Origin of the sequence: Paenibacillus sp. USHLN196, assembly GCF_037144955.1 — a bacterium.
GTDB lineage: Bacteria > Bacillota > Bacilli > Paenibacillales > Paenibacillaceae > Paenibacillus > Paenibacillus xylanexedens_C.
In genome coordinates, this window is record NZ_JBBCYH010000004.1 from 461,372 (window position 1) to 576,714 (window position 115,343).

Here is a 115,343-nt window from a genome sequence, read left to right on the forward strand (position 1 = left end):
ACACATGGAAAAAATGAAAACCGCTTCCTGCGGAGGAAATCCCCCTGCAAGAAGCGGCGTAATCAATCTGAAAAAAATTATTGAATGTAAATCTCATTTTGATGCTCACAAATACTGTACTGAATGATTTCCATTGCATCTCCCTGTTCCAGGATGCCCAGCCCATCCCGGAGGACAATCAGCGAGTCGAGTTCATTCGGTTTCAAGAAAGGGAGCATTTCCGGGCACCATCTGTTGACAATCTCAAACAGTTTTACCGTTTCCATATCCACATTAATCACCCTTTCCTACTCGAATTCCAAAATGGTAAGTCATTCGGCGCGATTCGGGAAAGCATATGGCCTGTGAAATTGAAGGGTTGAACCTGCTATACAACATATTTAGGAGCCGTACACCGTTATTATACCACAATGTTGTGAATTGTTAACCGTACAGGTGCCTTAACTTCTGCGGAATGAGCCCATAACACCAACCGTTTCCACAATGTTAACAAAAGCGTTTGGATCAGTCTCCTTGATAATGCGTTTGATTTCAACCAACTCGTAACGGGTGGTAACTGTCATGAGCATGTCCTTTTCAATATCCGTATACGCGCCCTGAGTCTTAATTTTGGTAACCCCACGTGGTCGAACAAGCAATTTCTTCAACATGGATTCGGTTTCGTTTGTAATGATGTATAGGGTTACTTTGACGTGACTGATATGAATCAGATCAAGCACTTTGCCTGTAATGTAGATGGACACCATAGAGGCCAAGGCAGTATTCCAGTTGTCACTCAGGTATCCCGCGAGCATAATGATGGTACCGTTCATGCCAGCCATTACCGTACCGATCGGAAAGTCTCGTTTACGCGTAAAAATGGAGCCGACAATGTCCAGCCCACCTGTGGAGCCGCCGACTCTGAAGGAGACACCGGTGCCCAGTCCAATAAGCACACCACCGAATACTGAGCTTAACAAAGGATCTGTAGCCACAGCAAAAACCGGCAGAAGCGCAATGAACCAGGAAGTGGCTGCTACCGAGAGAATACTTAATGTAATGAAGCGTCGTCCAAGAATAAACCAACCTGCAATAAGCAGGGGAATGTTGAGAACAAAATACATTATACTAAGATTCAAAGTCGTAAAATAACCCAGAAGCATTGAAATACCGGATACCCCGCCGCTTAAAAGCTGATGGGGAACCAAAAACCAGTTAAAGCCGCAGGCAATAGCTGCAGCACCCAAAATGATCACTAAAGAGTGCCAAATTATTTTGGGCAATTTAATCACCTCATTTATATTTAAAACCAGATTGCTGGTAATCTTGAATTGTTTTGTGATATAATAATTTGTGGATATTCTTGAGTAGGAAACTTTTCCTAAATGGAGCAATAAAATTTTGAAATGTTTCAAACACATGTATGTAGTTTTAGTCTTATGTTGGGGACCCATTCATGGAATTATATTCGATAGTGAAAATAATTCGTCCCGTTGGGATACCCTATAAATATTAACGCTACTTAAGAATACAGACAACAAAGTGGATTGTCCACCATGTCCACCATATAAAAGGAGCATGAATAATTTTGACAAATTTAAATTTCACAGATTTCAATCTTGAACCACTGGTGCTGCAAGCCATCACTGAGCTCGGGTTTGAAGAAGCAACACCGATCCAATCCAAAGCGATTCCTTTGGCACTCGAAGGCAGAGATTTGATTGGTCAAGCTCAAACAGGTACGGGTAAAACAGCTGCATTCGGTATTCCGTTGATCAGCAAAATCACGAAAAGTGATGAGAAAATCCGCGCCCTCATTATGGCACCTACACGTGAACTTGCAATTCAAGTTGCTGAAGAGATCGAAAAACTCACTCGCTTCAAAGGTCTGCGCTCCCTGCCAATCTACGGCGGACAAGATATCGTTCGTCAAATCCGTGCACTGAAAAGAAAACCACAGATCATCATTGGTACACCTGGACGTCTCCTTGACCACATCAACCGCAAAACAATCAAACTAGATGATGTACAAACTGTTGTACTGGATGAAGCAGATGAAATGCTCGACATGGGTTTCATGGAGGATATTCAATCCATCCTGAAACAAGTACCAGACGAGCGCCAAACCATGCTGTTCTCAGCAACAATGCCTCCTAACATTCAAAAATTGGCACAACAATTCTTGAACAATCCTGAGCACATTTCTGTGATTCCGAAACATGTTAGTGCACCATTGATTGACCAATCCTATATCGAAGTACCTGAGCGTCAAAAATTCGAAGCGTTGAGCCGTTTGTTGGATATGGAATCTCCTGAACTGGCGATCGTATTCGGACGTACAAAACGTCGTGTTGACGAATTGGCTGAAGCTTTGCAGAAACGTGGATATTCTGCAGACGGTCTTCATGGTGACCTTTCCCAGAACCAACGTGATGCGGTAATGCGTAAGTTCCGTGACGGCAGCATTGACGTACTCGTTGCAACAGACGTTGCTGCACGTGGTCTCGATGTATCTGGCGTAACTCACGTTGTTAACTTTGACCTTCCGCAAGATCCGGAGAGCTATGTTCACCGTATTGGTCGTACAGGTCGTGCGGGTAAAGAGGGTGCTGCTTGGTCCTTCGTTACACCGCGTGAGATTGATCACTTGCACTTCATCGAGCGTGTAACACGTCACCGTATTCCACGTAAACCACTGCCAACAATGGCAGAAGCGGTTGAAGGCAAACAACGTTTGACAGCAGAGCGTTTGCTGGAAATCGTACAATCAGGCGAACTGAACGAATACAAAGGTATTGCGATTCAAATGCTTGAGCAATATGATTCTGTTCAACTGTTGTCGGCTGCTCTGAAGCTCCTGACAGGTGACAAGAAAGATGCTCAAGTTGACCTGACTCCTGAAGATCCAATCCGTGCGAAGCGTCGTAAACCAGATGTTCGCTCAGGCGGACGTAAACCATCGGGTTACAGCGGTAACCGCACAAGTGGTAGCGGCGGCAGCGGTGGTGGTTACAACCGTGATCGCAACAGCAGTGGCGGCGGACGTGGCGGTTACAACCGTGATCGTAACAGCGGCAGCAGCACTGGCGGTGGAAGCAGAGAAGGTGGTTACAACCGTGACCGCAAACCGCGTCCAAGCAATAACGAAGGACGTCGTCCAGCGAAAGATTCTTCTTTCGAGTAATATAAACGTGTGAACTGGAAAATGGAGCGGGTGACCGCTCCATTTTTTTATTTTCAAAATTACTGCGTCATTTTTTGTTCACTATCAGAAGCGCTAGTTAACGACAATGACGATCTCTTTTCGGGAAGTACTGGCTTTTCCTATCTATAATAAGGTATATTAATATTAGACTTCAGGTAATACGCAAGGCTGCAGAGGAGGAGAAATGTTTGGAATTTAAAGGAGCTATGGGTGGGATCTACCGGCTTACAGAGTGGATTACGAGGCTGGCCGCAACCAATCTGTTGTGGGCTATTTGTTCGTCTCCGTTCTTGTTTTTCTTGATTATGAAACTGCTCGTAATGCAGCAGAACCTCGCAAACGAATCATTGCAAATGAACTGGGCTATAGCCATTGTGGCACCGCTTACACTGTTCCCGGCGACTTCGGCGCTGTTTACGGTTGTTCGTAAATGGAATATGGGCGATACGGATGTACCGATCTTCCGTACTTTCTTTGTAGGTTACAAGGAAAACTACAAGCAAAGTTTAATTGGGGGCATTTTTTACACACTGCTGTTCGCGATTATGTATCTGGATTATACGGTGTACATGACGCAATTCCGCAATATGCAGCTCGTGGGAATCATCATGCTAGTACTGCTTCTCTTGTTATTTGTATCGCTCTTTAACTTTTTCTCGATGGTTGTACACTATCATATGTCCATCGGACTCATTATCAAAAACGCGGTATTGCTTACGTTGATCAGACCTTTCCGTGTGTTCTCCACATTGCTGGGAAGCGGATTGCTGTTCTACATCGGTTTCCGTTATCCGGTCTTGTTCATCTTCTTCATCATCAGTATCATCGCCTGGTTTGCTTTCTTTAACTTCTATGCAACCTTCAACAAAATGCAGGAGCAAATGGAGAAGATGCAGTTGAAGAAGGAAGAAGAGGAAGCTGCTGCGCTGGCTGAGAAATCAGAAGATAACGGTGAAGCATCTGAACCATCAGACGACAAAAACATTACACTGCAAAAATAAAACATCATGGATCGCCATTTACTTTTTACACAGTTAGGGATATAATAATTGTACATCCTGCGATGTACGTTTCGGTTATTCGTTGTTTTGAACCAATGATGACGTCTTCGGGAGATCAACACAGAATGTTGCTGAAAAGCCCTGTCTATACGACATGGGGACTTCAAAAAGCATTTTTGCGGTCACCCACCTGCCAAGCAGGTTCATAAGACAATGTAGCCGGACGGCATAGGCGGGTTCCTAAATTTTCATGTACAGCACCCTGACTTTTCCTCTTTTGAAGGAATTTCAGGGTGTTTTTATGTTGTAGTGAATGTATTTGATTGGTTTTGCGATAAATATGATGCTTATCCTTTTGTTACTACTTGAACAATGTTACACTAAGATACATAAATGGAACGGTTACATTCAAAGGAGGAAGGGTCTTGACCTTAAAGAGAACGCTCGTCGGTATCATCCGCAGCATGGAGGGGACCAGCGATCGAGCCAAGGATCCCAAATTAAAAACACGGTATTATAACTTATCCAAAGACAGAGCCTGGGAAGAGGTTTCTTCGACACTCAAAAAGATTCCGGGTTATAAAGTACTGCACGAAGTGCCTTCTGTCGGAGAAGTTATACTGGAGAAGCGGACTACCTTTGGACGGACGATGGACATTACAGTTTCCATTATCTCGGTAAGTCCTGTTCGTAGTGCAGTGGATATGTATTCAGCTTCCCGTGGTTCACTTGGAGACTTGGGCTCTAACTATCGCACGATCATGAACTTATTCTCTGTACTGGATAAGAAGCTAAGCAAGTATAAAGCAAATGATTGAAATAGATGATGAAATAACAAAAAGCGAGAGAAGGTTAACCTTCCTCGCTTTTGTTCTGAACGTATGATTACTTCTACAGCAAAGCTTTTACAGCTGCAATCGCTTGCTCGAAGTTAGGGGAGTCTGTCATTTCAGGCAGATACTCCACATATGTAATCCGGTCTTCGGCATCCAAAACAAAAATGGAGCGCATGTCCAACTGGAATTCTTTGATCAGAACGCCGTAGTCTTCACCGAAAGAACGTGTTTTGTAATCGGACAGTGTTACTACGCGGTCAACACCAGCTGCTCCGCACCAACGTGCTTGAGCGAACGGAAGGTCAACGCTTACTGTCAAGACAACAACATTGTCTCCGAGCTCTCCAGCTTCAACATTGAAACGACGAGTTTGCGCATCGCATACGCCAGTGTCCAGGGAAGGAACAACGCTGATTAACTTGATTTTGCCTGCGAAGTCTTTCAAGGATGCATCTTCAACCAGGTTTTTGCTTAGTGTGAAATCAGGTGCTTGATCGCCCACCTTCAGTTCGGGTCCGATCAATGTAATAGGGCTGCCTTTAAATGTGCCTGCGCCTGTACGTTCTTGTGCCATAATAATGTTCCTCCTTATAAATTGGTGATCCGTGCCAAAATCCATTATAATCTTTTATGAAAGGCATTGTCCAATTCGGGCATGTACCATTACGATGGATCAGAGATGTAAGTCCGATCTGAACAGGGTGGAGTGAAAGAAGAAATTTATGATATTTATTCGCTATGAGAACTGGAAAGGTTATCTGAAGTATTTCCCTTTGACGTCGATTTTTTTAATTGCCAATGTAGTGATGTTTATTGTGTTAACGGTAAATGGTGGTTCAACGAACAATATGGTGCTGCTGAAATTCGGAGCACTTACGAATTATGAACTGTTCGCTTCGGAGTGGTGGCGCTACATTACATCCATCTTCCTGCATGCGGGCTTCAGTCATTTATTGTTCAACAGCTTTGCGTTAATCGTATTCGCACCACCGATGGAACGGTTGCTCGGGTCGGTAAGATATGGTGTGTTGTACCTGGGCGGTGGCGTGTTGGGCAATATTCTTGCTGTTGCGTGGTACAACTCGGTTGGCAGCATTACCATCTCTGTTGGTGCTTCAGGAGCGATATATGCCGTCTATGGTGCGTTCCTGTATGTGGCTCTGTTCCAGCGCACCATGATGGATGAGGCTTCGCGCAAAACGATGTACACCTTGCTGCTGTTCGGGATTATATTCTCCTTCGCCATGTCGGGCATCAACTGGATGGCTCATCTCGGCGGATTGTTGGGTGGATTCTTTATTTATGGACTGTTGATCAGATTGTGGAAACCCCGCAGCTTAAAGCGGTAGTCAGAACGTTCTCAAGATGGAATGCAATCAAGGATAAGTAGGGTATAACAGATTGGAGCGATCAGGCGAGTGGAATTAAGACAGTTGCATTACTTTTTGAAAGTGGCACAGAAGGAACATGTAACACAAGCTGCTGAAGAGTTGCATGTGGCGCAGTCAGCGGTGAGTCGTCAGATTCATCAATTGGAAGAAGAACTGGGCGTGGACCTTTTTATGCAAAAGGGACGAAACCTGCAGTTGACTGCAGTGGGACAGCTTTTTTGTAAACGAATTGAAGGTATATTAAAAGATTTGGACAAGGCAGTGGGGGAAGTTCATGAGTTTCTTGACCCGGAGCACGGGGAGATTCGAATTGGATTTCCGCATAGCCTGGGGATTCATCTCATTCCTTCCGTTGTGGCTGCTTTCCGTCAGCGCTACCCCAACGTGAAATTCAGATTCAAGCAGGGGATGTTTCCTACACTCATTCGTGATGTGTTATCAGGAGAGGTAGACTTGGCATTCATTTCTCCTTTTCCGGAGAAACACGATCAAGTGGATGGCGATATTGTACTCACGGAAGAGTTACATGCCATCCTTCCTCCAAATCATCCGTTAGCTGGTGAGGAGACGATTGCACTCGAACAACTCAAGGATGACAAGTTCGTGTTGTTCAGTAAAGGATATTCTCTTCGTCCTATTGTGTGGCATGCTTGTCTGGAAGCTGGTTTTACACCGAAGATCGCTTTTGAAGGTGAAGAGACCGATACCATCCGTGGATTGGTCGCTGCGGGCATGGGGGTCAGTCTGTTGCCTGAAATGGCGTTATTCCAGACCAACCCGTTGCAACCGGCACATGTGGCCATCTCTCATCCCAAAGTAACACGAACCATCGGGTTAATTCACCGCGCGGATGACAAACTGCCGCTGGTTGCCCAGTCCTTTCGTTCATTTTTACTTCATTACTTCGGTTTACAACAAAACAATACCCCATCCGATTAACGGTGGGGTATTGTTTTTGTTTTTATTAAATTAATCGCGGCTGTTGAAGATTCCGATGTAACGAATCAGTTCAAGCAGTGAGATCAGCGCTGCAGCGACGTAAGTCAAGGCTGCGGCATTCAGAACTTTAGCAACGCCTTTTTCTTCTTCATTGCGGATGTAACCTTCGGATACCATAATCTCTCTTGCTCGATTACTGGCGTTGAACTCAACCGGCAATGTGATGAGTTGGAATGCAACTGTAGCAGAGAAGAAGAGGATACCGAGCCCGGCGAGGTTCATGGCGTTGAACATGAATCCTGCAATCAACAGGAACGGAGCTAATCCGGATGCAAAGTTCACAATTGGGAAGATCCGGTGACGCAGTGCCAGCATGGGATAACTTTCTTTATGCTGAATGGCATGACCAACTTCGTGACACGCTACCGAAACAGCTGAGATTGAGTTTTCATAATATACTGGTTCCGATAAGCGTACAACGCGGTTGATCGGATCATAATGATCAGAGAGCGCGCCGCGTACAGGCTCAATAGGGACATCATGCAGGCCGTTAGCGTCAAGCATTTGGCGAGCGGCATCGTAGCCGGTGATTCCGTTCTGGTTCGGTACATTGGACCAGCGTTTAAAAGTACCTTTAACGCGAAATTGCGCCCACAAAGAGAGCAAAAAGGCGATAATGACCAATACGAACATACCGTTATTAAAACTCATATTCATTCCTCCGCTTTCTAATAATAAGCTACATCATGGTGTTCTCAAGCAAGATTTTCAGTGCCTCCATTGTCGCGGCACTTTTGGTAAGTAGTCCTGCCATCATCTTGCGTGCTTGTACAGGTTTCATCTCCCCAAGTAGCGGTTTGAGTTCATTAACCTCTCGCTCAAGTTGTTGCACGTGAAGCTCCAAAGTTGTCAATTTGCTGGCAACTTGTTCTTCCGTGCTAACCAGACGCCACTTCTCAAGAGATTGCTTAATCTCGTCGAGACTATACTTCTCTTGTTTCATCTGTACAATACGTTCAAGCCTGGTTAAAGTTTCATTACTATAGAGACGATAATTTTTTTGTGTACGTTCTTCGGGAGAGATCAGTCCAAGCTTTGTGTAATAATCAATCGTCCGTTCACTAACACCAGCGGTCTTGGCAAGTTCGCCAATCCGAAAAAGTTTCATATCCCCAATGATATTCACCTCGCTTGCAAGTTCAAATGTAGGGAATTGTAGTTTCCAACTGCGAATTTATATACTACGCCCAATTTTTCTTACTAATAAGTATGATACATGATCTTTAACCGTACAGTCAAACGTTATGCTTTAGTAATCAGCATGTTTCATTTCTATATCTATGTACTCATATAATGTGAATATGTACTTAAGTGCAAGAAAAAGACGCATGACTTTATTCCCAGAAATAATTTTCAGTTTTGATGAAAATACTCTTGTCAACTTTCCTCTCTTCTGCTTATAATGACATTAAGAGTTTCACGATATGTGAAGAAACTTAACATAAGAGGGAGTGGGGTACATGAGAAAGAAATGGTTAGTTTCGGTGTTAGTAATGCTTACTTTGTTCGCTTTTCCGGTCAGTGCATTCGCAGCTGCGGAGGGGCCAACTAACATTGAACTTCAAAGTGGTTTGAACTCAGCCTTTACGTTTCTGGCTGTAGTGCTTGTGTTCTTGATGCAAGGGGGATTTGCTTTACTTGAAGCAGGTTCAACACGAATGAAGAATGCAGGACACATTGCGGGTAAGACCATCCTGACATTGGGTATTTCAGTTATTGCCTTCTGGGCTTTGGGCTTCGGTCTTGGTTTCGGTAATGGTAACAGCTTCTTTGGAACAACAGGATTCTTCCTGAGTGGTGACAAGATGGCTGCTTCCTTTGAGTCACTGGCTTTCTCCGATGTTCCACTGACTATTAAATTTGTATTCCATCTCGCCTTTGCGGCGGTATCTCTGGCCATTGCCTGCGGTGGTATGGCTGAACGTGCAAAGATGAGCGTATATATTGTTTTCGGTACACTTTATACCATTATCATGTATCCGGTTGTTGCTCACTGGGTATGGGGCGGCGGCTGGTTGGCTGAGCTGGGTATGCAAGACTTTGCAGGATCGACGGTTGTTCACTTGACTGGTGCGACTGCAGCATTGGTAGCTACCATTTTGTTGAAACCACGTATTGGTAAATACAACAAAGATGGCAAACCTAACATCATTCCGGGTCACAACCAAGTGTATTCCGTACTCGGGGTTATTATCCTCTGGATCGGTTGGTTCGGATTCAACCCAGGTAGTACATTATCTGCCATGGGGGATGGATTCTTCGGTTATGTTGCATTGACTACTAACGTAGCTGCTGCAGCTGGTGGTGTTGCTGCACTGTTGATTTCTTGGGCAGTTCTTGGTAAGTCCGATATTCCTAGCATGTTAAACGGTGTGCTTGCGGCACTCGTTGCGATTACAGGAGCATGTGCATTCGTTGAACCTTGGGCAGCTCTGGTTATCGGTGCTTTGGCGGGTATCATCACATTCTTCACAGCACAGTACTTCGATCGTAAAGGAATTGACGATCCAATCTACGCTTTCTCCGTGCATGGTATTGCTGGTATGTGGGGGGCGATCTCCACAGGATTGTTCGCTACTCCTGAACTTGCGGAGAATGCTGGTGTAGGTCAAGCGGGTCTGTTCTATGGCGGTGGCTTCCATCAATTGGGCGTACAACTTCTAGGTCTGGCAGGTGCTTTTGCCTTCGTACTGGTGATGTCCTTCATTATTCTGGGCGGAATGAAAGCGATCATGGGCATCCGTGTTACTGAAGAAGAAGAAACAATGGGTCTGGATATCAGTGAGCACGGCACTTACGGATACCCTGAACAAATGAAAAATGTAGATTCTAAATCCAATGGTGGTACGTTCAGCTCCTGAGGTGAATAATGCTGAAACATGCTTCAAGGAGGCTGGACATGATGGAACCCATCTCGTATACAAACTATTCCTGGTCTTATGAGGGAATCGATGGTGCGATGTCTTCTCAAGGACTGCGCCAGGCACGTGTGATATTACAGAACGAGCTCCAGGAATTGTTGTCCGCTTCCTTGTCGCCGATCGAGTGGTACCAAACGGTAAATGAACTGCATGACCGGATTGCACGGAAAGCAGTAGAGTTATGCATTCAGGGGATGGTTGAGGAAGGCTTCGGCCAACCTCCCGTCCCCTATGCCTTTATCGTATTTGGCAGTTCCGGCAGGGAAGAAGCAACGTTATGGAGTGATCAGGATAATGGCATGATCATTAGCGATAATCCGCATGAAGGCAAAGAGGCATATTTTGCCGAGCTTGGACAGCGAATTACGGGTATGTTGGAAGAAGTTGGTTACGCCAAGTGTGAAGGCAAAGTGATGTGCTCGGAGCCACTCTGGAGAAAGACGCTGGAATCATGGAAGCAACAATTAGCAGGTTGGAGCTCGGATCTGAATTGGGAGCCAGTTCGTAATCTGATCATCGCTTCAGACATGCGTTTTGTTGCAGGGGAGCGTAGTCTGGCAGAGGAATGGATCACGAGTTTTTATGAACAGTTTAGACTGGTTCCTGAACTTTCGGATGCAGTTCTTCGCAATACGGTTAAACATAAAGCTACACTAAATGTACTTGGACGAGTGGTTACAGAGCGATTCGGTGAACATGCAGGCGGATTTGATGTCAAGTATGGCTTGTACATTCCGCTGGTAAACAGTGCCCGTTATTTGGCTTTGCAACATGGGATCAAGGAGTCATCTACATTAAAAAGAATGGAGAGATTGACTTCGCTTGAAGCTGTTCCGTTTACATTACTGGATGCCTGTCAGCGGGCATTCACAGCCGCTCTGAAGCTTCGGAGAAGTACGCCGGTTGTCATCCGGCAGGGCTTGCAGCAGAGCAGTGGATTCCTGGATGAGAAACAGATGAAACAAAAACAGATTCATTATGAGCTCAGGGATACGCTGGGGTTGGTCCGACGAGTGCATCGTGCTTTGCAAAGACAGTTGCGTTTTGCAGAAAGGAGACGTCCATGAGAGAGCCGGTAAGGGGCAATACAGGATTCTGGAATTCGCTGCGTCAGGGAGGGGTTCCTTCCGCCATCGCTTCCATTATGGGAGCCCCTACTGCGCAACACATGGCGTTTATCCGTTCGATGATGAGAGAACAGCGCAGACCCGAGGTGCTGCATACTCCTCTTAATGAGCTGGATGCCGTTGTATTTGATCTAGAAACGACGGGGTTCTCTCCTCAGCATGGGGATGAGATTATCTCATTTGGTGCAGTTCGTATACATGGTGGTGTCGTGCTGGAAGGAGAACAGTTCTATACGGTGGTGCAGTCCAAGACTGCGGTTCCGGAACATATTACTGAACTTACAGGTATTACACAGCAGATGACGCTGGACGCACCAACCTTGTTAGAGGGATTGCATGATTTCATGTCTTTTGTAGGTGGAAATGTTCTGATTGCACACGCGAGTGCGCATGACCGGGCCTTTCTGAATGCAGCACTTTGGCGGACTTCAAAAGTAAGGCTGACGCATCGTTTAATCGATACGATGATGCTGGCGCGCTGGCTTGAACCAAGCAGGCCGGGATATGGTCTGGATGAATTGCTGGAATCCAGAGGTATTCCAATCCATGGACGTCATCACGCGTTGGAAGATTCAAAAATGACTGCACAATTATGGTCTTGCTATCTGGAGGACATGACTCGTAAAAATGTGGAAACCTTGGGTGATCTGTATACCCAGTTAAGTCACGCATAATGGAACGGGAAGCAAATTGTACGAAGGGATAATGTCTTGAGACTGGTCGTGTTGTACCTTCGAGGATTCAATCTGATAACCGTTCAGTTGCATGTGAGATCCGGTTGCAAGCTCAGGTGAGCCGATGAGGTACATTTGAAGCAAACCGGCGAAGGCCGGAAGGGCTTGCATGTCCTCTAAGGAAGGAACAGGCTTTGTATGAGGATGAGAATGAAAGATGCCAATGAGCTTAGGTTCGGAGAATATGCACCGAATCCATTCGGCATCGTCCAGTGCAAAATGGTGCAGCGGGTCAGGTGCTACGTTACGAATGGGCTGAAACCGACTAATTCGTATGCCGCCCGCTGCGGTTTCACCCAGCATAACCCCGCAGGCTTCTTGCGGCAGCGAAAGGAACATGTGCTTTGACATCTCTTGTTCTACGGAAGAAGGGATGTAGAAGACGTTTTGCTGTCCGTGAAGTGCTGCCATTTGTATTCACCCCTCTCTCTTTGGCTCCTGCTTAGGCAGGAGTCCTTTTTCATTTTATTTTGTGTGATCCGGATTGTAAAATTTTGAAGGAAAAGGGTACAATATTAAAGAGAACATTTAGCATGCACAAAAATTACGGTTTCAGTTTCAATATGCTAATTATATAAAAGGGTGGCGGGTTATGAAACGAAACATATACATACTCCTTGGTGTTGTCTTGCTGGTTGGTATTGCACTGGCCCAGAATGCGGATGACGGTATTGCTGCCGTCTTTAAGCAGGAAGAACCCATGCCTACAGAGACGGGACCGCGTGCGGGTCTTCTGGCGCCTGCTTTTTCTCTGACAGCAATGGATGGGAAGACGTACAGTGTGGGCGGTGCCAAAGATAAGGCCACGTTTGTCAGTTTCTGGGCATCCTGGTGTGAGCCGTGTAAACAGGAAGCTCCAGAGCTGAATAGAATGGCTGCGAAATACAAGGATAAGCTTGACCTGTATGGCGTTAATGTAACATCTTACGATAAACTCAAGGATGCCAAAGCTTTTGTGGATGAGTACCAACTGACGTTCCCTATTCCCTTGGACGAGAAGGGGACTGTATATGCTCAGTACAATGGAGTAGCTTTTCCAACGAATGTTCTGATTGACTCCAGAGGAGTTATACAGGAGATTATCCTGGGCATTTTGCCCGAAAAAGAGTTGGAACGTAAAATTAAAGAGCTTGTTGCAAATTAATTTCAAATAAAAAGGAAGCCTCCTTTACCCATGATTCATGGGTGCAGAGGCCTCCTTTTTATTTTCCGGGAAATAAGCGTTAAGAGGTTGTTCAAAAATTCCACTTTCTTTGAACATGCACTTTAGTGGTTGCTTAACCCGTGAGCAGGAATAGGGAGTATGCCCGGCTCATCCTGCAATTTTTCCTGAAGCAACGCATAGCGGAAACTGTGCACAAGAGCTTCCCAACTTGCTTCAATCACGTTCTCGGATACACCAACAGTGTTCCATGTGTTTTCGGTGTTTTTGGATTCAATCAGTACACGAACTTTGGCAGCCGTGGCATCCTTCTCATCCAGTACACGTACTTTGTAGTCTGAGAGGTGCATGTTGGCAAGTGAAGGGAAGTATTGGACCAGCGCTTTACGAAGCGCGTTATCGAGTGCGTTGACCGGACCGTTCCCTTCAGCAGCGGTATAGACACTTGTTCCAGCCACGTTAAGCTTGACAAAAGCTTCAGAAACAACGGATTTCCCCGCCGTTTTCTCCACAAGCATTTTGAATGATTCAAAAGTAAATAATTCTTTCATGTCGCCGTTTGCTTCACGAATCAACAATTCGAGCGAAGCATCTGCACCTTCGAATTGGTAACCCTGATGCTCCAAGTCTTTGATCTTCTCAATAATCTGACGTGAATTGGCACTGCTTGGATCGAACTCAAGACCCAATTCCTGTGCTTTGGACACAATGTTACTCTGTCCAGCAAGCTCCGAAACCAGCACACGCTGTTTGTTACCGACAAGTTCAGGCACAATGTGTTCGTAGGTACGAGAATCCCTCAGGATCGCAGAGACGTGAATACCGCCTTTGTGAGCAAAAGCAGCATTACCGACATATGGCTGATTAATCGGCATATTTACATTGGCAATCTCACTGACATATCTGGCCACGTTCGTAAGTTGTCTCATGGAATCTTCCGTAACACATTCATAGCCAAGCTTGAGCTGCAAGTTCGGAATGATGGACGCAAGATTTGCGTTACCGCAACGCTCTCCATAACCGTTCATCGTTCCTTGAACCTGACGGGCTCCGGCTTGTACAGCGCTTAGTGTGTTGGCAACAGCAAGTTCACAATCATTATGTGTATGAATACCAAAATGTGCATGAGGCAGGCTTCTGTGCAGTGCAGACACGATCTCGTGTACCTCGTTCGGCATGGTTCCACCGTTCGTATCACACATGACGAGCCAGTCCGCTCCGGCCTCGTGAGCCTTGGTCAAAACCGCTTGAGCATACTCCGGGTTATGTTTGAATCCGTCAAAGAAGTGTTCTGCATCGAAGATTACTTCCATACCATTCTGTTTCAGGTAGGCAATGGAATCATAGATCATGGACAAATTCTCTTCCAGTGTAGTCTGCAAAGCGGTATGCACATGGAAGTCCCATGATTTACCGACCAAGGTAGCTGCCTGTGCACCGGATTCGATCATGCGCTTCAGGTTGGCGTCTTCACTAGCGATGCTGCCTTTACGGCGTGTGCTACCAAAAGCAACAACCTTTGCGTTCAGGTTCAATTCCTTGACTCTTTTGAAAAACTCAATGTCCTTGGTATTGCTGCCGGGAATTCCGCCTTCAATATAATGGACACCCAGGTCATCAAGCTTCTTGGCAATTTTGAGTTTGTCGTCTGCCGATAAGCTGACACCCTCTCCTTGTGTGCCGTCACGTAAAGTCGTATCGAAGATGGAAATGGCCTTTGACATGAAGATCCTCCTTTGAGATGAAGCGCTTTTTTATAAGTTTAGATTGTAAGTTGAAAAAGCTGTTAAGTACGTTAGTGGACAAATCCTTCGATTCGGCAACGCTACACTGTGTTAAACTCGATGCGCTGATTTGTCCTAAAGTCGTCAATTTGTATAATTAATTATTATAGCACCATTATAGCCAAATGCTACATAGAAATCGCAGTTTCATGTAACAATTATCGGATTTTAGAGCAAACAGAAGGATGTTATTCAGAATCGGAGGTATGTTATAATCTATTATTGAGTTTTAATTGGAATATATGGAAGAAAAGGAGGATTTATTTTGACTTTTTTATGGGAAAATACGATTATTACTCTGATCACTTTGGCTCTTGTTGTGAGTGTAGGTTGGCTGATTATTCGGTCTCTGATCAGATCTCACAGAAAATAAAAGCACTTGACTGAATTTACATAGTGGTTTTGATATACTATAGAAGAAAGAAATTTGTTTCATTAATTAGTGTGCATGAAAGGGCGGGAGTTCATGATGTCTTCAGACGGCAATCCTCCAGCGAATGTGGATCAATATTACCCTGCAGCCGGACGGGTGATTCTGCATGTGGATATGAATGCTTTCTACTGCTCTGTACATGAAGCCGAGGAACCGGATCTATATAAAGGAAAAGCAACGGCCGTTGCGGGTAGCAGTGAACTGCGCAAGGGTGTAATCGTAACCTGCTCATATGCCGCTCGTAACCGGGGCATCTCAACAGGCATGGTTGTACACCAAGCGATGAAAAAGTGCCCTGATCTCATTGTGATTCGTCCTGATTTTCATCTCTATCGCAAATATTCAAGAGAATTTATGCAAATTGCGTATAGTTATACGCCTCAACTTGAGGCGACGTCCATTGATGAGTGTTATCTTGATATTACAGGCTCAAGGCAATTCGGGAATCCGATGGAGATTGCGGAGAGCATTCAGCGAAGAATCAAGGATGAATTGGGGCTGCCTTGTTCCATTGGCATTGCACCCAACAAACTATTGGCGAAGATGGCTTCGGATCTGAAAAAACCGAACGGTATCTCCATTTTACGCATGAGGGATGTACCCAGGATTCTTTGGCACAGACCATGCAACGAGATGTTTGGCATTGGCAAAAAAACGGCTGAAAAGTTGAAAAAACTGGGAATTGAAACGATTGGTCAATTGGCCAAGTCGGATGAGAACATGCTGACCGAACTATTCGGAGTCAATGGAGCATGGCTCAAAAATTCTGCGAATGGCATTAACCATTCCGCGGTGCACGCTGAACGTGAGGCCAATAAATCCATTGGACATACGACCACTTTACCAGCAGATGTATCGGATATGAATGATATTCATCGGGTATTCCTCAATATAAGTGACCAGGTAGCCAGAAGATTGCGCAAGCACGAAATGTTCAGCCAGGGTATTCAGATCACCATTCGGACACCAGATATGAAGACGATCACCCGATCACGTCTAATGGAAGTTCCTACGGAGGATGCAGCGGTCATCTATCGGGAAGCCTGTAAACTATTTGAGAAGCATTGGGGCAGTGGAAAGCCTGTACGCATGCTGGGTGTGACACTTCAAAACCTGATTCCAAGAGAGGAATCCGCTGTGCAGATGGACTTGTTCGAATATGAGCAGAAGCCCAAGAAAGACAATCTGATTCGGATAATGGATCAGTTACGTGATAAGTTTGGTGAGAATGCTGTTGTGACCGCAGGCATGCTTGGAGACGATCCTTCCGTGCTGCTTCGTAATCATAAAGTGCGCGGTACTTCCCTGCAAAAAGATAACTTGCAAAGTCTTGATTAAATAAGGGATAATAGAGACTTGTGGTTGCAAAATGTTTGTAATTATCCTTACTTTGTATTAATATGTTTCTAGATAAAAACACTGTACGTTTTGAATTTTAGGAGGAGAGAATGTAAATGAGTAAATATACTTGGGTTGAAAAAGACACATGCATCGCATGTGGCGCTTGTGGAGCAACGGCTCCAGACATCTACGATTATGATGATGAAGGTTTGGCTGAAGTTATCTTTGACGGCGATGCTAACCATGGTGTCAAAGCTATTCCAGAAGACTTGTTTGACGATATGCAGGATGCATGCGACGGCTGCCCTACAGATTCCATCAAAGTAGCGGACGAGCCTTTCAATAAAGAAGGCTAAGTATTTCTCCTATGAACACAAAGCACTTTCTTTTGTCTTTACGACAAAGGTAGGTGCTTTTTTTTGTCTCCATTCAACTGTGATCTTATGACCTGCGGATCAAGGACGATTATTGTCGAAACCCCTTTTTCCACCGGGTACTGAAGTCCTATGGATTCATTGCCTGGTTATGCCGATATATAATGATATACGGAAAAAGGCGAAATAGTGGAGGATCGGATGCAAAATACTCATCTAAGAACATATGTCAAGAAACATCCCGACAATAAAATGGCCTGGTATCTGCTTGGAAAGGAGTACTTGGGCGAGGGACAGGAGGCCAAAGCCAATTATTGTTTTCAGCAAGCGGGCGAGGTTTACGAAGCATTTGAACGTAGTAAAGCTCCTGCTGACATCTGGGTGGACTATCAGGAGAAATTGGTGGAGATGTCTGAGCAAAAGGAGAAAAAACAACGTAGACGCAAAATGTGGCTTACGTTGTTCATGCTGCTTGTGCTGGCAGGTCTGCCACCTGCGGACGCTCCGGGTTTCAGTCGTGAAGCTTCCGACGCACTGTCATCTGCACTGGAATCCACGGATGAGATCCCTGACCCTGCAGGAGCGGATCAACAGGCTGGGACTGCATCGATTCCACCAAGTAATGTCTTCACCGCTGCAGCATTTGGTGGAGGCAACCATGGCGAGGCTGCGCTCGCAGCTGCCTGGTCCGGGTCAGGCCCGAAAATAGAGACATCGGCTGTAATGGGGATGCAAACCTCGGACGACTGGTCTTTATGGAAGCGCAATATGCCTGTGAAATACATCGTACAGACCAATACGAGCGGGAAATTAACCGCACAGAGTTATGATGCCAAGCAGTGTAACTGTGAACCTCCTGAAGTCACGCCGAAAATCAAAAAGATGGCCTTGGCGTGGACCGCCAAGCAGGAAGCCGCTGCATCATTATCGAGCGCAATCGTTGCCTATCGCAAACAAAAGGGCACTTGGCCCAAGAGTGTAACGCAATTGGCCCAGCCATTTCCGAATAATATTTTGGGAGAAACTGCACCGGGTATGACAGAGATGTTTCCAAAACTGTTAGCCCTGCATCAAGGAAAGGCGCAGACAGGAAAAGGCGATGCGAGTGGGAAAGAGAGTGGTCCGACAACTTCAAATTCGCCTCAAGGCAACAATGCCGCTTTTGCGGATACGCTTGGTGGTAAGCCTTTTTTGCAGGAACCGCTTGAGATTGTCATTGATAAGGATAAACATAAACTTGCTTTGATCAGTGGGAACACCATAGTTCGTATGTATGACGTGGGACTTGGTGGTAATCGAACACCGGAGGGAGCATTTGTCATTACTGATAAAGTGGTCAATCCGAATGGTCGTTCGAACGGTGAGTTCGGAAGCAGGGGCATGCAGCTCTCGGATACGAATTATGCCATCCATGGGACCAACGAGCCGGACAGTATCGGACTGGATGAGTCCCTTGGATGTGTGAGAATGCGTACAGGAGATGTAGAAGAGTTATTCGCTCTTGCTCCGCAAGGCACTCCAGTACGCATCGGAGAAGATGTGCTGCCAGATCTAACGCTTGTTCCAGAAGCGAAACAGCGTTATCAACATACACTTGTTCCGAAACAAAATAATCCGAACAAAACGTATCACTGGCTGAACTGATCTGCTTGATATGTAGAATCAGATGCAATCAGCCTGAATCATCTACATGTTGGCAATAATGATAAGAGCTCCAATGATGATGATCAAGCCGCCTACACTGGCTGCTGTCCATGCAATGGCTTTGCGATTCACTTCTTCTTTCTTTTGCTGTAGCGCAGGTGGTTTACGTTTGGGAGCCATGAGTTATTCCTCCTTATTGGAATAGAACTGGTGTAGAGTAACCATGCTCTCATTGTAAAGAATTCAACTCGTCATTTCCAGTAGGCGGGTGGATTTCTTGTGAGCATTTTGCATTATTCGATTGTGCTGTCTATGCGCAAACTACTTTCCTTTTTAATAAGAAACGGATAGACTTGAGTGTAGAGTGTTTTTTTACATATGAAAAGACGGCAAACGGCCTTTTGGCGTACCGGACCAGAACGGAGTGAGTGATTTGTTATACAGAAGTCTTGCTAAACCTTTGTTATTCAAAATGGACCCTGAACAGGCCCATCATCTGATTATTGGCGGCCTTAGTGGCATGGGCAACATCCGTCCAGTTCCTTCCGGACTGCGTGTGATGTATGGTGTTCGTGAAACGTCGGATCTGGCTGTAGACATGTTTGGTTGTCATTTCCCTACACCTGTTGGTCTGGCTGCGGGTCTGGACAAAAACGGACAGGCTGTAACGGGCTTTTCTTCCATCGGATTTGGATTCATGGAAGTGGGAACTGTGACACCACTTGCGCAACCAGGTAATGATCAGCCACGTCTGTTCCGCTTGCCTCCAGATGAGGCTTTGGTGAATCGGATGGGCTTCAACAACCTCGGTGCAGAAGCGATGGCAGGTGAATTGTCCCGACTGCAGGATCGTCGCATTCCAGTGGCGGTTAACATCGGCAAGAATAAAGCCACTTCTAATGAAGAGGCTCATCTGGACTATGCGAAGTGCATTCAGGCGCTATACGATTATGCTGACCTGTTCGTGGTTAATATTAGTTCACCAAATACACCGGATCTGCGTAATCTGCAACATGGGAATGAATTGAAGGAACTGCTCGCTGCGGTCATGAACGAGATGAACGTGCAGCATGCACGAGCGGGCGGGGCGGTCAAATCAGTACTGGTGAAGATCGCACCGGATGTGAATGATCAGGAGCTTGAATATATGGTTCGCACGATTGCGGATAGTGGCGTTGCGGGCATTATCGCAACGAACACAACGATCAGTCGTACAGGACTTTCTCACCAACATGCGAAAGAAACTGGGGGGTTGAGCGGTAAACCTCTGCGTGAGCGTTCAACGGAAATTATTCGCCAGATCTATCGTCAGACCGAAGGGAAACTTCCGATTATCGGTTCAGGTGGCATTTTCACAAGTGAGGATGCCTACGAGAAAATTAAAGCCGGAGCAAGCCTGGTCGAAATATATACAGCATTGATCTATGAAGGACCTGAGGTGAATCGGCGTATTCATGCCGGACTGCGCGAGTTACTGCGCAAAGACGGTTACCGTCATATCTCTGAAGCGGTTGGAGCGGAGCATCGTTAAGAAGGATTGTGAATCCCCGGAATGAAAATATAGAAGCATGGAAGAGCGTAAAATGGTTCGGGACTCTTCCCCCCACCAAACATCATGTATAATGGAATAGAACAGGGGACGCTATAGAGACAGGAGGCATAAGCATGGACGGTAGAGACTGGGGTACATTTTTACTTCCTTATGAACAAGCGGTAGAGGAATTGAAAGTCAAGTTTAAGACAATGCGGGCGGAACTGAAGAAACGGGAAGAGTATGCTCCGATTGAATTCGTTACCGGTCGTGTCAAAAAAATATCCAGTATTCTGGAGAAATCCAGACGACTGAATGTGTCGCTTGATGACGTGGAAACAGGCATTGAGGATATTGCAGGTATCCGCATCATGTGCCAGTTCGTAGATGATATCCGTCGGGTTGCCGAGTACATTCGGGGCCGCAAGGATCTCACGGTATTAATTGAGAAAGATTATATTACGAATTTCAAAGAGAGCGGCTATCGCAGCTTCCATATGATTATTGAGTATCCCGTTCAGACGGCTCTGGGACAAAAGAAAGTATTGGCCGAGATTCAGATCCGGACACTTGCCATGAATTTCTGGGCTACCATTGAACATTCTCTGAGTTACAAGTTTCGGGAGAGCTTACCGGATGATATGCGTGCCAGGCTGAAAAAGACGGCTGAGGCCGCTTTTGTACTGGATAACGAGATGTCAGCGATTCGTTTGCAGATCCTGGAGGCACAGAAGGCCTTTGAGGATGATTCCAATATCGTGTCAAGAACATTGAATATTATTCATCAATTATACTTCTACCACCTTGTCAGTGAAGCAATTGAGGCACAGAAGCGCTTTAACGATTGCTGGGAACAACACGACATGGAAGGACTCAAAGACTTGCTCGATGACGTGAAAGAACTTCTGAACAACGCCAGAAAGGGCGAAAATCCGGATGAGCATCTATGAGTCACTGTACATTGACTACTTAATCTACTTCAATCGGGATCAGGATTATTTCGAGTGCCATGAGGTGCTGGAAGAATTATGGCTCGAACGGGACCGGGATTCTCTTTATAAGGGATTGTTGCAGATTGCTGTTGGTTTGTACCACTTCCGGAATGGCAATCTCCGCGGGGGCAGCATGATGTTACAGAGTTCAGTTGACCTTCTGGAACCTTATCCTGATACAACGCTGGGCATTAATCTCGGGGTCTTGGTACAGGAAGTAAAGGAACTCGTGAAGGAACTGTCTGAATCCAACGCTCGATCTGTGACTTACAGGGATTTGTCCATACGGATTGTTGATGAGGTACTGGAAGAGGAGATACTTAGGAGATCGCTTGAGCTGAAGCCTAATATTCCACAGCGCCGGAGTCCCACTAGAGGACGAATTTACGAAGAGAAGATGAAGGCGATGGATCAGGGTAAAAGTTGAACATAATCACGTTAGCGTCAAAATGAGCATTCCATGGACATGAAGTTCCATGTATATGAAACACCCCGACAATTCCTGTGAAGGAAAGATCGGGGTGTTTTTTGAATGTTGCGTCATATTCAGATCATTGCAGATGGTATGCCTGTCCGTTATCGGAGTAATACCGGGTGACACAAGTATCTTACTGCGGTTAGTGTCGATATTGAACTATCCGTTAGCTTGCCGAAGGAGTGGCACTGCCTTTATATTTTTGGAAAAATTGTTTGTAATCGTCCAGCGTATAGCCTTGGTCACTGCCATTCTCTTGCAGTCCGCCAACCATACGGTCTTTCTCGACACCAGCCTCATAGTAAACCAGAGTAGGCGTGAACTCGATGTTGTAATCAGTCCATCCAGCTTCGAATTCGCGCAGGTTGAACTGCGGAAGCTCGATGCCTTCGCTGTCAACCAGCGGCATCAACTGAGGTGTAGTGGCACGGCAGTGTGAACAGTCGGAAGCGAAGAAGTAAACAAAGAAGCTATCTTTGTTATCGATTTTGGCTTTGAGATCAGCTGGCACAATAATTTGTTGATAGTTAGGATCACTAAGCAATTCCCGTGTAGCTGGATTAAGCTTGGAAGCAGCGATGCCATAAGCATTCTCAACCGTATCCATCTGTTTCTTGGATTGCTGGTCTACGACAACCAGTGCTGCAATCATAATGACTAAAATACCCAGGAAAATCAGGATGGCAGCACTTTTCTTTTTCTTCTTGGATTTCATTGGACATCCCCCATCGATCATATCGAAATATAGTTTTGGCAAAAATAGAGGTTGGGATAATATGCATAAACACCCGAATTTTTGCTCAGGAATCAATCTACTTGCCATTATACTACATTACACGCTGTAGTGGAATAGATACGATATGATAGGAAAGCACAGTCTGGATATGATAAAATAAAACGATAATGCAATCTTACCAAGACAGGATGAGTGGGAATATGGGTGTAAAGCTACCTTTGATATTTGCAGAGCGAATGAAAAGTTTGCTTGGCGATGAGTTTGAACAATTTATGAAATCTTATGAGCAGTCTCCCCATGCGGGGCTGAGAGTGAATACGTTGAAAATATCGTTGGAACAATTCGATGAGATTGCTCCATTTGATCTAAGATCAATTCCGTGGTGTGAGACAGGATTCTATGTACCACATGGTGTTAAACCGGGTCTGCACCCTTATTATCATGCAGGTCTGTATTATATACAGGAACCAAGTGCTATGGCTCCGGTTGAACTATTGCAAGTGCAACCTGGAGATCGCGTGCTTGATCTGTGTGCAGCTCCGGGAGGCAAGACGACACAGATTGCAGCAAAGCTGCAAGGCAAGGGCGTGCTTGTCACGAATGATATCCATGTCGAACGTACGAAAGCGCTGGCCAAGAACGTGGAATTGTACGGGGTAAGGAACGCCGTTGTGTTGAATGAGTCGCCCGAGCGGATCGCGAATGCATTTTCTCATTATTTTGACAAAGTATTAATTGATGCGCCTTGCTCAGGTGAAGGTATGTTCCGCAAGGATGAAGACATGGTGAAATCGTGGGAACATCATTCGGTGGATAAATGTGTGCTAATGCAGCGTGATATTCTTGAGACTGCGGCACGATTGCTGGCCCCGGGAGGAACAATCGTATATTCGACATGTACCTTTGCGCCGGAGGAAAATGAAGCGATGATTGCGGAGTTCCTGAATGTAAACCGTGATTTCGTTGTCATGGACATTCTAGAAGAGGCAGGATTCGCTCCAGGACGTCCGGAATGGGTGCGTCAGATGATGCCTGAGAAGGCAGAAGAGACGGAAGCTGTACTGGATCATACGCGTGGTACCGCAAGATTGTGGCCTCACCTTTTGGAAGGAGAGGGGCATTATGTCGCTGTGTTGCAGCATCGTGTAGGGCAAGGATTACCAACAGATCAACCAGGAGTAGTTAAAGAAGGAGCAATGGAGTATGGACAGGTCGTGGATGTGTCCAGGATTGAAGTAGAGGGGAAGAAGGATCACTCTATTGCTGCTTCTTCAATTGCTATGACCAAGGCTGATCGTAAAAAAGAGCGTTTGATGCGAATCGAATCGAGAGAGTCCCATGACAGACAGACCGGTGGCGGCAAGAATCCGGGTAAACAGGGCAAGAAAGGTAAAGATCACAGTGGTCGCAAGTCGGAACGGGGTAAGGGACGCGGAGCGGATCAGGCGAGTGTTGACCCGATCGAGATCTACACTCAGTTTATGAAAGAACAACTGGAGGTTGAGCTCGTCGGAGAAACGGTATGTTACGGAGATCGTGTGTATCAATCGTCAGTTGGGGCAGCCCGTTTGGAAGGACTCAAAGTCATTCGTCCAGGCTGGTTCATGGGCACGATCAAGAATGGTCGATTTGTTCCGTCGCACCCGCTTGCGTGTGCTCTGAATGCATCTGAGGCACGGCGAAGTGTGAGTCTGTCATCTGCTGACGGCGAAGCCGTGAGGTACCTCAAGGGTGAAACGTTAAATATTGAAGAAGAACGAGTGGTGCTCAAGGCGGATACGGTTGCCAAAGGGTACGTTCTTGTATGTGTAGATGGTTATGCTGCTGGCTGGGGAAAATGGCTGGATGGTGTACTGAAGAATGAATATCCGGCAGGCTGGAGGTGGACATCGGTATGAGTGGAAAAGGCAAACAAACGCTGCGTCTGGATAAGATATTGAGTCATATGGGTGTGGGAACACGGAGTGAACTCAAAAAGATGGTGAAGCAAGGCAGAATCCGTGTAGATGGCAAAGCGGTGAAGGACAGCGGTGTACAGGTGAATCCGGAGGTCAACGTCATCGAGGCTGATGGGGAGCGAATTGTGTATCGGGAGATGATCTATCTGATGCTGCATAAACCTCCAGGTGTCGTGTCTGCTACCGAGGATAACAGAGATAAGACGGTGTTGGACTTGCTCCGGAAAGAGGATCGGGTCTTCAATCCGTTTCCTGTCGGACGATTGGATAAGGATACGGAAGGACTGCTCATTCTCACGAATGACGGTCCACTTGCCCATGATCTGTTATCTCCACGCAAGCATGTGCCCAAAACCTATGAAGCCCGTGTACTGGGGAACGTGGATGAAGAGGATGTGCAACGTTTCAAAGCCGGGATTCAACTGGATGATGGATACGAGACATTGCCTGCCGAGCTGACAATACTTGGTCAGGAAGAGACGGAAGAAGGCACGATATCGTTGATCTCGCTTGTTATCCACGAAGGGAAATTTCATCAGGTGAAACGTATGTTCCAGGCGGTAGGCAAGCGAGTGATCTATCTGAAACGCGTAGCCATGGGTAACCTGAAACTGGCTTCCGATCTTGCTATCGGAAGCTATCGTGAACTAACCGCAGACGAGTTGAACCTTCTGCGGAAGTAAAGCTCCCGCCCTTCACGAAGTGAAGCAGGGAGTCGTGAGGGAAGCGAAGCCCCGAAACTAACCGCCGAAGGCGAGAAAGCTCCCGACCTTCGCGAAGCGGAGCAGGGAGTCGTGGAGGGGAGCGAAGCCCCGAAACTAACCGCCGAAGGCGAGAAAGCTCCCGCTCTTCGTGAAGTGAAGCAGGGAGTCGTGAAGGGAAGCGAAGCCCCGAAACTAACCGCCGCAGGCGAGAAAGCTCCCGCCCTTCGCGAAGTGAAGCAGGGAGTCGTGGAGGGAAGCGAAGCTCCGAAACTAACCGCCGAAGGCGAGAAAGCTCCCGCCCTTCGCGAAGCGGAGCAGGGAGCCGGGCAGAAAGCGGAGCCCTGCCCGTAATGGTCCCGGTTAAGCTTGGGCGGGACCGCCGCTGACCAGCGGTGTGCCCGGCAACAAGCGTTCCTACGCCAACCGTGACATAGCAAGACCCGACCTCCCGCCGGTGAGCAAGACGGGAGTCCAGAGGGCAGAGCCCTCTGGGGCCCTCCCTCGGAAGGGAGGGTTTGGGTGGGTGCGACTACTAACAGATGAGGATGAAACCAAAATGACCATTAAATTAATTGCACTTGATGTAGATGGAACACTGCTCAATGATCATCATGAACTTACTGAATGGACTCAGGAGACCTTGATCCAAGCTTCCCGTCAGGGAGCGGAGATCGTTCTGTGTTCGGGTAGAGGTCCGGCCAACACGATTCCTTTTATGGAACAGATGGGACTGGATGGATATGTAATTACACATAATGGTGCAGTAACAGCACGGGTAGATACACGTGAAGTGGTTCATCATTTTGCATTAGATGGACAGGGGCTGGAGCGCATCATTACCTACTGCCGGACCAATGGAGTGCATTTCGACATCAATACGGCTTTTGGGCTGTATGTCGATCAACCGGAAGGTTTGGGGCTACAAGTGCGTGAGATGTACTACAACTTCATGGCAGAACCGATGAAGCTGCCCAAGTGGGTTGACATGACAGAGCCGCTGGCCAAATTCACTGCATTTGGTCCTATTGAACAGATGGATGCTGTACTGCAGGAGTGGTCTACCTGGAATCTGCCTTATTATATGACACGGAGTGGTGACTTTTTTATAGATTTGATGCATCCCGAAGCATCCAAAGGCGCTGCGCTCAAAAGGCTTGCCGAATCGAAGGGAATCTTGCCTTCGGAGATCATGGCGATCGGTAACTATTTCAATGATATTACGATGCTGACCTTTGCAGGCAAAGGCGTTGCCATGGATAACTCACCGGATGAGGTGAAAGCTGCTGCAGATGAGGTGACACTCTCCAATAACGAACAGGGTGTGGCACACGCAATCCAAAAATATGTGTTATCCGTCTAACCGTTCTGTCTAGTTCTAATATTCGTTCTGAAATGAATGTCTGCCTCATAATCTACCGTCTTCAGGGGCATCCTATGATAATAACGTTAGGAATGGAGGACAGGTTATGAAACATGAGGTGGAATTGGTTGCTGACCTGCGTACATCAGGTGGTGAAGTACAGGATGTAATGGTCAATGGACAATATGCAGGATCACTTTTTGTGGTATACAGAGAAGGGGATCGCTTATCCGGTAGTCTTCAGATCGATGAAGGGTTACTTCCAGATGATACTGAAGAATATATCGTGGAAAAAGTACATGCCTATGTCCGATCTCTTGCGGACGCGTTGGAGGCTGCATATTATGAAGTGCTGGTCAGTTGTGGCTCATTACATTCGGTTTTGCACATGCCTGAGTCAGAGTCGTTATGGTCATCCGAGGATATGATCTATGATGAAGAGAGCGATGACGATATATCCAGTATTGAAACGAAGGTCATTCCTGGTTCACAAGCCGAATCGTTTACATATGAAGATCGGGATCATGTCCTGGAGATGGAAATGATCAGCGCAGGACGCAGCATCTCAACATATCTATTTAATGATGTTGATGGACAGGAACTTGCGGAAGCTTCCTTAAAACAATATGGTGCTGATGCACAAGGTGAAATACACTGGTACGATGAGCCTGATGAGAATCAATTGGAAGCCGCGGCAGAGTTGCTGGTCAGGGAACTGGATGAGGACAACATTGATACGATTACAATCCGCATGTGGCATCAGGGCAATGAACTTGAGGCGTTAGAGTGGATACATCGCGATTTTTCCGAGGAGTTTGAAGATAGTCATGAATCGGATTTGGATGAGTTGGAAGCTCCCGAAGAAACTTGTTATGTCATGCTGAAGCGTAAGGATCGGGAGTTCAGGGTATATGAGCTTTTTCTTCAGGAGCGAGGTGGATTGCCTGTGGGTACAGCAACCATAGACACTTCTCATTCCGATCTGACGGGATACATTGATTACGAGGTTCCTGGAACCAGCATGCAGCGAAAGAGCCTGGTCGAGGTGCTCATGCAGGAGTTGGACAAGGAAATGGAGTTCGACACCTTGCACCTGACGATGTTATATCGAAACCAGATTATTGATGAGGCCAGAATAGACGGGTAAAAGGCAGTTGCCTTTTACCTTTTTTTGTTCTCATTTTGACGAAAAATCCATTTCCCGGTATAGTACCATTAGTTTAAAAGAGATCAGGAGGCGGAGGATACCCATGATGCACTCATTCAGAATAATTAGCGAATATATTAATGATGGTTTTCAAGCGGTTCAGGCGAAGCCGGAAGATACGGAGGATGTGATGTCGCTGCTGGTGGAAACAGCCGAATGGTTACAAAGCCAAGGTTCTTCTCAATGGAACGCATTGCTTAAAGGTGAAGATTCACATGATACGGCAGGGGCAATTCGGCGTGGGGATGTTTTTGTTTTCAAAAAAGGTGCGGACGTAGCGGGAATGGTTATCCTTATGGTTCAGCCAAGCCCATGGGATATTCATCTCTGGGGTACCAAAGCTCACGCCGAGGATGGCGCAATCTATCTGCATCGTTTGGCGATTCGAAGAAAATATGCTCAGAGCGGTCTGGGGCGGTCTATTTTGCAATGGTCCAGCAATGGCATTCAGTTTGAAGGCAAACATACGGTTCGGTTGGACTGCGGTGCGAGCAACGTGACGCTGAATACTTTTTATGCGCGGAATGGGTATACCTTTTTGGGAGAGACAGATGGTTACAGTACATATGAGAAGCCCGTGGAGCTGCTCAGCTGAAAATTTGGGCTATCTAAAAACACGTTGCGGACAACCATTGGAGAGTGAAGGATCGTGTCTTTTACTTCTGAGGGGTGAAGTAGGTGAATATGTTGTATATACGACTTGTTGAACAAACAGCTGGATCAGTTTAATCAGTCTATGTCATAATGGACAGTAGAGCATTACGCAGACAAGAAAAAGATGTTCATTCATTCAAGGGTGAACAATTGAGAGGGATTCTCATTTTGTATCTTTACTGAACATATGTTCTGATATATCATGAATGGTATATGCATTGAAAGAACGTAAGCTAGAAAGGGGGAAACTAACGGTGAAATTGCTGCAGGCGCTTTTCTTTCCTCCGGAGCAGCCCGGAGGTGTATCCTCTATGATTCCGTATATGCAAGAGAGGTTTACAACCCCGAGGTGGGAAATGGATCTGTTCTCGTTGCCGAAGCGTATTCGCAACAAGGGCAGAGAGGAAGTTCAGTTCGAAACATTTGATTGGACCGAATATCAGGACAGTCCTGTTGTCCAAAAATATATTCAAACTTATCGTGATTACCTATGGTGGACCAAACTGCGTATTCAGAAGCCCTATGATCTAATTCATGCTCACCACCCGATTGCGGGACTTGCAATGAAAACGGTTTTCCCGGAAACACCCCTCATTCAGACGATTCACTCCAGTTATGAACGAGAATTAATTCTGAATGGACGCATTGAAACAGATGGGCCTGAGCATCGATTCCTGCTTGCGATATATGGTGAGCTGGAGCATCAGGCGGAGCGCCTCTTGACGGTCTCGGATTCGTTCCGTCGTTATTTGGGCCCTTACGTGAAGAACCCTGATGTTATTGGAGTGATCCCCAATGGATTCGATGAGAAGCGGTTTAAGCCAATTCCCCATGATAATGCCATACCGCAACTGGTCACGGTATGTCGGCTTGTTCCCGCAAAAGGGTTGGATATTCTTTTCAAGGCTTGTGCAGAACTGAAGGGTCGAGGTCATGATTATGTGTTACACATTATTGGAGACGGACCGATTCGTCCTGACCTGGAAGAACTGGCGCAGCGGTTGGGCATTTATAATGAAACCATTTTCTATGGGTATACACTTCACCCTGAGGAATTCATGCCATTCTTCGATATTTTTGTATTGCCTTCACGGGCAGAAGCATTTGGCTCTGTCTTTGCAGAAGCGGCTCTGAGTTGCCTGGCACTTGTCGGCACGGATGTAGGTGGTATACCCGAACAGATCGAGAATGGCAGCAATGGGTTGCTCGTACCTGCAGAAGATCCTTCTGCGCTGGCTGAAGCACTTGAAAAAGTGATGCTGGACCCGGCTTACCGTTATGAGCTTGCACGTTCAGCGTGTGAAAAAGCCAAAACGCATTACTCTCTCGGCAGGTCGGTGAATGAGTTGAAAAAGATGTACTTGCAGTTTCCCAGTCAAGCCTAGGAAAAAAAGAGCAAAAAGTGCAAGCCGCTGTGCAAAACAGCGGCTTTTTGTCATCTTCAAGGAAATAGTATGCGGGATGAGTTATGGCCATGAATCAATTGATGTTCATCAACATCGTGATATACATAATTGAAGTCTTAAGTATTGTTGCGTCCACGAAAAGCGCCCCAGCGATTAAGTACCAATTTGGCAGCCCAGAATAGTGCCATACTTCCGAAGATGGGGTAAAGGATGGATAGCAGAGAACTGAATCCAAACTGACTGAGTGAGTAACACAACAGCATAATGGTTAATGTAATGAAACGGGGATGCACACGTATATGTTGTCTGAGTTGCAGAGTCATTCCATAGATGTCTGCTACAAATGTACTAAATATCTCCATAAAAATAAGGGATACATATACAGATTGCACTGCCCACCCGAGTTGAAACGCAATGCTGCCCATCGGGATTTCGAATTGGATGATGCCTGGCATCTGCGCTGACATGGCGAAATGAGCTGCCATCAACATGAAACCTACACCAATTCCGCCGACTACACCGCCCCATTTAAGAACACTCCGACTGTGAATCTGGTTACCCAAGGGTACGAGAACGGCTTGGGCCAATACCAGATTAAACGAAGTATACAGCAGTGGAGACAACCACACCTGAAAAGGGCTTGAGTCTGTCGTCAGCGTTATGAATCGGGATGCACCAGGATGATGCAGGGTGCTAGTTATCATGAGCAGAGATAACAGGAGCATCATGGGCACGACGATACTATTCATCTGAAGGATGGCCTGAATGCCACGACCAAGAAGCAGATATGAACCTACAAGTGTGACGATCAGACCCGTCTGATAATGCAAACCCAGATGTTCAACAAAAACGGAACCTGCTCCGGCAAGCATGACACTGTTCACGCCAATGAGAATGAGAAGGGTAACCCATGTGATCCATTTGCCCGCTTTTTGGCCAAATAAATGTTTGTTCAAATCCTCATAAGAGCGGGAACCGGTATCGTGAGCTATGAGCATCATTTTGGTACCTAACCAGACAAAGAGCATGGTGGATAAGCCTATGGTGATGGTGGCCCATTTGCCATACTGGGTAAAAAACTGCAAGATTTCCTGCCCTGTTGCGAAGCCGGCTCCGACCACCGTTCCAATGTATGTAAATGCGATCTGCAGCACCCGAAATGCCTGTTTCATGTGTTTCCCCTCTCAGGCCCCTGTATAGTTTGGACATGCGGGTACCATGGTACAAGGTATGCTTGACCCACGAAAGTCATGACAATGGAAAGCAAGCTCTGGCTTGAATTGCACCTTAAGGACAGCACCCAGGCAATTTCGCTTGAACTTATAGATAGATATATGATACTTTTACCTCATAGGATAGGCTTGGGAGGTCAAATCATGGAAGTATTGAAACAACGAATTTTACAAGAAGGTGTCGTCATCTCGGATCAGGTGTTGAAGCTGGATGGTCTGTTGAACCACCAGATCGATCCTGCACTAACGATGGAGATGGGACGGGAGTTTGCTGCCCGGTTTCGTGAAAGTGGAGTGACTCGGGTAATCACGGTAGAATCCTCAGGGATTCCTGTTGCTTTTGCCGCAGCCCATGAACTTGGAGTACCACTTGTATTCGCCCGTCGCAAAAAAACGCTTCTGGCTGATCCTGATGCTTACTGTGAACGCGTACCGTCTTTTACCAAGGGAATCGTAACGGACATTATGGTTTCTCGCGAGTTCATTCATGAGAATGACCGCATTTTGTTCATTGATGACATCATTGCCAATGGAGATGCCGCTCGTGGAGTGATCAAAATTATTGAACGTTCCGGTGCGGAGCTCGTCGGTTTCGGCGTTGTGGTCGAGAAATGTTTTCAGGCGGGAGCGCGTACGATTCGTGAACAGGGTATTCCGGTGGAAGCCTTGGTACGCATTCGTTCCCTGAACGATGGAACGGTACAATTTGACGATAACGAAATGTGACATTTTAAAGGAATAGGGCCTATTTTTTGAACTATGCCTTTGCATGACCGCGGATTTCATTTATAATGGGGTTATGTTAGGGAGAGGAGGCAACACCATGGGGAACCAACCGGCAACAGAACAATTTTTTATTGATAAGCTGGCGGAATCGAAAGTTCATTTTGAACGTGCCCTGGATTGTAAACATACGGAATTCGATGACCTTTATCCCTATATGATTGAACATCCTCAATTTTTCTGGTACAAACGCTATGTTGCCTGGTCAGAATTACTGACGATTGTAGGCTTGTGCGAAGAGTTGTCCTTCTCTTGGAAAGAACAATTTACACCGCATCAAGTGGAGTACCTTGAAGAACGTGTGATGTCCGCCAAAGTGCTTGATTTTTGGTTCGAGAAGAACGACAGCAAAGAGCACGCGCAGCGGTAACTTTCAGTCGGGACATAATTTCGAATGACATGACAGTCCAATACAGTCACGTGAGACCTAAATGACTTTTCATTTAGGTCTCTTTTTGTAAATAAATTTGGATTATAGGAGCCATGAACATGATCAGTGATACAGAACTGGACGCTCTGCGTCTGTCAGGTGAGAAAGTAAGAGTAGTGAGGGACGAGCTGGAATCTAACGATGTCACAGGAATTGTAGTTGCCTGGGATGGCGAGCAGGTACTTATCCGTCGTCAGAATCGACGTGTCGTTAAGCTGGATCGTAATTACCGATATCAGTTGTTCAGCGAGCCGCGCCAAAGTTTACTTAGTGAGTAACGCTAGAACATGAACGTTTAATTGTTTGCAATTACCATGATTTCTTGGCATAAATGACTCACTCGGGTGAGAAGATAGGTACAGTGAGGATGATCTGTAACTATAGCCGAGAGGGTGTGCTGCAAATGACATTGATGAATGATAAAGTTCATGCCTACAAGGATCAGATTGGAGCATTAAGCGATGTGCTGCCAGGTGTGGTGAAGTCGTATCATGAGTTTACCGGAGAATGTTTTCAGCCAGGTGTGATTGATGCGAAGACAAAACAGCTGATTGCGCTCGGGATTGGACTATTCGCTAACAATGAGGTATGTACCTTCTACCATGTAGAAGAAGCTCGTGCCAAAGGTGCTACAGATCAGGAGATTATGGAGACCGTTGCAGTGGCTGGAGCTGTTGGAGGCGGACATGCTCTGTCTCAGGGTGCGATGAGAGTACAAAAGGCTTTACATTAAATACAGGTAAGGTAGTACAAGGATAGGTCCATACATGACTAGCTAAACAAAAGAGGAGGTTCCGGGTGATCCGGAGCCTCCTCTTTCTATATCATACCTATATTTTCCCTAACATCTTATCGTACATAAACTGTCCAGTTACCCGACGTGCTGTTACGTAACGATCATTGAAATATGGATTGGACAACTTGGTGATGCTTACCCCTTTACTGCTGGAAGCATGAGCGAATTGGCCTCCGCCGATATATACACCTGTATGTGAAATGCCTTTGCCCATCGTATTGAAGAATACCAGATCACCTGTGCGAATGTTACTTTTGGATACCGGAGTACCTGCTTTGGCTTGCTGCTGCGAAGTACGTGGCAATTCAATGCTGTATTTGTTGAAAAGATATCTCATAAACCCGGAACAGTCGAAGCCGGCCAGCGTCGTGCCACCCCACTTGTAAGGTATACCTGTCATGTTGTTCACTACGGAGTTAATACTGCTTGCCTCTGTGCTTGTTGCCCCGGATGTAAATAGTACGGCTGCTCCAAAAATGGAGATAATCAGTTTTTTCAAAATCAATGTTCTCCCTTCGATGCCTACGGAGTTAGCTAAGGGTTCGGTAGAAGGTTCCCTATATTTCCTATGTATAAGAATAATTCACCCAAATTGGTTCCCCCGTTTTCAAACATGAAACTCGGCAATGAATAATTAAGTTTTTGTAACTATTTGAAACTATATTGCATAAATGCGTAATTGTCAAACCCATTTAAAACCCTTCGTAGTACCCCAATGTTATCGGAATTACGGTTTTTATATGAAAGAGGGCATCAAGTTTGGGTATCATTCATGACAAAAACGTCATTATTGATTCGTTGAAGGTGATTTTGGATAAATGAATAGGTTTGTCATGAGTTAAAAGAACTATTCCGTTATGTAGAATTTAAGAGATTATATTCTTTAAGTTGCATATATTGACAAAAATCTATTTTTTGCATATTATCGTCTTATCCAATCCACATATTGGATGAAAATTGATTTTATTGTGCGATAAATTCAAATAAAGGAGGTTTGGGGATTCGTATCTTAAGTAAGGTAGAAGTGGAAGATTTATTAAAACAAACATAGGAGAGTGTTATCTTTGAAAGCAAAAAAAATAGTAACTTTTGTTCTAGCATGTACCATGGTATTCTCAGCCGTTGGAATGGCAGTTCTCCCTGTAGTAACGGTATCTGCTGCCGATGCATCAGGTACAACAGCAAGTATTTCCGATGTTTTGAAGAACCAGCTGCCAGATGGAGGTTGGAGAAAAGATTATAAACAAACCAGTGGAGAATGGGCGAAGTCCACGATTGACAACAAGGCTACATACTCAGAAATTAGAAGATTGGCGAAAGAATTCAAAAAGACGAATGATCCGCGTTACTCAGCGGCTGCAATTAAAGGAATCAACTTTTTGATCAATATGCAGTATTCGAACGGTGGATGGCCGCAAGTGTACCAAAGCTCCGGATATCACAAACACATCACTTATAATGATGATGCCATGATTAACGTTATGTACATGCTGGATGAAGTAGCAACGCGTAAAGGTGACTTCTCGTTTATCGATAGTGCCCTTGCCAATCGCAGTAAGAACTCTGTTGCTAAAGGTGTAGATGCGATTCTGAATACACAGGTCGTTTCAGGCGGTAAGCTGACAGCATGGGGACAACAACATGATTCCAGTTCCCTTAAACCGGCAAGTGCAAGAATCTATGAAGTACCATCACTGACGGCTGGAGAGAGTGTAACGATTGTTAAATTCCTGAAAACCAGACCTGCTAACGCTAAAATTACGGCATCCATTAACGGAGCTGAGGCATGGTTTAACAAAGTGAAGATTACCGGTTACAAGTATGAAAGAGCAAACGGAGACAGCAAAATTATCGCTGATTCCAAAGCTGCACCGATCTGGGCTCGTTTCTACGAAGTGGGAACGGATAAACCCATCTTTATCGGTCGTGACGGGGTCGTTAAATACAAACTAAGTGATATTGATAAAGAAAGAAGAGGCGGTTATGCTTGGTACGGTAACTGGCCTTCCAAGCTGTAAATAGTAAGGAGTCGAAGGTTTCATTGCGTCAATTCCTGGTAACTATAAGTAAAGCCCGACTCAGACATAGACCTCTGGTTCGGGCTTTATTGTTATTATTTTCATTGTTGACACGATAGATTCCGCATGATATATTATTTCTTGTCGCCGAGATTGCCTACGGAGATATAATATGCGGTCGTGGCGGAATTGGCAGACGCGCACGGTTCAGGTCCGTGTGGGCTAACCCCCCGTGGAGGTTCGAGTCCTCTCGACCGCATCATATGTAATACAAGAAGGTTCCTAGAATGGTATATTGCCACTCTAGGAACCTTTTTTCTTTGTTTATTTTATTTATCCATTAATGGATAAATTTTTGTTTTGCGATGGTTTGCACCTTTATTTCAGAGGGGGTAGAGATAATAAAGACGGGCGTTGAGACCGCAGAGGTCAACTATGGAACTCAGGGCTCGACCACGATTATAACACAGGTAACTGGGAGTAGGACACCGATTCACATATCATAAGTTTCTCTATATCTCCAGGACGTACCTACAGGGTCAAGTTGAGTTAAATCGCGTTATGGATCGGAAGATCGTTGCATGGAAAATGCTCTATTCGGTCTTTATAATGAGGGCAGACTTGGGTGGATGAGACATAACCAGCTCCGCTCAGGTCACAGCATGCAACAATAAGGAGGCATATGATGTGCTAACTAGTGATACAGCCGTACACGTGCAGCAACAGAATGTTAATCTTGTAAGCGTTACAAATGGGCACGTTAGCCTGGAGATCAATCTTGAAAATGGTGAAGTGTCCTGCATCGGCAACCAATCTTCCCATGTGAAGGGCATTCGTAGTGCTTTTCGCTGGCAGGGCCGGGAATACAGCACGGATCATTATCAGAACCATGAGCTGACGGCACAGGAATATATTGTTCGAGAAGGTTTTGGAAAAGGCATCCGCTTGGTCATTCTGCATAAAGCATCGTTGCTGCCGCAGCTGGAGCAGCATTTCTATATATATGAATCCTCACCGTATGTACTGGTGCAGACCGTTATAGTCGGTGATAAAGAGCTTAAGGCGAACCGAATGGCTGTCATCCAATCCAAAACCATATCGATCGGCGGAGAATTCGATCAGGATGAACCAAGCATTCTGCGTATTCCGTTTGACAACGATAAATGGGTCAGATATACGGTGGTTAAGCCGCCGCTTGATGTGGAGAGTTACGAGGCGACAGCCTTGTTCGCGCCTGACAGCCGCCGGGGAATTGTGATGGGTTCCCTTACGCATCAGGTATGGAAAACAGGGATTCGTATGCAAAGCGAAAAAAGCGGACATATCGAAGGTCTTGATCTGTACGGCGGTGCCGTGAGTGAACTGACTCGCGATTCCCAGCCTCATGGTTATGTGAAGGGAAAGAGAGTTGAATCCCCGTTGGTATTCGTCGGGTTCTATGAAGACTACCGCGAAGGTCTTGAAGCCTACGGTCAGGCTAATAGCTGGATTGAGGCTCCATTACCTTGGGAGGGCGGTGTCCCGATTGGATGGAACAGTTGGTCTGCGGCCATGAGTGATCTGGACTATGATCTGTATACAGCGACCAGCGATTTTCTGAAAAATGAAGTACAGTTACTTGGATTCGAGAATGAGGATACGTTATATATCAACTTTGATGCTTTCTGGGACAATTTTACGCCGGAAGAAATGAAGAATGCGCTGGACCGGGTACGGCAAAATGGTCATAGAGCAGGGACGTACTGGACTCCATTTGCCTTCTGGGGAGGGCCTGATCAATTCGGTCAGGCGGTCGAAGGAACGAGTGGAAAATACACCTATGGAGACATTCTGCTGCGTGACAGTGAGGGCGAAATTTTGCCAGATGTAGACGGTGGTCTGGCGATAGACCCGACACATCCTGGCAACCTGCAAAGAATTGACTGGTTCACGGACAAATTCATCTCGGAAGGTTTCGAATATATCAAACTGGATTTCTTGGCACATGGCGCCCTGGAAGGACAGCACCACAATTCTGATATTTCAACAGGGATCGCGGCTTATCATTATGGCATGTCTTATTTGCAGCATAAGCTCTCGCCAGAAGTAATTGGACGGCCATTTTTCATTAACTTGTCCATCGCGCCATTATTCCCCTATGCATTTGCCCACAGCCGCCGTATTTCCTGTGATGTCTTCGGTACACTTGCGGATACGGAATATCTGTTGAACTCGTTGACACACGGCTGGTGGATGAGCAATACGCTTTATCGTTACAATGATCCGGATCATTCCGTGTTATACAAGAGCTTCAACCAGGAAGCTACCGGCTGGCATGAAGGACGCAGCCGCCTGACCGCTTCAGTTATTGCCGGAACGGTGCTCCTGCTCGGGGATGACTTCCGCAAAGAGGAAGCTGCCGAACGGGCAAGAGCTTGGCTTGGTAACACGGATATTTTGAACGTTGCTCGTATGGGCAGAACTTTCCGACCAGTTGAAGGTGATTTTGGGAAGCTGTCTTCTGACGTGTTTGTCCTTGAATCGCCGCAAGAGAAGAGTTTCTATCTCGCCGTTTTCAATTTTAATGCTGAACAAACTGTGGTTAAATCAATCTCGCTGGAGCGGGCCCGGCTAAACGCCAACACCATATACAGCTTGCAGGATCTCTGGGAAGGCTCACATGGCGAAACGTCTGTAGAGCTTACGGTCTCACTGGAACCGGCGGAATCCAAAATCTTCAGATTGACCGTGAAGGGAAACTGACTGGGCGAAATGACAACCCAGAGCTGTGATCGGTATAAGAATATAAAAATAAAGTTAAACGCGCGCTTTTGTATCTCGCAGATCGCGCGTTTGTCTATTTGTGGTAAAGAGTCTATTTCTAAAATAATTACTTTGGACTGGAGGACATGATATGACCGAATTTACTTTATGGTATTCAACTCCTGCAGCGGATTGGTCTCAAGGCCTGCCGCTGGGCAATGGAAGAATCGGAGCAGTGGTTATGGCATCTTCGCATCGTGAGGTGTGGACTATGAGCGAGGTTACCTACTGGTCTGGACAGATTGACCCGGAGTATCCTCCGGCGGGAGGCAAGGCTGCACTGGAAGATATGCGTAGCTATTTTTTCTCGGGCGACTATGATGAGGGAGATCGTCTTGCCAAACAGCATCTGCAGCCAAAGAAGCGTAATTTCGGTACCCATCTTGGATTATGTGAAGTTGTTATTGATTTTGAGAAGAGGAATCCGGGTTCTGATGAAGCTGGAAGCTTCCAACGTGAGCTGGATCTGACTCATGCACTGGCTGGGGCGTTCTGGAAAGATGACGACACCCCGATTCGACGTGAAGTTTTCGCTTCTCACGCCGATGATATAGTGGCCTCTCGAATTTGGAGCGAAGCTCCTGGTGACGTATCCTTTACGCTAGGTTTGGAAGGGGGAACGGAATCATTCAAGGTTGCAGTCTTAGATGACAACACGCTTGAATTCCAAGGACAGGCAACGGAGAATGTACATAGTGATGGAACTTGCGGCGTATGGGCCAAGGGCCTGTTGAAGTTGGTTGTATCCGGGGGGACCATCGCTAGGAAAGATGGAAACCGATTAACCGTGACTGGAGCGGATGAGGCATGGATTTATTTTAGTGTAAGCACAGATCATCGTCGTACAGATTCGGATTGGAAAACAGAGAGCAATTATACGCTGGTGAAAGCTTTAAATAAAGGTTATGCCTCCCTGAGGGAGGATCATATCCGCGATTACAGCCAGCAATATGACAAGGTAGATATTCAGCTCGGAATCAAGGAGAAATCCAGCTTGACTACAGATCAGCGTATTCGTTTGTTGGAACAGAGTGGTGGGGATGAAGATCCGCAGCTGTTCGCCTTGTTTTTCCAATATGGACGGTATCTGACCATTGCGGGATCTCGCGAGAACTCTCCGTTGCCACTCCATCTCCAGGGAATCTGGAACGACGGTGAAGCATGCCAAATGGGGTGGAGCTGTGATTATCACCTTGACGTGAATACTCAGATGAATTATTTCCCTACAGAGAGTACGAACCTGGGGAAGAGTCATCTTCCGTTATTTCGGTATGTTGAGAATCTGGCACAGGCGGGCAGGAAAACGGCTCGTCATGTGTATGGATGCGAAGGATGGGTCGCTCATGTCTTCTCCAATGTATGGGACTTTACGTTGCCTGGGTGGGAGACGTCTTGGGGGTTGAACGTTACAGGCGGATTGTGGCTAGCTACACATTTGATTGAGCATTATGAGTATAGTCTGGATCGTGTTTTCCTTGAGAATGTGGCCTATCCTGTACTTAAAGAATCTGCAGCCTTCTATCTGGACTATATGTGTGAGCATCCTCGGAACGGTTGGTTGGTGACGGGTCCTTCCAATTCGCCGGAGAATCATTTCTATCCTGGTAATTCGAGAGAGGGGGCACAGCAGCTGTCCATGGGAACAACAATGGACCAGATGCTGGTGCGCAGGCTCTTCGAATTTTGCCTTGATTCAGTTGAACTTTTGAATAAAGACGAGGAACTCGGACTCAGACTGGAAGAAGCAATTAGCAAGCTCCCGCCTCTACAGATCGGCAAGAAAGGCCAGTTACAGGAGTGGCTGGAGGATTATGAGGAGGTGCATCCGGAGCATAGACATTTGTCTCATATGTATGCGCTGTATCCTGACAATCAGATTACACCTGACCGTACACCGGAACTCAGTGCGGCAGCACGAGTAACGCTGGAGAACCGCATGGTCCAGGAAGAGCTGGAGGATGTTGAATTTACAGCCGCTTTGTTTGGACTGGGTTTTGCGAGACTGCACGATGGGGAGATGGCATATAAACACCTCTCACATTTGATCGGCGGCCTGTGCTTCGATAATCTGTTCACCTATTCCAAATCCGGAATTGCTGGTGCAGAGAGTAATATTTTTGTCGTTGATGGAAATTTCGGCGGTACAGCTGTCTTAGCGGAGATGCTGCTGCAAAGTTATGATGGCGAAATTCACCTGCTCCCAGCGTTGCCACAGGCATGGAGCACAGGCTCGATAACCGGGCTGAGAGCAAAAGGGAATGCCGAGGTTGACATCGTCTGGGAGAACGGACAGTTAATTTCTACGAACATTCACACGTTCTCGCCGGGGATGTTCACCATTTGTTGGGGCAAACATAGAACGATCCTTCATGCCGAAGCAGGCGAAAGTTACTATTTCAATAGCGACCTGGAGTTGGTAAAATAACGATCTATACTTGAAAATAACTTTTATATATATGGACCATGGTCCCACGGAGGGAAAAACATATAATAGAGACAGAAAGATACAAAGGGAGGGGACGTTGATGTACAGTATTTTTTTGGTAGACGATGAAGAACTGGGACTTGAGATGATGAGGGATTATATCCGGTGGGAAGAGATGGGGATCTATATCATGGGAACGGCGAGTAACGGCAGGGAGGCCTTGGAGAAGATTGAGGCCACCCAGCCTGATATCGTTCTTACCGATGTTCAGATGCCGATCATGAACGGTATTGATCTGGCGAGAAAGATACATGAGAGCTACGACTCGATCCAGGTGATGTTTCTGACCGGACACGATGAATTTCAATATGTAAAATCGGCCATCAACGTAGGGGCCGTGGGATATATGCTAAAACCTTTGGATTTAAAAGAAATTGAAAGCGTTATCAGTAAAGTTAAACAGCGTTGTGACGAAGTTGCAATGAAGAACCGTTCCATGGAGGCGGCTAAAGCCAATATCCTGAAGGAGTTATCTTACGAAAAAAACGAGGCACGTGCTACTGATCTTGCTTTTAGTTACAGCCGTCTAACCCGAAAATCGGAGACCACCCGATATGCAATGGCCTTGTTCAGTATTGATCCCAAGGAGGCTGAAGAGGAGCAGCAAAGTCTGGAGGAATGTACAGGTCGGCTGGTGTCTTTTCTCGACCATCTCTTCAAGGCGAAGAACATGAAAGCGATCTTTGTGGATTACAAGGAAGGAGAGACCGGTGTATTTATGGAAGCGGCGCACCAGCCAGGACATTATGCGTGGGAGGACTTGGCTGAGGCTATTCGTAGTGCTCTGGATTTTACGGTAACGGCAGCGGTAGGAGCACAAGAGACCGAGTTAGCCAATATTCACTGTCTGTACGAACAGACACGTATCGTTTTGAACGAGCGTTTCTATGAAGGTACAGGCACGATTATTCATGCGGAGACGCTTTCGAATCAATTGTATACGGAGCATATGCCCCCTTTTGAACAAAAGGAATGGTTTGAGGCCATTAACCGACTGGATTTTGAGTGGGCGGCACAGAAGCTGCACGGGTATATTGAGGGATTGGCATCACTGCGAGTCAAGAAGAAAATCATCTGTGATTGGTCGATAGATCTCGTTAATGAGCTGCTGGAGCAGCTTCATAAACCTGTTCCGAAGCGGGCTGAGTTGTATCATTCCATCTATAATTCGCTGACTCTACATGAGATCGAGGATCTGATTCTCGGTACTGCGGAGGATGCGGTGAGCATGTTAGGTGAGCGGTTTATGGACAAAAATGCAAAACTGATTCACAAGGTCCGCACCCTCATTGATCAGAATTACAATCAGCCGATTACCATCAACAGTCTGTCTGATCAGGTCTATTTGTCACCGAACTATTTAAGATCCATATTTAAGGAAAAAACAGGAATGACAATTCACGATTATCTGACACGCATCAGATTGGATAAAGCCAGGGAACTGCTGGCAGATGGCTCGCTCAAGATTCACGATATCGCGCAGACCGTGGGCTATGAGAGTACATCCTATTTTATTTCTCTATTCCTGAAGACACAGGGCGTAACACCCAACGAATACAGGAAAAGTATGTGACGATAGAGGCTGTCTGGTAATGCTGATATTGATCCTCCTGTTTTCCTTGAACATGATGTGGATAGGCTCCCTCTTACTAACCTGTGATATGGCAAATGAAAGAGGCTTTCCTGTATGAATAGTAACATTGTGGTATGGAACATCCCCCTCCTCCTTTTTACAATTAGGCATATAGGAAAGGAAGGAGGAGAGAGGGGATTTGTTTTAACCGCTTTTTATGAAAGCGATTACAAGCATTGGCTGTGAACCACTGCAGGAATAGGCATAGGGAGATCTAACTCAGTCATTAAAAAAATGGAGGCATGTTATGTTGGGACGGATGATGAAAAAGGGATTTGTGTTCTTAATCATGTTTTGTTTGATAACAGGCGGGGGCCAGTTTGTCTGGACAGCTCACGCCGATGATATGAATACCTATGAAGCTGAAGCCGAGGGGAATATTTTGCTTGGCAACGCGAAAATCTCTGATAGCCCGACGGCTTCAGGCGGCAAAAAGGTCGGAGGCATGTACCAAGGCAGTTCCTTGCAATTTAACAATGTCACTGTAAGTGAGACAGGTAATTATAAGATTTCCGTTTACTACATTTCAGGTGATTCGCGGCCATTCAATATTAGTGTGAACGGCGGGGAGAAGCAATTTGAAGAACCGCCCAAGACAGTCGACTGGGATACGGTGGGTATGTATGATGTGACCCTTCCGCTGAATGCCGGGTCGAACACGATCCTGATTGATGACAACAACTGGTATTCTCCCGACATCGACAAGATCGTGATCCGCGGTTTGGACAGTAGTCCTCCAGGGGAAGGAGGCGGAGACGACTGGAAGAAAAATTTGCATGGTGCAGTTATTGAGGCAGAAGCAGCCGACAATATATTGAAAGGCAATGCAAAGGTGGTGGACAGCAGTATCAGTTCAGGCGGGAAGAAAGTAACCGACCTGAACAAAAACAGTTCACTGCAATTTACGAATGTCAACGTACCGGCAGATGGTACATATTTGATCCGAATATCTTATATTTCCGGTGATCAGCGACCTGTCTATATGCAGGTGAACAATGACACGGATGAGATGATTGATCTGCCCAAAACGGCAAGTTGGGACACGATTGGCACGTATGATGTGGAGGTATCTCTCGATAAGGGTGTCAATACCATCACGTTCTCGGATCATGACTGGTACTCCCCTGATTTGGACCGAATTGAGGTGATTCCGTATACAATTAGTTATGAAGCCGAAGATTCGGACAATACGCTGACTGGTGAAGCGCGTATAACGGATAGCCCCACAGCATCAGGTGGCAAAAAGGTCGGATATCTGAATGGTGGGAGCTCCTTGACGTTCAATAAGATTATAGCCCCGATGACAGGTAATTACCGTGTTACGGTTGCCTATTTTTCCGGTGATCCGCGCAGTTTCTATGTCCGCGCAAATAACGGGGAAGAGCAGTTTCATGACCTGCCCAAAACATCGGACTGGGATACGTTAGGTACCTATGATCTTACGCTCCCATTAACGGAAGGCGAGAATACAATTACTTTTTCAGACAACAATGGCTATTCTCCCGATCTTGACAGGATTATCGTAGAGCCTGCGATAGAAACAGAACCCGAAAATCCAGGTGAAGAAAATGACGATCTGGGAACACCGGGTGACTCGCAACGATACGGGGATATCACGGTGACTGATTACACGTATGGCCTTCTGGTATCGAACGGACAATACGAAGTGTCTTATAATACCCAGACTGGATTCGTCGGATATAGCTGGGCAGAAGGGCAGAAGATGCGGGGGATTTTCAGCAGCATTAAACTTGGTGAGAGCCTTGTGGAAACCAAAGGTTATGAGAGTCATACGAGCGGTGGAACACCTGTGGAGATTCAGGATGGATTCGGCAAAGGCATTGAGTTGAACTTTGTTCATACGTCGACTGGCAAACCAACCCTGAAGCAGGTCTATCGGTTTTATGAAGATAAATTGTATTTCCTCAACCGTCTTGATGCCTTCAGTGATTCAGAGATCCAGAGTAATTACATGTCACCAATTACGGTTAAAAATACGGGCGGTGTGGATATCGGCGTCAGCTCGGATAATCGTGTACTTACGGTGCCTTTTGACAACGACGCCTGGATTCGCTACAAATCTCAAACCATGAACCGTGCGGATATCAGCTATGAGATGACAACAGTATTCAATAACTCGACACGTAACGGTCTGGTGATCGGTTCAGTAACCCATGACACCTGGAAGACCGGTATTGACTGGAAAGGCTCAGCTAATCGTCTGAATGAATTTGCTGTGTATGGTGGTGCAGCGAGTGACGTTACTCGCGATACTCAGCCACATGGCAGCCTGACTGGTACTGAACTGTCCTCACCACTGATTATGATAGGTGGTTTCAGTGACTACCGTACAGGACTTGAAGAATACGGTAAAGCCAATGCGATTATTACTCCTCCGCTGGCGTTGAATCCAGAGCTGCCACAAGGTGTTCCAGTAGGTTGGAATAGCTGGGGAGCTTATGATAGCGGGCTTTCGTATCAGAACGTAGTGGATGTATCCAATTATTTCAAGAACAATCTTAAGAAGTTCAACAATAACGGCAATGTATTCATTAATATGGATTCCTACTGGGACAATCTAAGTGATGCTGAGCTTGCCCAAGCCGTATCTGTCATTAAGGACAATGGTCAGCATGCAGGCATCTATTGGGGACCATTTGTGTATTGGGGCAACGATATGAGCCAAAAAGTAGATGGTACCAACGGGCAATATACGTATGGTGATATTGTTCTCAAGGATGCTGAGGGTAAACCTCTGCCGACACTGGATGGAGCATATGCACTGGATGTGACACATCCGGGGAGTCAAATGCGCATGAATTATTTTCTGGATAAGTTTAAATCACTTGGATTCACATTCATCAAACTGGATTTCCTAACCCACGGCTCACTGGAAGGTCGGCATTATGATACAACCGTGACGACAGGAATCCAGGCTTACAATGAAGGGATGCGTTATGTCGAAGAGCGATTGGATGGGAAAATGTTCATTAGTGCGTCCATTGCACCGATCTTTCCAAGTCAATATGCGCATAGCAGACGGATCTCTTGTGACACCTATGGCAAAATCAATGAGACGGAGTACATGCTCAATTCATTGACATATGGTTTCTGGCAAAATGGGACGATCTATTCTTATACAGATCCGGATCATTTGGTATTAAGCCGTGCTTCAAGCTTGGAGGAAGCGCGTAGCCGGGTGAATTCCGGTGTAATTGCCGGCACGGTGATGATGGATTCCGATGATGTGAACGATCCCAAGGCACAGGAATACATGACAGCATTGTACAATAATACGGATGTTCTTCAGGTGGCGCTGAAAGGCAAAGTATTCAAGCCGCTTGAAGGAAATACGAATGCAAATGCCGCAGATACGTTTGTTCTGAAAGACGGCAATGATTATTACCTCGCCGTATTTAATTACAGCGCCAATAGTTCAGCAAACAAAACGATTAATCTAGGTCGTGCCGGATTGAATGAATCCAAAACCTACACGTTAAAAGACTTGTGGACAGATGAGTCTTCGTCTGCCACGGGTGCATGGTCCATCTCGCTGGGACCGGCTGAATCGAAATTGGTTAAATTGACCGAGAAACCAGTCAATCCAGGAAACCCAGGAAACCCAAGCCATCCTGGCAACAATGGCAACAATGGTAACAATGGTAATAACAGTAATACTAGCGGGAACTCCGGAAACAGCACGGCTCAGGAGAACGATACAACAACACGGGTCATCACAGCCGATATGCTGAAGGTGGACAGTGAGGCAGGGAAAGTCGTTATAGACATCAAGGCTAGTACTCAGGAGCTGCAACTGTCATCAGCTGTCTTACGCCAACTCGGCAACCATACACTGAAAGTGAAATCAGGCAAGTTAACTTTGCAAGTACCTGCGAGTTTGTTCCAGCAGCTACTGAGCAAGCTACCAGCGGGGCAGCAGGAAGATAGTACGATTTCCCTGAAAATGGTCCCGCTTGGCAGCAAGGCCAAGGAGGTCATTGCTGCAGTAGAATCATCTTCCCGGGCAACGGTTACCCTTAAGGGAGAAATCGTTGAATTTAGCCTTTCGGCAACAACTAAATCAGGTACAACCGAAACACTCGCTGCGTTTGATCACCCGGTTACGCTGAGCCTGGCAGCGGCTGAAGGCTTCGACCCTTCACAGGGAGGAATATATTATATTAACAAAAATGGGACATTGGAATTTCTCAAATCAGATTACGTGAATGGCTTATTAACGACTAAAGTGAGCCACTTCAGCAAGTATGCCGTTCTGGAACTGGATCGGACGTTTACCGATGTTCCGGCCAATCATTGGGCCAGCACTGTAATCAAGGAGTTGGCAGCAAAGGGCTATGTTGAAGGCACACATGTAGATCAATTTGAGCCAGGTCGTGCTGTCACCCGTGCTGAATTCACCACTATGCTCGTGCATTCCCTGGGGCTGACTGTAGCAGGGGAAGTACACTTTACAGATGTAGCGACAGATGACTGGTACGCGGAACCCATCTCGATTGCGACCCAAGCCGGTATTGTAAACGGCCGAAGCGCAACCCGTTTCCAGCCGGACGCACAGATTACCCGAGAGGAAATCACGGTGATGCTGATGAAAGCCTATGAGCGGAATGTTGGGAAAGTACCGCCTGTAGGTTCTACAGACATCTTGTTTACAGATATGGCTCAGGTTTCTTCATGGGCAACGGATTCGGTGAAGCATGCAGCCCAATTGGGACTGGTCCAAGGCCAAAGACAGGGACAGTTTGTGCCTAAAGGGATTGCTTCCCGGGCAGAAGCGGCTCAGGTCATCTATAACCTGATTTTGAAGTAAGCTTTAAGGCTGCGAATTATATCGCAGCCTTATTTTCACAATTTTGAGATGACAGATGATTTCCCCTATGGATTGTAAGATTGCGATATGGCTAATCCGCCTGCTGCTTCCTACAATAATATGTATGTTCACAACACACAGCATATAGGTACCAAAACACGGAACCTGAAAGGGGTAAACATGACGATTCAATATCATGAACAATTGCGTATATTTGCAATACAGACACAACATTCATCCTATATTTTCGGAATTAATGAGAGAGAACACCTACAGCATCTGTATTGGGGAGATCCAGTGAGTATCGAGGACAGCGCTCCTTTGCTCCATCTACAATCCCACAGCTCTTTTGACGCGGAAGTGGAAGGAGAGGCGGAGGAGTACAGCTTCTGGGGAGGCGCATCTTATACAGAGCCATCTCTGAAACTGCGCATGCCTGATGGTGTCCGCGATCTTCAGGTTAGGTATGACCGTCACGAGGTTATTGAACAGGATGGCAGACAGACGCTGATTATTACGTTGAAGGATCAGGTGTATGCACTTGAAACGCAGCTGGTCTATCGGGTCATCCCGGAATTCGACCTGGTGGAGCGTTATGCCAATATCATAAATACGGGGCAGGAGGATATTGTGCTGGAAAGCATGCAATCCGCAGCCTGGACTTTGCCATATCTCCAGGATTACCGCCTGACGCATGTTACGGGGAAATGGTCGGGTGAATTCCAACTGCGCAATACCATTTTGACAGAGGGAAAAAAGGTACTTGAATCGCGGAGAGGTTTCACTGACGGTCATGCCAACCCATGGTTTGCGATTGATGATGGTCTTTCCACAGAAAGCGGCAGTGGGGTATGGTTTGGTGCCCTTGCCTGGAGCGGCAACTGGAAGATTGTTGCGGAGAAGACCCCATTCACGCATGTACGGGTAACAGGTGGCATCCATGATTTTGACAATGAATGGTTGCTGGGTGCGGGCGAAACGTTTGAGACGCCTGTCTTTGTCGGCGGATTCAGCCCAGAAGGCTTTGGCGGCATGAGCCAGCGCTTGCATCAGTACCAATACAATTACATACTGCCGCGCAGTGAAATCGGTAAAGTGCTGTACAACTCCTGGGAAGCTACCTATTTCGATGTTAATGCCCAGGACCAAATGGCGCTTGCCGAAAGAGCAGCCAAAATGGGTGTGGAACTATTCGTTGTGGATGATGGCTGGTTTGGGCAGCGGCATTCCGACCGTGCGGGGTTGGGCGACTGGAACGTGAACAAAGAGAAGTTCCCGAACGGACTTGTTGAGCTGATTGACCGGGTTCACGGACTGGGGATGGAGTTCGGCATATGGGTGGAGCCGGAGTCGGTTAACCCGGATAGTGATCTCTATAGAGCACATCCGGACTGGGTATATCATTTTGAGACCCGGGGACGTACGGAGCTTCGCAATCAGCTGCTGCTGAACATTTCCAAGCCGGAGGTCAAGCGATACATTATCAATTTTATGACCGAACTGCTTGGCAATCATGAGATTAAGTTCATTAAATGGGACATGAACCGGACCATCACGGAGCCGGGCATGAAGGGTCACCCCATTAACCGCCAGAAAGAAGTATGGGTAAGGCATGTCCACAGTCTGTATGATATCTGGTCACAGCTGCGAGCCAAGTTCCCGCATGTGGAGTTTGAGACTTGCGCAGGAGGTGGCTCGCGGATTGATCTGGGCATCTTCCGTTATGCCGACCAGTCCTGGCCGAGTGACAATACGGATGCGTTCGACCGTTTGAGCATTCAGGAAGGCTTCTCGTATACGTACGTACCACGAATGATGACCTGTTGGGTAACCGAGTCACCTACAGGAATGAATGGTCGAAACGTCTCGTTGAAGTATCGTTTCCACAGTGCAATGATGGGCACACTTGGCATTGGCTTCAATCTGAACGAGTGGAGTGATGAATGGATTGAACAGTCCGGGGAATTCATCGGTCAGTACAAAGCCATTCGTCACCTAGTGCAATTCGGCAGACAATTCCGCCTGACTTCGCTTCGCCATAAGGGGGTTACTGCTGTCCAGTACAGTGATGCTGCCGCAAGTGACCAAGTGCTGTTCGCTTTTCTTCACTCGCAGAAGCTGGGTGAAGCGTTGCCTAGACTCCGTTTGGCAGGCCTTCAGGCTGACAAGACCTATCTCATTGAAGAACTGGGGTTAACGGTCAGTGGCCGTGCTCTGATGAACATCGGGGTGGAGCTGCCTCTGCGCGGCGATTTCGACAGCCTGGTGTATCGTATTCGTGAGCAGGTATAATAGGATGTTGTAGAACGGTTTAAAAGGAGTGCTTTGTAGGCCGGTAACGGCTGCATCGCACTCCTTTTTTATTGGATCTCTTTTTGCGGCAGACGGATCTGTACGGTAGTTCCCATACCTAGCTTGCTATACACTTTAACACCGTAGTATTCACCAAATTTCAGTTTAATCCGCCGATCCACATTTGAAATGCCATACCCCCGTCCTTCTTTCTCTTCAAACAAAGCCTCAAGCTTCTCTCGCCGCATGCCCATTCCGTCGTCTATAACCGATAAGATGATACTATTGTTCTCGATGACACCCTTGATATGGATATTTAGAGGCCGATCCTGATTCCAAAGAGCGTGAATGACTGCATTCTCCACAAAAGGCTGTAACGCAAGCTTTACGGTCGAGTAGGGCAGGATCGATTGATCTATCGTGTAGATGATGTTCAGCTTGCCCTTAAACCGAATAAGTTGAATGGCATTATAACTCTGGGTCAGTTTCAGCTCCTCATTGATGGTCAGGATGCTCTTTCCTTTGTTCAGGGATATCCGATAAAACTTGGCCAGGTGAAGAACCATATCCTGAATCTGTGGATCCTGATGCTTCACAGCCAGAGAAGAGATCGAACCGAGTGTATTATACAGAAAATGAGGATTGATCTGAGCTTGAAGCAGGTCCAGTTCGGCTTCCTTGCTCTGTAGTTCCTTCTGATATACTTCGGTAACCAGACTTTTCAACCGGGTTGTCATCTGTTCGAATGCAAAGTGAAGCTGTCCGATCTCATCACTGCCCATTTGCTCCTCATGAGTAGGGTTGAAATCCCCCCGCTCAATCCGCCGAATCATCCGAATTAACGTCCTGATGCGATTGCTAAACAGCGAAGCAGTAATATAGATGAGCAGCAGCGCCACGCCGATGAAGCCCAGAGAAATTTTGATAATGAGCTGAGAGAGGGACTTAGCATCCTTGATAATACTGTCATACGGGAAGATGGACACCGTTCTCCAGCCATTTTTGAGCGTGTTATAGACGGCTAGAGCCTTCACGCCTTGATATGTTGTATCAAATCTGCCTGAAGGCGTCTCGTCAAAATTCTGATGAAGCAATTCGGGCAGGCTTGTATTGATTAACTGTTTGTCCGCTGAAGACAGAATCATACCCTTGTCATTGATAATAAAAATATCTTTGCCACCTGCTTCTTTTTCCATGAGAGAATAGATGACCGACTCCGAAATTTGAAAGACCAGCATCCCGTAGGGGTACTGATTACTATTGTTGTTCAGCAGCCGGGCGAGTGTAAACATGGCAGGACCGTTCTCTGTCTGCGGCGTGGAGAGATGAATAATGTTCCCATAGGATTGCTGCAGCTTGTGAAACAGTTCCGTGTCCTGAACTTCCGGTGTGATCGGCCGGATATAATAATTGTCTTTGGGCAGCGACGGATTATCCGAATAAATGAATGCGCTATCAAAATCAGGGTAGGCAGCCATCACGGTGTCGATTCGATTGCCAATATAATTATAGACATCCAGATAAGATGGATCATCCTGATACTCGTTTGTAAGGTAATTGGCAAGGCGGTTATCCAAATAAATGGAGGCGGAAATGTGTTCGTAGCTATCCAGTTTGTTCTCCAGATTTTTAGTGATTTGAGCCGTTGAGTTCGTCATATTGATGTAGATCTGCTCAGTAAGCTTCGTTTTGGTGAGCTCATAGGAAAAATAAACCAACAGCATCATCGGGATGATGGTAACTAGTACAAATACCATAAACAGTTTGGAACGAAAACTCAGGTTTACAAAAGGCATGTACATATATCTTCTATACAATTGGCGCATCTGAAAGCCCTCTCTTGACTGAAAGTTCGTTGCACAGTTCATCATAGCAGAGTGAATATGGAAATCCAATCCTCTCTTTTGCACAAAAACATCTTTAAAAAGCGGTATCTTTCGGAGAATTCGACTATAGCGAGTGAACCGTGTCAAATTTATGATAATAGGAGAGAAGATGAATCCAGATATGGCCGGCCATGCTGCTGTATAGAAAAAGGGAGGGTACTTAATGCATAAGGTAAGCGCTATCAAAATAGTCAGGAGCAATAATCTGATAAGCAGACTAAAAGAGCAAAAATGGTTATTCGTGCTTATGCTTCCTGCCTTCATTGCGACATTGCTATTTTCCTATGGTCCGATGTTTGGACTATATATGGCGTTTACAAATTATCAGCCGGGTGGGGGATCGTTCTTACATCAGTTCTTCCATGCCGAATTTGTAGGTTTCCAGTGGTTTGAGTATTTCTTTACTACAGGGGATTTCTATCGGGTTATGCGTAATACGCTAGCGACAAGCTTGCTGACATTGTTCTTCGGATTTCCTGCGCCAATCATCCTTGCGCTTGTACTGAATGAAGCGAGACAGGGATTTTTCAAACGTTTTGTACAGACGGTTTCTTATCTGCCGCATTTTATCTCATGGGTTATTGCAGCCAACATTGTGATTACGCTGCTGGCTTCGGATGGAATGCTTAACAATATTCTGGTTCTGCTGGGCATTGTCAAAGAACCAGTTGCGTTTTTGCAAAACGGGCCTCTGTTCTGGTGGATTATCGCATTGTCGAACATGTGGAAAGAGATGGGGTTCAGTGCCATTATGTATCTTGCTGCAATCGCTTCCATTAATCCGGAGCTCTACGAAGCGGCCAGGGTGGACGGAGCCAGCCGATTCAAGCAAATGTGGCATATAACGCTGCCATCCATGCGCCCTACAATTGTCATATTGGCTATTCTCGCGGTCGGAGGCATTTTGAATGCAGGATTTGAACAGCAATACCTGCTGCAAAATAATACTGTGCTTGAATACTCCGAAGTTATTGATATTTATGCTTACAAATACGGACTACAAAACAGCATGTTCTCTTATGGTGCTGCTGTGGGAATGTTCAAATCCGTTGTTGCCTTCATTCTTGTCCTTATCGTGAACCGGATTTCCAGAAAAGTGAACGACCAGGCGTTGTTCTAACTACAAAAGACAGAGGGGAGCGCTTGTAATGATTCTGAACCGATTCGGGGATCGTATTTTCAAAATTATTGTATATTTCATTCTTATTCTCGTATTACTGGTTACATTTCTTCCGTTTTGGAATATACTCGTTCTTTCATTGAACAGCGCGGAGGATACGGTGCGAGGCGGCGTTTATCTGTGGCCCAGAGATCTGACCTTGGACAGCTATCAGCAGATTTTGAAAGATAGCGAGATTTTAAGCGGGCTGTGGGTAACCGTCAAACGAACGCTGATTGGTGCACCGCTATCGGTTCTCGTCATTACGATGCTTGCGTATCCGCTAAGTCGGCGGAATCTAATTGGTCGCAAAGGCTGGAACCTGTACTTTATCTTTACCATGTATTTCAGTGGCGGACTGATTCCGTTCTACATGGTGCTTAAGGCGCTGAATATGATCGATACCTTTTCGGTGTTCATTTTGCCAAGTTTGATGAATGTCTTCTATATGATCATTGTTCGTACTTTCATGGAACAGCTCCCCCATGAGATTGAAGAATCGGCGAGGGTAGACGGTGCTAACGATCTGACCATTTTCTTCCGAATTGTGATGCCGCTGACAACACCTGTACTTGCAACAGTGGGACTTTTTCAAGCGATAGGGCATTGGAATGCGTGGTTTGATTCCTATGCGTTCACCTATAGTTCGGATCTGAAGACTCTGCAAGCCGTGCTCGTGAAAATATTAAATCAATTTCAGACCGGTGGCATGATTTCGCAAACGCAAATGCTGGCCAACTCGGCCAAACGAAATGCGGTTTCCAGCGATACCATTCGAATGGCTGCTACGATGGTAGCCACATTACCAATCGTGATGGTGTATCCGTTCCTGCAAAAGTACTTTGTTAAAGGTATGACTTTGGGAGCGGTAAAGAGTTAAGCGATTCCATGATCCGGTTGTGGGACGGACTCGTCCTGCGACCTCTCCTGAAAGGGGGTGGGCCAAGATTGTTTTGTAATTGCTCGATCATGCACTTTAGGAATTTATTCATTGGGAGGAATTAGGGTGTCAATGATAAAGACAAAAAAATGGATTACTATGGGTATGACTGCTGCATTAGTCGTTGGTTTGTTAGCGGGCTGCTCCTCTAACGATGGAGAGAACAAAACAGCAGGTAAAGATGGGGAACAAGGCCCGATTACGCTGACCTGGTTTGATGGCAATACCAAAGGAGAACCATTTACCGATGCAGTTGCCCAGGAAATTACCAAAAAGACGGGCATAGAGATTTCCATCCAACAGCCAACGGGGAATCCAACAGAAAAACTGAGCCTGATGCTCGCGAGTGGTGACTATCCGGATGTGGTAGTCATGAGCCGGGGAGATGCTTCCCTCGACAAATACATTTCAAGTGGGGCATTCATTCCACTGGATGAGTTAATTGAGAAATATGGTTCTGATCTGAAAGAAATGTACGGAGATACCTTGACCAAAACACGTAATACCGACGGCAAGAACTACTATCTGGCCAACTGGTATGGACTCGACAGTGATCCGGTCTTCGGTATGCTGATGAGACAAAGCCTGTTGGAAGAGTTTCTTCCGGACAAAGCAGATGGTTCACAGCACCTCACAACAGACGAATTCGAAGCACTCCTGAAAAACTTTAAAGAGAAATATAGCACGATTGATGGCAAAGAGTCCATTCCGATGACGATGAACGGGGAGAACATGGGCGCGAATCTCGGAACATTCAAAGGCATGTGGGGTTTAAAGACATATTATGACAACAACGGACGTCTGCAATATGATGTAAAGGACCCCAAATATCGCGAGATGCTGTTATACATGAATCGCTTATATAGAGAAGGTCTGATTGAAAAGGAATTTGCGATTAGCAAAACACAGACCTGGATTCAAAAGCTGACGACTGGTGCGGTATTTGCTACCCCAGGTGCATACTGGGACCCGGGGAACGGCAATGCGGCCTTGAAGAAGGATGGCGGGGAAAAGAATCAACTCTTTGCTTACAAAGTTGTTGCTCCAGGTGTAGATCCAGCTCAAACAACGTTTGGCCCAAGAAGTTCGCTTGGATGGGACGCGATCGCGATTACCAAAAACAACAAACACCCGGAAGAAACGATAAAGCTGTTTAATTATCTGGCGAGTGATGAAGGACAGCATTTGCTGCTGTGGGGCAAGGAAGGCGAACAGTACACCATGGTGGATGGCAAGCGACAACCGAAACCTGAATTCCTGCAAAGCTTCAAGGATAATTGGGATGATACGGTGAAGAAAAGCGGCGTTCGTAAATGGTTATGGTTTATCAAAAATGGTCTGGACCCGAACGGACAGCCGTATGACATGGCGGTTAAATTCCAGCGAAGTGAAGTGGATGAACTGGCCATTAAGAGTCTTGGGGACTCCGTATGGGACACGGCGCAGTATGACAACCTGAATCCAGATGGGGGAACACCTCAAGCTCTGACGGCACAGAAAGTGAAGGATATTATGGATCAGAGTATTACGAGAGCTATTATTGCCCCAAGTGAGGCCGAAGCCAATTCCGTATTCGACAAGATGCTGGAGGATATGAAAAAGGCTGGCGATGAGAAAGTGGAAGATATCATCAACGAGAAATATGGTCAGCGTATGGAGCTATGGTCTACCAAATAATTGAAGGATAATTTTGGTAATAAGAAGCGTCCTGGCAGTGGTTAGGGACGCTTCTTATTTATGGGCACATTGCTGGAATGAACAGGCTTTATTTGTCTACATATTCCCCCTTCATTGTTCAAATAATGATGGGACAGAACAAAGGAGGGAACGATGGATGAATAATGCCGGTCGAAAAGGATGGTCCTGCACCTGGAAATATAAAATGTCAATGGTACTCACAAGTACGGTATTCATGGTGTACGGTGTAGGCCTCTCTGCCAGCAGTGCGGAACCACGGATTCCTTCTGGGCAGACACCAGAACAAATTACAACGGAGCAGACCTCAATAAAAGTACCTAGTTCAACTTCAGGTCATTTATTACAAACTCTGGCAGACAAATCGCAGCCTAAACGAATGGCAATTATCATTGATGACGTGGGTAACAACATGAAGGGAACGGATGAAATTCTGGCGATGCCAATCAAACTGACTGTGGCCGTAATGCCTTTTCTGCCAACAACGAAGAAAGATGCGATTGCAGCACATGAAAAGGGAATGGATGTGATTGTGCACATGCCCATGGAACCCAAGAAAGGAAAACCTGAGTGGCTAGGCCCAGGCGCAATCACATCCAAGCTTACGGATGAAGAAGTCCGCGAACACGTAGAGAAAGCGATAGATGATGTGCCCCACGCGATTGGAATGAACAATCATATGGGCTCCAAAATCACTTCTGACAAACGCATCATGTCGATTGTGCTCGACGTATGCAGGGAACGAGGCCTTTTCTTTGTGGACAGCCGTACGAATTTTCGCTCCGTAGCGGGTCAACTCGCGATATCCAAACATATGCCACCTGTGGGCAATGACATTTTCCTGGATGATCAAAACTCGAAGCAGCACATTCGCAAGCAAATGGATCTGGCAGCTCAGCGTGCGATTGACAAGAATATATGTGTCGTCATTGGTCATGTCGGCCATACGGGGTTGAACACATCTGCTGTAGTTCGTGAATCGATCTCCCGTCTTCAGGGTCAGGTTGAGTTTGTAGGTATTGGTGATCTGGTGCGCGAAGTGTGGAACTGGCATGCTGCTCCTACACTACCGACAGGTAATAAATAATGCCATTAGCGATGGATTGGGCGATTCGTTTTTGCTCCGTTGGATCACTCATTCTGGCTCGATCTTCGGCATTACTCAAAAAGCCGGTTTCGACGATGACAGCAGGTTGCTTCACGTAATTCAACATATAGAAGGGCTTACCCCACACAACTCCGCGCCTAGTACCGCACAAATCGTTCATCGCATCCTGAATGGATTGGGCCAGTAGATAGCTCCTGCCCTCCTTCTGGTGCAGTATCACTGGGCCGTGTGTAGTGGATCTGGGACTCCAGTTCGCGTGGATGCTGACTACGATATCTGTACTCACTTCTTCGCTGAGGCTTTTACGTTGGGCAAGATCCCTGGTATGACGGGAGCGGCTATTCAGCCAGCGGTTCTCATCACTAAGTGCATAATCACCAAGTCGGTTAATAATGACGGCATAACCTTTGCTGCGAAGCAGGAGATACACCTTTTGGCTAATGGCGAGGTTAACGTCTTTCTCCAGCACACCTTGGGCTGATGTACCACCGTCAATACCGCCATGGCCCACATCGAGCAGGATGACAGGTGCTGCAAAGGCATGATGACTTGAGCGATAAGCATCTCCATCGGTCACTGGTAGCATGGATGGACTGTTCTGAGCTGGGGTGGAATGATCTGAACTTTGTGTTGCGGCAAGATCAAGATAGGCTGCTTTTCCATGAGCGCTATGTGGCAGGATGGGAAGGAACTGGAAGCTGATCAGCAAGGCTAACGAAGCGGTCAGCAGCTTATACATGGGAATACACACTCCTTCATGAAATAGGCATCGGATGCAGATTAATGACTGTATGGATACCTTTGGCATTAGACTGTGCATTTTGAGGGTTTTCATACCCCTTTCAATAAGAAATGTTTAACCATGGTACATCCTGCACACACTAGAACTATCGTAAGCTCCGCGAATGTACAGGAGCGAAGGGGGCATAGGTTATGGCCAAAAGTGATGAATTGGTAAAATACATTACGCAGCGTGTAGTTCATTATATTGACACGCCGAAGGATGAGCGGAAAGGTCGCGCCAAAAAGAAAGAGCCGTGGGCCATGAAGTGGTTCGGTATGATTCCATTCGCTGTATCCCTGTGGATAGGCAAAAAGGAAAAAAAATTGGATACAGAGTCTCATAAACGAAGTTCTTCGGGCAAAGGGTGACTACCGTTAACTTAATTTCGCGAATGTAAAACCAAAAGACGCAACCCCTTTGAAAGATGGGAAGGCGTCTTATTTGTTATGGTCAACGCTTCACGATGTAAAATTGACCATCTTGTTGCAAAGTGCTTAATGGGACAAAGCGTTGAATGAATGGTTTTCCGCCTAGAGCTACATATAGAATGGACCCGTCTTCCTGATCTGTATGCCATAGCTGATAACCGCTAACGGGGAGAGGTCCGCCGTATACGACGTTACGATCATCTGCTGAGAAGACAATCTCCTGATTTTCCCCGTGCTGTATCACATCTTGTGCCAGGTTGGCATCAACAGGCTTGGATGTAATCCACAACAGATTGTCCGCCGGATTGAAGACAGGTCGCAGATGAAGCGGATCGACCGATAAAGGTGAAGTAGTGGATAAATCAGTAACAGTAACGCTGGCTGAGACCTGGTTGGCGTTAGACTCCAGTCGATTCAAGAATTCTGATGGTAGTAAATCGCCATTCGTAGCATCAATATAAAGTGCGGGTTGATTCGGTCGCTCCAATTTCCAGTACGCCAGCAGAGGGAGAGCATAATTAGAATGAAGCTCTCCTCCGCTGGCAAGTAATGCATCAAGATTCACATGTTGTCTATTTAAGGCTTGTCCAAGAAGTACGCTGTTGTACGGTGACTGCTCTCCTTGACCGTATTCACTAAGCTTCATCTGTCCCTGTTCTGTTGCTGTAATAATCATATATCCGATGGGTTTTCCTTCAAATGTAGCTTGTACGAGCCAGCTATGTGTACCGGGGCCAAGAGGGTAGAAGTGCAGATCGGCGTTCTTCCAATTGGATTCGGCGTTAGCTGTGCCGAGTGCAGCAGCTTGGTACTCTGCAAACTGCTGTACTTCAACGGGAGCTGACTTATTATTCTGAGCTGTACGAGTTTCAGAGTCATACTCTGTTGATTGTGCAAGCGTTGGTGAAGAGATTGTTTTATCTTCTGCATCTGCAATCGACCAGAAGGGAAGCAGGGCAACACAACTGAGTAAGACCAAGGTCATGCATGTTGTTCTTCGGGCACTGTTCCACCTTAAATGAAAGAATTGTTTCAATTAAACACCTTCTTTTCAAGTATCCGTTACCTAATTGGTTCTAATTTCATTCTAGGGGACAGGCTATGCAAAGGATGCTGCAACATGTCGGGCGGCTGATCATGAATAAACACTACTTTTGCCAGCATTTGCAGGAAAAGTAGTGTCTTCGTCTATCTTAAGTGAAACATGCCGCTACTAATGGCAGTCACTTTCACTTTGGGCTCATATTGCCAGATCATTTCCGTTCGACGTGTCTCGTATTGCAATTTCATGGCTTCACGATCCATTACCGCCTGTTTTGCTTTCTCTTCCTCGGCATCTGTCTCGGAATCGACCTGTACTGCGGCCTCTGCCGCCAGTTCTACATCGGCTCCAATGGATTCAGCGTTGGTTATACCGATAAGTGGCTTCGATGGTACAGGTGGCTTACGATTAGGTTGGACATTCTCCGTGCCTGATGCCAAGTTGTCCGTTGTTTCTACCTCAGGCGTATCTTCTCGAAGTACAGCTTCATAGTATGTGTCCAACACGTCCAGCTCCAGATCAAGTCGCTCTTGGGCTTTCTCTGCCCAGCTATAATCAAGTTCCAGTAAGCGGTTCGTCAAATGAGATTCCAAAGCAGCTCCGGCATCCAATAACGAAACTTTAGCTGCCTGCACATGCATGTTCTCCGCGAGCCTCGGACTGAGGTCGCGTCGATTCAGCTTGGTCCCGAACTTCTCTATAATTTCACCCGAACGAAGGGAGATGCCAAGAAAATGTAATTCCTCCCGTTTCAAGTCACAGGCGAATTCCACCTTGAAACAGACACCGAGCCAAGGCTCATATACGGCCGGCGCTGTAGCGCGTAATTGTCGTTTGGCTGCCTGCTCGAACAGGTTCACGAAGGCACCGCCTTCACGGGCAGCGCCAAAAATCTGTTGTAATCTGCGGCTTCCGTACACGACATCTTCACGCAATATTCGTCCGGGTCCCAGCAGTGGCATGGATGGAGTAATGCCGAAGTATCGGCCCAAAATGGTTTCTTTCGGTGGCTCAACTGGGGGACTCCCGTTAGTGATACCATTCGTTCCGGCAGGATCAGGTGTAACCGGAGGTGAAGCCTGTGCAGCTTTGGCTTCTGCGGCTTCCATGGCTTGCTGATAGCTGTCGGGATCGAATATAAATGTAAAAGACATTGTCTCAGCGGGTGCTCCAGTTCGCTCCACAAACCCCCAATAATAAGGTCGATTAGTCAACGCTTTGTCCGCCTCAGGTGAGAGTTTGACCGTCACATGGGCAGGGGATCGCTCCATGATCTGACAATCGAGTGCTTCCAGGTAGGTGAGAACATAAGCTTGAACTTCATGCGGAGACATGGTCATCGGTCAGCTACCTCCTTTGCGAAGATCCACACTGGACAAGGGAGGTCCTTCATCTGCAACCTCACGCTGAATGGAGTTCAGCGATTGTCCGAGAGAATCCATTTTGCGACGAATATCTTCTTCATTTTGTGATTCCAGCATGATTTTGTACAAACTTTTCTCAATAGATTCTTTCTTCTCCAGCCGTTCCAGTATGACATCCAATCCACCGATGACCATCTCGAACATATTAATCTTCTCATGCAGCAGATTCAGAATGTGCTCCTCGATGGTTCCGGTTGTGGACAGATTGAAAATGTTCACGTCATTCTGCTGTCCCAGCCGATGTACACGACCGATCCGCTGCTCCACCCGCATGGGGTTCCAGGGCAGATCGAAGTTAATCATATGGTGACAAAATTGCAGATTAATGCCCTCGCCACCTGCTTCGGTTGCAATCATGGCTTGCACACGCCCGCGGAACAAGTCCATCATCCAGTCTTTTTTGCCTCGATTCATGCCACCCCGATAAGGGACAGCCGTAAGCCCGTTGTTACGGAAGTAGTTCAGCAGATACTCCTGCGTAGCCCGGTACTCGGTGAAGATAATTACTTTTTCATTCATGTTTCGAACCAGTTCCATCGTTTTCTCCGCTTTGGTGTTCTCCTTGATCGCTTTAATATGGGCAACGAGTTCCCATATCTTGTCCCGAAGGGGAGAGTCCAGCGGAAGTTTCTTCGACAGATTAACGAGTGTTACGAATACAGCATCCCGACTGCTGCACACTTCCCGTTGCAATGTGACAAGGGAGAGCATGCTGCTCAGGTTGCCGCCAGCTTCCTGATATTGGTCCTTCACAAAGGAAGTCACGCCATCGTACAACGCCTGTTCTTCAGGCGATAGTTGCAGATTCACATTGGAGACATTCCGTTTGGTAAATTGAACGGGGCCTTCACCGCGGCGGTTGCGAATCATGACTTTGGAAAGTTCGTTCTTAAGCTGTTCCTGATTTTTTGGAACGCGTTTGTCGACGACAAAGTTGGCTGCAAAATCACCCTGACGACCCAGTTGACCGGGTTTCAGCAGGTTGATCAGATTGAATAGCTCACTCATATCGTTCTGCACAGGTGTAGCTGTAAGCAAGAGACAATACTTTTTGCGCAATTTCAGCATGAATTGATAGTTGGTTGTTTTCTTGTTTTTGAGCTTATGGGCCTCGTCAATAATGATCATGTCGTAATCGGTATTCAGCAGCATATCTTTATGCGGGTCACGTTTGGCTGTATCCATGGAAGCAACGACCACTTCATTCTGCCAGGAATAAGCCTTTTTCTGGGCAATAGCAGGGATGCCAAACTTTGAATTCAACTCTCTTACCCATTGCAACACAAGAGAGGCGGGCACGAGAATAAGCACCTTGGATACGAGACCTCGAACCATATATTCTTTCAGAATGAGACCGGCTTCAATGGTTTTTCCAAGCCCCACCTCGTCGGCGAGAATGGCCCGGCCTGACATTTCAAATAATACTCTGCGTGCAGTGTCCATCTGGTGAGGGAGTGGGGTAAGGCCTTGTAGATGCTTCAAACATTGGATCTCATCAAAATTGGGAATCAGGTTGGTCTCTTCGGCCTGAATGCCAAGTTGAAAGAGTCTGTAATCCCCCCAAGGGCCTCCTTTATCCAGTCGTGATTCCAATTGATTAATCCAGCTCCGATCGAATTCCAACGGAACGGGCAGTTCGGCTACAGGTTGATTCGTGTGGTGCGGGTTTTTCCGGTTCATGGTACTTCCTCCCCTGCCATACGTGATGACGTTCTATTCGTAGGTAATAGTATGGACGAATGAGAGGCAGTTCATAACTATATAAGTTGAACTACAGTTTATTTGCACGAACACTACGATGACAGAACAACCATCCAATCGCTGTTATCCCCAGATATTTTCTGTCCCAAAAAATTCACAGATGTCGTATTCATGTGTATGAGGGTGTGTGAAAGAGTTTGTCCGAGCAGGGGAGTCTATAAAATAAGATCTGTGATAAAAGTCGCATGGAAAATCAATATATGGTGTATTATACTTAAATTATATCACTATATGTAGTGTTAAATCATATTTTATTCGTATAGTGAACCATGTAGCTGTTATTCCGGGGAGGTTGAACGTGATGATGAAATCGAACCAACGATCGTACAAATTAGAAGGACTTAGCGAAAAAATATTTCTGGACCGATACGCTTGGAAGGACGCGGACTCGAATCATGCCAAGGTCGGGGATGTTGTATTGGTATTAACGAAGGATGATCCCAAGTTCCCAACCAAGGAAGTGGGTGAAATTATAGAACGTCAGGGTCAGCTTGTACAAGTAAGGACTCGAAGTGGAGAGATCATCGAGACGAACGTAGAGAAATTGACACTCAATATAGAAAAAACACCGGAAGAGATGTGGGACCGTCTTGCCAAAGCGATGGCTTCTGTCGAATCCACAGCGAATCAGCAGGCAACGTGGGAGTCCAAGTTCCGCTCCGTGTTGGAAGACTGGAAATTAGTGCCCGGTGGCCGCATTGCTGCGGGCGCGGGGGCAAGCGATGAGCTGACACTCTTCAATTGTTATGTCATTCCGTCTCCGCAAGACAGTCGGGGTGGCATCATGAGAACCCTGACCGAGATGACCGAGATTATGGCACGCGGGGGAGGTGTAGGTATTAATCTGTCCTCTTTGCGTCCTCGCCGGGCGATGGTCAAAGGTGTTAATGGGTCATCCAGCGGTTCCGTATCCTGGGGTGGCTTGTTCAGTTATACGACCGGATTGATTGAACAGGGCGGAAGTCGCAGGGGTGCACTCATGCTGATGATGAATGACTGGCATCCGGATGTACTTGATTTTATTACCGTAAAACAAACCATGGGGCAGGTGACGAATGCCAATCTGTCTGTATGTGTGAGCAACGCATTTATGGAGGCTGTCAAGCAGGACGGAGATTGGGATCTGGTTTTCCCCGATACGAATGATCCGGACTATGACACCGAGTGGAATGGGGATATGCAGCAGTGGAAAGCCGCAGGTCATTCGGTGGTGCACTATCGGACGCTGAAGGCGCGCGAAATCTGGCATACCATTATTGAATCAGCATGGAAGTCAGCAGAGCCCGGTGTTGTGTTCATGGAGTACTATAACCAGATGTCCAATAGCTGGTACTTCAATCCGATCATCTGTACTAATCCTTGCGGGGAACAGGGCTTGCCTGGATGGGGGGTATGTAACTTGTCAGCGATCAATCTGTCCAAATTCTACGATGAAACGAATCATGATGTGGCATGGGACGAACTGGCGGAAACCACTCGCATCTCGGCGAGGTTTTTGGACAATGTCATCGATGCAACACCTTATCATTTTGAGGAAAACAGACTGAATCAGCAACGTGAACGCCGAGTTGGTCTTGGCACGATGGGACTGGCAGAGCTGATGATTAAGCTGCGTATTCGATACGGCAGCCCGGAATCCCTTAAATTTCTGGATAAACTGTATGGATTCATGGCAAAAGAGGCTTATCTGGCATCGGCGGAGATTGCAGCAGAGAAGGGGGCTTTCCCGGCTTTTGAAGCGGAACCTTATTTACAGAGTGGATTCATGAAAAACATGGTTGCAACCTATCCTGAAGTGGGAGAGGCCATTCGCAAACAGGGCATTCGAAATGTCACACTGATCACACAAGCGCCGACGGGAAGTACAGGTACGATGGTAGGCACCTCGACAGGCATTGAGCCGTATTTCGCTTTCAAGTATTTCCGTCAAAGCCGTCTAGGTTATGATGAACAGTTCGTACCGATTGCACAAGATTGGCTGGATGAGCATCCGGGTGAAGCTTTGCCGGACTATTATGTGACGGCGATGGATCTGTCGGCTGAGAATCACATCCGGGTGCAGGCTGCGATTCAGCAATGGGTGGATAGTTCGATCTCGAAGACGGCCAATTGTCCGGCTGATTTTACGGTGGAGGATACGGCTGAGCTGTACGAACTGGCCTTCGACCTTGGCTGCAAGGGAGTAACGATATACCGCGATGGCAGCAGGGATGTGCAGGTGCTATCCACTTCGAAAAAGGATAGTGCCAAGTCCGAACATGTAGATTCGTCATTAAATACTAACTCGGAGACACTTCCTGATGTATCGGTTAGTGAATTGACGAATAATGCGGAAGTGCAGGCAGGTGTTGAAACATCTGAAGAAAGCCATTCCTCTGCTACAGTGCTCGATAAACAATATAGAAGCCGTCCTCAGGTACTGCGAGGTGCGACATACAAAATCAATACACCATTCGGTATGGCCTACATCACAATCAATGATCTGGAGGGAACACCAGGTGAGATATTCCTGAACGTGGGCAAAGCGGGATCGGATGTGTTCGCCATGGCAGAGGCACTCGGTCGGGTATGCTCCCTGTTCCTGCGATACGGAGATCATGGGCACAAGGTTCAACTTCTGATTAAACATCTTAAAGGAATCGGCGGTTCGGGAGCAATTGGATTTGGAGCTAATCGTGTGGAGTCCATTGCAGATGCGGTTGCCAAAGCATTGGAAAGTCATATACAGAACGTATCTGGAGCCACACAAGAACAGAATCAAGTGGAGAGCGCATATCCAAAAGTGGAGGATCAGAAAACCTTTATCGAATCGAGAGATTTATGTCCTTCATGCGGCTCGGCATCTCTGATGAATGTGGAAGGATGCAAAACATGCAGTAACTGTGGGTATAGTAAGTGTAATTAAATCGTATTTGAAAAAAAAGAAAAAGAAAAGGCATTCCATGACTCCATCATGAAGTCAGGAATGCCTTTTCGTCATTTAGTTAATTAACACCATTCATGGCAACGATCTGCACGTGATTGCAATTCGTTAAATAGAACGCCAGCGTGATAACCGTCGCACACGGCGTGATGTAACTGAATGGACAAGGGGAGATAGACTTTATCCTCTTGTTGAACATATTTCCCCATTGTGAAAATGGGCAACAGGTAGGTTCCCTCATTATAAATATTCAGATTAAATCCAGTGAAGTTCACCCAGGGAATACTGGAAACCGGAAACGTATTCAGTGGTTCATTGGGTTTGGCGGCAAACTGTTTGTGATCTTGTAATTCTTCATATCTTCCAGATAACGAATATGGAACGTCTCGAAATCTTTATGAAATGCCGTCCAGATCGTTGAGAAACTCTTGTCATCCTCATGAAAAATCGTATAGCTCGGAGACATCTCGTCCCAGTAGCCCAATCTTCCCTCAGCATCAAAACAGGTTCGGAATTCCCTGTGTGCATTGACGACCGTAGAGATCATGTGAATAAGAGCCGGATAGAACTTCAACCCTTTAAGCTTGAGTTTGGTGATCAATAGAGTGATATCCAGATTGGCAGTTATGCTGTAGGTACATCTGACCTGATTCAAGTAGTGGTCAAAGTATGGCTTTCGATCCCACTGATCTAACACGATTGCATTAAACATATCGTTATAACCTCCTAAATTTGAATGATTCCTTCATTTAGGAGGTGTATTTCACTGATTTGACCATATCCTATCACATTCCCAGTATCGTATTTTTAGACATTGATTCCTCTCATTATAACATGATACTCATTGTTCCACCTCTAGGGTCCTAGGCAAGAAGAAGCAATTATGAGCAAAACTTTCAATCCGGTCTGACATAGGTTTATAATGGATAGTGGCTGCTGAGCAAGTCGGCAGCCTTTTGCTATGAATTCAATTGTTTCAATGGATGTGTGCGTGGGTATGCTGGTATGCGCAAATGGGTCAGGTAATTTTATCCACTCGATGAAAAGTACTATATTTCACGACAAAATTAGAGTATGATTTTACAGCTGTATGAGCTGGCAGGAAAGGTTACATCGGTTTAAACGTGAACCCACGATGAATATAAAGAATATCGTCATGATTAGAACTTAATGGACAGGCAACACGTCTTCTTTAAGATAATAGAATTTACCCAGAATGTAGCATCATCGGATAGTGCTTCGATCAGAAGCTGTCCTTATGTTGTAAATGAAAGATGGAAGGTGCAATACGTATGTTAATGACAACCAGAACGATCAGGAGTTTCCTTTTGCCCCAAACACCGAAGTTGTTGACTCACAGTAACAAGGAGGGGCATGCATGTCACAATCGTCTAATAACAAACGACATATGAACGGACTGGATGGCTTGCGAGCCATCGCTGTACTTGCGGTAATCGCATATCATCTGAATTTGGATTTTATTCCGGGCGGACTGCTCGGTGTAGGTATATTTTTTGTTCTCTCAGGATACTTAATTACAGATATTCTCGTGTCACAGTGGCAGGAGCATGGACGCATTTCACTCGGTGATTTCTGGGTAAGGCGGGTAAGACGCCTGCTTCCAGGCATGTTGACCATGACAGCTGGAGTGATGATCTGGCTGGTCTGCACAGATCCATCCCGACTTGCTGCGCTTCGTGGCGATATCGTATCGGGCGTATTATACATAAGCAATTGGTGGTATATCTTTCACAACGTTTCCTATTTCGAAAGTTTTGGACCGCCATCACCGTTTGGACATTTCTGGTCGCTGGCTGTGGAAGAGCAATTTTATCTGATATGGCCTCTTCTGCTGATCGCAGCAATCGTAGTGTTCAAGAGAAAGGGATGGCTGGTCGTGTTCATTGTCGTTGCAGCTGAATTGTCTGCGGGAGCAATGGCCATCATGTATAATCCGGATCTGGACCCGAGCCGTGTATATTATGGAACAGACACGCGGGCATTTGCCCTGTTAGCAGGTTCTGCTCTTGCTGTGGTTTGGCCTAGTCGCAAGCTGTCGAACTCTCTGCCTAGCATGAACCGACTTGTGCTCGACGTGTTAGGACTCGCTGCACTTGCATGGTTGATCTATATGATGCTGAATAGCAGTGAATATGATCCGTTTCTGTATCAAGGAGGAATGGTGCTTCAGGCCATTGCAACGACGTTACTGGTAGCGGTACTAGCGCATCCTTCGTCTTCCCTGGCCCGCATCATTGGAGCGAAGCCACTACGCTGGATCGGAGAGCGATCCTACGGATTATATCTGTGGCATTATCCCGTTATTATTCTAACCAATCCCGCGGTGGATACGGGAGGAGCGCATCCTGTACGAATTATTTTACAGGTTGCTGCAACGGTTGTGCTGGCTTCATTGTCCCTAAAATATATTGAAAATCCGATTCGGTACAATGGATTCCGTGATTCTTGGTCCCGGTTATGGGGAAGAGGACGACCATCAATCAGCATACGAAACGTATGGTGGAAGCGGGCGGGTCTGTTGATGACGATTCTGCTTCTAACCTATACGGTATCTCAGATGATGGTCTCGCATGCAGCGAATTCTGATTCCCATGCGATGTCGATGTCCAATATATTGAATGGAGAGAATTCCGTAGCGGAGGAACAGGGACAGGATGTTGTACCAGCTACAACAGCAACGTCAGACTCAGGTCAAACGAACGATTCTCTTCGTCATCAACCGGAACCTAGCCCGAAGCATGATCTGGACAAAAATGAGAAGCCGACAGGAGAGTCTGCCCCAGACTCCAAACCAGGCGATCAGGATACTTCAGTGGATACTGGCAAGGATGATCAGTCTGAAGATAAGCCGGCTGATGACTCCGTGACTTCCGAGAATGATGCTGCGGGAGACGCTGAAGCGAAACCATCCGATAGTACGGATGATATACCTGATGCATCTCAGGAAAATGAAGAAACAGCGCCTCCTGCCCAAGATGGCAAGGTTCATTATTCCATTATTGGAGATTCGGTAATTTTGGATGCAAAACCGTATTTGGAACAAAGTATATCGGGAGTGTACGTGGACGGACATGTCGGCCGTCAGATGTGGGAGGCAGCCGATGTATTGGAAGGCTTGAAGCGAAACAACCAAATGGGCAGCAAAGTGGTGCTGGAGCTTGGGACGAATGGTTCATTTAACTCCAAAAACTTGAATGCTGTGCTTGATTACCTTAAGGATGAGGATCAGGTATATCTGGTTACTGTGCGTGTACCTCGCCCATGGGAGCGAACGGTTAACAGGGCATTGAATGAGGCAGCATCCAGCTACAGCAATGTCTCGTTGATTGATTGGAATAGTGCAAGTGAAGGACATGACGAATATTTTGAAAAAGATGGTGTACATCTTACTACGGAAGGATCGGAAGCTTTTGCAGAACTGGTGAAAAACAGTATCAAATAATATTCAATCCGTATCTAATAAGATTTAGCACTTATTCGTTTCATATATAGCTTGGGTTAAGCCACCCATGGCGGGTACAAGAAAGAGCTCTCATGATGAGAGCTCTTTTTATATGTTGTTAATAATGGTTCAGCAAAGTACGCTCCGGAGAGGGTAACCGATATTTTTCACCCCTGCATCCGTGGATCGTCACCTTACGGTATGATAGCGTTACCAATTACAATAAGTGTATTCAAATCGCCGAGGGGGATTATAGAGATGTTGAAAAAATGGCTTTCGGGTTTCCTGGCAATAGCGTTGTTCTCCATTATTCTTGCTGGCTGTGCTGGCGGGGACACTTCAGAAGGAGGCAGCGGCAATGACAAAGTAACCGTCACACTTTGGCACAACTGGACCGGACAGGATGCGAAGGCGGTTGCGATGCGCAAAATTATTGAAGATTTCCGCGCGGCGCATCCAGATATTGAAGTTGTGGATGAAGGCTTGCCAACAGATGGTCTCAAAACCCGGCTTCGCACGGTGGCAGCTGCCAACGAGATGCCAGACCTATTCGTGATGTGGCCGGATGCCATGACCAAGGAATTTGTGAAAGGTGACCTGTTACAGCCCATTAATGCAGAGCTGGACGCGAAGCCGGAGTGGAAAGACAACTTTATCCCGAATGCACTGGATGGATACACTGTGGACGGGAATATCTACTCCGTGCCGATGAATCTGGCGCCAAGTTCCTTCATTTATTACAATGAAGCTCTCTTCAAACAGTACAATGTGAAAGTGCCTGAGACGTGGGCGGAATTAGAACAGGCAATTGCTACATTTAATCAAAATAAAGTCATTCCCATGGCACTTGGCAACAAGGCTAACTGGGTAGCTCAATCAACGATATTCAGTACACTGGCTGATCGGATTACCGGCACAGACTGGTTCCTGAAAGCGGCAGCACAAGAGGGTGCAAGCTTTACCGATCCACAATTTATTGAAGCCCTGAACAAGATGCAGGAGTTAGGCAACACCAAAGCATTCCAGGATGGATTCAACAGTATCGATGAGACGCAGATGATGCAGCTATATTTCCAAGGTAAGGCAGCGATGGTCATGAACGGCGGATGGGCCTTGGCAAATCTGGTGAACAATGCACCTGAAGAGGTATTGAACAACACGCATATTACGATTCTTCCTCCAGTGGACGGAGGTCAGGGTGAACCAAGAACAACATCCGGTGTTGTGGGAACCGGGTTGGGTGTAAGTAAGAAGCTGAGCGGTGCACAAAAAGAGGCAGCGATGGAGTTGTTCTACGCACTGGCAGGACCTGACGGTCAGAAGGCCACATTGGATAGCAGTACATTGGTGAGTTACAAGATTGATCTGGACAAAACCAAGGCACATCCATTGTTCGTTGAATTATATGATCTGATGCAGGAAGTGAAGATCACGCCAGTATACGATTCCAAGCTGGGATCGGCAACGGTTGAGGTAATTAATAATGCGTTGCAAGAGTTGCTTATGGGCGGCAAGGCCGAAGACATTGCAGCTAAGATTCAGGCGGCTCAAGCCAATGCCGTTAGTCAGTAACGATTCGTCGAACTAGACAGCGATTACGATTGTACAGCTTGACGATGAAGAACCAATGAACTTATCACATCACATATTAGCTGGTTATCCGTTAGAACCCCTTCCCGGCAGGGGAGGGGTTTTAAGTATGGATGAGATAGTCAGTTGCAAGTTGAGAAAGGCATTCAAGGAGGGGAAGTGAACAGATGAACGCACTGCGAAGTCGGCGTTTTATTATGCTGGGGCTGGCCCCGGCAGTCATCATTTATGCATTGTTTGTATTTGTACCGGTCGTGTGGTCAGCGTACTACGGTTTCTTCAATTGGTCCGGCATTGGGGCATCCAAATATATTGGTGTGGATAATTACATTGAGATCTGGCATGATCCTGTATTTTGGCGGGCACTGAAAAATAACGTTATCTTCGTGCTGGCATCTGTATTTGGACAAATTCCGTTAGCGCTGATGTTGGCGGTCATATTACACAAAAGTAATCCATTGCAGCGGTTTCTGCGTTCAGCGGTATTTCTGCCGATGGTGTTATCCACTGTCGTTATCGGAATGATCTGGCAGTATATTTATCATCCACAGATCGGGATATTGAACTTTCTGCTGGATGCACTGGGGCTGGAGAGTTGGAAGCTGCAATGGCTGTCTGATGACAAGATTGCAATTTTCTCATTGGTACCGCCGTTGCTCTGGAGCTTTGTTGGGTTGTATCTGATTATCTTTATCTCAGCGCTGCAGAATATTCCCGGTGAGATTCATGATGCTGCCAAAATAGACGGTGCTTCAGGAATCCGGAAGCTGGTATCGGTCTCTTTACCCATGATCTGGGGAACAGTTCAGGTTGCCATCATTCTATGTATTTCGGGTAGCCTCAAATCATTCGATCTGGTCTACATCATGACCAAGGGTGGTCCGGCGCATGCCACAGAACTACTCGCTACGTATATGTACAATTCCACGTTTACCACATACCGTTATGGCTTCGGAAGTGCCATCTCGACGACCATCGTACTGATCTCGTTACTGCTGATCGGAACAAGCCAGTGGGTAACCAGTCGCAAACGAAGAGAGAACCATTAGAGAGGGGGAGCTATAATGCGCGTGACACCTGTATCCATGCCATCACCACGAAGTGGCTCGGGTCATCCGATTCGACGTCTTCGCAGCGGAATTGTTTGGACGCTGCTGACGGTCTATGGTATTTTAACATTGTATCCGTTCTACTGGCTCGTGATTAGTGCGTTCAAAACGAATGAAGATTTCTATAGCAGGCCTTTCGGTCTGCCTGAAAACTGGAACGTAGCCAATTTCAGCAATGCATGGGAAAGCTCCAAGCTAGGGACCGCTTTTAACAATTCACTCATTGTATCAGTTGGATCATTAATTCTGACGCTGTTTATTGCAGCGCTGGCTTCATTCATCCTGGCCCGCTTCCAGTTTCGCTGGAAAGGGTTGATCATGACTTTCTTTGTTGTAGGCATGCTCATACCGATCCATAGTACACTTGTCCCTTTATTCATTCTGATGAAACAGATGTCATTGCTGAATACGTACTGGGCATTAATCTTACCGTATACGGCCTTTGCATTACCTACGGCTATTTTCGTGCTTACTGCCTATTTAACAAGTGTTCCACGTGACATTGAAGAGGCGGCTTTTATTGATGGAACAGGCCTCTGGGGGCTGTTTACCCGAATTATGCTGCCGATGTCTGTCCCTGCGTTGTCCACGGTGACGATCCTGAGTTTCCTGCATGCGTGGAATGACTTTTCATTTGCGCTTGTGTTCATCAACAAAACCGGATTGAAAACGTTACCGCTGGCGATTGCGAACTTTGCGGATGGATATCAGACGGATTACGGATTAACGCTTGCTGCCATGACCCTTTCGGTCATTCCAACCATTATTCTGTATCTTATATTCCAGGAACAGGTTATGAAAGGCATGACCGCAGGAGCTGTCAAAGGGTAAGCGAAAGCGCATCCAGAGGAGGAGAAACGTTTGGCACGCTGGCTCACATCTTCGTTACAAAGGAAGCTATCCGTCGTTGTGACGGCTTCAATGATTGTGCCTTTGCTGGCCTTGGGCCTGTTCGCCTTTCTGATCTCTTCCCGCATCACAGAGCAAAAAACAAAGCTGTCCGGCATGGATACGCTGAAACAGGTAGAAGCCAATCTTCGTTATATGTTGCAGGATGCCGAGAATCTCTCCATTTTCCTGATTGGAGAACGGGACATCCAGCAGTATCTTAGCCACAATGAAGATCATGAGCTGGACCGGGTGGATATTCTGGGCAGGATGACCAATCTGGCGGCTTCCAAGAAATATATTGCGAACATCGCCATATATCCAAGTCGATTCGATGCCACATTGTCTACGGCTACCTGGTATGAATCCAATAATTCAAGCTTATCTTATCCACCGGTACCGAGCGGAGAAGCAGTGAAAAAATGGACGGGGGTATATCCGGTCCAGAATTATGCGGGTATACAAAATGTGATCACATTGGTTCGACCGATCCGCAGTATCCATGATTATCGACCCATCGGCTGGCTGGCGATCAGTCTGGATGAGAAGGCCATATCCAAGGGATGGGCTGCTCTGGGATTAGGCAGAGGGCAGGGCAGACTGGAACTCATCGGCAGTTCGGGAGAGATCTTGTCTTCCATGGACAAATCCCGGCTTGGACTTAAGCTGGAACAGGTCGAACCAGGAGTCACAACGTTAATTCAGGGTGGCGGTAACGGAACAACCACATATGGCAGTGGTGAGGATAAACGGACGTTGCTCTATTATCCAGAAGAACTGACCGGTTGGACGTTGGTTGGAACGGTTCCTTATGACCAGTACAAGTCGGAGAATCGGTATATCCTTATTCTAACCGGGTGTGCTGTTGCGATGTCTGCTGTGATTAGTGCTGGATTGGTCTGGTTCACGGTGCGGCGTGTGACGAGGCCGCTTCGTGTACTTACCCGGCATCTGTCTCGAATTGATCCGGAACGCCCGCTTCCTTTGTTTCGGTCTGAAAGTGATGACGAGATCGGCAGGCTTGGGGAGAGTTACAATCTGCTCGGTGCACATATTCAGTTGTTGAAGGAAGAGGTTATTCGGGGCGAAGCCCGCAAAAAAGAAGCGGATCTTCGAGTGCTTCAGGCGCAGATTAACCCGCACTTTCTCTATAACACGCTCTCTTCGATTCACTGGATTGCCTTAATGTCTGAAGAGAAGAGAATTGCGGATATGGTGGAGGGCTTGAGTGATTTTCTGCGTATCAGCTTGAACAATGGTCAGGATTACTGCCCTGTGGAACAGGAGATTGCTCATATTCGTCATTATGTGCGTGTGCAGTCCATTCGTTTCCCGGATCAATTTGTCTTGCATTATATCGTAGATCCGGCATTAGAGCAGCTTATGATGCTGAAATTGCTCCTGCAGCCGCTCGTCGAGAATGCCATGATTCACGGCATTCAGCCCAAAGCGGCTATGGGAACCATCACCATTATGATTCGCAAGGATCCAGAGAATGAACAGATGAATGTGCTGGTGCTGGATGATGGTGTCGGCATGGAGCCGAGCAAGCTGGAGCAATTAAGGATAAGCATTGTTCAGACGGGAAAACAGACGGAAAGGCAACTAACCCAAGGGGGTTATGGGCTCTGTAATGTGAACGAGAGACTGCTGCTTCATTATGGACCGGAAGCGCAGCTCGAAGTGGATAGCAGGGTTGGTGGCGGTACCCGCATTTCGTTTTCCATTCCAATCTTGGAGGGAGCGCCATGAGACTATTAATTGTTGATGATGAAGTCATTATTCGGACAGGACTTGCCAGTGTAATCGCATGGCATGAACTTGGAATTGAATTACTTCAACCTGCTGCCTCGGCAGAGGAGGCGTTAATGCGCATGGCGGAGGAACGTCCACATATCCTGATGACGGATATCCGGATGACAGGCAGATCGGGTCTGGAACTGGCAGAAGAGGGACTGCGATTGCTACCTGAGCTGGAGGTTATTATTTTATCCGGATACGATGACTTTTCTTATGCACAGCAGGCGATTCGCCAAGGTGTTACCGATTATTTGCTCAAAACAAGCAAGCCGGAGGAGATTATCAAGACCGTATTACAGGCCAAACAGCGAATAACAGAACGTTGGGCAGAGAAGTCCAGAGAGGGACAGCTCTTGCGGGAGAATCGGGAGCGGTTGTTTGCCGGATGGATTATTGATGGTGATATCTCTTCTGGTCCTTGTCCATCGTTCTTGCAGTCTGGTGTACAGAAGGAAGCGGTCAATGGTTTGAACGATGAACAGATTCTCAGACAAGTCATGGTTCTACGAGCAGAGGGCTGGGATCGTTCTTCGGATGCACTATTACGATTTGCGGTGCAAAACACACTGGAGGATCTGCTGCCAGGAGCCATTGCGCATGTAGAGAAGCAGCAAATTATCTGTGTTGTCTCATGGCCGCTGGTGGAACAGGAATATCCATTCAGGCTGGAGAGTGCATTACGTCGGGTGGAGCAATTATTGAAGTGCACCTTGCGTGCAGCAATAGGTCTGCCAGTTCATAGATCTGCAGATCTGCACGAGAGCTATAGAACCGCTTCAGCGGCATTCCGATATCGGAGTTTGATTGATTATAAAATATGGCATTATCAGCACATTCAGGACCGTCAAGGTGGCAAAACCGTACTTACGCAAGAAGAGGAGACCGTACTCGGCACACTGCTGCTGGATAATGATTCGGTCACGTTAACGACATGGACACGAGAACTTGTGGCCAATCTTATAGCAGAACCGGAAGTCACACCAGAATCGTTCGGTGCCTGTCTGCAATCTGCCGTTATTGCAGGTCATCGCTGGCTGACTCGTACGATGCGAGCTATAGGACGTGAAGAATCCGCAAGGCTGGAACCCTGGTTGCCAGAACCGGATGCAGATGCTGTGGAACTTGGGGATATGCTGTTCCATCATCTGTATGGTGTGATGCATGCCTATCATAGTCGCATGGGTCAGGGGCAGGCTGCACATGTGCAAAAGGCGATAGGTTATATTGAGTCTTCATTGGCTCAGGATATTAATCTGCAGCAGGTAGCTGGACATGTTCATTTGCATCCGGGCCACCTCAGTGAGTTGTTTAAAAAAGAAATGGGTGTGACTTTCGGTGATTTTGTCACCGACACGCGTATACGAAGGGCAATGGATATGCTGGCGGTGTCTCCAGCGAAGGTCAGTGAGGTCGCTGCCATCAGTGGCTACGAAGATGTGAAATATTTTAGCAGGCTTTTCAAAAAACATACGGGCAAGACCCCGAGTGAATATCGCGAGGAGGCAATGTCGTTCAAGCCTTCAGGAAGTTAAAGTGAGCAGATTACGAAGCATGTTTTGTATTTCTGCAAACGTTTTCGATGTGGCATAACTCAGGGATCTTGGGGAGCGAGGGCGTAATTATGAAGAACCTTAGTTCAAGTCAGGATATATCGGGACAATGGAAGATACAGCATTTTGATGTTGGGGAGAAGCGGGCAATGGATGTGGCAGCTGCTGCACTGGATGATCGCTTCTGGATTGGGGCTGAAGTGCCCGGAGATGTACACGCTGCATTGGTTGAGCGAAGTATCATTGATCCACCCTATTACGGACATAATGATGCCAAAAGTCGCTGGATTGAGCAAAAGGAATGGTGGTACCGTACAACCTTCAATGTCGTGAGAGATGCAGAGACGGAGGAGCACTTTGAACTGGTGTTTGAAGGGTTGGATACGTTTGCAACGGTCTACGTCAATGGCCATGAAGTTGGAAAAACGGCCAATATGCTCATGTCACATACGTTTAATGTCACATCTCTGGTGCGCAACGGCTGGAATGCGATTGCTGTCAAGTTTGATCCACTCCACCTGCATCACCGAGACAAAGAGACCTTCGACTGGTCCTCGTATACGAAGGAACGGCCGTGGCTGCGCAAGGCGGCGATGAACTTTGGATGGGATTGGGGTCCACGCATGGTTACGGTAGGCATCTGGGGTGCAGTACGGCTGGAAAAACGAACAATCGCCAAGCTTGAAAGTGTGTATGCTCGAACGGAATCAGTCAGTACAGAGCTGGCTGTCTTACATGTCACGGCGGATGTGAAGTCCGTCTTGTCTTTCCGTAACAGACAGAAACGGGAGCAAGCTGTGGTTATGTCCTGTCATGTTCGTCTGCAGGATCGCAGCGGAAACGAGGTGGCAGGTGCCACTGTACTGCCTGTAGAAGGTGGTAAGGCAGATATCACATTGAACGTAACGTCACCTCAGTTATGGTGGACTCATGATCTGGGTGACCCTTATCTGTACACACTGGAGGTTACATTGTACGCAGATGGCGTTGAGGTGGATCGTTATAGCGAACATTATGGGATACGAACGATTGAACTGGCTCTTCACAATGAACGGGGTGAGGATGCATTTGCTTTTATCCTGAACGGAGTCAAGATCTACGCCAAGGGAGCCAACTGGATTCCGGCTGATCATCTGATTGGAGCCATCCCGAACTCCCGATATCGTGAGCTTGTCGAGCTGTCGGTGGAAGGGCATATGAACATGTTGCGAGTCTGGGCGGGTGGTATATATGAGAAGGATGTCTTCTACGATGAGTGTGATCGGCAAGGGGTGTTGGTGTGGCAGGATTTTGCATTCGCGAATGCATTGTTCCCGGATTTCAATCGTGATTTCATGGACAACGTACGGCAAGAGGTAGAAAACAACGTGCTGCGCCTTCGGAACCGTGCCTCGCTTGCCCTCTGGTGTGGGAATAATGAAATAGATTGGCTCTATGATATGAAGTCTGCAAGTGGAGATATTACCAGCCCGTTCTACGGTGAACTGATCTATCATGAGCTGATCCCTGAAGTGTTGGAGCGCTTGGATCTGTCCCGTCCATACTGGCCTTCTTCGCCGTTCGGGGACAGCAACGGTCAGGACGCCAATGATCCCGATGTTGGGGATCGCCACAACTGGCAGGTATGGCACGGCTCTGTCTATCCAAGGAAGCATGGAGAGCCACCGCTGCTGGACTACAGTATTGAAGGTGTAACGTTCAAAAATTATAAAAAGGATTATGCGCTGTTCAGCAGTGAATTCGGTATGCACGCCTCAGCTAACCGCTACACGCTGGAGAAAAATATGCCCGCAGGTCAGTTTTACTGGGGCAGCCCGGAGATGGCCTACCGTAACAAGGATACCAATCATCAAAAAGGGATTCTGCTAATGGAGGGTTATACAGGCATTCCGCAAGATATAGAAGAGTATATGAACTACTCCATGCTCACTCAAGCAGAAGGGCTGCGATATGGAATTGAACATTTCCGGCGCATCAATCATCGCAACAGCGGAGCACTTGTGTGGCAATTGAACGATAGTTGGCCAGGAACAAGCTGGTCCATGATTGACTATGAGCTGTTGCCGAAGGCATCCTTTTATTACGGGAAAATATTCTTTCATCCTGTCCTATTGTCACTGGAGCATGAACCGGGTGAGCCGCTTGCGTTGTGGGTCGTGAACGATACGCAGGACGTCTTGAAAGGCGAGCTTCAACTCAATGTCTATGCATTGAATGGAGAGAAGATCTACTCATGCTCACATGCTGTTGAAGTAACATCCCAATCCTCACTGTGTATTGCCGAACTAAATGAAGTAGAGGTGCTACAGGGTAGACGTGCGGAGGAAGTAATGGTTGAGTTGGTATCCGAAGGGTTTGCGGCACCGAGCAATCGATACTTCTTGCGTGATCCGAAGGATGTGACATTGCCGGAGTCTCAATTGAGCGTGCATGTGAACGAAGAGGAGCAGTCTGTAACGGTTACGGCCAGTGGTGCGATTGCACGATTGGTGAAGCTGGAGCTTCCCCTTGGACGTGTCCGATTCAGTGACAACTATTTTGATCTGCTCCCCGGTGAGAGCCGGACGGTAAGACTTCGTCATCCGGAGCAAACGTCTCTGCCTCTGACCGAACTTCGTGTCAGTGCCATGAACGGCAGAGAAGGGTGAGATAACAGACTTCGATTATTATTCGAGGCTTAAGGTGGTATTCCTGATCAGGGATGCCGCCTTTTTTGTTGAGACTAGGTAAGACAACTTCGCTAGGTCAGGCTATTTATCCCTATTTCATAAACGATAGCTTTCAGTCAGGGTTCACATTGTGGGACATTCGGGTTAGAATGATAGAGAGAAAACGTTTTCATAAGGAGGTGGATTCATGTCATTTGTCTTTTTCCCCGGGATATTTATATTCACTTTGATGTTGATCCTGCTGATTATTGGTATTGTATATATTGTTCGTAAAAGCAAACAAGTACTGCGCCGCATAAGCAATCTGGAGAAAGCGATATATGAAAAAGAAAGCATGTCGTCCTATCCGAAGGACGTTGAGACTCGTCAAGCAGAGGATTCCCGAGAGGACACATTTGCTCCACGTAAACGAAAATGAAGATGGACAGAGATTACATAAAGAAGATAAATAAGAAAGCCCAAACAGCCGATTCTTCTGCACGAGGAAGTGATCGGCTGTTTGGGCATTTTGGCAGATACCAGAATTAACTGGGTTTAGAGAAAGGATTCATAGCGCTGCTGGAAAGAGGACTCCATCTCCACTTGCCGAGCAAGTTGCTGCTGTACCTTTGCTCCGCGAATCGTCTGAAGTTCCTGAAGCAGTTCAGTGGATTGGAATTGATCTGCGGCCATCCGAATAAGCAGATCCGAGAGTGTGTCCGCATCTTCCAGCGCCGCATTAAGTCCAAATGCACCAGTTGGTGTCATGGTATGGGCGGCATCACCGATGAGCACAACATTGTCCTTTGTCCATGATTGACAATAGCTGCTTTCGACAGATAACAGAACAAAATCACTCCAGCTCTGAATGTTGGCTGCTACTGAATCAGCCAGACAAGGAAAGGCAGATACAAGTTTATCTACAAAAGGAGCAATCGGTTGCTCACGCAGTTTGGTGTATGCCCCCACAGGGATGTTCCATCCAATCTGAACATAACCGCCGAACTGTGAGAACAGAGCAAGCTGTTGACCATCCATGCTTGCCATCCGAACAGCCGGTTCCCATCCTGAAGGTGCCGGAATACGTGCCCACAACAGGTCATACCCGTGCTTGCGAATCTCGGGGGTCAAGCCGGAATGTTTGCGTACAGCAGAGTATCTGCCATCTGCACCGACAATAACAGATGCTTCGATGGAAGCAGGAACGCCGTTCTGGCGAATGTTAATACCAACGGTCTGGCTGTTTTTATCTCGTAGCAAGCCAGTCATGATGGTATTAAACAGCACTTGTTCATTAGAATTGTGCTGCCGAGCATGCGATACGATGGCTTCCAGGAGGTGATCTTGGGGTACATGAATACCAACATGAGATTCTCCATTGCCTGGCGAAACGGTGTGAATAATCTTCCCATTTTCCCAATATTGAATCTGTTCCAAGAGCAGGGCTCCCCGTTCCTGAATGAGCGAATAGAGGCCATGTTTATTCAAAATCGCTTCGCCGTCCACATTGAGTAGCTCCCCACGAAACGACTTGTGCAGGTGCGGTTGCCGCTCAATGAGAATTGTGGAGATCCCTTTTTGATTCAGTAGATAAGAAAGTAAAGCACCGCCAGGGCCGGCACCGACGATGCAAACATCTGTTTTAAGTTGAGATTGTATATTCTGGTTCATGTGCATAAGTCCCTTGCAATATAATGATGACGCTTTATTTACTTTATGACAACAAATTTATTTAAATCATTAAGTAACTAAAAGTAACTTAGTGATATAGATTATTATAAACAAACCCATTGCAAGAAAGCAATAGGTGTATGCCATAATAAAACATAGGTCTTCCGTCAAATAAAGGGTGTCCAATACAAGCGTTTTTTTCACAAACAAAATAGTGTAAATATGTTACAATAAAAGGCAGGTTATGATGAAAGGCAGGAGGAACGTTTATGAGCCCGGATACGGAGCGAAACTCTCAATTGGCAAATGTAGATCAATTGTTGGAGGCCTTCTTCAGATATAAAAATAAAGTATTGGATCAGCAGCAGAAGAGCGAAACCAACTGCAAACTGAATCCGACAAAAAGTCATATATTGGGCATGATTTTACGCGAAAAACGCTGCATGGCGGTTGATGTAGCCAGACAACTCAGTTTGTCTTCCGGTGCAACCACCATTGTTCTGAATCAACTGGAAACAGAAGGGTTGATCCAGCGTGTGCGCAGTGAAGAAGATCGAAGAATTGTGTGGCTGTCCTTAACGGATGAGGGAACACAGCTTGCCAAGACACTTAATGCGAATCGCGGCCGAATGACGTGGGAATTGTTGCAAGCACTTTCCGAGGAAGAGCAACAGCAGATGTTCGGTATGCTGAAGAAAATTGAGTTGAAACTGCTGGAGAACATGAAGTCGTTTGAGCAGATTCATCGGTAGTCCATATATAACTTGATCACTTAAAGACGTCAGTCCTCATGAGTTCGTCCCTAGTTGCGGGGGGATGAACCTTGAAGACTGGCGTTTTTGAGTTGGTTTTACATATGAAAGCGATCCACATGATCCGTCATGCCTTCCTGGATCAAAATCTCCTTTTGCTTGCTGCCCATCAGGTCGAAGTGGGGAAATGGCTGCCGCCGATGAATGTATCGCGGGGCCAGTCCATGATCGTTACACCAACGCTCCAGACGTTCCAGATCTGCGCAGCCGACTTTAGTGACGCTGGTGACACCGGGAAATCGATTGTCAATCCAGAAATGAGTAAGGTAGGCAATCTCACCACGAGCCACTTGTTCCTTCCACGCAGCAAGCTCCTGTCGTTTAATTCCAAATGCCATAGATGCAAGTTCCTTTCCAAACGGGTATTGTCCTGAGCATATTGTAACATCTTATATACAGAATCCATCAGAATTCTTTTATTCAGACTGGTCTGAGGCTAGTTGAATGGGTATATGAATATGACAATATTTTTATAACAAAGTCTGGATTATGTTAAAATAAACCTATACAACAAAGGTTTCACCACTTCTATAGCGGAAAGGGATTATCATCATGGAGATATTTATTGCCGTACTTGTGTTACTGGTCCTGATCGGTTTATCCAATATTTTAAACCGGTTTGTACCCTTTATTCCCGTTCCGCTTATTCAAATCGTGCTTGGTGTAGCTATAGCTTTGCTTCCTGCAGGTGTTCACCTGCCTTTGAATCCTGAATTGTTTTTTGTACTCTTCATCGCACCTTTGTTATACAACGATGGTAAGCGAACACCAAGGAATGAATTATGGAATCTGCGTGCACCGATACTTCTGCTTGCACTAGGGCTTGTATTCGTAACAGTAGTCGTGGCGGGATATGCCATTCACTGGCTGATTCCTTCGATTCCGTTACCTGCTGCTTTTGCTCTTGCAGCCATATTGTCCCCGACAGATGCAGTGGCCGTTGGCGCCATGGCAGGGCGGGTACATTTGCCCAAAGGCATACATAGGCTTCTTGAAGGTGAAGCATTAATGAATGATGCATCCGGCTTGGTCGCCTTCAAATTCGCGATTGCAGCCACGGTTACAGGTGTGTTTTCCCTGGCGCAGGCAACCTTCAGTTTTATTCTGATTGCGATTGGTGGACTTCTCGTCGGTGCCTTGTTATCGTTTCTGTTAATCAGGCTCGGGGTGTGGATTCGTAGACTGGGCATGGAAGATGTGACGATTCACATGCTGCTGCAGATCCTGACTCCATTTGTCATCTACCTGGTGAGTGAAGAAATTGGGGTGTCGGGTATCTTGGCGGTCGTTGCAGGTGGGATCATTCACGCCATTGAGCGTGACCGCGCAGAATCGGTTCAGTTGAAGATGCAGGTCGTATCTGCGAGCACATGGTCAGTCATTTTATTTATACTAAATGGCCTGGTGTTCGTGATTTTGGGTGTACAGGTCCCGGATGTGCTGAGTACCATTTTTGAAAATGTTTCGTTTAATAATCTGCAGGTGTTGGGATATGTGGGCTTGATCTCGATGTTACTGCTGGTTCTCCGCTTTCTCTGGATCTATCTGTTCTGGCGAGGGAATGAATTGCTGCGGACCAAATCCTCTATTGGCAGGCCCAGATTTAAGGATATTACGATCATTTCCCTCTCTGGGGTGCGGGGGGCTGTGACATTGGCGGGTGCCTTCTCCATTCCTTACGTGCTTCAGGATGGATCACCTTTCCCTGAACGGGATCTGATTATTTTCCTGGCGGCAGGGGTTATCCTCTTCTCCCTGATTGCCGCGAGCGTGTTTCTTCCGGTTCTGGCCAAGGATGATGGTAAATCCACAGAAGAAACACCGCAGAAGTCAGAACGCAAGGCACATGACATTATGCTGAATGCGGCAATACGAGCTGTCAAATCCGAAATGAACGATGAGAACAAAGCTGCGGCACTCGCGGTCGTCTCAGATCTGTCCAAATACATCAGGCAGGCCGCAGGCCAGCTTACCGCCGGTAAACGCAAAGATATTCAAAAACAAGAAACGGCCATCAATCTGATTGCCACCCGTGCGGAGCGTAAAGAAATTGAAACGATGCTGGACGAAAATGCAATTGCCTCTGATGCGGCCTTCAAATGTGACAGCTGGCTCGATCGCAAGGAAATGATGCTGGCGAATCGCACAAATACTCAGTTCATGACCTCGATCAGCGAGATCGGGCGTGTGTTAGGACATCTGTTCTCCAACCGGTCCCAGAAGCCGAGTCAACCTTTCATGCTTGAAAATGCAGAACTGTTCCGTCAGGTGAAGCTGCGCACCTCTGAAGCAGCCATTAAGGCCATTCGTGCTCATATGAATGATGGAAATCGTGTCGTGGCACTGTCGGTCATTGCCAAGTATGAGCGAGTTATTGCCAAATTGCGCACCTGGAACCAGGGTAAAACGGAAGATCCGTTTAATCAGGAGAAACTGGAGTTGCAGATGGTGGCCATTCAGGAACAGCGCAATACGGTTCAGCAACTGTATGAAAACGGCGAAATTACCCGTGATGTGGCTGCCAAGCTGCGCCGATTTATCAACGACGTGGAAGCGACTGCGCTGAAAAATACCTAATCCGATAAATCCGATATTTTAAATATGCTAAACGGTTTGATATAATATGTGACAAGCAAGACGTCACAACCAAATTGTACTTATTCGATCAGTGAAGGAGAGATGAAAGATGGCAGAACAACAAGTTCGGTTGGGCAAGACGGATCTGATCGTGAATCCTATTGGACTGGGTGCAAATGCAGTAGGCGGACATAATATCTATCCGGGTATGCTGAATGATGAAACAGGCAAGGAAGTTGTACGAACGGCTTTAAATCAAGGTATTAACTTTCTGGATACGGCATATATCTATGGACCTGAGCATTCCGAACGATTGATTGGTGAAGTGTTGAAGGAAACCGGTCAACGTCAGAATACGATTATTGCGACCAAGGCAGCCCATACATCTGTGGATGGCAAGTTCGTCATGGATAATTCACCTGCTTTCCTGAAAACAGCCGTAGATGAGGCGTTGAACCGCCTGCAAACCGATTATATTGATCTGTTCTACATCCACTTTCCGGATGAACATACACCCAAGGATGAAGCCGTAGACACGTTAAAACGACTGAAAGACACTGGCAAAATTCGTGCCATTGGTGTATCCAATTTTTCCATCGATCAGTTACGTGAAGCCAATAGTGACGGGCATGTAGACGTACTGCAATCTGAATATAATCTGTTCAAAAGAGAAGCGGAGAAAGAGCTGTTGCCATATACGGCCGAGCATCACATTTCTTTTGTTCCTTACTTCCCTCTGGCAACTGGACTGCTGGGCGGTAAATATAATCGTGACACTACATTCCAGGATGGACGGGCGAAGAACCCACTGTTTACAGGTGAGGCATTCATTCAAAATTTGGATAAAGTAGAGCAGCTGCGCAGCATCGCACAATCCAAGGATGTTGAGGTCGCTCATTTGGTTCTGGCCTGGTACCTGACTCAGCCTTCTATTGATGCATTGATTCCGGGCGCGAAGAAACCGGAGCAGGTGATTAATAATCTGAAAACATTGAATGTGGAGCTAACCGCTGAGGAAATTGCTGTTGTGGATCAGATCTTTCGTTAATTAGTTCGGGTGAATCGGGAAATGCTAACAGGGAGTTTACGTATGAAGACAAAGTGAGGACACAACATGAACCTGAAGGCAACCCGATTCATCGGATTGTTCGCGCTAATCATCTTGCTGGGTAGCAGTTCTGCCTATGCAAAGCCTGTACAGAAGAACCGTCAGTATTATGAGGAACGAGGAGAAATCGTGTGGGAGGTTCCCACACAGGACAAACTCATCGCCCTGACCTTTGATGATGGACCGGATCCGATTCAGACCCCGCAGATTTTGGCGTTGCTTCAGCAATATCAAGCCAAAGGAACCTTTTTTGTACTTGGCAAATGGGCAGAGAAGTTCCCTGAACTGATTAAGCAGGAACAGCTCGAAGGGCATGAAATCGCCAATCATACGTATGCTCATACGTATGCAGTTCGATCTACAGCTGCGGACAAGTACATGAAAGATATGAACGCAGCGGAAAGTACCATTATTGAAGCGGGTGCGGAGCGTCCCTTGTTGTTCAGACCACCAGGCGGCTACTACAATGACATGGTCATTCAGGCTGCCAAACAAAAAGGGTATACCATTGTACTCTGGTCCTGGCATCAGGATACACGGGACTGGGCTTCTCCAGGCGTATCGGCCATCGTTAACAAGGTGCTAAACAACGTACGTAATGGGGATATTGTACTTTTTCACGATAAGGTCGAAGGCAAGTCCCATACCGTTGCAGCACTCAAAACGATCCTGCCGAAGCTGCAGCAGCAGGGATATCGGTTCGTAACAGTGTCTGAGCTACTTGCTGTGAAGGCACGCGAAGCTGCGAAGGACAACACTTCACCTTCGTCAATATTGAAGCACGTGCAGCCCTAAGCATGGTAATCCAATTTAGAAACCGTAAGTCTCAGATGATGAGACCTGCGGTTTCTTTATCTTGGTCATCATATAAAACATGGAACTGGGAGCAGGAGGTTATTGCCGTGTCCCTTTTGTTTTGAGACCAAAACGTCTACAATAGATGGAGCTTTGTGATTAAGGTTATTTCGTATACATGGTATGAATTACGATATAGAGGAGAGTGAACATAATGAATGGACAACAACGTGTAAATATTAAGCCAGGTCTGGAAGTGGACATTGTGCTGAAGCAGGATCAGGCTACAGGCAAGCTGACACGTGGCATTGTGAAGGATCTATTGACCAAGTCACCTACACATCCACATGGAATCAAAGTAAGACTGACGAGCGGCCAAGTGGGACGTGTGAAACAGGTCATTACAGGAGGGTCAAACTAACTGTGGTTCTAGGCAGGGAGATGAGTACTACCGCAGAGGTAATGGCACATCTGGCTACGGGTAATGAACGTCAGCAGGATGCATACCGCGTGTTACAGAGCAGTGGACTACTCAAAATATTAGCTGACTACCACACATATCCAGCGGGAACGGTACCGATTGATATTGATATTCCGGGCAGTGATCTGGATCTGCTGTGTTATGCAGAGGATCTGGATGCGTTTGAAACTGAGATACACAATCGAATCGGATACGTTGCTGATTTTCAATGCGTACGTGGTGGTGGGGATCTTCCAGACCAACGTCCTTATGTGACTTGTAATTTGCAGGTGGGACATTGGCCTGTGGAGATTTTTGCCCAATCCGTGCCGATTAATAGGCAGAATGCATACCTACATATGCTCGTGGAGTGGAGATTGTTACAACTGTGGGGAGACGCGGGACATCGTGAGATCCGCAGACTGAAACGGGCAGGGTGGAAGACGGAGCCTGCCTTCGCTTCTGTACTCGGACTACAGGGAGATCCATATGTGGACATGCTGCATCTGGCAGAGATGAAGCGAGAAGATCTCTGGAACTGGGCACGTTCACGCACGTCTTTTAAAATGTCTTATCAAAAAAATCTGGGAATAACAGCGATTGGAAGGTGCTTCTGTCATCGTAGTGTCAGTGTAAATAACCTTTTGTCAGATCAAAAAAATGGCTACAATCGTCGTTACCGCGAGTCCCAGCAGTACAGGCTTCAGGTTGCGTCTTGCCAGTTCAAAAGGACTGACTCCGCAGATCGCAGCAGCAGGAATCAATGCCCATGGAATCAAGGTTCCGCCACCTACCCATATGGCTGCAACCTGACCGAGTGCTGTCAGTACAGGAGCTGAATCTGCCGACCCTGCGAACATGGACGCAATCGAGCCAACCAGGGAAATGCCCGAGAATCCCGAACCATCCATTCCCGTGACTGCTCCGGTCACTGTCATCGTAATGGCTCCCACCGTATCATTCAGTGGCACCAGTCCAGCAAGTGCAACCCCGAGATCATTCACAATCCCGTGTGAACCTTCAGGAAGCGGATTGTGGAACAACTCTGTAATTGCAGCATCCCCCAGATAAAAGAACGCAGCTATCGGAATAACCGGGCCGAATACTTTGAATCCGAACTGAAATCCTTCTATTAAATAGTTGGTCGTTTCCTCCGGTCCAGCATACCGATGTGCAGCAAGGGTAACAGCGATCAATATGACCACAGCGGTCCCGCCAATCAGAGCTGTTGCGTCACCGCCTTGCAGCTTCAGTACAAACATCAGCATCACATCAACTGCAAATAACAGAGGGATAAGCAGAGCGAATGCTTTTTGCAAACGAGGTGACATGGCTTGACGCTGAACAGGCAGATTGGCGGGTGGAGAGGTAGACACAACCTCGGATGAGGATGAAGGTTCCGTGCCCACTGTACCTGATTTCATCTCTTTGCGCAGCATCCAGAAAGCTGTAAGTGTAGATACGGTTCCCATGACAATGACCAGAGGTATGCTGGCCGTCATGACGGAAGTAACCGGTATACCAGCCGCATCAGCCGTAAGTTTAGGAGCCCCTTGAATAATGTAATCCCCCGACAATGCAATCCCATGTCCGAACAGGTTCATCGCAATGGCAGCCCCAATTGGAGGGAGTCCCACACGCACCGCTACAGGAAGGAGTACAGCACCAACCAGAGCTACAGCCGGTGATGGCCAGAAGAATAGCGATACAACCATCATAATCAATCCAATACCCCAATATGCGACCTGAGGAGAACGGATAAACCGGGTGACAGGTGTCACCATAACCTCATTAATGCCTGTTCTGATCAGAACACGGCTCATCGCCACAATAATAGAGATGATGAAGATCGTGCTGAGTAATTCTTTTGTAGCATAGATAAAACTGCTGAAGATTCCAGCGACTGACCCGCTTAAGGTTTCCGTTGCCAGAAGTCCAATGGTCATAATACCCGCGACACAGATGATGGTGGTGTCCCTGCGCCGGATCATTACAGCGATGATCAAGATAATAAATGCCAGATAGACATAGTGTAACACAGTAAGTTGAATATTCATCGAACAGGCCTCCCTACATCCCCGGTGATATACCCAAGGAGTGATATATCGTATGCATGTCAAGATCGGGCGTTCGTGGAGTCCAGGGCTTGCCGCAGCATTTATTTTAGAGAGAGGCTTCTGAACTATAAATGAAGGATTTTTTTTACAACTGGAGAATTTATTACAACAGAAGTATGATATCCGAATTTGGAGCGGATGGAAGTCACCAGAAGTGATGGATGGAGGTCACGAGACCGCATAGACAATGGCAAGCAGGGGTGACTACAATAAACTAAACATGCCATCATAAGGAAGAAATTAGAAAAAAAAGTACGCTATGTTGAACTAAAAAGTGTGTGTTCAAAAAGTATGGTTTTCAGTACCGAGAAGATGGAATGAAGATAGAAATGGAGTAGCGGAGCGTAGTGGAAACTACGTGAGCAACGGACATTTCGGCTGAATTTCATATTCGATGCTGATGATGCCGCTAGGCATAATTCGTAATCAAAAACGGACTTTTTGAACTACCTCTAAAAGGGCGGGAATCCTTAATCCATGAATGTGATCCGTTCACTTCGTTTTAAATTTATTGTGGGTCTTACACTGATCATGCTGCCATTATTCATGCTGCTATATTACAACAACGTCTACGCCATGAAAGTCGTACGTGACAAGGTATCTCTCACCAATATGAATCATCTCGCAAAGAGTGTAGAGCAGAATGAACGTATATTGCAGGAGACGAATCGGTATCTATACAGTCTGGGCGAGCGGGACCCGGATATTATCTCGCTGTTTTTTCTGGAATACGGCAGTGGCGATTATATCATTGCGAAGCAACGCATTATGAATAAATTCATGACAGATATTGGTTTCTATAATCTGATTGATTCCTTTTTTCTATATGATGCCGTGAATGATGATCTGCTGCTCGCTACTTCGGGCAACTATGATGTCAAGAAGTCGGTTGTGCAGGAGAGTATGCCGGTCCAGATGCAGCAATTGGAAGGGGATATCCAGAAGCCCGAATGGAGTATCGTACGTGGGGGGACGTGGAATGCGCTGGTGAAAACGGTGCGAATCAATCAGCAGTTCTATGCGGGTGCGCTTGTTGATATGAATGCGCTAAATCACACACAGCAGTTCACAGAATCCGGTGACAGGGCAGGTGCGGTCATTGTTGGAACAGACGGTGGGGCATTATCGGATTCCACATTGAATGCTGCACAGATTCAGCTTGCTGCAGCTCATCTTCCCGGTCTAAAGAATCCGTATCAGGTGATCTCTGAAGTTGTGAACAAGGGAGAAGCACGTCAATATTTGATGTTGGGGATGGCCTCGGCCATGTCTGAGATGAATTATATTGTGCTGCTGCCTGAGGAAGACATGATGCGTAACCTCCCGTTCTTCCAGCAGATCATTCGTCTGCTTCCCATTGGTGCGGCAGTAATTCTCGTTACTGCACTGATCTTTTTGCGTCATCTGTTATTCCGCCCGATGAACTCACTGATCCGAGGCATGAGAAGGGTGAGCCGCGGAGATCTCGATGTGAAGCTGGAGCCGCCCTCCTCCTCGGAACTTGAATTCATGACACGAAGTTTCAATCAGATGACCAGTGAGATCCGGCATCTGAAGATTGATGTGTATGAGGAACAGTTGCGGACGCGAGAGGCGGAGTTCAAACAACTGCAGATGCAAATCAATCCTCACTTTTACCTGAATTCACTCAATATTATTCATAGTCTGGCTTCCTTGCAAAAGCATGAGCTGGTGCAGCAGATGGCTGGCCATCTGGCCGATTATTTTAGATTCAGCCTGCGTGCAGGCAAACGTGTTATTCGTCTGGATGAAGAGCTGGAGCACATTCGTCATTATCTGGAGATTCAAAAGTTGAGGTTTCCAAGCCGATTGGATTTTGAACTGGATATCGAACCGGATCTGGGACAGTATGTGATCCCGCCATTAACGATTCAGCCCTTTGTGGAGAATGCCATTATTCACGGATTTCAGCGCCGGACTCAAGCCTTTGTCATTCGGATCGTGGCGGGCCATGGGAAGAAGTTATCGGGCCAAGTCGATGAGAACGTGCTTCAGCTTATGATTGTGGATAATGGTGTCGGATTTGATGAGGAACTGCTGGAGCGTCTGCAGCAGGGACAATACGCTGAAGACCCGGGTGGACAGCATATCGGGATATGGAACGTAGCTCACCGGCTGTTAGTGAAATATGGTGATCAAGCCAGTTTGCAGTTCAGAAATGAGGCGGATAACGGCGCCGCAGTCATCATTGATTTACCCGCTCAGACCGAAGAGAAAGAAGGGGGAGCCCATGCGGAACCTGTTGATCGTGGATGATGAAGTGTATGCATTACAAGCGATGGTGGAAGGCGTTGACTGGCGCGCAGCTGGCATTGATCAGGTATTCAGTGCTTGTGATGCTGAAGAAGCAAGAAAGGTCCTGAAGACAAGTGCTATCGATATCATGATCTGTGATATTGAGATGCCTGGTGAAACAGGGCTTGACCTGCAGAGCTGGGTATTGAAGCATGATCCAGGCATGTTGACCATTTTCCTGACAGGCCATGCTTTGTTTGATTATGCTCAGACCGCAATTAAGCTCAACAGCTTTGATTATGTATTGAAGCCGGCTCCGGCGGATCAATTGATCAAGGTGGTAACCCAAGCGGTAGAGAAGATCAAGGATGGAGAGCAGCGTACCCGCACCAACGAAGTTTATGAGACCGTATACAAACGGTGGAAAACCCACAAACCACTCCTGACAGAACGTTTCTGGAAAGATGCCATCTCTCAACGTATCACGTTAACCAAACAACGACTGCAGGAACTTGCAGAATTGTACGGTGCCGAGATTGATTCGCAGGCTCGTGTACTACCAATTGTGATTTCGGTAGAGGAATGGGTGCGAGAATTTGATTTGCGTGACGAAGAGGTATTAGAGTATGCCCTTCGTAATGCAGCGAGAGAAATGTTGCTGGGCGACAAGCCGGGTGAGGTGTTTCAGGATCATAGTGGACTGAACATTGTGCTTGCTTACGAGCAAGACGGTATCGTACCGAGTGCGAGCGAAGTGGCACAACGTTGTCAGGGGTATATTCGGGAATGTGGCACGTATTTCTACTGTCGTCTGTCCTGTTATGTTGGGGTCCCGGTTGCTGTAACGGAGCTGCAAGGCATGTTAAATGAACTCATGGATATGGAGCGGCGCAATATTAAGGAGCTTGAAGAAGTCTTTGTCTACGATGAGCAGGGGAGAGATCAGGAAGATCGCTTTCTGCCTATTCCTTGGTTTTCAGAATTATCCATACTGTTTGAGACGGGTAAAGTTGGGGATTTGCGCGAGCGTGTGGATGAGATTTTCGAGTTACTCGCTGCTCAGGAGGGATTGTCGCCTGAAATGCTGCGTCTCTACTATCATGCAATGTTGCATGTGGTCTATCCGTTGCTTCATCAGAAAAATGTGTCCATACGCACTCTGTATCCAGGTGAACGGGAGCCGGAAGAAAGTGTGGTGACAAGGTCGTTGCCGCAGTTGAAGCAGTGGACATCTGATCTGATTGATCGTGTTATCCCGGTGTTATACCCGGACGACCACAGCCCCATGACCATTGTGGATCAGTTGTGTATTTATATTGAAACTCATATTGGTGAAGAGCTCATGCGAGAGGAACTTGCAGCTTTTGCCGGGTTCAATCCAGCCTACCTGTCCCGTTTGTTTCGGAAGGAGAAGGGGATGTCCCTGTCCGAGTTTATCCTGCAAGGCAGAGTGGCCAAAGCGAAGACATTGCTGTCCCAGTCCACCGTCAAGGTGACGGATATCGCTGGCAAAGTGGGGTACTACAATTACTCGCATTTCACCAAAATGTTCAAAAAGTGCACAGGTATTACGCCGCAGGAGTTCCGCAAACAGTCACGTACAGTATAGCTTAGGACGCAGCATGCTGCGTCTTTTGTTTTTGTTTTTTTTGTCACTAAAGTCATAATTTGATAAGTCAACAGGTCACCACAGCAGATAGAGGTCTCACTCGCCTCGCCGTATACTTGAACCACAGGAGACGCACGGAGCTTCATCCTGAGGAAGAATTCAAGAGGAGTGAGGGAGAACAAGTTATGAAGACACAACCCCAGGCGGGTAAGGGAGTACGGATATCGGAAATATCGGGAGGAACAGTTCCAAAACGCAAGTCTGTTTGGCACAATCTTGGCAAATTCAAGGTGCTGTATCTCATGTTCTTGCCAGGGGTCCTGTTTCTGCTGGTGAATAACTATATGCCGATGTTCGGCGTTCTGATCGCATTCAAAAATGTAAACTATGCTGATGGTATTTGGGGGAGTCCATGGAGTGGTTGGGACAATTTTAAATATTTGTTCTCCACCAGTGATGCATGGGAAATTACCCGGAATACACTTGCGTACAACACCGTGTTTATTGCACTCAATCTCTTTGTAGGTGTCGGGCTTGCTATTCTGCTTAATGAAGTGAAGAACAAGGCGATGTCCAAGTTGTATCAATCGCTCATGTTATTGCCGTATTTCCTCTCCATGATTGTGGTCAGTTACCTGGTGCTTGCTTTCCTGGGCAAGGATTCAGGCTTCATGAACTCCACCATTCTACAGATGTTCGGCGGTCAGCCGATTGACTGGTATTCCGAGCCGAAGTATTGGCCGTATATCTTGCCACTGGTGAACACCTGGAAGAATATCGGATATTATGCAGTCATCTATCTGGCAGCTGTCGTGGGTATCGACGAAGAATATTATGAAGCTGCTGTGCTTGATGGAGCAACCAAATGGCACCAGATACGCTTCATCACGGTTCCCTTTCTCGTTCCGTTGATCGTCATTATGACGTTATTGCAGATAGGCCGTATATTCTATGCAGACTTCAGTCTGTTCTACCAGGTTCCACTGGAATCAGGAGCGCTGTTCCCTGTAACGAATGTACTGGATACCTATGTATATCGAACGTTCCTTATCGGTGGAGACATCGGGATGTCATCCGCAGCGGGTCTGTATCAGGCGATTGTCGGATTCGTACTGGTTCTTGTATCCAATACCATCGTTAGGCGGATGGACAAAGATAATGCATTATTTTGAGAGGAGGCAAGTCAGCTGTGAAATCACGTGATCCACTAGCCGTATCGAAGCGTTCCGCATCTGTTATTCATGCGATGTTTCTATTCTATGCCATTGCCTGTATCGTGCCGATCCTGCTTGTCTTCGCCATCTCATTCTCGGACGAGACAACAGTTATTGCAAATGGGTATAAGCTTATTCCGGAAAAGTTCAGCCTAACGGCCTATGAGTTCCTGTTTAGGGATATGGACCAGATCCTTCATTCATACGGTATATCCTTTATCGTTACCGTTGTAGGTACCATTACAAGTGTAGCATTGACTGCACTGTACGCGTATCCGCTCTCACGGAGAGATTTGCCTTATCGTGGGTGGTTCGCCTTTTTCATCTTCTTCACAATGTTGTTCAATGGGGGACTGGTACCTTGGTACCTGGTCTACGTCAACGTATTGGATCTGAAAAACTCGATACTGGCACTCATCATGCCGCTGCTGCTATCTCCATTCTTTGTACTGGTCATGCGTACATTCTTCGCGAACTCCATCCCGGTATCCATTCTGGAATCGGCCCGGATTGATGGTGCAGGAGAGTTGAGAACGTTTACACGTATTGTGCTCCCACTCTCCCTTCCGGTAATGGCAACCGTGGCGTTGTTCAGTACACTGAATTACTGGAATGACTGGTACCTTAGCATGATTTTTATATCGGATAACCGGACGATCAGCCTTCAGTACCTTATGTACCGGACGCTGCTCGATATTCAATATTTAACAACCAACTCCAATGTCTCTTCACAGATTTCGTCACAGGGTGGATTGCTGAATCTGCCGAACAAAACACTGCAAATGGCGATGGCTGTGGTCGGTATTGGTCCAATCGTACTGGCATATCCATTCTTCCAGCGGTATTTCATCAAAGGTCTTACGGTTGGCGCTGTGAAGGGATAACTCCGGCCGGTTAGCGGAGTGGGCATGGGAAATGAAGATGGACTGAAAGGGCATATATAGAAGTTGCTATGGGTTTTATTGTGAATTGGGGCAATGGGCTGTACGGTTCAACACATGACAGGAGGGGTTCAATTGGTTAGATCATTAAAGGTATGGTCACGCATGATGGCAACGGTGATGACGCTGAGCCTGGTGCTGGCAGCTTGCTCATCAGACAAAGGTGGAACAACAACACCTGGAGCAGAAGGCGGAGGCGCAAGTGAGGGTGGAGGTAAACCCTACGAAGTGACGCTATTCTACCCGGGGACACCTCAGAAGGATGTCGCTCTGGTGGAAGCTGAGATTAACAAGAAGATGGAACCGAAGATCGGGGCCACGCTCAAGATCAATGCGATTGACTGGGGACAGTGGGATAACAAGCTGAATCTCATGATCTCTTCGGGTGAAAAATCAGACATTATCTTCACAGCAGCTTGGCAGAACTACACGGTGAATGTAGCCAAAGGCGCATTCTTGCCACTGAATGATCTGCTTGATGCACACGGTCAAGATATCAAGAAAAACCTGGATCCTGCCTTTCTGGAAGGTTCCCAGGTAGACGGCGTGAACTATGGTGTTCCTACGAATAAGGAACTCGCTGCCACACGTGGCGTGCTGGTACGCAAAGATCTGGCTGACAAGTATAACCTGGATCTGACAGCAGTTAAGACATGGGCTGATCTGGAGCCATTGCTCAAAACCATTAAGGAAAACGAGCCAGCCATCACACCGTTCTATATGTCCAACACCAATGGTAACGGGTTGCTGGAGAATCTGGATTGGGATTATCTCGGTGATGCTTCCGTACCTGGAGTAATCTCCAAAACAGCAGGCGGAACAACGGTTATGAACGAAGTGGAGACCCCTGAATTCAAGGAAGCGGCTGAACTCGCTCGCAAATGGTATCAAGCGGGATATATCAACAGTGATGCTGCTACTTCCAATGTGTTCCCGAAAGACCAGGCGAAGGCTGGAAAAGCGTTTCTCTGGACGGACGGCATGAAGCCGGGCAAAGATAAAGAAGAAGAAGGGTATGTGGGTTTCCCACTGACTCAGATTGAGATGACACAGCCGACAATTACGACGGGTGATGCATCTGGAGCGATGCTCGCGATCTCCCGCTCTTCGGAGCAACCAGAGAAAGCAATGCAGGTCATTAACCTGCTGCATTCCGACAAGGAAATTAACAACCTGTTGAACTTCGGAATTGAAGGTACACATTATGTGAAAAAAGATGGACAGGATAATATCATTGCTCTCCCTGAAGGCGTTGATGCCAACAGTCGTACCTACAATCCAGGTGCACAATGGCAGCTGGGTAACCAGTTCCTGAACTTCCTCTGGGATAATGAAGATCCGCAGAAATGGGAAAAGTTCAAAGAGTTTAACGCCAAAGGTGTGAAGTCACCAGCATTGGGCTTTACGTTCAATAGCCAATCTGTCAAAAATGAAATTGCTGCGGTCAACAACGTGAACAAACAGTTCAAGCCGGGTATGACATCGGGTGCCGTTGATCCAAATGAGATGATCCCGAAATATCTGGAGAAACTGAAAGCAGCGGGCATTGATAAAATTATTGCTGCCAAACAGGAACAGCTCGATGCATTCCTGTCTGGGAAATAATTAAAAGATTGAGGACGTTTTCGGTAAACAACCGAAGGCGTTCTTTTTTTGTTCTATTTTGATATGGATTGTTAATCATAATTAGGAAAAATATGATATAATCAGGTGGTTGATTGGGGGTGTTCGTGTGTCGAGAACCAGACTTGTGTTCTCCGTGGCTTTATTGCTATTTGCTATCATCTTTACATTTAACCACCATCTTGGTTTTTCTGTTGGAGATACAATGCTGTCAGCAATAGGTATATCACCGTATACTACATCCTATTTAAGTGGTGTACATATCACACTTTTCCTGGGAATGGGGTTCTTCGCCTGTGGCTTCTATCTTACACGCAAAGAAATTGTAAAATGGTCCCCCGGTCTTGCAAAAGGGTTATGGATCGTAGTTCTCGCTATCGTTCTTAGTTATTCGTCCATGACGGATAAATTCATGTATGTAGCTAAGGGGGGAGCAAGCGGCATTGACGGCATATCCTATGTTCAAAACAAAAGTTCTTGTACATTTAACGTTCTTATGACGGGCGAGACCCGAGCAACCTGTGATCTAACACTCAAAAATTACGGCAGAGAGCCCGTAGCAGCGGTGCTATTGCCTGATCTCGGCCGCAGTTACAAGCTTAAGGACGACCCGTTACTTGAGGTTTTGAAGTCTGTCCAATTAAGGCCAGCACACATTGAGCTTGAACGCCATGGAACGTTTGTGGGCACGTTGGAGTTTTACGGGAAAGCGGAATCTCCTCTGCATGTCAGTGGAAAACTTGGTGATATTGTGCTCGATGTAGGCGTGGATGGAGCGAACACGGTGTTTGATTACGATATTCCATAGTTGATATTTGAATAGAAGAAACAGAACGATTACATAAACAGAAGTAGATTAAGATTTGATATTAATAGAAAGACAAAAACATATACGGATCAGCAGGGGCTGGCTAATTGCTGGCTCTTTTTTTGTGCATGGAAGTTGCAATTAGTGCAGAAATATTGGTTTTATCACCTTCCCCCTAGAATTGGTAACGCTTACGCTTAGATAATGATTCGGTTTGTCTCAAAAAAAATAGTTTGTCTTTACCGCTTACATCATTACAATTAATGTCACGACAAATTAAGACAAGGTGAGATGAAAAGATGTCATATCGGACAAACCTGTTTTCCAAAATGGTCATTCTAATTCTGATTATGCTAGTTCCAGTTGTACTCCTGTACTGGTACTCTAATCACAAAACGACAGCCGTTCTCAGAGATGAGTTGAATCGATCGAATAGCAATCAGCTTGAATTTTTCCAAAATCAGGTGAACACACACATTGAGTTGTTGTCCTCATGGCCGAATCTGCTCATACATGATCCTGATATTGCCAGCTTCCGGCGAATCTATGCGGACAGTAAATATTTTGACCTCGATGCCATTAATTTGGTTAAGCGTATTCAAAATAAGCTGAGTATTCAGGAAAGTTCATCCAATTGGGCAACAAAGTTATATCTGTACTCTCCTTCGCTAGGCAGAGTGGTTTCCGAAAGGGACGCCCGTTCTTACGATAAGCAAACGCTAAGGGAGAATATAATTTCCGGCTGGGATGTACGCAAAATCCAGGATGGAGAAAATGATCGGTTCATGTTTAGCTGGATTACAGTATCTCCATATGGCATTAAAGATCCGGTGGATAATGCGGAAACGATTATTAAACTCGAGTTTGATAGTGACAATATTCGAGACATGCTCGACAAATTCAAGGACGATGGCAGGCATGACCCCTTCTATTTCCGTGAAGAATCGGGGGTCATCTATAACCGGACTTCAGATCGTTCCCTAACGAATCAGCTGATGGAAGAACTGTCCATGCATAATCTACAGGATGTCGATAATCGCACCGTTGTCATTGGGAATGAGCCTTACATGGTTAACACGGTCAAATCCAGTACGACAGGCTGGTATCTGGTAGACTATATGCCTTTATCCGATATTTTGAAGCCCATTCATCAATCGAATATGCTGTTCTATTCATCCATGATTTGTTTGTTATTGATGAGTTTTGGTGTAGCGTACTTGTTATATGTTCAGGTGCAGGTGCCTGTGAAACAACTCATTCGAGGCTTCCAGCGATTGAAGCAGGAAGATTATTCAGTGAGGATTAAGCCGAAGGGCCGCAATGAATTCAGTTTTCTGTCCGAACGTTTCAACTTGATGGTGGAGCAGATCCAGCAGTTGTTTGAACACGTGTATCTGGAACAGATCCATGTGCGTGAAGCCCGCTTGAAGCAGCTGCAGTCACAGATTAACCCGCACTTCTTCTATAATTGTTTCTCCTTCATTACGAGTATGGCGAAGCTCAAGCGTATGGACGCTGTTGTAGCGATGTCGCATAATCTATCGCGATATTATCGGTATACGACAAGACAGGAGCGGGACGTGGTACCGTTGACAGAAGAGATTGAATTTGTCAGCTGTTATCTGGAGATTCAACGGATGCGTATGGACCGCATTCATTACAAGATTGATCTGACTGATGAGATGTTAAGACAGGAGGTACCGCCACTCATCGTGCAACCACTAGTGGAGAATGCGGTGATTCACGGGATCGAAGCGGATGCGGAAGCCGGAGAAATAAGAGTATCCGGGGAAAAACAGGGCGGTGTCATGGTTCTTGTGGTAGAAGATGATGGGCAAGGCATGACGCAGGAGGCACGTGAGGCGCTTCTGAATAAGCTCAGGGGAACGATGGATCAGGAGATGGGCTGTGGCCTGTGGAATGTGAATCAGAGACTCCAGCTTCGATATGGGGAGCAGGCTGGGTTGGATGTAACGGAATCGGAACTTGGTGGATTACGCGTTACGCTGTCGTGGCCTGCAGAGCAGGAGTTTCTTCTTGAGAATGAAGGATAAGCACCTGGAATGTGTAACGCATGATGAACGATGGTATCCATTGGCAGAATGAACGATAGGGAGTGAGTCACTTGATTGATATATTACTGGTAGATGATGAGACATACGTAACAGAAAGTCTGGAACTTACGATCCCTTGGGGAGAGCTTGGAGTAACGACCGTGCTGCGTGCCGCATCCGGTAAGGAAGCGCTGGAGATTATGGAGGAAAATGCAGTAGACATCGTAGTTACCGATATTCGAATGCCTGGCATGTCGGGACTGGATCTCATTGCAGAGGTAAGCAAACGCTGGTCTCATATCCGCTGTATTTTGTTAACCGGTCACAGTGACTTTGATTATGCCAAGAAAGCCATTCAATTGCAGGCCGCTGATTATATTCTCAAACCTGTAAACGATGATGAGTTCATGGGATCGGTCTCGGCAGCCATTACATCACTTCGGGATCAATGGGATGAATTCGATAAATATCACCGGCTCTTATACAGTCGGAAATCTGACTATAAAATTTTACGGGAAAATCTCATGCAGGATCTGCTGCTGGGGCGCGAGATCACGGCGCGGGCACTTCGTGAACAATTGGAACAATACGAGATTCACATTAACCCGGAGCAATCCGCTGTGATGATGCTGATTCGTCTCACAGGACGCTTCTCGTCGATGGACCAGCAATCGCTGGATTTGATGGATTTTGCGGTAGGTAATATTGCAGAAGAAGTGCTCGGAGAGCAATTTAACGTGTGGTTTGGTCGTGGGCCGCATGAGTGTCTGGTTATGTTTCTGCAAAATCAGGGACAGGTCGAAGCCCCGCAGATGAACTTGGATACGTTGAGAGTATCCGCTGAAACCTTCCGTGAGCATGTCATTCGGTATTTGCAGGGAGATTTATCTATGGTGGTTACACCGTCATTTCCCTTTAATGAGTTGACCGCAGCTTATCGAAAAAGTCTGGGCTCACTTGTTCTTTCCGGGCCGGAAGAACACAAGATTATATATATGGATCTGGATAAGGCACTTAGTAAACGCCCGGAGAATGATGCAGTGCAGGCACTTGAAGAGCTGTACAAGCCACCTGTACTTCCGCAATTACTTGAGACCAAGCAATGGGAAGCGGCAGCACGCAAGCTGAACATGGTCTTTGACGCGGCAGAACAGGTACGGTTGTCCAGGGAACATGTATATGAGATGTATCTGTCTGTAACGAATGCATTCATGTATATCGCCCATAAGCAGGGGCACTTGGTACATGAGATTGATCATGCAGGATTCGATCTGCTCCTTGCTCATCAGTTGATTCAATCACCCGAGAAGCTGCGGCGATGGGCCACTGAGATGCTGTCAAAGCTGCAGGAGGAATTGTCGGATCAGGAAGGTGTGCAGAGCCGCAGACATGTGATCAAGCAGGTTCAGGAGCTGGTGACAAGAGATACAGGACAGGATCTGTCGGTGAAGATGATTGCGGACAAGGTATATTTACACCCTGTATATCTATCGAAAATTTACAAGGCAGAGACAGGGGAAGGTCTTGGGGACTACATGATTCGTATGCGCATGGAGCGTGCTCTGTATCTGCTTAAGAATAGCAACAAAAAAATATACGAGATTACGAGTGAACTTGGCTATCAAAATCCGCAATATTTCAGCAAAATGTTCAAAAAGCATTATGGCATGACACCCAACGAATTTCGGGATCAGGCATAATTTCAACAACATTCCAGAATATAGGTTGGCAAAGGTGCAGAAATCTTGATTTCGTATCATAGGCTCAAAGGCCTGGTCAGCCTATAATGAAAGGGTAACCAAAACGATTTAAGGGGGAACAACATGAGAGCGCAATCAACGAAAAAGAGATTCTTGACGCTTCTCGCTACAACGCTGTGTCTAACTGTCGTTCTTGCAGGATGTTCAGGAGGCAGTGGGGGCGGAGATAGTGCAACACCAAGTACATCTGGAACTCAAAACGAATACAAAGAAAAGTATGATCCGGAAGTAACCATTACAACGGCATGGGGAATCGATCCTGAGCTGAAGTTTAAAAATGGCGAATCCATGGAAAATAACGTGGCAACCAAGTGGGCCAAGGAAAAATTCGGGATTAATATCAATTCACTATGGTCTGTAACGGATACAAATGGGGCATTTGCAACCAAACTTCGCCTCGCGATGTCTTCTGGTCAAGATATGCCTGATATTGTAACGGTGGGGGACAACTTGCTTGCTCAAGACCTGATTGATTCCGGTATGTATCAGGAAGTTGGTCCACTGTTCGACAAATATGCTTCAGACACATGGAAAAAAGCGATGGAGCAAGATCCTAACGTATGGAACCAATATAGTCGTGATGGGAAAAGAATGGGTATCCCTGTTCTGGACTATGCATACAACAATGATTACTTGCTCTGGATTCGCCAGGACTGGCTGGATAAGCTGAAGCTGGAAGCTCCAAAAACAATTGATGAGCTTGAAACCGTAATGGATGCATTCAAAAACCAAAACCCGGATGGATTGTCTCCGGATAAGGTCATCCCGCTCAGCATTGGTTTCAAAACATCTATGAATACATGGATGGGAGACCCATCCTGGATCTTCGGCGCATACGGAACATTGCCGTTCCAATGGAATGTGGGAGCAGATGGTAAGCTGGAGTATGGCTCCATTAATCCAGGCATGAAACAAGGACTGGGTAAATTAAGTGAATGGTTGACCAAAGGCTACATTCCACAGGAAGCAGCTCTATGGGATGAGAACAAAACAGCAGAACCTGCAGTTGCAGGAACAGCAGGTATTATCCCGGGTCCTTACTGGATGAGCGGATGGCCATTAACTGACACGGTGAAGAACGCACCTAGTGCAGTATGGAAACCAATTGAGATTCCAACTGGCCCTGAAGGTAAGGCGATGCGTCATGGAACACAATTTGTAAATGGTGTTACGTTGATCAAGGCAGATATGGAACACCCGGAAGCTTTCTTTACGTATCAGAACTACCTGTTCGACAATTATGCTGATCCAGCACCAGGTAGTCCTTATGACAACGGTTTATTTGATGGATATGACTACCAATTGGACGCAAATGGAAAACAGAAAAAACCAGACGAAATTGATGGTGGATATGTCAACGTTGTGCGTTATCTGTTAGTTCGTGATGGTGCGCGTATCCCTGATGCACAGATGAAAGCCCTGCTTAGTCTAGCTGATGGCAAAGAGCCTGAAAGCAAGCTGGAAAAAGATGTAGCCGTAAACTATGGGCCAGAAACACCTGCAGCAGCGAAAGTGTTACTGAGCCAAGAAGAAATTTCCTTCAAAAACATGTTCACAGGTCCAACAACAGCTACAATGAAATCTAAACTGGATTATCTGAACAAAATCGAGAATCAAGCATTTAACGAAATTATCTATGGCAAAAACCCGATTGATGCATTTGATACCTTTGTTCAAACGTGGAAATCCGGTGGCGGTGATCAGATCACACAAGAGGTCAACGAGTGGTATGACAGTGTGAAAAAATAGTTTTAAGCAACGCCCAGACGATCGTCGTCTGGGCGCTTTTTTTTGGTTTATTCAAGCTGAAGCAAAGTGGTTGATTTTGTGCCATTTATATTGCTTTTATGTGCTGTTTGGACCCCGTAAAAGGTTGATATAATCGCATTATAAGCCACTCAGGGAGTACTTGAGTAGGAAGAAATACAGGGGGAGCAATCATGAGAACTTTGAAACGCAATTGGCCATTCCACGTTATGCTTTTGCCAGCCATTATCTTTCTGATTATCTTCAGTTATGTGCCTATGGGCGGGATCATTATGGCATTTCAGAATTACAAGCCATGGCTTGGGATTAGCGGCTCTGAATGGGTCGGGCTGGACAACTTTAGATATTTGTTTGAACGTGAAGACAGCTTACAGGTTATCTGGAACACATTAATTATTGCTGTACTTAAACTGATTTTTAACTTATTTGTTCCATTTGTTTTTGCCATTCTGTTGAATGAGATTCGCAAGATGGCGATACAACGAACCATTCAGACACTTGTCTATTTACCTCACTTCTTGTCCTGGGTCATTCTGGGCGGGATTTTGATAGATCTTCTGTCAACCGGAGGGTTGGTGAACCGGGTTCTGGGGACCTTTGGACTGGGACCTTACTTCTTCCTCGGAGATAACAGTTACTTCCGTTCTACGGTCATTCTGACAGATGTGTGGAAGGAATTTGGCTATAACATGATTGTCTTTCTGGCTGCACTTGCCGGAATTAATCCAGCGTTGTACGAAGCAGCCGAAATTGACGGAGCAGGACGTTGGAAACAGACACTGCACATTACGATTCCATCGCTTGTGCCGATGCTGATGGTTGTAGGAACACTGGCACTTGGTAACGTACTGAATGCCGGATTTGACCAGATTTTCAACCTGTACAACCCGCTCGTATATCAAACGGGAGACATCATTGATACATTCGTATATCGTTCTGCGATGCAAAATGGTGAGATGGGCTTCGCCACAGCGATTGGATTGTTCAAATCAGTCATTAGTATGATCTTGATTCTCGTATCTTACAGCTTAGCCAAAAAATACGCTGGATACCGCATATTCTAATCGAATGAACAGAGAAAGAAGGGACCACGATGTATCATAAATCATTGCCTTATCGCGTGTTTAATATAGTCAATACCTGCTTTCTGATTCTGATTGCCATCATGTGTATCATACCGATGGTTCACGTACTGGCTGTATCCTTTAGTACGAAGGCTGCGGCCGATGCCAATCTGGTTAATCTCTGGCCAGTGGGTTTTTCACTTGAGGCCTACAAAAAGACGATGAATAATCCGATTTTCTTGAACTCACTCTGGATTTCACTGTTACGTACAGTGATTGGTACAGCGATCACCTTGCTGATTACATTCCTGGCAGCGTATCCGTTGTCCAAAGAAAATAGTGAGTTCAAAGGCAGAACGATCTACTCCTGGATTTTCGTATTCAGCATGATTTTCAATGGAGGATTGGTTCCATTCTATATGGTGATCCAGAAGATCGGGTTGATGGACTCCTTCTGGGTACTGGTACTCCCAGGGGCAGTGAATACATTCCTTGTCATCCTGATGCTAAACTTCTTCCGTGGTATTCCAAAAGAGCTGGAGGAAGCTGCGCTGATGGATGGGGCTAACCATTTCAGAACGCTGTTCAGTATCTTCCTGCCGATCTCCTTGCCGTCGATTGCAACTATTGCATTGTTCAGCATGGTGTTTCACTGGAATTCCTGGTTTGATGGATTGCTCTATATGAATAATGCCAAGGATTATCCACTTGCTACCTTTATGCAAACGGTCATTATTGGACGTGACATGAGTAGCATGAGCATGAATCCAAAAGAAATGGAATCTCTATCTCAAACGACGGTTAGAGCAGCTCAGATCTTCATCGGAAGTGCTCCAATCTTGATCGTGTATCCTTTCCTGCAACGCTTCTTTGTCAAAGGTATGACGTTGGGCTCAGTTAAAGGCTGAGCCTGTATTACTAATTCAAATGGAGGCTGATACAGTGAGTAACTTGGGAGAAAAGACATTCGTTCTGGGAATGGATGTATCTTTTATGGACGAGATCGAACAACATGGTGGAACCTACAGTGATGTGGACGGCAAGGATCAAGACTTGCTGTCCATCCTGAAGCTCAATGATGCTAACGCGATTCGGCTGCGGATCTGGAATGATCCTGTAGGTGGGTTCTGCAATCTGGAGCGCACGGTGGCGGTAGCCAAACGGATCAAGGAACAGGGCCTGCAGTTTTTGCTTGATTTCCATTATTCTGATCGGTGGGCCGATCCAGCCAATCAGTGGAAACCAAAGGCGTGGGAGAATCTCTCCTATGAGGAACTTCAACGTGCGGTATGCACGTATACCGCCGATGTTCTGAGAACGTTGAAGGAACATGATGCTCTTCCAGACATGGTGCAGGTCGGAAACGAGATTACACCAGGCATGTTATGGAATGAAGGACGTGTCGGTGGAGAAGAACATGACACGGATGAACAGTGGGAGCGTTTTGCAGGCCTTGTGAAGTACGGAGTTGCTGCGGTCAAATCCGTTGACGCGGATATTCAGATTATGATACATATTGATCGTGGTGGAGATAACGCCGAGAGCCGCAAGTTTTACGATCGCTTTGAAGCACTGGGTGTGGAGTTCGATATCATTGGGCTCTCGTATTATCCTTGGTGGCATGGCACACTCGATGCCTTACGTGACAATCTGCATGATCTGGCTGAGCGTTATGGCAAACCCATCAATGTGGTTGAAACCGCTTATCCGTGGACGCTGGAACAGCCGGAAGGTATGGAATGGATTTTGAATCAGGAAGAATTGTTGTTGCCGGGATACCCTGCAAGTGTAGAGGGACAGACCAACTATCTGAAGGATCTGTTGCAGATTATCCGTGATGTTCCTGGTGGTTTGGGTCATGGATTCTATTATTGGGAACCTGCATGGATACCAAGTAAGGAAGAATGGTCTGTCGGACATCCGAATAACTGGGGTAACCTCACGATGTTTAATTTTAAAGGTCGTAAGTTGGAATCGTTTACAGCGCTCGCTGCTGTAGAAGAATCAGATGCAGAGACATACGTGTAATAACTCACAAGTTCGCAAGTTGCATCTGACGTAAGACATAAAGAATGCCAGATGATGCCAGGTCATATAAGCCGTGAATATTGTTGTATCAAATTAAAATTGTAATTCAAAAGCAAGGGAGTTGTCCTTATGACATACAAATATCCACCTGTAAGTTCCAAAGCCCCGCACATGTTGCATGGCGCAGATTATAACCCGGAGCAGTGGCTCCGCTATCCTGAAGTCTTGGAAGAGGATATTCGCTTGATGAAGCTTGCCAAGTGTAACGTGATGTCCATTGGTATCTTCTCTTGGGTATCGCTTGAGCCGGAAGAAGGCGTATATACATTCGAATGGCTGGATCAGGTGTTGGATCGTTTTGCAGCTAATGGCATCTATGCATTCCTGGCTACACCAAGTGGTGCGAGACCAGCATGGATGTCTGCCAAATACCCAGAAGTACTTCGTGTCTCTGAGAAACGTGTCCGTAATCTCCACGGTTTTCGTCATAATCATTGTTATACTTCCCCGGTATACCGTGAGAAGGTTACTGCGATCAATACGAAACTGGCAGAACGTTATTCGGATCATCCAGCTATCATCGGCTGGCATATCTCCAACGAGTTCGGTGGAGACTGTCATTGTGATTACTGTCAGGAAGCGTTCCGTGGCTGGGTTCAGAAAAAGTATAAGACACTCGATGAACTGAATCATTCGTGGTGGACCACATTCTGGAGTCACACGGTTACAGACTGGAGTCAAGTCGAGTCGCCAGCTCCACACGGTGAGACACAAGTACATGCAATGAATCTGGATTGGCGTCGTTTCGTTACGGATCAGACAGCTGATTTTATCGTGCACGAAACGAAACCGTTGAAAGCTCAGAATCCGGATCTGCCAGTGACAACGAACCTGATGGAGTTCTATGGTGGTCTGAACTACTGGAAGTTCGCTGATATCCTGGATTTCCTGTCTTGGGACAGTTATCCGACTTGGCATGATGCCGATGATGATGCAAAACAGGCATCCCGGATCGCAATGATGCATGACATCGTTCGTTCCATCAAAGGTGGACAACCGTTTCTGCTGATGGAAAGCACGCCAAGTTCAACCAACTGGCAAGAGGTTAGCAAGCTGAAAAAACCTGGCATGCATCTGCTCTCTTCTCTCCAGGCTGTAGCACACGGTTCAGATAGTGTACAGTACTTCCAGTGGAGAAAGAGCCGGGGGTCCAGTGAGAAGCTCCATGGCGCAGTAATAGACCATGTTGGGACGGAACACACTCGCGTGTTCCAGGATGTGACGGACGTAGGTACGGCTCTTGAAGGCATGGAAGCTATTGTAGGAACAGCGGTTCCGGCAGAAGTTGCGATCATATTCGATTGGGAAAACCGCTGGGCCGTTAATGATTCCCAGGGTCCGCGCAATATCGGTGTGAAATATGAGCAGACGGTGGAAGAGCATTACGAAGCATTTTGGAAAAAGGGAGTTGCTGTAGACGTCATCGATATGGATGCAGATCTGTCCAAGTACAAGTTGCTGATCGCTCCAATGCTTTATCTGGTGCGTGAAGGTGTCGGCGAACGCATCGAGAAGTTTGTGCAGCAAGGCGGTACGTTTGTAGCGACCTACTGGTCTGGAATTGTCGACGAAAATGATCTGTGCTTCCTGGGTGGATTCCCGGGCCCACTGCGCAAGACGCTTGGCATCTGGTCCGAGGAAATTGACGGATTACATGATCGTGACCTGAACGGAATTATTCCTGAGAAGGGCAATGAGCTTCAGCTCAATACAACGTATGATGCCATTGAACTGTGTGATCTGATCCATCTGGAAGGCGCGAAGTCTCTGGCTACGTACCGTTCCGACTTTTATGCCGGACGTCCGGCATTGACAGTTAATCAACTGGGATCAGGAAAAGCGTATTACGTGGCGACACGTCTGAAAGCACCATTCTATGATGATTTCTATGCTCAGCTAATTGCTGACCTGAACATTGAACGTGGACTTGAGACAGAACTGCCTGCTGGAACTACGGCACATACGCGTACAGATGGTACGGCTGATTATGTGTTTGTACAGAACTACACACCAGATGAGAAGTTGGTTGAATTAGATGCACAGTCCTATACGGATCTGCTCAGTGGTGATGCTGTGGAAGCCAGTCTCAGCTTGCAACCATATGACATTCGTGTCCTGCGTAGAGCGGTTGATCGGAAATAATATCCATTCTATACGTTACGAATAAACGGAATTAGTATTAACCAAAAGATTGCCCTGAGCGCCTGTTAAAGGTGTTCGGGGTGTCTTTTTTATTTTATGTAATTGCTGTTGAACGACTTTTTCTGGACAAGATAAAGGATAAACGTGTCCGCGCAGCGAAGACAAACAGGTAACTTGTAACTCAAGACTTTCAGTCTGGGAGGAATGGAAATGAATCAAAGAAATCTGGATGGTAACAGCATTATTATTCGACTGGAAATGACAACTAAGGATATCAAGTTTGGCGAAGTGGCTTCGGCCATCTCGGAAGCTGGGGGAGACATCATTGCCATCGACGTGATTTCCACCAATCAGGATGTAAGCGTGCGCGATTTGACGGTCGCAGTTACAGATGCACAAGATAACAGTAAAATTATAGAAGGGGTGCGCCAGCTTAAAGGTGTGTCCATTATTAATGTATCGGATCGCACGTTCCTGCTGCATTTGGGCGGCAAGATCGAAGTGACCCCAAAGACCCCGATTCAGAATCGGGAAGACCTGTCGCGTGTGTACACTCCGGATGTAGCCCGGGTATGTTCAGCGATTGCGGAAGAACCGGGGAAAGCATTCTCGCTGACAATCAAGCGGAACACAGTAGCCGTGGTATCCGATGGCAGTGCGGTGCTTGGACTGGGCAACATTGGTCCCCGTGCAGCGATGCCGGTCATGGAAGGTAAAGCGATGTTATTCAAACAGTTTGCAGGCGTGGACGCCTTTCCCATCTGTCTGGACACACAGGATACCGAGGAAATCATTCGTACTGTGAAAGCGATATCACCTGGTTTTGGCGGTATTAATCTGGAGGATATTTCATCACCACGTTGTTTCGAGATTGAACGTCGTCTGAACGAGGAACTTGATATTCCAGTATTTCATGATGATCAGCATGGTACAGCGGTTGTGTTGTATGCCGGTCTGATCAATGCGCTGAAACTGGTAGGCAAGTCCATTCGTGATGTGAAGATCGTGGTCTGCGGTATTGGAGCAGCAGGTGTAGCTTGCAGCAACATATTATTGTCTGCGGGTGCCAGTCGACTTATTGGTGTTGATCGTGAGGGTGCGATTGTACGGACACAAACCTATGAGAATGAAGTCTGGAGTGACTATGCAGCCCGTACCAACCCGGAACTGGAAACGGGTTCGCTGCGTGAAGTCATTCGTGGAGCCGATGTGTTCATTGGCTTGTCACGAGGCAATCTGTTAACTCGTGAAGACGTGCAGACCATGGCCGAAGACCCAATCGTTTTTGCGATGGCTAACCCTGTACCTGAGATTATGCCTGCCTTGGTGGAAGACATTGTGGCCGTTATGGCGACAGGGCGATCCGATTATCCGAATCAGATCAACAACGTGTTATGTTTCCCGGGCATGTTCAGAGCAGTTCTGGATTGCCGTGCTACTGAAATTAATGAAGAAATGAAATTGGCGGCCGCTCAAGCCATTGCTTCGGCCATTACGGACGAAGAGCGTACACGCTATTACATTATTCCGAGTGTGTTCAATGATAAAGTCGTCAAATCGATGCGCAATCGCGTGATTGAAGCAGCTGTTAAGACAGGTGTGGCGCGGCGTATACCGCGTGAACAGGCCCGCGAAGGCGGGGAATCGTAGGATGCAAGAGAACCCTCTTCAACCATCCAGTGCGAGCGTGCAAGGATCAGGACACATGCAAAATGTGGACGGAACAACGGAAGGTGAGGCTGTTCTGCGAGCTGCCCGATCTTTTGTTCTAGGGGACTCATCCAAGCATACGGATGGTCATGACTGGCCGCACATCGAAAGGGTCACTGCACTTGCAGTGGAACTCGCTCACCGAATGGGGGCAGATCCATTTGTCTGTGAACTGGCTGCCTTATTACATGATGTTCCGGATGAGAAGCTGAATGAAAGCTTGGAAGCCGGGATGGCGAAACTGAATGACTGGCTGGATACCCAGCCGCTTGATTCGGATATACGTGAAGCGGTTGTGGGTATTATTAGCACCATCTCGTATGCGGGGGGCCAGCGTCCTGCGGTCAGTTCGCTTGAAGCACAGGTTGTACAAGATGCGGATCGTCTGGATGCATTGGGTGCGATTGGGATCGCGCGCACCTTTGCCTTTTCAGGAGCGAGAGGGCGCGAGATGTACGATCCGTCCCTTCCCCCACGGGAGCAGATGACCCGTGAGGAGTATCGCAATGGGCGCAGCACAACGATAAACCACTTTTACGAAAAACTGTTCAAGCTCAAGGATCTGATGAATACGTCCTATGGCAAGGAATTGGCGGAGCAGCGTCATGAATATATGGTGCAGTTCGTGGAACAGTTCAAAAGAGAGTGGGAGGGTACGGACCGTTAGGCAGTTATAATAAGCATGAGTATTCCACAGAGGTATAATAAGTAACAGAGGCGAATCTTTGAAGTGGAGAAATCCATTTTGAAGATTTGCTTCTTTTTGGGTTAATAATGTGTATTAACATACATAAATGAATCAATACTCTATTTTTAGTGATTTATGAAATGGAATAAAATAAGGTTTGTATAGCTTTTTGTTGCGCTCTCCCGCTACGAAGGATCGCTTTCTGACTTATGACATGGCAACGGAAGATCTTCCATGGTACAATAAATCGTTCTCCTGAATGAATTCAGACAAAAAAAGAAATATGGGGTAATAATGAACATGATTATCAAATGTAAAAATTCAGGTTCGGTAAAGAGGAGGGGTGACCATGTCATTTGGTGCACGTGTACTTAAGACGGGAATAGCGGTCACGCTTGCCTTGTACCTTAGCAGCCTGTTCTTGAACCCGCAATCTCCCGTGCCTGCCGCAATCGCGGCTATATTTGCCATGCAGCCTTCCATCTATCGTTCCTGGAAATACTTCCTGGATCAGCTGCAAACGACGACACTCGGAGCCATTGTGGCCCTGTTGGGAGGCATGGTGTTGTCCAATGAGCCAATCGCTGTTGGATTAATTATTGTACTTGTCATCATGATCTGTCTTAAATTGAATATGGGTGAGACGGTTGGACTGACACTGGTCACGGTCGTGTCGATTATGGAAGCTTCGGGTGACTGGCACTTTGCACTTAATCGGTTTCTGCTGACATTGGTAGGTATTGTATCGGCATTTCTCATTAACATCACGGTATTCCCTCCCAAACCAAAGCTTCAGTTCGTCAAGCAAATTCAGAGTGTTTTCAGCGGGATGTCGCTGCTATTGCGAACTTCTATCTCAGATGAGATTAAGGAAGTTGTATTCCGGGAGGAGAAAAATAATCTGGGTGGCTCCATTAAATCTCTGTCCGATAAGTATAACTTGTTCGAAGAGGAACAGAAGAAGATGAAGCGCTCGAAATTCAGCGAAACCCGGCAGATGGTTGTATACAAACAGATGCTGCTTAGTCTGCAAAAAGGGTACGAGGTGCTGGATTCGGTGGAACGTCATTATTTCCAGGCACCGCGGACACCAGCCATGGACCTGTTTTTTGACTCCCATCTGGAACTGGTTATCAAATTCCATGAGCATGCACTGCTCAAGTTCGAGGATAAACTGAAACCAAATGGGGAAGAGGCTGCACAATTTATATTAGATAACGATCGTTTCATGGAGCAGGCGATCACCGAGTTTGATATCGACAAGGACGGAATGTTACGATTATCCATCGTGGCTGCTGCGATCTATGATTACGGATATCAGCTGGAACGTCTGAATCGACTTGCCGAACATGTGCATAGCTCCAGTGAAGACAAAGAATCACAGGACAAAATCTTAAACTGGCTTAAGTGGCCTTAATAACGAATTGCGCACCTGCTTCGTGATCATATACAATGGAATGACAACATAGCCCGGACAACCGTGTCCGGGTTGTTTTGTCATACATACGGCTGAGTGGCATGAAGAAAAGTTGAATGAAATTTAACGAACTGAGGGATAGGACATGATCATAGAGCAATTGGATGCTGAATTAATGGAATGGTTGAATGGGACTAATCTGGGGCATAAACAGCATGAAGCATTGCAACTGCTGACCGTATCTGAGGATCAGTGGCCGCATCAGGCGATGATCAGTATGGGGGAAGTGATTGCGATCAATCCGCATCAGCTTAGACTGGCTCTATGGCAGGGTACACAGACCGGTATGAACATGCGCAAAACAGGCAAGGCTACCTTGATTGCGGTTCAAGGACAACGATTGTTGCATATCCGTATAGAAGTAAAACTCCTGCCTGAGATGAAAGAGGCCATTCATCCGAGAGATCGCTTTGAAGCTCAAGTACTTCATGTACGGGTGGACCACGCGCCGTATGCGGAGATTACTTCAGGAATAACCTTTCAATTAAAAGATGAACTTGGAGCGATAACACGCTGGAAAGAGACGATTGAAGAATTACGAAAGTAGGAATGGGTAGCTTAATCGTTGAGGACCCAGTGATTGGGTAATAATATCGAAGGAGAAAACAACAAAAAACGCCTCCGCTTGCATCGGGACGCTGTCACTGGTAGAATAAAAAATGGTTTTCAGAAAATTAGAACAAATTAACATAAAATTAAAATGTTTACTTTCTAATAATTATACCATTGCCTTTTCGGGCTTGTCAAATGGGATTTTGAGGACACAATCCGGGGAAAGAGGGGCTATTAACATATGAGTACAGATCAGCAATGGAATGAGGAACAACAACGGGTCAACACCGTGACCGATCAGATTGAACGCAAGATTACAACGCTGGAAGATGAAGTTGGTTCCTTCCGTGACGAAGTGGTCGGGATGAGAAAAGACTTCTGGGACGAAGTCACGATGAACTTCAGTGAAGCGGATGATGTCGGGGAGACTTCAACCAGCATGAGGCAACAGTCACAGGTACTGTCCGATCGGGAGCGTAGCCATCTGAATACAGCGGCCGCGTTGGACAAAATGAAACGACTGCATCATTCACCGTACTTTGGCCGGATTGACTTCAAAGAAGATGGATATCCCAATGCAGAACGCATTTATCTGGGTATTGCATCGTTGTTGGATGAGAAGGAAGAATCCTTCCTGGTCTACGACTGGCGTGCACCAATCTCCAACCTGTATTATGACGGGGCACCGGGCCCAATTACGTACCACACACCAAGCGGGGAGATCAGCGGTGATATAGAGATGAAGCGGCAGTTCGTCATTCGGGATGGACGTATCCGCTTCATGTTTGACACAGGGGTAACGATTGGCGATGAGCTGTTGCAGGCTGTACTCAGTCGAACTTCGGATGCACAGATGAAGAGTATTGTAGCGACCATTCAGAAGGAGCAGAATAGGATTATTCGCAATGACCGGACACGCATGCTCATTGTGCAAGGCGCAGCAGGCAGTGGCAAAACATCCGCAGCGCTCCAGCGTGTGGCGTATCTTCTTTATAAATACCGCGAGCATCTGCAAGCGGATCAGATGGTTCTTTTTTCGCCGAATCCAATGTTCAACAGTTATGTCTCCACGGTACTGCCTGAGCTTGGGGAGGAAAACATGTTGCAAACGACCTTCCAGGAGTATCTGGAACGCCGTTTGGGTCGGGAATATCAACTGGAAGATCCGTTCATTCAGCTCGAATATGTGTTAACGGGCACGGAAGATCCTGATTACGATGTTCGCATGTCCAGCATACGATTCAAGTCGTCCGAATCTTTCCTGGGGGTCATTACGCGTTACAAGGAAAGCATGCTGTCAGGTGGTATGAAGTTCAAGCCGGTTCGCTTCCAGGGCCGAGCGATTGTCACGTCAGAGGCTATGGCTGAGAAGTTCTACAGTTTTGAGTCATCCGTCAAGCTGGTGAGTCGACTGGAGATGCTGCGGGACTGGATGTTGAAAGAACTGTCTGCCTTTGGTAAAGGTGAACTGGATGCGCCTTGGGTCGATCAGCAGCTTGATCTGATGGAGCCGGAGGATCTGCAACGTGCCTATCAGCGCCTGAAGCGCAAGCAAAAAGGAAAGACCCATACGTTTAATGACTTTGAGCAGGAAAGAGAAATTCTGGCACGTATGGTGGTCAGTGACCGACTCAAACCGCTGCGAAAATGGATCAAGTCATTGCGATTTGTCGATATACGACAATTATATGCGCATCTGTTCAACGATCAGGCTCAGATGGTGCGACTGCTGGGTGAAGAAGCGCTACCTGCCCAATGGGAAGAAATCTGTAAGATGACTTTACGCAGATTGAAGCTTCAGGAGTTGGCATATGAAGACATTACGCCATACTTGTACCTGCGCGAGCTTATGCTTGGATTCCATATTAACTCCAATATTCGTCATGTCATTATTGATGAGGCTCAGGACTATTCCGCGTTTCAACTGGCCTTTATGAAAAGATTGTTCCCCCGGGCGAAGATCACAGCACTCGGTGACTTTAACCAGGCCATCTATGCCCACTCTTCAGTGCTTAGTGGAACAGGACCATTAACTAACCTGTACGGACCAGACAATACGGAAGTCATTGAGTTGACCAGGAGCTATCGATCTACCCGGGAGATCGTAGAGTTTACCCGCGGCATGGTGCCTGGCGGGGAAGAGATCATTCCCTTTAATCGTAGTGGCGAGAAGCCGAAAGTTATCGTTTCTTCTGATTCAGAGCGTCATATGAACGTCATTACGACCGACCTCAAGCATTTGATTAAAGAGGGGTATGAATCGGTTGCAGTCATCTGCAAGACTGCGGAAGAGAGCAAAGAAGTACATGCTGCACTGAGCAAGCAACTGCCAACAGCACCGAAGTTAATCAAGAAGACGACACTGGCTTTTGAGCAGGGGGTTCATGTCATTCCAGCTTATCTGGCCAAAGGCGTAGAATTTGACGCTGTTCTAATCTATGACGGTTCTGCAGAGCAGTATGCACAGGAGCATGAACGCAAATTGTTCTATACAGCTTGTACGCGGGCGATGCATCTGCTGCATGTCTATTGTGTGGGAACACCGAGCCCGTTCATTACCTCCCAGTCGGAAGAATGGTATGATCTTGGCAAGGTGTCTGCTGCTCAAGTAGATTGACCTCATACTCACTGTTTATAGGTAATAAGAAGACTTCCGTTCATTGGAACGGGAGTCTTTCTGTGTAAATTGAATAATTCCTGACGTGAGTTCGTAAGAATTAGGTTCCATTGATAAATATGACTTCAACTTTTGTAATCAGGCACAATGGATGTGATTTTTCTTTACACATGAGGTCCGGACTCATATAATCGAAACAATATATTTTTTTGGGATCGTTTATTAATGAAGGAGGCAGAACATGAACAAACCATCTTTTGAACGGCCACTTATGGCCGATTGCGTACCGGACCTGGTCGCTACAGCACGGGGAGATTTGCCGGCGACGTTGGTCATTCGCGGAGGTACGCTGGTGAACGTGATATCGGGTGAAATTTTACCTGAAATGTCGATAGCCGTGCAGGGAGCTCGAATCGCTTATGTCGGTAAAGATGTAAGCCACACCATCGGCGAACACACCCGGATTATTGAAGCAAACGGCAAATATATCGCTCCTGGTCTGCTCGATGGACACTGCCATATCGAAAGTACACAGATGAAAGTAACCGAATTTGCGAGAGCGGTGCTGCCTTCAGGCACGACCGGGGGGTTCTTTGACCCGCATGAGATCTCGAACGTACTCGGACTCAAAGGTCTGAGACTAATGCTGGATGAAGCGCGGACCACACCGATGGCTGCTTATATGCAGGTTGCTTCCTGTGTGCCTTCAACGCACCCCGGACTGGAGACGACGGGGGCTTATATAGGACCTGAAGAGGTCGCTGAAGCCCTTTCGTGGGGCCCGGACATGATTGGCCTTGGGGAAGTAATGAACTTCCCTGGGGTCGTTTACGGGGACGAGACAATGATCGGTGAGATACAAGCGACCCTCCGTGCTGGCAAAGTGGCAGACGGTCATTTTACATGGGCAGCAGATGACTGGCGTCTGCCAGCTTACGCGGCAAGTGGAGTTACAGGGGATCATGAATGTGTGACCAAGGAAGATGTGGTGGAACGTCTGCGTCTCGGGATGTATGCGAAGATGCGCCAAGGTTCCGCATGGCATGACGTGGCAGAGACGATCAAAGCTTGCACCGAGCTTGGACTGGATACCCGCCGGATGATGCTGGTTACTGATGATCGAAGCTCTGAGTCGCTGCTTAAAGAAGGGCATATGGACTTTGTGGTTCGTCTAGCGATCTCCCAAGGCGTGAAGCCCGTCACAGCTTTCCAGATGGCAACGATTAACACGGCTGAGCGTTTCGGTGTTGCACGTGACATCGGTGCGGTGATTCCGGGTAATATTGCAGATATTATTCTGTTGGACGGTCGTCTGGCGGATGTACGTGTGGGCATGACGATTGCTGCCGGGCAAGTTGTGGCCGAGAATGGGAAAATGACGGCGGTCTGGGATAGCTTCACGTATCCTGAGGAAGCATTGAACACGGTGAAGTTGGAAGCCAATATTCAACCAGAGGATCTGGAACTCGCTGCGCCGATTGCAGAGGGGACGATTGGTGCCAAAATCATTCATGTGACAGAGAACCATGTGGATACGAAGGAGAAACACCTGCCTGTCACGGTGCAGAACGGCAAGGTTGTGATTTCAACTTCAGGGGAAGTATGCAAAATTGCGGTACTGGAGCGTCACAAACAAACCGGAAATCGGGCGGTAGCGCTGGTTGGAGGTATCGGCTTCACATCGCCGGCAGCGATTGCGATGACAGTTGCTCATGACAGTCATAACCTGTTGATTATCGGTAATGATGATACGCTAATGGCTGAAGCCGGTAACCGCGTCATTCGTATGCAAGGTGGGGTAGCTGTGGTAACAACAGCAGGTGTAACTGAATTCCCGCTGCGGATTGCAGGTTTGATGTCAACCGAATCGTTTGAAGTGGTTGCAGCCCAATCAGCAGCAGTCAGTGAAGCCTTACAGTCCGCAGGATGTACGTTAAATAATGCGTTCATGACGCTTTCGCTGTTAGCGCTGGTTGTGATTC

The 115,343-nt window shown here is 46.7% G+C and carries 88 protein-coding genes, 1 tRNA gene, 1 other RNA gene, 2 pseudogenes and 1 riboswitch (1 of these 93 cut by a window edge); of the genes and pseudogenes, 72 read left to right on the forward strand and 20 right to left on the reverse strand.

What is annotated here, in order from left to right; genetic code table 11:
* Positions 1-77 precede the first annotated feature (77 nt).
* Positions 78-266 (reverse strand): hypothetical protein, encoded by a 189-nt coding sequence (locus tag WFI24_RS12050; RefSeq protein WP_029880762.1) that lies wholly within the window; start codon positions 264-266, stop codon positions 78-80.
* A 174-nt stretch (positions 267-440) separates the two neighbouring features.
* The gene (locus WFI24_RS12055) at positions 441-1,262 is read right to left on the reverse strand and encodes a YitT family protein (RefSeq protein WP_145319319.1); all 822 of its coding nucleotides are present in this window, start codon (positions 1,260-1,262) and stop codon (positions 441-443) included.
* A 305-nt stretch (positions 1,263-1,567) separates the two neighbouring features.
* Here WFI24_RS12055 and WFI24_RS12060 point away from each other — a divergent pair, with 305 nt between their 5' ends.
* From WFI24_RS12060 to WFI24_RS12075, 4 genes are all read left to right on the forward strand, one after another.
* A complete protein-coding gene (locus tag WFI24_RS12060) occupies positions 1,568-3,163 on the forward strand; it encodes a DEAD/DEAH box helicase (RefSeq protein ID WP_336761000.1) in 1,596 nt (531 codons plus the stop codon).
* Between the two features lie 209 nt (positions 3,164-3,372).
* The gene (locus WFI24_RS12065) at positions 3,373-4,185 is read left to right on the forward strand and encodes a YesL family protein (protein ID WP_145319313.1); all 813 of its coding nucleotides are present in this window, start codon (positions 3,373-3,375) and stop codon (positions 4,183-4,185) included.
* A 51-nt stretch (positions 4,186-4,236) separates the two neighbouring features.
* A non-coding RNA gene (ssrS, locus tag WFI24_RS12070) (6S RNA) lies at positions 4,237-4,428 on the forward strand.
* Positions 4,429-4,610: 182 nt separating this feature from the next.
* Positions 4,611-5,003 (forward strand): DUF1499 domain-containing protein, encoded by a 393-nt coding sequence (locus WFI24_RS12075; protein WP_017689382.1) that lies wholly within the window; start codon positions 4,611-4,613, stop codon positions 5,001-5,003.
* Positions 5,004-5,076: 73 nt separating this feature from the next.
* Here the strand turns inward: WFI24_RS12075 and tpx are convergent, their stop codons facing one another.
* Positions 5,077-5,595 (reverse strand): thiol peroxidase, encoded by a 519-nt coding sequence (tpx, locus tag WFI24_RS12080; RefSeq protein WP_336761004.1) that lies wholly within the window; start codon positions 5,593-5,595, stop codon positions 5,077-5,079.
* A 148-nt stretch (positions 5,596-5,743) separates the two neighbouring features.
* Here tpx and WFI24_RS12085 point away from each other — a divergent pair, with 148 nt between their 5' ends.
* Together WFI24_RS12085 and WFI24_RS12090 are read left to right on the forward strand one after the other, a co-directional pair.
* Positions 5,744-6,370: a rhomboid family intramembrane serine protease gene (locus WFI24_RS12085; protein WP_336761006.1), complete on the forward strand. Its 627-nt coding sequence runs from the start codon at positions 5,744-5,746 to the stop codon at positions 6,368-6,370.
* 69 nt (positions 6,371-6,439) lie between these two features.
* A complete protein-coding gene (locus tag WFI24_RS12090; protein WP_062833647.1) occupies positions 6,440-7,351 on the forward strand; it encodes a LysR family transcriptional regulator in 912 nt (303 codons plus the stop codon).
* Positions 7,352-7,381: 30 nt separating this feature from the next.
* Here the strand turns inward: WFI24_RS12090 and WFI24_RS12095 are convergent, their stop codons facing one another.
* Together WFI24_RS12095 and WFI24_RS12100 are read right to left on the reverse strand one after the other, a co-directional pair.
* Positions 7,382-8,062, reverse strand: a complete 681-nt coding sequence (locus WFI24_RS12095; RefSeq protein WP_336761008.1) for a zinc metallopeptidase — start codon at positions 8,060-8,062, stop codon at positions 7,382-7,384.
* A 28-nt stretch (positions 8,063-8,090) separates the two neighbouring features.
* The gene (locus tag WFI24_RS12100) at positions 8,091-8,519 is read right to left on the reverse strand and encodes a MerR family transcriptional regulator (protein WP_336761009.1); all 429 of its coding nucleotides are present in this window, start codon (positions 8,517-8,519) and stop codon (positions 8,091-8,093) included.
* A gap of 352 nt (positions 8,520-8,871) precedes the next feature.
* Here WFI24_RS12100 and WFI24_RS12105 point away from each other — a divergent pair, with 352 nt between their 5' ends.
* Genes WFI24_RS12105 through WFI24_RS12115 form a run of 3 tightly spaced genes read left to right on the forward strand, consistent with a single transcriptional unit; the run spans position 8,872 to position 12,133 of the window.
* Positions 8,872-10,272, forward strand: a complete 1,401-nt coding sequence (locus WFI24_RS12105) for an ammonium transporter (protein ID WP_074094452.1) — start codon at positions 8,872-8,874, stop codon at positions 10,270-10,272.
* Positions 10,273-10,313: 41 nt separating this feature from the next.
* Complete coding sequence (locus WFI24_RS12110) at positions 10,314-11,399, forward strand: DUF294 nucleotidyltransferase-like domain-containing protein (RefSeq protein ID WP_442956222.1); 1,086 nt, start codon at positions 10,314-10,316, stop codon at positions 11,397-11,399.
* Positions 11,396-12,133 (forward strand): exonuclease domain-containing protein, encoded by a 738-nt coding sequence (locus WFI24_RS12115; RefSeq protein ID WP_336761012.1) that lies wholly within the window; start codon positions 11,396-11,398, stop codon positions 12,131-12,133. Before WFI24_RS12110 ends, WFI24_RS12115 begins: the two co-directional genes overlap by 4 nt.
* Here WFI24_RS12115 and WFI24_RS12120 read toward each other — a convergent pair.
* Positions 12,119-12,604, reverse strand: coding sequence for a M67 family metallopeptidase (locus WFI24_RS12120; RefSeq protein WP_336761014.1), 486 nt, complete (start codon positions 12,602-12,604; stop codon positions 12,119-12,121). The genes WFI24_RS12115 and WFI24_RS12120 overlap by 15 nt on opposite strands.
* A 181-nt stretch (positions 12,605-12,785) precedes the next feature.
* On the opposite strand from WFI24_RS12120, the gene WFI24_RS12125 reads away from it, so the two are divergent.
* Positions 12,786-13,337: a TlpA disulfide reductase family protein gene (locus WFI24_RS12125; RefSeq protein WP_336761016.1), complete on the forward strand. Its 552-nt coding sequence runs from the start codon at positions 12,786-12,788 to the stop codon at positions 13,335-13,337.
* A gap of 122 nt (positions 13,338-13,459) precedes the next feature.
* Here the strand turns inward: WFI24_RS12125 and cimA are convergent, their stop codons facing one another.
* Positions 13,460-15,079 carry a citramalate synthase gene (gene cimA, locus WFI24_RS12130; RefSeq protein ID WP_336761018.1) on the reverse strand — a complete coding sequence of 540 codons (1,620 nt, stop codon included), beginning with the start codon at positions 15,077-15,079 and terminating at the stop codon, positions 13,460-13,462.
* A 529-nt stretch (positions 15,080-15,608) separates the two neighbouring features.
* Between cimA and WFI24_RS12135 the strand changes: the two genes are divergently transcribed.
* The 3 genes from WFI24_RS12135 to WFI24_RS12145 all read left to right on the forward strand — a co-directional run bounded on the left by WFI24_RS12135 (position 15,609) and on the right by WFI24_RS12145 (position 18,931).
* Complete coding sequence (locus tag WFI24_RS12135; RefSeq protein ID WP_336761260.1) at positions 15,609-16,910, forward strand: DNA polymerase IV; 1,302 nt, start codon at positions 15,609-15,611, stop codon at positions 16,908-16,910.
* 116 nt (positions 16,911-17,026) lie between these two features.
* Positions 17,027-17,269, forward strand: coding sequence for a ferredoxin (locus WFI24_RS12140; protein ID WP_145319286.1), 243 nt, complete (start codon positions 17,027-17,029; stop codon positions 17,267-17,269).
* A gap of 219 nt (positions 17,270-17,488) precedes the next feature.
* Positions 17,489-18,931, forward strand: coding sequence for a L,D-transpeptidase family protein (locus tag WFI24_RS12145; protein WP_336761021.1), 1,443 nt, complete (start codon positions 17,489-17,491; stop codon positions 18,929-18,931).
* A 42-nt stretch (positions 18,932-18,973) separates the two neighbouring features.
* On the opposite strand, the gene WFI24_RS12150 is transcribed toward WFI24_RS12145, so the two are convergent.
* Entirely contained in the window at positions 18,974-19,111 is a 138-nt protein-coding gene (locus WFI24_RS12150) for a hypothetical protein (protein WP_017689367.1), read from the reverse strand.
* A gap of 253 nt (positions 19,112-19,364) precedes the next feature.
* Here WFI24_RS12150 and WFI24_RS12155 point away from each other — a divergent pair, with 253 nt between their 5' ends.
* The 3 genes from WFI24_RS12155 to WFI24_RS12165 all read left to right on the forward strand — a co-directional run bounded on the left by WFI24_RS12155 (position 19,365) and on the right by WFI24_RS12165 (position 21,881).
* Positions 19,365-20,462, forward strand: a complete 1,098-nt coding sequence (locus WFI24_RS12155) for a quinone-dependent dihydroorotate dehydrogenase (RefSeq protein WP_336761023.1) — start codon at positions 19,365-19,367, stop codon at positions 20,460-20,462.
* Between the two features lie 134 nt (positions 20,463-20,596).
* Positions 20,597-21,412, forward strand: coding sequence for a GTP pyrophosphokinase (locus WFI24_RS12160; RefSeq protein WP_336761025.1), 816 nt, complete (start codon positions 20,597-20,599; stop codon positions 21,410-21,412).
* Positions 21,399-21,881 carry a DUF309 domain-containing protein gene (locus WFI24_RS12165; RefSeq protein WP_336761027.1) on the forward strand — a complete coding sequence of 161 codons (483 nt, stop codon included), beginning with the start codon at positions 21,399-21,401 and terminating at the stop codon, positions 21,879-21,881. The genes WFI24_RS12160 and WFI24_RS12165 overlap by 14 nt, the downstream gene beginning before the upstream one ends.
* Positions 21,882-22,095: 214 nt before the next feature.
* Here WFI24_RS12165 and WFI24_RS12170 read toward each other — a convergent pair whose 3' ends face one another.
* Entirely contained in the window at positions 22,096-22,644 is a 549-nt protein-coding gene (locus WFI24_RS12170; protein ID WP_145319274.1) for a thioredoxin family protein, read from the reverse strand.
* 221 nt (positions 22,645-22,865) lie between these two features.
* Here WFI24_RS12170 and WFI24_RS12175 point away from each other — a divergent pair, with 221 nt between their 5' ends.
* The 6 genes from WFI24_RS12175 to WFI24_RS12200 all read left to right on the forward strand — a co-directional run bounded on the left by WFI24_RS12175 (position 22,866) and on the right by WFI24_RS12200 (position 29,933).
* A complete protein-coding gene (locus tag WFI24_RS12175; RefSeq protein WP_336761031.1) occupies positions 22,866-24,563 on the forward strand; it encodes an RsmB/NOP family class I SAM-dependent RNA methyltransferase in 1,698 nt (565 codons plus the stop codon).
* On the forward strand, positions 24,560-25,306 hold the full coding sequence (locus tag WFI24_RS12180; RefSeq protein WP_336761034.1) for a pseudouridine synthase: 747 nt from the start codon (positions 24,560-24,562) through the stop codon (positions 25,304-25,306). Before WFI24_RS12175 ends, WFI24_RS12180 begins: the two co-directional genes overlap by 4 nt.
* Positions 25,307-25,883: 577 nt before the next feature.
* Positions 25,884-26,687, forward strand: a complete 804-nt coding sequence (locus WFI24_RS12185) for a Cof-type HAD-IIB family hydrolase (protein ID WP_336761261.1) — start codon at positions 25,884-25,886, stop codon at positions 26,685-26,687.
* A gap of 106 nt (positions 26,688-26,793) precedes the next feature.
* Entirely contained in the window at positions 26,794-27,834 is a 1,041-nt protein-coding gene (locus tag WFI24_RS12190) for a hypothetical protein (protein WP_145319267.1), read from the forward strand.
* 106 nt (positions 27,835-27,940) lie between these two features.
* Positions 27,941-28,489, forward strand: a complete 549-nt coding sequence (locus WFI24_RS12195) for a GNAT family N-acetyltransferase (protein ID WP_336761263.1) — start codon at positions 27,941-27,943, stop codon at positions 28,487-28,489.
* A gap of 313 nt (positions 28,490-28,802) precedes the next feature.
* Positions 28,803-29,933, forward strand: a complete 1,131-nt coding sequence (locus WFI24_RS12200) for a glycosyltransferase family 4 protein (RefSeq protein ID WP_145319264.1) — start codon at positions 28,803-28,805, stop codon at positions 29,931-29,933.
* Between the two features lie 137 nt (positions 29,934-30,070).
* Here the strand turns inward: WFI24_RS12200 and WFI24_RS12205 are convergent, their stop codons facing one another.
* Positions 30,071-31,126, reverse strand: coding sequence for a YkvI family membrane protein (locus WFI24_RS12205; protein WP_145319261.1), 1,056 nt, complete (start codon positions 31,124-31,126; stop codon positions 30,071-30,073).
* A gap of 204 nt (positions 31,127-31,330) precedes the next feature.
* Here WFI24_RS12205 and WFI24_RS12210 point away from each other — a divergent pair, with 204 nt between their 5' ends.
* The 4 genes from WFI24_RS12210 to WFI24_RS12225 all read left to right on the forward strand — a co-directional run bounded on the left by WFI24_RS12210 (position 31,331) and on the right by WFI24_RS12225 (position 33,132).
* Positions 31,331-31,912: a xanthine phosphoribosyltransferase gene (locus tag WFI24_RS12210; protein ID WP_145319258.1), complete on the forward strand. Its 582-nt coding sequence runs from the start codon at positions 31,331-31,333 to the stop codon at positions 31,910-31,912.
* Positions 31,913-32,009: 97 nt separating this feature from the next.
* On the forward strand, positions 32,010-32,339 hold the full coding sequence (locus tag WFI24_RS12215; RefSeq protein WP_024629266.1) for a hypothetical protein: 330 nt from the start codon (positions 32,010-32,012) through the stop codon (positions 32,337-32,339).
* A 119-nt stretch (positions 32,340-32,458) separates the two neighbouring features.
* Positions 32,459-32,677, forward strand: coding sequence for a hypothetical protein (locus WFI24_RS12220; RefSeq protein WP_145319255.1), 219 nt, complete (start codon positions 32,459-32,461; stop codon positions 32,675-32,677).
* A 125-nt stretch (positions 32,678-32,802) separates the two neighbouring features.
* Positions 32,803-33,132: a carboxymuconolactone decarboxylase family protein gene (locus WFI24_RS12225; RefSeq protein ID WP_017689352.1), complete on the forward strand. Its 330-nt coding sequence runs from the start codon at positions 32,803-32,805 to the stop codon at positions 33,130-33,132.
* A 97-nt stretch (positions 33,133-33,229) separates the two neighbouring features.
* Here the strand turns inward: WFI24_RS12225 and WFI24_RS12230 are convergent, their stop codons facing one another.
* On the reverse strand, positions 33,230-33,694 hold the full coding sequence (locus tag WFI24_RS12230) for a C40 family peptidase (RefSeq protein WP_336761046.1): 465 nt from the start codon (positions 33,692-33,694) through the stop codon (positions 33,230-33,232).
* A gap of 5 nt (positions 33,695-33,699) precedes the next feature.
* A riboswitch (cyclic di-AMP (ydaO/yuaA leader) is annotated at positions 33,700-33,831 on the reverse strand.
* A gap of 419 nt (positions 33,832-34,250) precedes the next feature.
* Here WFI24_RS12230 and pelA point away from each other — a divergent pair.
* The 7 genes from pelA (at position 34,251) to WFI24_RS12265 (ending at position 49,253) form a co-directional block, all read left to right on the forward strand.
* A complete protein-coding gene (gene pelA / locus WFI24_RS12235; protein ID WP_336761048.1) occupies positions 34,251-35,213 on the forward strand; it encodes a pectate lyase in 963 nt (320 codons plus the stop codon).
* Positions 35,214-35,387: 174 nt separating this feature from the next.
* Positions 35,388-35,472, forward strand: a tRNA-Leu gene (locus WFI24_RS12240).
* A 428-nt stretch (positions 35,473-35,900) separates the two neighbouring features.
* The gene (locus WFI24_RS12245) at positions 35,901-37,955 is read left to right on the forward strand and encodes an alpha-galactosidase (protein ID WP_336761049.1); all 2,055 of its coding nucleotides are present in this window, start codon (positions 35,901-35,903) and stop codon (positions 37,953-37,955) included.
* Between the two features lie 151 nt (positions 37,956-38,106).
* Positions 38,107-40,440, forward strand: coding sequence for a glycoside hydrolase family 95 protein (locus tag WFI24_RS12250; RefSeq protein ID WP_336761051.1), 2,334 nt, complete (start codon positions 38,107-38,109; stop codon positions 40,438-40,440).
* A gap of 100 nt (positions 40,441-40,540) precedes the next feature.
* Complete coding sequence (locus WFI24_RS12255; RefSeq protein ID WP_336761053.1) at positions 40,541-42,073, forward strand: response regulator; 1,533 nt, start codon at positions 40,541-40,543, stop codon at positions 42,071-42,073.
* A gap of 307 nt (positions 42,074-42,380) precedes the next feature.
* A complete protein-coding gene (locus tag WFI24_RS12260) occupies positions 42,381-46,961 on the forward strand; it encodes an S-layer homology domain-containing protein (protein WP_336761055.1) in 4,581 nt (1,526 codons plus the stop codon).
* Between the two features lie 180 nt (positions 46,962-47,141).
* Positions 47,142-49,253 carry an alpha-galactosidase gene (locus WFI24_RS12265; RefSeq protein ID WP_336761056.1) on the forward strand — a complete coding sequence of 704 codons (2,112 nt, stop codon included), beginning with the start codon at positions 47,142-47,144 and terminating at the stop codon, positions 49,251-49,253.
* A 68-nt stretch (positions 49,254-49,321) separates the two neighbouring features.
* Here the strand turns inward: WFI24_RS12265 and WFI24_RS12270 are convergent, their stop codons facing one another.
* The gene (locus WFI24_RS12270; protein ID WP_062322052.1) at positions 49,322-51,049 is read right to left on the reverse strand and encodes a cache domain-containing sensor histidine kinase; all 1,728 of its coding nucleotides are present in this window, start codon (positions 51,047-51,049) and stop codon (positions 49,322-49,324) included.
* Positions 51,050-51,302: 253 nt separating this feature from the next.
* On the opposite strand from WFI24_RS12270, the gene WFI24_RS12275 reads away from it, so the two are divergent.
* From WFI24_RS12275 to WFI24_RS12290, 4 genes are all read left to right on the forward strand, one after another.
* Positions 51,303-52,259 carry an ABC transporter permease gene (locus WFI24_RS12275; RefSeq protein WP_336761059.1) on the forward strand — a complete coding sequence of 319 codons (957 nt, stop codon included), beginning with the start codon at positions 51,303-51,305 and terminating at the stop codon, positions 52,257-52,259.
* Between the two features lie 28 nt (positions 52,260-52,287).
* Positions 52,288-53,178, forward strand: a complete 891-nt coding sequence (locus WFI24_RS12280) for a carbohydrate ABC transporter permease (protein ID WP_062322048.1) — start codon at positions 52,288-52,290, stop codon at positions 53,176-53,178.
* A gap of 132 nt (positions 53,179-53,310) precedes the next feature.
* On the forward strand, positions 53,311-54,915 hold the full coding sequence (locus WFI24_RS12285) for an extracellular solute-binding protein (protein ID WP_336761061.1): 1,605 nt from the start codon (positions 53,311-53,313) through the stop codon (positions 54,913-54,915).
* A gap of 157 nt (positions 54,916-55,072) precedes the next feature.
* Complete coding sequence (locus tag WFI24_RS12290; RefSeq protein ID WP_336761062.1) at positions 55,073-56,020, forward strand: divergent polysaccharide deacetylase family protein; 948 nt, start codon at positions 55,073-55,075, stop codon at positions 56,018-56,020.
* Here WFI24_RS12290 and WFI24_RS12295 read toward each other — a convergent pair.
* On the reverse strand, positions 55,995-56,780 hold the full coding sequence (locus tag WFI24_RS12295; RefSeq protein WP_336761064.1) for an N-acetylmuramoyl-L-alanine amidase family protein: 786 nt from the start codon (positions 56,778-56,780) through the stop codon (positions 55,995-55,997). The two genes, WFI24_RS12290 and WFI24_RS12295, sit on opposite strands and share 26 nt — an antisense overlap.
* A gap of 194 nt (positions 56,781-56,974) precedes the next feature.
* Here WFI24_RS12295 and WFI24_RS12300 point away from each other — a divergent pair, with 194 nt between their 5' ends.
* Complete coding sequence (locus tag WFI24_RS12300; protein ID WP_336761065.1) at positions 56,975-57,193, forward strand: YqzE family protein; 219 nt, start codon at positions 56,975-56,977, stop codon at positions 57,191-57,193.
* Positions 57,194-57,275: 82 nt separating this feature from the next.
* On the opposite strand, the gene WFI24_RS12305 is transcribed toward WFI24_RS12300, so the two are convergent.
* The 3 genes from WFI24_RS12305 to WFI24_RS12315 form a co-directional block, all read right to left on the reverse strand.
* A complete protein-coding gene (locus WFI24_RS12305; protein ID WP_336761067.1) occupies positions 57,276-58,289 on the reverse strand; it encodes a hypothetical protein in 1,014 nt (337 codons plus the stop codon).
* A 152-nt stretch (positions 58,290-58,441) separates the two neighbouring features.
* On the reverse strand, positions 58,442-59,635 hold the full coding sequence (locus WFI24_RS12310; protein WP_336761069.1) for a YqhG family protein: 1,194 nt from the start codon (positions 59,633-59,635) through the stop codon (positions 58,442-58,444).
* Between the two features lie 3 nt (positions 59,636-59,638).
* Positions 59,639-61,399 (reverse strand): DEAD/DEAH box helicase, encoded by a 1,761-nt coding sequence (locus WFI24_RS12315; RefSeq protein WP_336761071.1) that lies wholly within the window; start codon positions 61,397-61,399, stop codon positions 59,639-59,641.
* Between the two features lie 385 nt (positions 61,400-61,784).
* Between WFI24_RS12315 and WFI24_RS12320 the strand changes: the two genes are divergently transcribed.
* A complete protein-coding gene (locus tag WFI24_RS12320) occupies positions 61,785-64,385 on the forward strand; it encodes an adenosylcobalamin-dependent ribonucleoside-diphosphate reductase (protein ID WP_336761265.1) in 2,601 nt (866 codons plus the stop codon).
* 83 nt (positions 64,386-64,468) lie between these two features.
* On the opposite strand, the pseudogene catA reads toward WFI24_RS12320, so the two are convergent.
* Positions 64,469-65,115 (reverse strand): annotated as a pseudogene (catA, locus tag WFI24_RS12325) (type A chloramphenicol O-acetyltransferase).
* Positions 65,116-65,781: 666 nt separating this feature from the next.
* Between catA and WFI24_RS12330 the strand changes: the two are divergent.
* From WFI24_RS12330 to WFI24_RS12365, 8 genes are all read left to right on the forward strand, one after another.
* Positions 65,782-67,866, forward strand: coding sequence for an acyltransferase family protein (locus WFI24_RS12330; RefSeq protein ID WP_336761073.1), 2,085 nt, complete (start codon positions 65,782-65,784; stop codon positions 67,864-67,866).
* A gap of 258 nt (positions 67,867-68,124) precedes the next feature.
* Positions 68,125-69,438 (forward strand): extracellular solute-binding protein, encoded by a 1,314-nt coding sequence (locus WFI24_RS12335; protein ID WP_336761074.1) that lies wholly within the window; start codon positions 68,125-68,127, stop codon positions 69,436-69,438.
* Between the two features lie 185 nt (positions 69,439-69,623).
* Positions 69,624-70,505, forward strand: a complete 882-nt coding sequence (locus WFI24_RS12340) for a carbohydrate ABC transporter permease (RefSeq protein WP_336761076.1) — start codon at positions 69,624-69,626, stop codon at positions 70,503-70,505.
* Between the two features lie 15 nt (positions 70,506-70,520).
* Positions 70,521-71,396 carry a carbohydrate ABC transporter permease gene (locus tag WFI24_RS12345; protein WP_442956218.1) on the forward strand — a complete coding sequence of 292 codons (876 nt, stop codon included), beginning with the start codon at positions 70,521-70,523 and terminating at the stop codon, positions 71,394-71,396.
* Positions 71,397-71,426: 30 nt separating this feature from the next.
* Positions 71,427-73,205, forward strand: a complete 1,779-nt coding sequence (locus WFI24_RS12350; protein WP_336761077.1) for a sensor histidine kinase — start codon at positions 71,427-71,429, stop codon at positions 73,203-73,205.
* Positions 73,202-74,785 carry a helix-turn-helix domain-containing protein gene (locus tag WFI24_RS12355; RefSeq protein ID WP_336761079.1) on the forward strand — a complete coding sequence of 528 codons (1,584 nt, stop codon included), beginning with the start codon at positions 73,202-73,204 and terminating at the stop codon, positions 74,783-74,785. The genes WFI24_RS12350 and WFI24_RS12355 overlap by 4 nt, the downstream gene beginning before the upstream one ends.
* An 89-nt stretch (positions 74,786-74,874) precedes the next feature.
* A complete protein-coding gene (locus WFI24_RS12360; protein WP_336761080.1) occupies positions 74,875-77,451 on the forward strand; it encodes a beta-mannosidase in 2,577 nt (858 codons plus the stop codon).
* Between the two features lie 208 nt (positions 77,452-77,659).
* Positions 77,660-77,890, forward strand: coding sequence for a hypothetical protein (locus tag WFI24_RS12365; protein WP_336761081.1), 231 nt, complete (start codon positions 77,660-77,662; stop codon positions 77,888-77,890).
* Between the two features lie 116 nt (positions 77,891-78,006).
* On the opposite strand, the gene WFI24_RS12370 is transcribed toward WFI24_RS12365, so the two are convergent.
* Positions 78,007-79,122 carry an FAD-dependent monooxygenase gene (locus WFI24_RS12370; RefSeq protein ID WP_336761083.1) on the reverse strand — a complete coding sequence of 372 codons (1,116 nt, stop codon included), beginning with the start codon at positions 79,120-79,122 and terminating at the stop codon, positions 78,007-78,009.
* A 269-nt stretch (positions 79,123-79,391) separates the two neighbouring features.
* Here WFI24_RS12370 and WFI24_RS12375 point away from each other — a divergent pair, with 269 nt between their 5' ends.
* Entirely contained in the window at positions 79,392-79,874 is a 483-nt protein-coding gene (locus WFI24_RS12375) for a MarR family winged helix-turn-helix transcriptional regulator (protein ID WP_336761085.1), read from the forward strand.
* Positions 79,875-79,972: 98 nt separating this feature from the next.
* Here the strand turns inward: WFI24_RS12375 and WFI24_RS12380 are convergent, their stop codons facing one another.
* Complete coding sequence (locus WFI24_RS12380; protein ID WP_336761087.1) at positions 79,973-80,272, reverse strand: hypothetical protein; 300 nt, start codon at positions 80,270-80,272, stop codon at positions 79,973-79,975.
* Between the two features lie 214 nt (positions 80,273-80,486).
* Between WFI24_RS12380 and WFI24_RS12385 the strand changes: the two genes are divergently transcribed.
* The 5 genes and pseudogenes from WFI24_RS12385 to WFI24_RS12405 all read left to right on the forward strand — a co-directional run.
* The gene (locus tag WFI24_RS12385) at positions 80,487-82,511 is read left to right on the forward strand and encodes a Na+/H+ antiporter (RefSeq protein ID WP_336761089.1); all 2,025 of its coding nucleotides are present in this window, start codon (positions 80,487-80,489) and stop codon (positions 82,509-82,511) included.
* Positions 82,512-82,620: 109 nt separating this feature from the next.
* Complete coding sequence (locus WFI24_RS12390; RefSeq protein WP_336761091.1) at positions 82,621-83,559, forward strand: aldo/keto reductase; 939 nt, start codon at positions 82,621-82,623, stop codon at positions 83,557-83,559.
* A gap of 66 nt (positions 83,560-83,625) precedes the next feature.
* Positions 83,626-84,414, forward strand: coding sequence for a polysaccharide deacetylase family protein (locus WFI24_RS12395; RefSeq protein WP_336761093.1), 789 nt, complete (start codon positions 83,626-83,628; stop codon positions 84,412-84,414).
* A gap of 214 nt (positions 84,415-84,628) precedes the next feature.
* Positions 84,629-84,835 carry a YwbE family protein gene (locus WFI24_RS12400; protein ID WP_026081155.1) on the forward strand — a complete coding sequence of 69 codons (207 nt, stop codon included), beginning with the start codon at positions 84,629-84,631 and terminating at the stop codon, positions 84,833-84,835.
* Positions 84,836-84,876: 41 nt separating this feature from the next.
* Positions 84,877-85,371, forward strand: a pseudogene (locus WFI24_RS12405) (DUF4269 domain-containing protein); the annotation flags it as partial.
* Between the two features lie 150 nt (positions 85,372-85,521).
* Here WFI24_RS12405 and WFI24_RS12410 read toward each other — a convergent pair.
* Positions 85,522-86,931: a hypothetical protein gene (locus WFI24_RS12410; RefSeq protein ID WP_336761097.1), complete on the reverse strand. Its 1,410-nt coding sequence runs from the start codon at positions 86,929-86,931 to the stop codon at positions 85,522-85,524.
* 537 nt (positions 86,932-87,468) lie between these two features.
* Here WFI24_RS12410 and WFI24_RS12415 point away from each other — a divergent pair.
* The 19 genes from WFI24_RS12415 to WFI24_RS12505 form a co-directional block, all read left to right on the forward strand.
* Positions 87,469-89,268, forward strand: a complete 1,800-nt coding sequence (locus WFI24_RS12415; protein ID WP_336761099.1) for a sensor histidine kinase — start codon at positions 87,469-87,471, stop codon at positions 89,266-89,268.
* On the forward strand, positions 89,243-90,856 hold the full coding sequence (locus tag WFI24_RS12420) for a response regulator transcription factor (protein ID WP_336761101.1): 1,614 nt from the start codon (positions 89,243-89,245) through the stop codon (positions 90,854-90,856). The genes WFI24_RS12415 and WFI24_RS12420 overlap by 26 nt, the downstream gene beginning before the upstream one ends.
* Positions 90,857-91,041: 185 nt before the next feature.
* The gene (locus WFI24_RS12425; protein WP_145319186.1) at positions 91,042-92,028 is read left to right on the forward strand and encodes an ABC transporter permease; all 987 of its coding nucleotides are present in this window, start codon (positions 91,042-91,044) and stop codon (positions 92,026-92,028) included.
* 17 nt (positions 92,029-92,045) lie between these two features.
* On the forward strand, positions 92,046-92,954 hold the full coding sequence (locus WFI24_RS12430) for a carbohydrate ABC transporter permease (RefSeq protein ID WP_076330510.1): 909 nt from the start codon (positions 92,046-92,048) through the stop codon (positions 92,952-92,954).
* Between the two features lie 132 nt (positions 92,955-93,086).
* Positions 93,087-94,616 carry an ABC transporter substrate-binding protein gene (locus tag WFI24_RS12435; protein WP_336761105.1) on the forward strand — a complete coding sequence of 510 codons (1,530 nt, stop codon included), beginning with the start codon at positions 93,087-93,089 and terminating at the stop codon, positions 94,614-94,616.
* 127 nt (positions 94,617-94,743) lie between these two features.
* Positions 94,744-95,442: a hypothetical protein gene (locus WFI24_RS12440; protein ID WP_336761107.1), complete on the forward strand. Its 699-nt coding sequence runs from the start codon at positions 94,744-94,746 to the stop codon at positions 95,440-95,442.
* A gap of 299 nt (positions 95,443-95,741) precedes the next feature.
* A complete protein-coding gene (locus WFI24_RS12445; protein WP_336761109.1) occupies positions 95,742-97,496 on the forward strand; it encodes a sensor histidine kinase in 1,755 nt (584 codons plus the stop codon).
* A 71-nt stretch (positions 97,497-97,567) separates the two neighbouring features.
* Positions 97,568-99,196 (forward strand): response regulator, encoded by a 1,629-nt coding sequence (locus WFI24_RS12450; protein ID WP_336761110.1) that lies wholly within the window; start codon positions 97,568-97,570, stop codon positions 99,194-99,196.
* Between the two features lie 123 nt (positions 99,197-99,319).
* Positions 99,320-101,005: a sugar ABC transporter gene (locus tag WFI24_RS12455; RefSeq protein WP_336761112.1), complete on the forward strand. Its 1,686-nt coding sequence runs from the start codon at positions 99,320-99,322 to the stop codon at positions 101,003-101,005.
* A 191-nt stretch (positions 101,006-101,196) separates the two neighbouring features.
* On the forward strand, positions 101,197-102,087 hold the full coding sequence (locus WFI24_RS12460; RefSeq protein WP_145319168.1) for an ABC transporter permease: 891 nt from the start codon (positions 101,197-101,199) through the stop codon (positions 102,085-102,087).
* Between the two features lie 29 nt (positions 102,088-102,116).
* Positions 102,117-102,995, forward strand: coding sequence for a carbohydrate ABC transporter permease (locus WFI24_RS12465; RefSeq protein WP_145319165.1), 879 nt, complete (start codon positions 102,117-102,119; stop codon positions 102,993-102,995).
* Between the two features lie 34 nt (positions 102,996-103,029).
* Positions 103,030-104,115 carry a glycoside hydrolase family 53 protein gene (locus WFI24_RS12470; protein WP_336761115.1) on the forward strand — a complete coding sequence of 362 codons (1,086 nt, stop codon included), beginning with the start codon at positions 103,030-103,032 and terminating at the stop codon, positions 104,113-104,115.
* Between the two features lie 129 nt (positions 104,116-104,244).
* On the forward strand, positions 104,245-106,317 hold the full coding sequence (locus WFI24_RS12475) for a beta-galactosidase (RefSeq protein WP_336761117.1): 2,073 nt from the start codon (positions 104,245-104,247) through the stop codon (positions 106,315-106,317).
* A gap of 210 nt (positions 106,318-106,527) precedes the next feature.
* A complete protein-coding gene (locus WFI24_RS12480) occupies positions 106,528-107,967 on the forward strand; it encodes an NAD-dependent malic enzyme (protein WP_336761119.1) in 1,440 nt (479 codons plus the stop codon).
* A 55-nt stretch (positions 107,968-108,022) separates the two neighbouring features.
* Positions 108,023-108,694 carry an HD domain-containing protein gene (locus WFI24_RS12485; RefSeq protein ID WP_442956223.1) on the forward strand — a complete coding sequence of 224 codons (672 nt, stop codon included), beginning with the start codon at positions 108,023-108,025 and terminating at the stop codon, positions 108,692-108,694.
* A 370-nt stretch (positions 108,695-109,064) separates the two neighbouring features.
* On the forward strand, positions 109,065-110,132 hold the full coding sequence (locus WFI24_RS12490; protein ID WP_145319150.1) for an FUSC family protein: 1,068 nt from the start codon (positions 109,065-109,067) through the stop codon (positions 110,130-110,132).
* 145 nt (positions 110,133-110,277) lie between these two features.
* Positions 110,278-110,739, forward strand: coding sequence for a pyridoxamine 5'-phosphate oxidase family protein (locus tag WFI24_RS12495; protein ID WP_336761122.1), 462 nt, complete (start codon positions 110,278-110,280; stop codon positions 110,737-110,739).
* Between the two features lie 246 nt (positions 110,740-110,985).
* Complete coding sequence (gene helD / locus WFI24_RS12500) at positions 110,986-113,361, forward strand: RNA polymerase recycling motor HelD (protein ID WP_336761124.1); 2,376 nt, start codon at positions 110,986-110,988, stop codon at positions 113,359-113,361.
* Positions 113,362-113,602: 241 nt separating this feature from the next.
* Positions 113,603-115,343 carry the 5' portion of an adenine deaminase gene (locus tag WFI24_RS12505; protein ID WP_336761126.1) on the forward strand. The gene runs 119 nt beyond the window's last position, so the window shows 1,741 of its 1,860 coding nt (coding positions 1-1,741); its start codon is at positions 113,603-113,605; the stop codon falls past the right edge of the window.

Excerpts from the sequence above, each read along its gene's own strand:
- WFI24_RS12050 (WP_029880762.1), bottom strand. The coding sequence starts at position 266 with ATGGAAACGGTAAAACTGTTTGAGATTGTCAACAGATGGTGCCCGGAA.
- tpx (WP_336761004.1), bottom strand. The coding sequence starts at position 5,595 with ATGGCACAAGAACGTACAGGCGCAGGCACATTTAAAGGCAGCCCTATT.
- WFI24_RS12085 (WP_336761006.1), top strand. The coding sequence starts at position 5,744 with ATGATATTTATTCGCTATGAGAACTGGAAAGGTTATCTGAAGTATTTC.
- WFI24_RS12095 (WP_336761008.1), bottom strand. The coding sequence starts at position 8,062 with ATGAGTTTTAATAACGGTATGTTCGTATTGGTCATTATCGCCTTTTTG.
- WFI24_RS12100 (WP_336761009.1), bottom strand. The coding sequence starts at position 8,519 with ATGAAACTTTTTCGGATTGGCGAACTTGCCAAGACCGCTGGTGTTAGT.
- WFI24_RS12105 (WP_074094452.1), top strand. The coding sequence starts at position 8,872 with ATGAGAAAGAAATGGTTAGTTTCGGTGTTAGTAATGCTTACTTTGTTC.
- WFI24_RS12110 (WP_442956222.1), top strand. The coding sequence starts at position 10,314 with ATGGAACCCATCTCGTATACAAACTATTCCTGGTCTTATGAGGGAATC.
- WFI24_RS12115 (WP_336761012.1), top strand. The coding sequence starts at position 11,396 with ATGAGAGAGCCGGTAAGGGGCAATACAGGATTCTGGAATTCGCTGCGT.
- WFI24_RS12120 (WP_336761014.1), bottom strand. The coding sequence starts at position 12,604 with ATGGCAGCACTTCACGGACAGCAAAACGTCTTCTACATCCCTTCTTCC.
- WFI24_RS12125 (WP_336761016.1), top strand. The coding sequence starts at position 12,786 with ATGAAACGAAACATATACATACTCCTTGGTGTTGTCTTGCTGGTTGGT.
- cimA (WP_336761018.1), bottom strand. The coding sequence starts at position 15,079 with ATGTCAAAGGCCATTTCCATCTTCGATACGACTTTACGTGACGGCACA.
- WFI24_RS12135 (WP_336761260.1), top strand. The coding sequence starts at position 15,609 with ATGTCTTCAGACGGCAATCCTCCAGCGAATGTGGATCAATATTACCCT.
- WFI24_RS12140 (WP_145319286.1), top strand. The coding sequence starts at position 17,027 with ATGAGTAAATATACTTGGGTTGAAAAAGACACATGCATCGCATGTGGC.
- WFI24_RS12145 (WP_336761021.1), top strand. The coding sequence starts at position 17,489 with ATGCAAAATACTCATCTAAGAACATATGTCAAGAAACATCCCGACAAT.
- WFI24_RS12150 (WP_017689367.1), bottom strand. The coding sequence starts at position 19,111 with ATGGCTCCCAAACGTAAACCACCTGCGCTACAGCAAAAGAAAGAAGAA.
- WFI24_RS12160 (WP_336761025.1), top strand. The coding sequence starts at position 20,597 with ATGGACGGTAGAGACTGGGGTACATTTTTACTTCCTTATGAACAAGCG.
- WFI24_RS12165 (WP_336761027.1), top strand. The coding sequence starts at position 21,399 with ATGAGCATCTATGAGTCACTGTACATTGACTACTTAATCTACTTCAAT.
- WFI24_RS12170 (WP_145319274.1), bottom strand. The coding sequence starts at position 22,644 with ATGAAATCCAAGAAGAAAAAGAAAAGTGCTGCCATCCTGATTTTCCTG.
- WFI24_RS12175 (WP_336761031.1), top strand. The coding sequence starts at position 22,866 with ATGGGTGTAAAGCTACCTTTGATATTTGCAGAGCGAATGAAAAGTTTG.
- WFI24_RS12180 (WP_336761034.1), top strand. The coding sequence starts at position 24,560 with ATGAGTGGAAAAGGCAAACAAACGCTGCGTCTGGATAAGATATTGAGT.
- WFI24_RS12185 (WP_336761261.1), top strand. The coding sequence starts at position 25,884 with ATGACCATTAAATTAATTGCACTTGATGTAGATGGAACACTGCTCAAT.
- WFI24_RS12190 (WP_145319267.1), top strand. The coding sequence starts at position 26,794 with ATGAAACATGAGGTGGAATTGGTTGCTGACCTGCGTACATCAGGTGGT.
- WFI24_RS12195 (WP_336761263.1), top strand. The coding sequence starts at position 27,941 with ATGCACTCATTCAGAATAATTAGCGAATATATTAATGATGGTTTTCAA.
- WFI24_RS12205 (WP_145319261.1), bottom strand. The coding sequence starts at position 31,126 with ATGAAACAGGCATTTCGGGTGCTGCAGATCGCATTTACATACATTGGA.
- WFI24_RS12210 (WP_145319258.1), top strand. The coding sequence starts at position 31,331 with ATGGAAGTATTGAAACAACGAATTTTACAAGAAGGTGTCGTCATCTCG.
- WFI24_RS12215 (WP_024629266.1), top strand. The coding sequence starts at position 32,010 with ATGGGGAACCAACCGGCAACAGAACAATTTTTTATTGATAAGCTGGCG.
- WFI24_RS12220 (WP_145319255.1), top strand. The coding sequence starts at position 32,459 with ATGATCAGTGATACAGAACTGGACGCTCTGCGTCTGTCAGGTGAGAAA.
- WFI24_RS12225 (WP_017689352.1), top strand. The coding sequence starts at position 32,803 with ATGACATTGATGAATGATAAAGTTCATGCCTACAAGGATCAGATTGGA.
- WFI24_RS12250 (WP_336761051.1), top strand. The coding sequence starts at position 38,107 with ATGACCGAATTTACTTTATGGTATTCAACTCCTGCAGCGGATTGGTCT.
- WFI24_RS12255 (WP_336761053.1), top strand. The coding sequence starts at position 40,541 with ATGTACAGTATTTTTTTGGTAGACGATGAAGAACTGGGACTTGAGATG.
- WFI24_RS12260 (WP_336761055.1), top strand. The coding sequence starts at position 42,381 with ATGTTGGGACGGATGATGAAAAAGGGATTTGTGTTCTTAATCATGTTT.
- WFI24_RS12265 (WP_336761056.1), top strand. The coding sequence starts at position 47,142 with ATGACGATTCAATATCATGAACAATTGCGTATATTTGCAATACAGACA.
- WFI24_RS12270 (WP_062322052.1), bottom strand. The coding sequence starts at position 51,049 with ATGCCTTTTGTAAACCTGAGTTTTCGTTCCAAACTGTTTATGGTATTT.
- WFI24_RS12275 (WP_336761059.1), top strand. The coding sequence starts at position 51,303 with ATGCATAAGGTAAGCGCTATCAAAATAGTCAGGAGCAATAATCTGATA.
- WFI24_RS12280 (WP_062322048.1), top strand. The coding sequence starts at position 52,288 with ATGATTCTGAACCGATTCGGGGATCGTATTTTCAAAATTATTGTATAT.
- WFI24_RS12285 (WP_336761061.1), top strand. The coding sequence starts at position 53,311 with ATGATAAAGACAAAAAAATGGATTACTATGGGTATGACTGCTGCATTA.
- WFI24_RS12290 (WP_336761062.1), top strand. The coding sequence starts at position 55,073 with ATGAATAATGCCGGTCGAAAAGGATGGTCCTGCACCTGGAAATATAAA.
- WFI24_RS12295 (WP_336761064.1), bottom strand. The coding sequence starts at position 56,780 with ATGTATAAGCTGCTGACCGCTTCGTTAGCCTTGCTGATCAGCTTCCAG.
- WFI24_RS12300 (WP_336761065.1), top strand. The coding sequence starts at position 56,975 with ATGGCCAAAAGTGATGAATTGGTAAAATACATTACGCAGCGTGTAGTT.
- WFI24_RS12310 (WP_336761069.1), bottom strand. The coding sequence starts at position 59,635 with ATGACCATGTCTCCGCATGAAGTTCAAGCTTATGTTCTCACCTACCTG.
- WFI24_RS12315 (WP_336761071.1), bottom strand. The coding sequence starts at position 61,399 with ATGAACCGGAAAAACCCGCACCACACGAATCAACCTGTAGCCGAACTG.
- WFI24_RS12320 (WP_336761265.1), top strand. The coding sequence starts at position 61,785 with ATGAAATCGAACCAACGATCGTACAAATTAGAAGGACTTAGCGAAAAA.
- WFI24_RS12330 (WP_336761073.1), top strand. The coding sequence starts at position 65,782 with ATGTCACAATCGTCTAATAACAAACGACATATGAACGGACTGGATGGC.
- WFI24_RS12335 (WP_336761074.1), top strand. The coding sequence starts at position 68,125 with ATGTTGAAAAAATGGCTTTCGGGTTTCCTGGCAATAGCGTTGTTCTCC.
- WFI24_RS12340 (WP_336761076.1), top strand. The coding sequence starts at position 69,624 with ATGAACGCACTGCGAAGTCGGCGTTTTATTATGCTGGGGCTGGCCCCG.
- WFI24_RS12345 (WP_442956218.1), top strand. The coding sequence starts at position 70,521 with ATGCGCGTGACACCTGTATCCATGCCATCACCACGAAGTGGCTCGGGT.
- WFI24_RS12355 (WP_336761079.1), top strand. The coding sequence starts at position 73,202 with ATGAGACTATTAATTGTTGATGATGAAGTCATTATTCGGACAGGACTT.
- WFI24_RS12360 (WP_336761080.1), top strand. The coding sequence starts at position 74,875 with ATGAAGAACCTTAGTTCAAGTCAGGATATATCGGGACAATGGAAGATA.
- WFI24_RS12365 (WP_336761081.1), top strand. The coding sequence starts at position 77,660 with ATGTCATTTGTCTTTTTCCCCGGGATATTTATATTCACTTTGATGTTG.
- WFI24_RS12370 (WP_336761083.1), bottom strand. The coding sequence starts at position 79,122 with ATGAACCAGAATATACAATCTCAACTTAAAACAGATGTTTGCATCGTC.
- WFI24_RS12375 (WP_336761085.1), top strand. The coding sequence starts at position 79,392 with ATGAGCCCGGATACGGAGCGAAACTCTCAATTGGCAAATGTAGATCAA.
- WFI24_RS12380 (WP_336761087.1), bottom strand. The coding sequence starts at position 80,272 with ATGGCATTTGGAATTAAACGACAGGAGCTTGCTGCGTGGAAGGAACAA.
- WFI24_RS12385 (WP_336761089.1), top strand. The coding sequence starts at position 80,487 with ATGGAGATATTTATTGCCGTACTTGTGTTACTGGTCCTGATCGGTTTA.
- WFI24_RS12390 (WP_336761091.1), top strand. The coding sequence starts at position 82,621 with ATGGCAGAACAACAAGTTCGGTTGGGCAAGACGGATCTGATCGTGAAT.
- WFI24_RS12395 (WP_336761093.1), top strand. The coding sequence starts at position 83,626 with ATGAACCTGAAGGCAACCCGATTCATCGGATTGTTCGCGCTAATCATC.
- WFI24_RS12400 (WP_026081155.1), top strand. The coding sequence starts at position 84,629 with ATGAATGGACAACAACGTGTAAATATTAAGCCAGGTCTGGAAGTGGAC.
- WFI24_RS12410 (WP_336761097.1), bottom strand. The coding sequence starts at position 86,931 with ATGAATATTCAACTTACTGTGTTACACTATGTCTATCTGGCATTTATT.
- WFI24_RS12415 (WP_336761099.1), top strand. The coding sequence starts at position 87,469 with ATGAATGTGATCCGTTCACTTCGTTTTAAATTTATTGTGGGTCTTACA.
- WFI24_RS12420 (WP_336761101.1), top strand. The coding sequence starts at position 89,243 with ATGCGGAACCTGTTGATCGTGGATGATGAAGTGTATGCATTACAAGCG.
- WFI24_RS12425 (WP_145319186.1), top strand. The coding sequence starts at position 91,042 with ATGAAGACACAACCCCAGGCGGGTAAGGGAGTACGGATATCGGAAATA.
- WFI24_RS12445 (WP_336761109.1), top strand. The coding sequence starts at position 95,742 with ATGTCATATCGGACAAACCTGTTTTCCAAAATGGTCATTCTAATTCTG.
- WFI24_RS12455 (WP_336761112.1), top strand. The coding sequence starts at position 99,320 with ATGAGAGCGCAATCAACGAAAAAGAGATTCTTGACGCTTCTCGCTACA.
- WFI24_RS12460 (WP_145319168.1), top strand. The coding sequence starts at position 101,197 with ATGAGAACTTTGAAACGCAATTGGCCATTCCACGTTATGCTTTTGCCA.
- WFI24_RS12465 (WP_145319165.1), top strand. The coding sequence starts at position 102,117 with ATGTATCATAAATCATTGCCTTATCGCGTGTTTAATATAGTCAATACC.
- WFI24_RS12475 (WP_336761117.1), top strand. The coding sequence starts at position 104,245 with ATGACATACAAATATCCACCTGTAAGTTCCAAAGCCCCGCACATGTTG.
- WFI24_RS12480 (WP_336761119.1), top strand. The coding sequence starts at position 106,528 with ATGAATCAAAGAAATCTGGATGGTAACAGCATTATTATTCGACTGGAA.
- WFI24_RS12485 (WP_442956223.1), top strand. The coding sequence starts at position 108,023 with ATGCAAAATGTGGACGGAACAACGGAAGGTGAGGCTGTTCTGCGAGCT.
- WFI24_RS12490 (WP_145319150.1), top strand. The coding sequence starts at position 109,065 with ATGTCATTTGGTGCACGTGTACTTAAGACGGGAATAGCGGTCACGCTT.
- WFI24_RS12495 (WP_336761122.1), top strand. The coding sequence starts at position 110,278 with ATGATCATAGAGCAATTGGATGCTGAATTAATGGAATGGTTGAATGGG.
- helD (WP_336761124.1), top strand. The coding sequence starts at position 110,986 with ATGAGTACAGATCAGCAATGGAATGAGGAACAACAACGGGTCAACACC.